Source organism: Flavobacterium sp. LHD-85, assembly GCF_030929595.1.
GTDB lineage: Bacteria > Bacteroidota > Bacteroidia > Flavobacteriales > Flavobacteriaceae > Flavobacterium.
The window spans coordinates 173,014-288,356 of record NZ_JAVFVR010000007.1; the positions used below are offsets into that span (position 1 = coordinate 173,014).

General features: G+C 34.2%; 98 protein-coding genes, 1 tRNA gene and 1 pseudogene (2 of these 100 only partly in view). 48 read left to right on the forward strand and 52 right to left on the reverse strand.

The genetic code is table 11. The annotated features are described in order from the left end of the window. The 4 genes from RB618_RS13695 to RB618_RS13710 all read left to right on the forward strand — a co-directional run. Positions 1-420, forward strand: the final stretch of a protein-coding gene (locus tag RB618_RS13695) for a hypothetical protein (protein WP_308069242.1). The gene continues 2,037 nt to the left of window position 1, outside the view; only the last 420 of its 2,457 coding nucleotides appear in the window; the start codon falls outside the window, past its left edge; it ends in the stop codon at positions 418-420. 73 nt (positions 421-493) lie between these two features. After that, entirely contained in the window at positions 494-5,185 is a 4,692-nt protein-coding gene (locus RB618_RS13700) for a hypothetical protein (protein WP_308069243.1), read from the forward strand. Between the two features lie 153 nt (positions 5,186-5,338). After that, the gene (locus tag RB618_RS13705) at positions 5,339-5,602 is read left to right on the forward strand and encodes a hypothetical protein (RefSeq protein WP_308069244.1); all 264 of its coding nucleotides are present in this window, start codon (positions 5,339-5,341) and stop codon (positions 5,600-5,602) included. Positions 5,603-5,652: 50 nt separating this feature from the next. Then, positions 5,653-6,093: a guanylate kinase gene (locus tag RB618_RS13710; RefSeq protein ID WP_308069245.1), complete on the forward strand. Its 441-nt coding sequence runs from the start codon at positions 5,653-5,655 to the stop codon at positions 6,091-6,093. A 159-nt stretch (positions 6,094-6,252) separates the two neighbouring features. Here the strand turns inward: RB618_RS13710 and RB618_RS13715 are convergent, their stop codons facing one another. Together RB618_RS13715 and RB618_RS13720 are read right to left on the reverse strand one after the other, a co-directional pair. After that, entirely contained in the window at positions 6,253-7,074 is an 822-nt protein-coding gene (locus RB618_RS13715; RefSeq protein WP_308069246.1) for a hypothetical protein, read from the reverse strand. Positions 7,075-7,161: 87 nt separating this feature from the next. Next, positions 7,162-7,962 (reverse strand): helix-turn-helix domain-containing protein, encoded by an 801-nt coding sequence (locus RB618_RS13720; protein ID WP_308069247.1) that lies wholly within the window; start codon positions 7,960-7,962, stop codon positions 7,162-7,164. 196 nt (positions 7,963-8,158) lie between these two features. Here RB618_RS13720 and RB618_RS13725 point away from each other — a divergent pair, with 196 nt between their 5' ends. The 4 genes from RB618_RS13725 (at position 8,159) to RB618_RS13740 (ending at position 12,479) form a co-directional block, all read left to right on the forward strand. Beyond that, positions 8,159-9,490, forward strand: a complete 1,332-nt coding sequence (locus RB618_RS13725) for an amidohydrolase (RefSeq protein WP_308069248.1) — start codon at positions 8,159-8,161, stop codon at positions 9,488-9,490. 16 nt (positions 9,491-9,506) lie between these two features. Further along, positions 9,507-10,172: an ankyrin repeat domain-containing protein gene (locus RB618_RS13730; protein ID WP_308069249.1), complete on the forward strand. Its 666-nt coding sequence runs from the start codon at positions 9,507-9,509 to the stop codon at positions 10,170-10,172. A 272-nt stretch (positions 10,173-10,444) separates the two neighbouring features. Next, positions 10,445-11,419: an ornithine cyclodeaminase family protein gene (locus tag RB618_RS13735; protein ID WP_308069250.1), complete on the forward strand. Its 975-nt coding sequence runs from the start codon at positions 10,445-10,447 to the stop codon at positions 11,417-11,419. Further along, a complete protein-coding gene (locus RB618_RS13740; RefSeq protein ID WP_308069251.1) occupies positions 11,412-12,479 on the forward strand; it encodes a proline racemase family protein in 1,068 nt (355 codons plus the stop codon). The genes RB618_RS13735 and RB618_RS13740 overlap by 8 nt, the downstream gene beginning before the upstream one ends. A gap of 107 nt (positions 12,480-12,586) precedes the next feature. On the opposite strand, the gene RB618_RS13745 is transcribed toward RB618_RS13740, so the two are convergent. From RB618_RS13745 to RB618_RS13765, 5 genes and pseudogenes are all read right to left on the reverse strand, one after another. Next, positions 12,587-12,667: transfer RNA gene (locus tag RB618_RS13745), tRNA-Tyr, on the reverse strand. Positions 12,668-13,105: 438 nt separating this feature from the next. After that, a pseudogene (locus RB618_RS13750) lies at positions 13,106-13,492 on the reverse strand (TlpA family protein disulfide reductase); the annotation flags it as partial. 18 nt (positions 13,493-13,510) lie between these two features. Further along, positions 13,511-14,272: a DUF4369 domain-containing protein gene (locus tag RB618_RS13755; protein ID WP_308069252.1), complete on the reverse strand. Its 762-nt coding sequence runs from the start codon at positions 14,270-14,272 to the stop codon at positions 13,511-13,513. A 260-nt stretch (positions 14,273-14,532) separates the two neighbouring features. Beyond that, a complete protein-coding gene (locus RB618_RS13760) occupies positions 14,533-14,973 on the reverse strand; it encodes a KTSC domain-containing protein (protein ID WP_095931645.1) in 441 nt (146 codons plus the stop codon). Between the two features lie 210 nt (positions 14,974-15,183). Beyond that, the gene (locus RB618_RS13765; RefSeq protein WP_308069253.1) at positions 15,184-15,432 is read right to left on the reverse strand and encodes a hypothetical protein; all 249 of its coding nucleotides are present in this window, start codon (positions 15,430-15,432) and stop codon (positions 15,184-15,186) included. An 86-nt stretch (positions 15,433-15,518) separates the two neighbouring features. Here RB618_RS13765 and RB618_RS13770 point away from each other — a divergent pair, with 86 nt between their 5' ends. The 9 genes from RB618_RS13770 (at position 15,519) to RB618_RS13810 (ending at position 24,181) form a co-directional block, all read left to right on the forward strand. Beyond that, positions 15,519-16,061: a hypothetical protein gene (locus tag RB618_RS13770; RefSeq protein ID WP_308069254.1), complete on the forward strand. Its 543-nt coding sequence runs from the start codon at positions 15,519-15,521 to the stop codon at positions 16,059-16,061. After that, entirely contained in the window at positions 16,061-16,201 is a 141-nt protein-coding gene (locus tag RB618_RS13775; protein WP_167511672.1) for a hypothetical protein, read from the forward strand. The genes RB618_RS13770 and RB618_RS13775 overlap by 1 nt, the downstream gene beginning before the upstream one ends. Positions 16,202-16,317: 116 nt before the next feature. Further along, on the forward strand, positions 16,318-16,551 hold the full coding sequence (locus RB618_RS13780; protein WP_308069255.1) for a hypothetical protein: 234 nt from the start codon (positions 16,318-16,320) through the stop codon (positions 16,549-16,551). Beyond that, a complete protein-coding gene (locus RB618_RS13785) occupies positions 16,523-16,921 on the forward strand; it encodes a YchJ family metal-binding protein (RefSeq protein ID WP_308069256.1) in 399 nt (132 codons plus the stop codon). The genes RB618_RS13780 and RB618_RS13785 overlap by 29 nt, the downstream gene beginning before the upstream one ends. 106 nt (positions 16,922-17,027) lie before the next feature. Further along, positions 17,028-18,146 (forward strand): VWA domain-containing protein, encoded by a 1,119-nt coding sequence (locus RB618_RS13790; protein ID WP_111366997.1) that lies wholly within the window; start codon positions 17,028-17,030, stop codon positions 18,144-18,146. 220 nt (positions 18,147-18,366) lie between these two features. Next, positions 18,367-19,830, forward strand: coding sequence for a magnesium chelatase (locus tag RB618_RS13795; RefSeq protein ID WP_308069257.1), 1,464 nt, complete (start codon positions 18,367-18,369; stop codon positions 19,828-19,830). Between the two features lie 240 nt (positions 19,831-20,070). After that, on the forward strand, positions 20,071-20,925 hold the full coding sequence (locus tag RB618_RS13800) for a DMT family transporter (RefSeq protein ID WP_308069258.1): 855 nt from the start codon (positions 20,071-20,073) through the stop codon (positions 20,923-20,925). 447 nt (positions 20,926-21,372) lie between these two features. Further along, the gene (locus RB618_RS13805) at positions 21,373-22,659 is read left to right on the forward strand and encodes a Glu/Leu/Phe/Val dehydrogenase (RefSeq protein ID WP_308069259.1); all 1,287 of its coding nucleotides are present in this window, start codon (positions 21,373-21,375) and stop codon (positions 22,657-22,659) included. Positions 22,660-22,957: 298 nt separating this feature from the next. Beyond that, positions 22,958-24,181, forward strand: coding sequence for a sterol desaturase family protein (locus tag RB618_RS13810; protein ID WP_308069260.1), 1,224 nt, complete (start codon positions 22,958-22,960; stop codon positions 24,179-24,181). Between the two features lie 217 nt (positions 24,182-24,398). On the opposite strand, the gene RB618_RS13815 is transcribed toward RB618_RS13810, so the two are convergent. After that, a complete protein-coding gene (locus tag RB618_RS13815; RefSeq protein WP_308069261.1) occupies positions 24,399-25,997 on the reverse strand; it encodes a DUF6377 domain-containing protein in 1,599 nt (532 codons plus the stop codon). Between the two features lie 483 nt (positions 25,998-26,480). Between RB618_RS13815 and RB618_RS13820 the strand changes: the two genes are divergently transcribed. The 6 genes from RB618_RS13820 to RB618_RS13845 all read left to right on the forward strand — a co-directional run bounded on the left by RB618_RS13820 (position 26,481) and on the right by RB618_RS13845 (position 36,258). Beyond that, a complete protein-coding gene (locus RB618_RS13820) occupies positions 26,481-27,002 on the forward strand; it encodes a DUF5004 domain-containing protein (protein WP_308069262.1) in 522 nt (173 codons plus the stop codon). 8 nt (positions 27,003-27,010) lie between these two features. Beyond that, the gene (locus RB618_RS13825) at positions 27,011-28,093 is read left to right on the forward strand and encodes a hypothetical protein (protein WP_308069263.1); all 1,083 of its coding nucleotides are present in this window, start codon (positions 27,011-27,013) and stop codon (positions 28,091-28,093) included. A gap of 28 nt (positions 28,094-28,121) precedes the next feature. Next, positions 28,122-31,139 (forward strand): TonB-dependent receptor, encoded by a 3,018-nt coding sequence (locus RB618_RS13830; RefSeq protein ID WP_308069264.1) that lies wholly within the window; start codon positions 28,122-28,124, stop codon positions 31,137-31,139. A gap of 27 nt (positions 31,140-31,166) precedes the next feature. Next, a complete protein-coding gene (locus RB618_RS13835; RefSeq protein ID WP_308069265.1) occupies positions 31,167-32,678 on the forward strand; it encodes a RagB/SusD family nutrient uptake outer membrane protein in 1,512 nt (503 codons plus the stop codon). A gap of 291 nt (positions 32,679-32,969) precedes the next feature. Further along, a complete protein-coding gene (locus RB618_RS13840) occupies positions 32,970-34,214 on the forward strand; it encodes a glycoside hydrolase family 71/99-like protein (RefSeq protein ID WP_308069266.1) in 1,245 nt (414 codons plus the stop codon). 25 nt (positions 34,215-34,239) lie between these two features. Beyond that, a complete protein-coding gene (locus RB618_RS13845) occupies positions 34,240-36,258 on the forward strand; it encodes a glycoside hydrolase family 97 protein (protein ID WP_308069267.1) in 2,019 nt (672 codons plus the stop codon). Between the two features lie 415 nt (positions 36,259-36,673). On the opposite strand, the gene RB618_RS13850 is transcribed toward RB618_RS13845, so the two are convergent. After that, entirely contained in the window at positions 36,674-37,588 is a 915-nt protein-coding gene (locus tag RB618_RS13850) for a hypothetical protein (RefSeq protein WP_308069268.1), read from the reverse strand. A gap of 174 nt (positions 37,589-37,762) precedes the next feature. On the opposite strand from RB618_RS13850, the gene RB618_RS13855 reads away from it, so the two are divergent. The 3 genes from RB618_RS13855 (at position 37,763) to RB618_RS13865 (ending at position 41,506) form a co-directional block, all read left to right on the forward strand. Further along, entirely contained in the window at positions 37,763-38,239 is a 477-nt protein-coding gene (locus tag RB618_RS13855; protein WP_308069269.1) for a MarR family transcriptional regulator, read from the forward strand. A gap of 60 nt (positions 38,240-38,299) precedes the next feature. Beyond that, on the forward strand, positions 38,300-39,721 hold the full coding sequence (locus RB618_RS13860) for an MATE family efflux transporter (protein WP_308069270.1): 1,422 nt from the start codon (positions 38,300-38,302) through the stop codon (positions 39,719-39,721). 618 nt (positions 39,722-40,339) lie between these two features. Next, a complete protein-coding gene (locus tag RB618_RS13865; protein ID WP_308069271.1) occupies positions 40,340-41,506 on the forward strand; it encodes a hypothetical protein in 1,167 nt (388 codons plus the stop codon). A 107-nt stretch (positions 41,507-41,613) separates the two neighbouring features. Here the strand turns inward: RB618_RS13865 and RB618_RS13870 are convergent, their stop codons facing one another. After that, a complete protein-coding gene (locus tag RB618_RS13870; RefSeq protein WP_308069272.1) occupies positions 41,614-42,048 on the reverse strand; it encodes a DUF6526 family protein in 435 nt (144 codons plus the stop codon). Between the two features lie 300 nt (positions 42,049-42,348). Beyond that, positions 42,349-42,834, reverse strand: coding sequence for a DNA-deoxyinosine glycosylase (locus tag RB618_RS13875; RefSeq protein ID WP_308069273.1), 486 nt, complete (start codon positions 42,832-42,834; stop codon positions 42,349-42,351). A 172-nt stretch (positions 42,835-43,006) separates the two neighbouring features. Between RB618_RS13875 and RB618_RS13880 the strand changes: the two genes are divergently transcribed. Then, positions 43,007-44,032, forward strand: coding sequence for an AraC family transcriptional regulator (locus RB618_RS13880; protein WP_308069274.1), 1,026 nt, complete (start codon positions 43,007-43,009; stop codon positions 44,030-44,032). Positions 44,033-44,265: 233 nt separating this feature from the next. Further along, the gene (locus RB618_RS13885; protein ID WP_308069275.1) at positions 44,266-45,216 is read left to right on the forward strand and encodes a bifunctional helix-turn-helix transcriptional regulator/GNAT family N-acetyltransferase; all 951 of its coding nucleotides are present in this window, start codon (positions 44,266-44,268) and stop codon (positions 45,214-45,216) included. Between the two features lie 80 nt (positions 45,217-45,296). Here the strand turns inward: RB618_RS13885 and RB618_RS13890 are convergent, their stop codons facing one another. The 21 genes from RB618_RS13890 to RB618_RS13990 form a co-directional block, all read right to left on the reverse strand. Beyond that, positions 45,297-46,496: an FAD-dependent oxidoreductase gene (locus RB618_RS13890; protein WP_308069276.1), complete on the reverse strand. Its 1,200-nt coding sequence runs from the start codon at positions 46,494-46,496 to the stop codon at positions 45,297-45,299. Between the two features lie 7 nt (positions 46,497-46,503). After that, a complete protein-coding gene (locus RB618_RS13895) occupies positions 46,504-47,007 on the reverse strand; it encodes a low affinity iron permease family protein (protein ID WP_308069277.1) in 504 nt (167 codons plus the stop codon). Beyond that, entirely contained in the window at positions 47,007-47,723 is a 717-nt protein-coding gene (locus tag RB618_RS13900; RefSeq protein WP_308069343.1) for an AsmA-like C-terminal region-containing protein, read from the reverse strand. Before RB618_RS13900 ends, RB618_RS13895 begins: the two co-directional genes overlap by 1 nt. Continuing rightward, positions 47,681-49,828: an AsmA family protein gene (locus RB618_RS13905; protein ID WP_308069278.1), complete on the reverse strand. Its 2,148-nt coding sequence runs from the start codon at positions 49,826-49,828 to the stop codon at positions 47,681-47,683. The genes RB618_RS13900 and RB618_RS13905 overlap by 43 nt, the downstream gene beginning before the upstream one ends. 212 nt (positions 49,829-50,040) lie before the next feature. Continuing rightward, a complete protein-coding gene (locus RB618_RS13910) occupies positions 50,041-50,850 on the reverse strand; it encodes an MlaD family protein (protein ID WP_308069279.1) in 810 nt (269 codons plus the stop codon). 22 nt (positions 50,851-50,872) lie between these two features. Continuing rightward, a complete protein-coding gene (locus RB618_RS13915; RefSeq protein ID WP_374121124.1) occupies positions 50,873-51,649 on the reverse strand; it encodes an ABC transporter ATP-binding protein in 777 nt (258 codons plus the stop codon). A 4-nt stretch (positions 51,650-51,653) separates the two neighbouring features. Then, on the reverse strand, positions 51,654-52,412 hold the full coding sequence (locus tag RB618_RS13920; protein ID WP_111377162.1) for an ABC transporter permease: 759 nt from the start codon (positions 52,410-52,412) through the stop codon (positions 51,654-51,656). A gap of 265 nt (positions 52,413-52,677) precedes the next feature. After that, positions 52,678-54,948 (reverse strand): glycosyltransferase, encoded by a 2,271-nt coding sequence (locus RB618_RS13925; RefSeq protein ID WP_308069281.1) that lies wholly within the window; start codon positions 54,946-54,948, stop codon positions 52,678-52,680. Then, positions 54,945-55,079, reverse strand: a complete 135-nt coding sequence (locus tag RB618_RS13930) for a hypothetical protein (protein ID WP_308069282.1) — start codon at positions 55,077-55,079, stop codon at positions 54,945-54,947. The genes RB618_RS13925 and RB618_RS13930 overlap by 4 nt, the downstream gene beginning before the upstream one ends. 260 nt (positions 55,080-55,339) lie before the next feature. After that, complete coding sequence (locus tag RB618_RS13935) at positions 55,340-55,807, reverse strand: DUF1440 domain-containing protein (RefSeq protein ID WP_111377159.1); 468 nt, start codon at positions 55,805-55,807, stop codon at positions 55,340-55,342. Positions 55,808-55,834: 27 nt separating this feature from the next. Continuing rightward, complete coding sequence (locus RB618_RS13940) at positions 55,835-56,344, reverse strand: DinB family protein (protein WP_308069283.1); 510 nt, start codon at positions 56,342-56,344, stop codon at positions 55,835-55,837. A gap of 178 nt (positions 56,345-56,522) precedes the next feature. Continuing rightward, the gene (locus tag RB618_RS13945) at positions 56,523-56,735 is read right to left on the reverse strand and encodes a hypothetical protein (protein WP_308069284.1); all 213 of its coding nucleotides are present in this window, start codon (positions 56,733-56,735) and stop codon (positions 56,523-56,525) included. 13 nt (positions 56,736-56,748) lie between these two features. Continuing rightward, a complete protein-coding gene (locus RB618_RS13950; RefSeq protein WP_308069285.1) occupies positions 56,749-57,129 on the reverse strand; it encodes a DoxX family protein in 381 nt (126 codons plus the stop codon). Positions 57,130-57,556: 427 nt separating this feature from the next. Then, positions 57,557-58,288: a GNAT family N-acetyltransferase gene (locus RB618_RS13955; protein WP_308069286.1), complete on the reverse strand. Its 732-nt coding sequence runs from the start codon at positions 58,286-58,288 to the stop codon at positions 57,557-57,559. A 70-nt stretch (positions 58,289-58,358) separates the two neighbouring features. Continuing rightward, the gene (locus RB618_RS13960) at positions 58,359-58,964 is read right to left on the reverse strand and encodes a Crp/Fnr family transcriptional regulator (protein ID WP_308069287.1); all 606 of its coding nucleotides are present in this window, start codon (positions 58,962-58,964) and stop codon (positions 58,359-58,361) included. A gap of 247 nt (positions 58,965-59,211) precedes the next feature. After that, on the reverse strand, positions 59,212-60,630 hold the full coding sequence (locus tag RB618_RS13965; protein ID WP_308069288.1) for a TolC family protein: 1,419 nt from the start codon (positions 60,628-60,630) through the stop codon (positions 59,212-59,214). 332 nt (positions 60,631-60,962) lie between these two features. Further along, a complete protein-coding gene (locus RB618_RS13970; RefSeq protein WP_308069289.1) occupies positions 60,963-64,127 on the reverse strand; it encodes an efflux RND transporter permease subunit in 3,165 nt (1,054 codons plus the stop codon). A 12-nt stretch (positions 64,128-64,139) separates the two neighbouring features. Further along, positions 64,140-65,357, reverse strand: coding sequence for an efflux RND transporter periplasmic adaptor subunit (locus RB618_RS13975; protein ID WP_308069290.1), 1,218 nt, complete (start codon positions 65,355-65,357; stop codon positions 64,140-64,142). A 249-nt stretch (positions 65,358-65,606) separates the two neighbouring features. Then, complete coding sequence (locus RB618_RS13980; protein WP_111377152.1) at positions 65,607-66,200, reverse strand: TetR/AcrR family transcriptional regulator; 594 nt, start codon at positions 66,198-66,200, stop codon at positions 65,607-65,609. An 822-nt stretch (positions 66,201-67,022) separates the two neighbouring features. Next, on the reverse strand, positions 67,023-67,178 hold the full coding sequence (locus RB618_RS13985; RefSeq protein WP_308069291.1) for a hypothetical protein: 156 nt from the start codon (positions 67,176-67,178) through the stop codon (positions 67,023-67,025). Then, the gene (locus RB618_RS13990; RefSeq protein WP_308069292.1) at positions 67,168-67,395 is read right to left on the reverse strand and encodes a DUF2683 family protein; all 228 of its coding nucleotides are present in this window, start codon (positions 67,393-67,395) and stop codon (positions 67,168-67,170) included. The genes RB618_RS13985 and RB618_RS13990 overlap by 11 nt, the downstream gene beginning before the upstream one ends. Before the next feature lie 126 nt (positions 67,396-67,521). On the opposite strand from RB618_RS13990, the gene RB618_RS13995 reads away from it, so the two are divergent. Continuing rightward, positions 67,522-67,956 carry a cupin domain-containing protein gene (locus RB618_RS13995; RefSeq protein WP_308069293.1) on the forward strand — a complete coding sequence of 145 codons (435 nt, stop codon included), beginning with the start codon at positions 67,522-67,524 and terminating at the stop codon, positions 67,954-67,956. A 174-nt stretch (positions 67,957-68,130) separates the two neighbouring features. Here the strand turns inward: RB618_RS13995 and RB618_RS14000 are convergent, their stop codons facing one another. The 6 genes from RB618_RS14000 to RB618_RS14025 form a co-directional block, all read right to left on the reverse strand. Then, entirely contained in the window at positions 68,131-68,475 is a 345-nt protein-coding gene (locus RB618_RS14000) for a dimethylsulfonioproprionate lyase family protein (RefSeq protein ID WP_308069294.1), read from the reverse strand. Between the two features lie 191 nt (positions 68,476-68,666). Beyond that, on the reverse strand, positions 68,667-69,089 hold the full coding sequence (locus RB618_RS14005; protein ID WP_308069295.1) for a DoxX family protein: 423 nt from the start codon (positions 69,087-69,089) through the stop codon (positions 68,667-68,669). A 265-nt stretch (positions 69,090-69,354) separates the two neighbouring features. Then, a complete protein-coding gene (locus tag RB618_RS14010; RefSeq protein ID WP_308069296.1) occupies positions 69,355-70,149 on the reverse strand; it encodes an AraC family transcriptional regulator in 795 nt (264 codons plus the stop codon). A gap of 96 nt (positions 70,150-70,245) precedes the next feature. After that, positions 70,246-70,581: a hypothetical protein gene (locus tag RB618_RS14015; protein ID WP_308069297.1), complete on the reverse strand. Its 336-nt coding sequence runs from the start codon at positions 70,579-70,581 to the stop codon at positions 70,246-70,248. A gap of 229 nt (positions 70,582-70,810) precedes the next feature. Further along, positions 70,811-71,428, reverse strand: a complete 618-nt coding sequence (locus RB618_RS14020; protein ID WP_308069298.1) for a hypothetical protein — start codon at positions 71,426-71,428, stop codon at positions 70,811-70,813. A 146-nt stretch (positions 71,429-71,574) separates the two neighbouring features. Then, positions 71,575-71,892 carry a GIY-YIG nuclease family protein gene (locus RB618_RS14025; protein ID WP_308069299.1) on the reverse strand — a complete coding sequence of 106 codons (318 nt, stop codon included), beginning with the start codon at positions 71,890-71,892 and terminating at the stop codon, positions 71,575-71,577. 174 nt (positions 71,893-72,066) lie between these two features. Between RB618_RS14025 and RB618_RS14030 the strand changes: the two genes are divergently transcribed. Further along, positions 72,067-72,300 carry a hypothetical protein gene (locus tag RB618_RS14030; protein ID WP_308069300.1) on the forward strand — a complete coding sequence of 78 codons (234 nt, stop codon included), beginning with the start codon at positions 72,067-72,069 and terminating at the stop codon, positions 72,298-72,300. A 415-nt stretch (positions 72,301-72,715) separates the two neighbouring features. Here RB618_RS14030 and RB618_RS14035 read toward each other — a convergent pair whose 3' ends face one another. From RB618_RS14035 to RB618_RS14060, 6 genes are all read right to left on the reverse strand, one after another. Next, a complete protein-coding gene (locus RB618_RS14035; RefSeq protein WP_308069301.1) occupies positions 72,716-73,795 on the reverse strand; it encodes a hypothetical protein in 1,080 nt (359 codons plus the stop codon). Beyond that, entirely contained in the window at positions 73,792-74,313 is a 522-nt protein-coding gene (locus RB618_RS14040) for a DUF4365 domain-containing protein (protein ID WP_308069302.1), read from the reverse strand. Before RB618_RS14040 ends, RB618_RS14035 begins: the two co-directional genes overlap by 4 nt. Before the next feature lie 113 nt (positions 74,314-74,426). Next, a complete protein-coding gene (locus RB618_RS14045) occupies positions 74,427-75,191 on the reverse strand; it encodes an Abi-alpha family protein (protein WP_308069303.1) in 765 nt (254 codons plus the stop codon). A 422-nt stretch (positions 75,192-75,613) separates the two neighbouring features. Then, positions 75,614-76,699 (reverse strand): efflux RND transporter periplasmic adaptor subunit, encoded by a 1,086-nt coding sequence (locus tag RB618_RS14050; RefSeq protein WP_308069304.1) that lies wholly within the window; start codon positions 76,697-76,699, stop codon positions 75,614-75,616. Between the two features lie 260 nt (positions 76,700-76,959). Continuing rightward, positions 76,960-80,247, reverse strand: coding sequence for an efflux RND transporter permease subunit (locus tag RB618_RS14055; protein WP_308069305.1), 3,288 nt, complete (start codon positions 80,245-80,247; stop codon positions 76,960-76,962). A gap of 12 nt (positions 80,248-80,259) precedes the next feature. Continuing rightward, positions 80,260-81,645 carry a TolC family protein gene (locus RB618_RS14060; protein WP_308069306.1) on the reverse strand — a complete coding sequence of 462 codons (1,386 nt, stop codon included), beginning with the start codon at positions 81,643-81,645 and terminating at the stop codon, positions 80,260-80,262. A gap of 171 nt (positions 81,646-81,816) precedes the next feature. Between RB618_RS14060 and RB618_RS14065 the strand changes: the two genes are divergently transcribed. From RB618_RS14065 to RB618_RS14075, 3 genes are all read left to right on the forward strand, one after another. Then, positions 81,817-82,854, forward strand: a complete 1,038-nt coding sequence (locus tag RB618_RS14065; protein ID WP_308069307.1) for a histidine kinase — start codon at positions 81,817-81,819, stop codon at positions 82,852-82,854. After that, complete coding sequence (locus RB618_RS14070) at positions 82,851-83,555, forward strand: LytTR family DNA-binding domain-containing protein (protein WP_111377136.1); 705 nt, start codon at positions 82,851-82,853, stop codon at positions 83,553-83,555. Before RB618_RS14065 ends, RB618_RS14070 begins: the two co-directional genes overlap by 4 nt. A gap of 123 nt (positions 83,556-83,678) precedes the next feature. After that, positions 83,679-84,152 (forward strand): hypothetical protein, encoded by a 474-nt coding sequence (locus RB618_RS14075; protein ID WP_308069308.1) that lies wholly within the window; start codon positions 83,679-83,681, stop codon positions 84,150-84,152. 203 nt (positions 84,153-84,355) lie between these two features. Here RB618_RS14075 and RB618_RS14080 read toward each other — a convergent pair whose 3' ends face one another. The 6 genes from RB618_RS14080 to RB618_RS14105 all read right to left on the reverse strand — a co-directional run bounded on the left by RB618_RS14080 (position 84,356) and on the right by RB618_RS14105 (position 90,062). Beyond that, a complete protein-coding gene (locus tag RB618_RS14080) occupies positions 84,356-85,120 on the reverse strand; it encodes an SDR family oxidoreductase (protein WP_308069309.1) in 765 nt (254 codons plus the stop codon). A 280-nt stretch (positions 85,121-85,400) separates the two neighbouring features. Then, positions 85,401-86,123, reverse strand: a complete 723-nt coding sequence (locus RB618_RS14085; RefSeq protein ID WP_308069310.1) for an SDR family NAD(P)-dependent oxidoreductase — start codon at positions 86,121-86,123, stop codon at positions 85,401-85,403. 283 nt (positions 86,124-86,406) lie between these two features. Then, complete coding sequence (locus RB618_RS14090) at positions 86,407-87,330, reverse strand: helix-turn-helix transcriptional regulator (protein ID WP_308069311.1); 924 nt, start codon at positions 87,328-87,330, stop codon at positions 86,407-86,409. A gap of 227 nt (positions 87,331-87,557) precedes the next feature. Then, positions 87,558-88,118: a 2'-5' RNA ligase family protein gene (locus RB618_RS14095; protein WP_308069312.1), complete on the reverse strand. Its 561-nt coding sequence runs from the start codon at positions 88,116-88,118 to the stop codon at positions 87,558-87,560. 25 nt (positions 88,119-88,143) lie between these two features. Then, complete coding sequence (locus tag RB618_RS14100; protein WP_308069313.1) at positions 88,144-88,458, reverse strand: hypothetical protein; 315 nt, start codon at positions 88,456-88,458, stop codon at positions 88,144-88,146. A gap of 599 nt (positions 88,459-89,057) precedes the next feature. Next, complete coding sequence (locus RB618_RS14105; protein ID WP_308069314.1) at positions 89,058-90,062, reverse strand: AraC family transcriptional regulator; 1,005 nt, start codon at positions 90,060-90,062, stop codon at positions 89,058-89,060. A 107-nt stretch (positions 90,063-90,169) separates the two neighbouring features. Here RB618_RS14105 and RB618_RS14110 point away from each other — a divergent pair, with 107 nt between their 5' ends. The 3 genes from RB618_RS14110 to RB618_RS14120 all read left to right on the forward strand — a co-directional run bounded on the left by RB618_RS14110 (position 90,170) and on the right by RB618_RS14120 (position 95,299). Next, positions 90,170-92,560 carry a TonB-dependent receptor gene (locus RB618_RS14110; RefSeq protein WP_308069315.1) on the forward strand — a complete coding sequence of 797 codons (2,391 nt, stop codon included), beginning with the start codon at positions 90,170-90,172 and terminating at the stop codon, positions 92,558-92,560. Positions 92,561-92,585: 25 nt separating this feature from the next. Beyond that, positions 92,586-93,818: a DUF4374 domain-containing protein gene (locus RB618_RS14115; RefSeq protein WP_308069316.1), complete on the forward strand. Its 1,233-nt coding sequence runs from the start codon at positions 92,586-92,588 to the stop codon at positions 93,816-93,818. Positions 93,819-93,892: 74 nt separating this feature from the next. Beyond that, a complete protein-coding gene (locus tag RB618_RS14120; protein ID WP_308069317.1) occupies positions 93,893-95,299 on the forward strand; it encodes a PepSY-associated TM helix domain-containing protein in 1,407 nt (468 codons plus the stop codon). A gap of 81 nt (positions 95,300-95,380) precedes the next feature. Here RB618_RS14120 and RB618_RS14125 read toward each other — a convergent pair whose 3' ends face one another. Next, positions 95,381-96,319, reverse strand: a complete 939-nt coding sequence (locus tag RB618_RS14125; RefSeq protein ID WP_308069318.1) for an alpha/beta hydrolase — start codon at positions 96,317-96,319, stop codon at positions 95,381-95,383. A gap of 406 nt (positions 96,320-96,725) precedes the next feature. On the opposite strand from RB618_RS14125, the gene RB618_RS14130 reads away from it, so the two are divergent. The 8 genes from RB618_RS14130 to RB618_RS14165 all read left to right on the forward strand — a co-directional run bounded on the left by RB618_RS14130 (position 96,726) and on the right by RB618_RS14165 (position 106,672). Next, on the forward strand, positions 96,726-98,195 hold the full coding sequence (locus RB618_RS14130) for an MFS transporter (protein ID WP_308069319.1): 1,470 nt from the start codon (positions 96,726-96,728) through the stop codon (positions 98,193-98,195). A gap of 96 nt (positions 98,196-98,291) precedes the next feature. Then, on the forward strand, positions 98,292-99,131 hold the full coding sequence (kduI, locus tag RB618_RS14135; RefSeq protein ID WP_308069320.1) for a 5-dehydro-4-deoxy-D-glucuronate isomerase: 840 nt from the start codon (positions 98,292-98,294) through the stop codon (positions 99,129-99,131). 1 nt (position 99,132) lies between these two features. Continuing rightward, positions 99,133-99,924, forward strand: a complete 792-nt coding sequence (locus RB618_RS14140; protein ID WP_308069321.1) for a gluconate 5-dehydrogenase — start codon at positions 99,133-99,135, stop codon at positions 99,922-99,924. 24 nt (positions 99,925-99,948) lie between these two features. Next, positions 99,949-101,349: a glucuronate isomerase gene (uxaC, locus tag RB618_RS14145; RefSeq protein WP_308069322.1), complete on the forward strand. Its 1,401-nt coding sequence runs from the start codon at positions 99,949-99,951 to the stop codon at positions 101,347-101,349. A 96-nt stretch (positions 101,350-101,445) separates the two neighbouring features. Then, positions 101,446-102,465, forward strand: coding sequence for a sugar kinase (locus RB618_RS14150; RefSeq protein WP_308069323.1), 1,020 nt, complete (start codon positions 101,446-101,448; stop codon positions 102,463-102,465). 12 nt (positions 102,466-102,477) lie between these two features. Further along, on the forward strand, positions 102,478-103,146 hold the full coding sequence (locus RB618_RS14155; RefSeq protein ID WP_111425578.1) for a bifunctional 4-hydroxy-2-oxoglutarate aldolase/2-dehydro-3-deoxy-phosphogluconate aldolase: 669 nt from the start codon (positions 102,478-102,480) through the stop codon (positions 103,144-103,146). 220 nt (positions 103,147-103,366) lie between these two features. Beyond that, positions 103,367-104,812 carry a tagaturonate reductase gene (locus tag RB618_RS14160; protein ID WP_308069324.1) on the forward strand — a complete coding sequence of 482 codons (1,446 nt, stop codon included), beginning with the start codon at positions 103,367-103,369 and terminating at the stop codon, positions 104,810-104,812. A gap of 237 nt (positions 104,813-105,049) precedes the next feature. After that, the gene (locus RB618_RS14165) at positions 105,050-106,672 is read left to right on the forward strand and encodes a UxaA family hydrolase (protein ID WP_202004545.1); all 1,623 of its coding nucleotides are present in this window, start codon (positions 105,050-105,052) and stop codon (positions 106,670-106,672) included. A gap of 352 nt (positions 106,673-107,024) precedes the next feature. On the opposite strand, the gene RB618_RS14170 is transcribed toward RB618_RS14165, so the two are convergent. After that, positions 107,025-108,053, reverse strand: coding sequence for a LacI family DNA-binding transcriptional regulator (locus tag RB618_RS14170; protein WP_202004548.1), 1,029 nt, complete (start codon positions 108,051-108,053; stop codon positions 107,025-107,027). Between the two features lie 289 nt (positions 108,054-108,342). On the opposite strand from RB618_RS14170, the gene RB618_RS14175 reads away from it, so the two are divergent. From RB618_RS14175 to RB618_RS14190, 4 genes are all read left to right on the forward strand, one after another. Then, positions 108,343-109,782, forward strand: coding sequence for a glycoside hydrolase family 28 protein (locus RB618_RS14175; protein WP_308069325.1), 1,440 nt, complete (start codon positions 108,343-108,345; stop codon positions 109,780-109,782). A gap of 31 nt (positions 109,783-109,813) precedes the next feature. After that, on the forward strand, positions 109,814-112,942 hold the full coding sequence (locus RB618_RS14180) for a TonB-dependent receptor (RefSeq protein ID WP_308069326.1): 3,129 nt from the start codon (positions 109,814-109,816) through the stop codon (positions 112,940-112,942). A 13-nt stretch (positions 112,943-112,955) separates the two neighbouring features. Continuing rightward, positions 112,956-114,641: a RagB/SusD family nutrient uptake outer membrane protein gene (locus tag RB618_RS14185; protein ID WP_308069327.1), complete on the forward strand. Its 1,686-nt coding sequence runs from the start codon at positions 112,956-112,958 to the stop codon at positions 114,639-114,641. A gap of 100 nt (positions 114,642-114,741) precedes the next feature. Next, positions 114,742-115,343, forward strand: the 5' portion of a protein-coding gene (locus tag RB618_RS14190; RefSeq protein ID WP_308069328.1) for an alpha/beta hydrolase. It continues 337 nt past the right edge of the window; the window shows 602 of its 939 coding nt (coding positions 1-602); the start codon lies at positions 114,742-114,744; the stop codon falls past the right edge of the window.

The window sequence follows — 115,343 nt, forward strand, 5'->3', positions numbered from 1 at the left end:
ATGATCCGAAAAGATGAAGGATATGAGAATGATTATGTTATGGCTCTAGGAAGAGTAAATAAACATAAAATGCACGGCGTAAGTGAGAAAGATGCAACAGATAAGGTGAGTTACAATTCTTATCTAAAACTAGTAGAGCGAAAAAACAAAAAATTACAGCCTTTATTAGTGCATCGATGGATGTATAATGAGATTGCAGTTCTTTCAGATACACCTGTTGATCAGATTTCTAAAAATGAAAATCTTTCTGTTTTTAATAAAGAAGAACTAGGGCATTTCTTCAAGATGATGAAAGAGAAAAAGACAGAAAAAGAAGTTATTGAAGAATTGAAAATAAAATTAATTCCATTCTATCATGACTTAGCACTTAAAAATGTAAAAGATGATGAGGTTGATTTTAAGTTTTTAAAGAATAATTAAGAGTCAAAAAAGCGAATAAAATATAAAAGAAGTTAGTATGCTTTATTTTTCAAAAAAACAGAATGATTTGCTTATGAAAAAGAATTACAAATTACATTTTGCAGCCTTACTGATCATGCTTTCGGTTGTTTTTTCTTATGGGCAGGATATTGCACCTCCCAAAGAACTAAGCGCCGCTTCGAGTTCAATCCAAAAAATTGAAGCCTCTGAACGTTGGGTAGATAAATTCTCGAATGAGGATTTGGTCGAATTGCCAATCGGAATTCGTAAAACAGTAAGTAATGTGCAATATTCTATCGGAATAACAAAAGCCACTTTTACGCCTGAGTATACTACTTTGACTGTTTTTTGTAGAGTAGATATTCCGCAAAAAGATAAGAATGGACAGCCGATGCAATTGTTTTTTGGTGCCAATAATGTAAAATTATCGCATCAAGGAGGTATTATAGGAGAAGCTAAGTTAGTGTTATTAGGCAATGTTGATATTCCTTTTAGCGAAAATAAATGGCAGGTATCGCTATATGGCGGTTTTGATATGGCAACCGGAAATGTCAATGATGATTTGACTTATGTAACAATTGACTGTGATGGTTTTAAAGAAATGAAAATTTCGGGAGCTGTAGAATTTTCAAGAGACTTGATATTGCCAATTGACCCAATAAGCAAAACTGTCGACGAGAAAAAAACAACAGTTCCAAAAACGTATTACAACGGTAAAACAGCTCAGATTCCTAATAGAGTTAGAGGTGAGTTTAACTTCATGGCAAGCAGTTGGAATGATATTCTGGTCAATGTAAGCATCCAGCCTTTTGTTTTGAAAGACAAACGTAACGGAAAAGATTTTGAAGGGAATTTTCAGTTTTTAGTTAGTAATGCGGTTTTAGATTTAAGTGATTTAAGAAATAATCCTACCGTAGTTTTTCCAGAATATTATTCAAAAAACGCACTTTTAGTGCCCAGTGCGGAAGCATGGAAAGGTGTATTTATACAGACATTTGATGTAGGTCTTCCAAAAGAATTTCAAACTACCGATACCGCTTCAAAGAAAGAAAGAATTCATGTAGGCGCCCAAAATCTTATTATCGATAAATATGGAGTTTCAGGAACTTTCTATGCAGATAATGTTTTCCCTCTGGATAGAGGTATCACGAGTCAAGAAAAATCTTGGGCTTATTCTTTAGATCACATAGATGTAACCATTGCAGCGAACACTTTTGTAAAAGCAAATTTGAGCGGTCAGATTCTTTTGCCAATTAGTAAAGTTGTACAAGAGAAGAAAGAAAAAGCAGCAGCCACAACACCAGCAACCACAACACCAACTACTGGAGCACCAGCTACAGCAGAAACACCTGCAAAAGCTCCACAAACCAATAGAGCAGGATTGGCTTATACTGGTTTTATTTCCATGCAGGAACAGCAGTTGGTTGTAGTTACAAAAGACTCAATTGCTTTTGATATCTGGAAAGCAAGAGCATTACTGTTGCCAAATAGTTCTATTGAATTAAAATTAGTAAATGGAAAATTTTTACCTAAAGCAAATTTAAACGGATCAGTTTCTTTTGGAACCAATAAAGAAGCCACAGATGACAGCAATGTAGAAGGAAAAAAGACAGTTGATTTTAAAGGAATTTCTTTTGAAAACTTACAATTGCAGACAGTTTCACCTATTATTTCTGTTCGAAATATGGGGTATAAAGGCATGGTTACCTTTGGTAATTTTCCTGTTTCGATTGGTAATATAAATGTAGCCATTAATGGAGATGATTCGAGGATCGATTTTGATCTGGGAATTAATTTGATGGATGAAACTAGCGGAGCTGGTGCTACAGCGCGAATAGGCATCTTAGGAAAAATGTATGATGATGGCTATAGGCAGCGAAGCAGATATAACGGGCTAGATGTTTCGGCGATTAGTATAGAATGTAAGTTTAGCGGACTCTACATTAAAGGAAGTCTTATCCTGATGGAAAAAGATCCTGTATATGGAAACGGATTCAATGCAGATCTGGAGGTTGATGTTGCAGAAGTAGTGAATGTAAAAGCAAAAGCTATTTTCGGGCGCACTAGTTTTAGATATTGGTATTTTGATGCATCGGTAAAAATTCATACTACCCCTTCGCCATTTATGATCAATGGTTTTGCCGGCGGTGCTTATTATAAAATGCGTCGAAATGAAGATATAGCCGTTAGCGAATTTTCTCCTTCAGGTCTAAGTTATCGACCAGATGAAAAAATAAATTTGGGTGTTAAAGCCTTAATTTACTTTTTTGTCGGATCGGAGAAAGTTTGTAATGGTGAAGCAGGATTTGAAATAGCTTTTAATTCAAAAGGTGGAGTAAACCGATTAGCGATTTTCGGCAAAGCAAAAGTAATGGCTGAAATTGAAGGATTGGGAGATATGGTTTCTTTAGTACAAAAAGTAAAATCAAATTTAACGGCAAAGAAAAGCCTATTGAACATGAGTACAGGTGAACTGATAGGGTCTTTTGTAAGTAACTTTCTCCCGAAAGCAAAAGAAGCTATACCAGAACCTTTAACAGATGCAGTAGGAATAAAAATGGCATCTGCTATCGAATTTGATTTTCAGAATAAATCGATGCATGGTACAATGGATGTATATATCAATACGCCAGGTAATTTTCTTTCTGGAATCGGAGAAGGAGGAAGAGCAGGTTGGGGAGTTTTCCATAAAGATCCACAAGATTGGTACATGTACATGGGAACGCCAGATGACAGATGTGGGGTAAAAATTGGTGTAGCTGGAATGTTCTTAAAAACCACCAGTTATTTTATGGCAGGAACAAAACTTCCGGGAAGTCCACCGCCACCGCCACAGGTTGCTAGTATTTTAGGTGTCGATTATAAAGAACTTGATTACATGCGTGACGAGAATGCACTGGCAAATGGAGGCGGTTTAGCCTTTGGAACAAGTTTAGATTTTGATACAGGAGATTTAAGTTTCTTACTTTTTTATGCCCGTTTTCAGGCAGGAATGGGATTCGATATTATGCTTAAAGATTATCAAGAAGCAAGATGTTCAAACACTGGAAAGACCGTAGGAATAAATGGCTGGTATGCCAACGGACAATCTTATGCTTATTTGCAGGGAGAACTAGGAATAAGAGTTAAATTATCATTCTTAAAATTAAAAGTTCCAATTATTTCAGGAGGAGCTGCCGTTTTATTGCAGGCAAAATTACCAAACCCAGTTTGGATGCGAGGATATATGGCAGGAAATATGAATATATTGGGAGGATTGATAAAAGGAAAATTCCGCTTTAAATTTGAAATTGGAGAAGAATGCCAATTTGAAAACGGATTGCCTCTAGGAGGCATCAAACTGATAACAGATGTAACTCCAAAACAAAGCTCAACAGATGTAGATGTTTTTGCGATACCGCAAGCGGCATTTTCTATGAAAGTGAATGAAGCTTTTGTTATTCCTGAAGATGCTGGAGATGTTACTTACAAAGTAATTTTAGAAAAATTTAAAGTGTTTGATGGAACAAAAGAAATTCCTGGTACTTTTGAATGGAGTACAATGAAAGACCGAGTTAATTTTGTTTCAAGTGATATTCTTCCTCCGCATAAAGAATTAAAAGTTCAAGTTGAGGTTAGTTTCCAGAAAATGGTAAACGGTTCTTTCCAGCCTATAAAAGTAGACGGAAAAGTGGCTACAGAATTTGAAGAAAGGATATTTACAACTGGAGGGGCTCCAAACCATATCCCACTTACCAATATCAAATATTCATATCCAATTGTAGATCAGAAATATTTCCTTGAAGAAGAATACCCAAAAGGATATATTCAGCTTAAACGAGGCCAGGATTATTTGTTTGAAGACTCAAATTGGGAGACTAGTATTAAGGTAGATCAAGATGGAACTTCAAATTCAAAACCTGTAGCGTTTAATTATGAGACAAGTTCAAACGAAGTGTATTATAATTTGCCGAATATAGATCAAGAAAAGAAATACAATTTTTCTATCGTAAGTAATTTGAAGCAGAATTCATCTAACAGAGGAACGACGGCTGAAAAAAGCAATACAATAAGTGATGACGGCAACGATATACAAATAAGGGAAAATCAAGCCGATGCCTTGTCTAAAGCCGAAGGAAGCATTGACCGTTTGACCTATTCATTCAACACTAGTAAGTACAAGACTTTTGCGTCTAAGATGAACGCAATCAATACTCAAAGCTACAATTTTGGAGTATTATATTCAGATGTGATTTATTTGACTAATACCATTTCAAGTCAGGAAGCTTTTGATATAGTTGAACTTAGTGGAGTAACCTATAGTGACAATAAGCCTGTAGTAACAGCTGAATCTAAATTAAACGATCAATATTACGCAACAGATATTTATCCTTATTTGTACAAAGATTATCCTTTAAATGGAACTTTTTATATTAAGAATAGAGATACTAGTGAGTTAGGGGTTGTTCCTGCCAAAGCAATAACGCTTGATGCTTATTACATGACTAGTATTGAAAATGACGTTAATCATTCATGGACAAAAGGTAATTTTCCATTCAAGTACAATATGCCATTGCTTTACAAGGAGGATTGGGTTGACTTAAACAATCAAATTGTTAACTCGTATGTTAATGGCGATACAAGTCTTGCCCAACGTTTTAAGCAGAATATTTTCCAGTTTATGCGATATGGAAATTACGAAATCGTAATGAAATACAATTTGCCAGGAAACAAGCAAGCAAATGAATTTACTTATAAGTTTAGAAACAACAATAACTTTAGATAATTTCTAGAAAGAACTGATAGATAATCGAAAAAAATCCGTTTGAAAATTCTCAAACGGATTTTTGGATTTAATGCGATTAGCGTTCTCTATATTTAGCTGTTTTTTCATTAATTTTCATAGCTCAGAATGCTGTATTAAAACTTGAAGAAAAAAATGTTTGAAGTTTACGTAAACAAACAAAATAATGGTGGAATTAAAAGATTCATCATACCTAAAAATAAAGGATATAATAATTCTACATGGATTCTCGTAACTGTAAAAGGGAATAAAGAATTTCTAATGGAAAGATTTTTTGAAGAATTGAAGATTATAGAAGAAGAATGGGAATTAAAAACAAATTATGCCTTTCCGTCTGCACTTATGAATGAGTTTTTACGCTTAGATTTTGAGGATGAAAATCTTGAAGCCAACTTGTAATTCAAGTCATTTTTGTTGAATTAATAATAGCAAAATAAAAAAGAGCGATTATGAGAATAAGAAGAGATTTTTTTGCAAAACATATGGGGATTGAGTGTAGGTTTTGGGAGAAAGAAAATAGTTTTTATATTGTACAAACAGACTATCGTGAAGAATTATTAAGTAAAGGTTTTAGAATAGATAATGAACTAAAATCTAGGGTATTTAAAGAAGTTTCTTTTAATGATATTGAAAGCGCTTACCGCGTAAACACTTTTTGCACATACAAGGGTTTTAAGTTTTTTGTAGAAAGTGCTTCTAACGGAAAATACACTTTGCGACCATTAGAGGAAGCAATGAAGCATTTTAACGATTTTCCTAAACATGCTTATGATCCTGTATATGAAGCTGAGGAAAATGAAATAGAAAAGCTTTGGGAAGAAAGAGAGCCAATAGATGGGTTTGTTTTTGATGCTGAACCAATAGTTTATATTGAAAAAAATAAGTATTAAAAGCGTTTTAGAAACTGTTAAACAATTTTTACTTTTCTATATTCCGATTCAGATCTGTTTCATCTTCATCGAAATTTTATTGCCATGTAAAAAAATGTGTTCTCTAAACCTGAAAATTTAAAAAGCCAGAAAATAAGTTCTGGCTTTTTAAATTTGTTTTTATCTAATCCTTATAAATTTCAGATTATCAGTTTTGGTTGTAATGATTAAATTGACTTTGTTCAAGGTGTATTTTCCTTTTAGATAGTCTTTTGTTTTATTCTGTTTATCGTTTGTTTTTAAAGTTAAAGAATCTTTTGTAAACGAATATTCACCATTTACAGTGTTTTTTAATCGGTCGGTTTTGTTTATTTGAAAATTATTCATGATTTCAAAATGTAACCTTTCTTTAGTTTGAAGATTTTCCCAAGTTCCGTAAAAATCGTCTTGTGACATGTATTTGGTTTTCATAATACTGAACATGATAAAGAAACCAATAAATACAGCAGGAATATAAACGAATTTTATTACACTAATCTTATTCAGCCATTTGGGTCTGTCACTGTTTTGAAACAAAGGAGGTTCTTCCAAAAAGTATTTTAGAAAAACTTTATAATCAGAAAATAGTACAAACAAAGCCATTAGAGTTAATGTTATTGCAATTTCTTTTGCATTAATATCATAAGCGAAATCTGTTAGAAGAATATTGATCATAAAGGTTAAGAAAAGAATAATCCCTATTCTTGTCGTTTTTCTAAAAAAGAGCAGGAGTGAGCTTATTATCTGTGTAACGGCAATAACAATTGGGTACCAATTGCAGTAACCATAATAATACCAAGTAAGACGAAAACCATCCAGAGAACCAATGGGCATATCGTAAACACTTGGTTGAGATACAAACTGGGTTTTTAATATTTTACCGTAAGCATATAAGATTATAATTGTAGCTAGAAAATATCGACAAAAGGTGTGTAAGTAAAGATGAATTTTTTGCCAGTTCATTTTTTGGGATTTTTTAGTTTTACATAATTTCGGACTTAGTAAAAGTAGATTAACCCAAAAGAGTAAAATTGTACAAATGGAAACTGTTTAGATAAACAGCCAAATATTTTCTTTTTTTGTATTTATATGCTTAAAAAATATTTGTGGATTCCTGTTTGTTAGTTCTTTAAAGTTTCTAATAAAATGAGATTGATCATAAAAATCATACTGCGATAATTCAGAAAAATTTTTGCTTTCTTTTTGTTTGAGAATTGAGTTTCTAAAGCGGTGTATTTTGCGATACTCTGAAGGCGATTTGCCAATGTGTTTTGTAAATATTTTATTCAAATACTGTCTGCTCATTTGATATTTAAGGGCAATTTCTTCAATTTTTTCGTCAGTTTCAATAGCAGTAAGTATTTTTTCAATTAAAGAAAAATCTTTGACTTGTAATTTGGAAAGTAGGTAATCTTCAAGCTCTAGAACTTGTTTGTCTCTAGATAAGCTAAAAATTTCAATCATTTTTTCATTATAGTCAGGCATAAAAGTAAAATCTAAAAGAGTGCTTTCAGAAAAAATGCTTTTCGAATCAGATAAAAACTGACTTATTCCTAATGGCTTGAAATAAATCGTAACTTCATTTATAAGTTCTTTATAATGAATTTTGATGGGTTTTTTATATCGCGAAACTACGCATGTCATTATGTTTTTTACAGGAGATGACTGTATGATGACTTCGTTATTTTGTATCTCAACATCTATATCTTCATTGGTAGTTAAGATGCAGAAATTGTTTGGGAAAGTTAGATATTGTACAGATCCTGAATTTTTATCTTTTGAAATAAAGTAATATCCTTCAATATATTTTTTTAAAATTTCATTTTTAGGCTGATAGAAATCCAGATTCATTAGGTTCTCTTTGAGATAATTTTTGAAAGTTTTTTTGAAGTGGCATTGATAAAACTAAAATAGCAAATAAATAGTTAGCATCACTTCCTAAATCAAGAAAGATTTTGCATGAATTACTTTAAGCATCATTGTTTTTTTGTTTCTTACTGCAAATTTTATATTATTAACTTTGAAGTTATATTAAATCAAGAAAATTATGGACAAGAATAAAATGTCACGCAAGGATTTCCTTAAAAACTCTGCATGGGGCTTTGCGGGACTGTCTCTTTTACCTGGAGTTTTACACGCTGCTGATAATGAAACCAATAATCAAAATAGGTTGACAAAAGTGACTAGTTATGCTTTAAAAAATGTTCGTTTAGAAACAGGATTTGAATATGAAGGAGAAAACGTAATCAATACCAAAACAGAACTTTTTACCATAGAAATTGCCAACGATAAGATAAAAGCGATTAAACCAAATCAGCCGCAATCTCAAGCAATAGATGCTAAGGGCTTATTAATGTTGCCGTCATTCCGCGATATGCATATTCATTTGGATAAAACGCTTTATGCTGAAAAGTGGCGTGCAGTACGTCGTACAGGCGGAATTAAAGGAATGATCGAGTTGGAGCAGAAAATAATGCCCGAATTGCTTAAAAATTCAACTTACAAAGCTGAAAAACTAATCGAACTATTGCAGTCTAATGGATCTGCATTTGCAAGAAGCCATGTAAATATTGAGCCTACTTCTAAATTGCAATCTCTAAAAAATCTAGAAATCGCTTTAGCAAACAAAAAAGATAGTTTTGGAGCTGAACTGGTTGCATTTCCACAGCATGGTTTATATTATACCGATTCATTGCCGTACATGAAAGAGGCTGCAAAAATGGATATCGATTTTATTGGAGGTCTAGATCCTACTAATGTCGACGGAGCAATCGAAAAAACAATGGATACAACTGTTCAGCTGGCATTAGATAATAAAAAAGGGATTGATATTCACTTGCACGAATCCGGAAAATCGGGTCAAGACACTATCGATTATTTAATTAAAAAAGTAAACGAAAATCCTGCTTTAAAAGGCAAAACTTTTGTAAGTCATGCTTTTGCTTTGGGAACTTTGGATAAAACCAATCAGGAAGCTATTGCAGAAAAATTGGCCGAAGCACAAGTGGGAATTGTTTCTACTATTCCTTTTGGTGGATTAATTATGCCAATTCCGACTCTTTTGAAACATGGGGTAACGGTGATGACAGGTAACGACAGTATTGTTGATTATTGGAATACATTCGGAACGGGAAGTGTTTTGCAAAAGGCAAATTTAGCGGCACAATTATATGGACAAAGTTCTGAGTTTGGTTTATCTCGAATGTTAAAATTAGCGACTGCTGGTCCAATTCCTTTAGATGACAAAGGTATGCAGCAATGGCCTAAAATAGGAGATGATGCTAATATTGTATTAATTGATGCTTCTTGTTCGGCAGAAGCAGTCTCAAGAATTTCGCCTGTAAGATCTCTAATTTATAAAGGAAATATTGTTTATTAATTTTAAATTTTAAAAAATGAAATTGCTTGTTTTAGCCTTGGGTTTGATGCTCAGCTCTTATCAGGCTTCACCCGTAGAAAATCAGAAAATAGAAATGACGAACGAAAGAGATATTTTAAAAGCCGTTAAGGAAAATAATATCGACGCGGTAGCAAAAGCTTTGAAAAACGGCGAGAATGTTAATTTAACAGACAGTCATAAGCGTTCTTTATTGCTTATAGCCACTAATAACAAAAATTTTGAAATGGCAGAGCTTTTGGTAAAACACGGCGCAGATGTTAATCAGCAGGCTGATAATTTGGATAGTCCGTTTTTATATGCGGGAGCAACCGGACAAACCAAATTGCTGAAATTGTTTTTAGCAAATGGAGCGCGTTTTGATGTTTTTAATCGATACAATGGTTCTGCTTTAATTCCCGCATGCGAACGAGGACATATAGAAACAGTGCGACTGCTTGCAAACACAAAAAATTATCCAATAAACCATGTTAATCGTTTAGGATGGACAGGATTAATGGAAGCTATTGTATTAGGAGATGGTACAAAAAAATATCAGGAAATTGTCAAGATATTAAAAGATGCTGGCGCAAAAATGGATATTCCAGATCACGATGGCGTAACGCCTTTGCAGCATGCTGAAAGAGCGGGATATAAAGAAATTGCGAAAATTATTAAATCATAAAAATGCGATACAATTAATGATGTAAGCAATCTTTAAAGTATATTATTTTATGAAGAAGGGACAGCTAATATAGCTATCCCTTTTTATGTTTTTTTAATTAGCCTTAAAATACTTTTCATTTACTTAAGCAATTTGAAATAGATGTTTTTTGATCAGAACGAGTAATTAATTGGTACTATGTTATCTCGAAATTGGTATATATTATCTGATTGTGGGTGAAATAGTATTGCAATAGAATAATCTTCTATTTTTAATGAAATTTCAACAAATACATGGAACCAATACAACTTATTTCAGATCATTTTATTGAAGAAAAATGCAATTTTAAAGAACTTATAGAAAAACTTCGAACTGGATTTTCGACTTCGGCAATCAAAGTTCCTATGCGCCATCATCACGATTATCCTAATCCAAAAGAGAACAAAGATTCAACGCTGCTGCTAATGCCAGCTTTTCAAGCAGGCAAAGATTTAGGAGTAAAAATAGTTACGGTGAGTCCTAATAATGGCAAATATGATTTGCCTTCAATTCAAGGGACTTATATTTATCTCGATGGACACAAAGGAAATATAAAAGCAATTCTAGATGCAAAATCATTGACAGGTAAACGTACCGCAGCAACATCGGCTTTGGCCAGTAGTTATCTTTCACGAAAAGAGGCTTCTTCTATGCTGATGATTGGCACCGGAGCTTTGGCTATTAATTTAATTCAGGCACATGCAAGTGTAAGACCTATAAAAGAAGTTTATGTTTGGGGAAGAACTATAGAAAAAGCGCAATTGGTTTGTGATGCATTCAAAAATTCTTCGCTTATCTGCAAGCCAGTTTCAACTATAGAAGAGGTTATTTCACAAGTCGATATTATTTCAGCAGCAACTCTATCGCCAGTTCCGCTTGTTTTTGGAAAATGGTTGAAAGCTGGACAGCATTTGGATCTTGTTGGGGCGTACAAAAAAGATATGCGTGAGGCAGATGATGAAGCCGTTTTAAAGTCCAGTCTATTTCTGGATACTTACCAAGGCGGACTAAAAGAAAGTGGCGACATTCTGATTCCGCTTACTAATGGAATTATCACAAAAGAAACAATTAAAGCAGATTTGTTTGAATTGTGCAGTAATGTAAAATTAGGACGAACGTCTGAAACTGAAATTACCTATTTTAAATCCGTAGGACATGCTTTGGAAGATCTTGTTGCAGCCGGATATTTTTATGAAAAGTATAACTCAAAAACACAAGAAAATGCCTAATACATACCAAAATATATGTAATAATATTGACTACAAAACAGATGAATCTGTGATGCAGATAAAAACAATTGACATGCATACAGGAGGAGAACCTTTGCGTGTAATTGTTTCTGGTTTTCCAAAACTCAAAGGAAGTACAGTTTTAGAATACCGAAGAGATATAAAAGAAAACTACGATTATTTAAGAACTGCGTTGATGTTTGAGCCTCGTGGTCATGCAGATATGTATGGTTGTATATTACTTCCGCCAAATGATGATGAGGCAGATTTTGGTATTCTTTTCATGCACAATGAAGGATATAGCAGTATGTGCGGTCATGCCATTATTGCCATAAGCACTCTGGCAGTAAAAATGAACTGGATAACGGTAAAAGAAGGGGAAAACGATTTGAAAATTGATGCTCCATGCGGTCGAATTTTTTCATTTGTTACAGTATTAAAAGGTGAAGTAATAGGAGTGAGGTTTCATTGTGTGCCAAGTTTTGCTGTAGGTTTAGATCGTATTGTAAATGTTGACGGCATTGGCGATGTGGTTTATGATCTGGCTTATGGTGGCGCTTTTTACGCTTATGTTGATTTGAGAAAAAATACACATTTGAATTTTGGTTTAACGGCGGAAAATTACCGTGCCATTATTCAGAGTGGCATCGATATAAAACATGCAGTAATGAATCAAGACAAAGAAATTCAGCATCCGTTTGAGGAGGATTTGAGTTTTTTATACGGAACGATTTTTATCGATGAACCAATGAATATTTTGAATCATAGCCGAAATGTTTGTGTTTTTGCCGATGGAGAAGTTGATCGTTCTCCAACAGGTTCTGGTGTTTCTGGAAGGATCGCGATAGAAAAAGCTAGAAATGCTATAAATGTAAATGAACCTATTACGATAGAAAGTATAACAGGAAGTACTTTTAAAGGATCTCTAGTGAGAGAAGAAAAATTTGGAGCTTTTAAGGCTGTAATTCCACAAGTTGAAGGAACGGCTTTTGTAACAGGATTAAATACATTTTTAATAGATCCAAAAGATCCTATGAGGAATGGGTTTATACTTCGATAATTAATTCTACAAAACAAACAAACTGTAAATCATTTAAGATTTGCAGTTTTTTTTTATTTCTAAGTTTAAAGCATAAAAAAAGTCCTAATCAAAGATTAGGACTTTCGTGGGGAGAGCAGGATTCGAACCTGCGAAGTTCACACAGCAGATTTACAGTCTGCCCTCGTTGGCCGCTTGAGTATCTCCCCGATCTCAGCTTGTTGTGCTTTGTTGTTCTAAGCGGTGGCAAAGATAGGAACTCTTTCTACATTTCCAAACAAAAAAAGGACTTAATTTTAAGTTATTTTAAAGTTATTTTTTAATCTGTTGGAATTGAATAAAATAAAAAGAGGCTAATTTAAAGTTGTTTCTAAATATAAGAATATTCTTCTTTGTTTATTTGTGTTTTTTCTCTTCTGTTGAGGCTTAATGGGGCTGTCAAGCATTGCATTTAGTGATGAATTAAATTAATATTTGCAAAAAAGCTATTTGATGTTGTTTTGAAATTAACTTTTTTCTTAAAATATTAAGTGTAGATATTTTAAGTTATCAATACGATAATTTTTTGAGTGGAATTTTTGTTTCCGATAGAATACAAAACAAAAAAATCTCCACTAGGGAGATTTTTTGATTATTTTGAATGAAGATTATTTTGCAAGCAATTCTTGAATTTTAGCTTTCAATTCATCGCCTCTTAAATCTTGTGCTACTACTTTTCCTGATGCGTCAAGGATAAAAGTTGCAGGAATAGATTCAACGTTGTATTGTTTTGCAATTGGCTCGTCCCAAAATTTTAAGTTAGAAACTTGAGTCCAAGTTAAACCGTCTTTTGCTATTGCTTCTTTCCATTTTGCAGCGTCTTTATCTAAAGATACTCCAACAATGTTTAATCCTTTTGAGTGAAACTCTTTGTATAAAGCCACCACATGAGGATTTTCTTGTCGGCATGGTCCGCACCATGAAGCCCAGAAATCTACAATAGTTACTTTTCCTAAACTTTCTTTAAGCGAAACTACTTTTCCTTCTGGATTAGGAGCTGAAAAATCTGCTCTTCATTTAGCACTGCCTACTGCTGGAGCTGTAGCACCAACTGATGGCATTTTTGCTTGACCAAATCTAGTTTTGATTTCTTTACCTGGAGCAGTGTTTTTTAAAGACTCATCCAAACCGTTGTAAAGACCTTCTAATTTTTTCATATCAGCTGTTGGATCATTCAATAAACTTTGGATAATTAAAGCTGTAATGAAAGATTTTGGGTGACCTTCAGCATAAGTTAAATATTTCTTTTTGCTTCCTTCTTGAACTTCTTTTTGAATTTCCATGTATTGTTTCATCAAGCCATTGATAGTTGCTGTATCTTGAGCTTGTTGAGCTTGCTTCATTTTATCGTTATTTTTTTTCTGGAAGTCAATTAAACTTTTTTGAGTTTTATTCATATCTTCCATGAAAGCAAAATACTCGTCGTTGTTGTAAGTTCCAGAGATTTTAGATTTGTGAATACTATCTTTATCAATAGCAACATTGATTTCTCCAGTTTCAAGGATGAATGGAATAGGACCATTAGCACCTTGTAATATTAATGTATGGAAAGCTGGTTCAGTAACTTTTCCTTTAATTTCAAATTTTCCGTTTTCAACTTTTACTGTATCAAGAGAAACTGGCATTCTTGTAGCAGGATCCTGACCTTGTAAGATAATCGTTTTTCCATTTTCAATCCCTGTAGCAGTACCAGTAATAAGGTATTCTCCATCTTTAACTTTACTGCAAGAAATGATAGCTGCAGAAGCTGTAAGTACAAAAAGTATTTTTTTCATTATAAAAAATTAATTAGTTAATTGATTTGTGCAACAAAAGTATCTAAAATTATAAAACATATAGAATTTTGTAACCTAAAATTTTGTTATAGTTTTTTTTGTTCTAATCGTCCTAAAATCAAGGGGTTTGTTGCTTTTATTTGATTTAAAACTCTTATTTGATTTTTGTTTCTAATGTGAAGATAGGATTTTTATAATAATAATGTATAAAAAAAGCACTCTGTAAAAAGAGTGCTTTCTGGAATATTGTAGTTTAAAAACTATTCTTGGTTTGTTTTCTTTCTCCAAGTAAAAGAGTTTAAAATATGTCTTTTAGCAAATCTTGCTGGAGAATCAGCATTTACCATTTTCACATAAGTTGCTTTTGGAACACTAATGTATTCGTAAACACTTCCGTTAGAAAAATCAATAATTAAACGACCTTCAACAAATTTATAATCTGTAATAGAACAAGTTGAAATTGTTTCTGTATATTCAGGTAAATTAAGTTTGATAGTATCAGGGTGAATACTTACTAAAAAGTGGTAAGCTTCGATAATCGTTTTACTTTTTTCTTCTGCTTCTTTTAAACCAGCTTCATTTCCCACAAATTTATCAGGATGAGATTCTTTCATCGCATTACGATAAATTGTCTTTAAATCTTTTAACTCTGCAGTTTTTTCTACGTTTAGTAACTTGCGGTATTCAACTATTTTTTTCATAAATAAAAGGTAACTACTTGTCTATTAGTTTGAAATCGTTTTGTTTTAGTTCAAATCGACAAATTTTTTGCAAAGGTACACTTTTTTTTAACTTTTTAGTTTTGATGTAAAAAATATTCTTTTTGAATTATGAATTATGAATTATGAATTATGAATTATGAATTCATAGATTAAAACTCATAATTCATAATTCATAACTTATAACTAACTTTAGTTTTCTGGCTTATGATTTGCTTTATCGAAGTTTCTTGATTTTTTAGGATATTTATCGTAGCTCATGTCGCTTGGATTTTCGATAACAGATTTTATAGTAATCCAATCACCTTCATTAAACTTAGCCTGAACCATTTTGTAGTCTAAAAGATATTCTCCGCAGAAATAATTATTATTTTCATCTTTTTCGATAATGCCGGTAAAAACTCCTTTTTGCGGCATTTTTTGTTCTGTATCTTTAGACATGATTTTTTTGTTTTGAATTAAAGAGCAAAGGTAAGCAATTTAGGTTTGTTTTAGGGAGTTCGTCGTAATCTGAGTATATTTGCAGCATGCAGAAAAATTTTAAGCCACATCCTAATTCTTTTAAAAATACATTTTGTGCATTTAATGAAGTGCTTCCAGATTCAATTCAAGGATTGAAAAAGCAATTTGAAAGCAAAGCAGGAAGCACGTATTATTATACCGAAGAAGGAATGTACCGAGTTTCGAACCATTGGGGAAGACTAGCAAACAGCAAGTGGCGCTTGGTTGCTCGTGATCCAGAGACAGAATCGAAGACTAAAATAGGTTTTGCAAAATGGACAGAATTTTACCCTGATAATGCAACTGATAAACTGTATTATATAGAAGCCGATTTCGAAAAGAATCTTGCCAATTATCAGCACAAAAATAATCCTGAATATGACGGAAAAGCGGTTTTAAGAACAAGTGTTGAAACCACAAAAAGATTAAAACAGATTAGAAATTTGCAGCAGCTGAGCAATTGGGCAAAACATTTTGATTATGATGATATTGATGACCTTAGAAAACAAATCATCAACGAATTGATTTTTACTGAAAAAACGTTAGAACAAATTAAAAGAGAGGTGTAATGGGACGTAATAACGAAAAGAACATTAAAAAACATAACGATAAATTGCACAAAGCCCAGGCAAAAGCAAAGCAAGCAGAAATTGCAAGAAAAGAAAAACTCAAAGAAATAGTAAAGAAGTACAACGAAAGTAAAGAGTAAATATAAGTTGCCACGAATTTCACGAATTAGCACGAATTTTGTTTTAAATCTGTGTTCAATGCATATTAAAAATTAGTGAAAATTGGTGTAATTCGTGGCAAAAAAAACACAAACAAATGAATTTAAAATTCGAAACACTAAAAGCAAACGTACAGGAAATCATTGATTTAATTGCTGCGAAAAATGATAGAGAAGCAAACAACAAATTGTTGGAAGTAAGCGAAACACTTGACGAAATGATTGATTTTGCTGAAGAAGATGAAGAAGTGAGAGAGATCACTCGTTATCAGGTCTTACTAAATCAGCTTCATGTAAAAATTAATGGAGAAGAGCCAGTTGATGGAGAGTAAAAAATGTTTCTGCGACACAGGATTGCCTTTTGGAAATTGCTGTGAATTGTATTTAAGTGGTAATCAAAAAGCGCCTTCAGCATTAACTTTAATGCGATCCAGATATTCGGCGTATGCAACGCATAATGCTGATTATTTAATGGAAACAACTTATATTTCAGAAAGAAAATATTATTCTAAACCTGAAATATTGAGATGGGCAGTTTCTAATAAATGGCAGAAACTAGAAATATTGAGTTCTACTGAAAATACAGTCGAATTCAAAGCTTATTTTTTAGATTCAGAAAATAAACCCCAAGTGCATTACGAATTCTCAACTTTTAAATTCGAAAATGGCGCTTGGTATTATTTGGACGGAAAGTTTGAATAATTATTATATCTAACACTGTTAGTTGGGGTTTTTAGCTAAATATTTTAACTAAAAATTAATAAACGATTCGTTTTTCATAATTCCAAAAAGATGTAATTTTAGATTTATGAAAAACGAATTTAAAAAAGGCTTTTATTTTAAGACTTACGAAGCTCCTTTTCAGTCTCCGTTTGACAAACTTTTTACGATTTTTAAAGAGTTGATCACCCATACTTCGGGCGATTTTGATGAAGCAATAAATTGGCTTCGGGAACTGGACAAAGAATACAAACTTACCGATGAGAATTATACTATTGACGATTTTATCGAAGACCTTAAGAAAAAAGGGTATATAAAAGACGAAGTAAAAGGCGATGGAAGTTCTGGTTTTGGGATTACTGCAAAAACTGAAAGAGCGATTAGACAGCAAGCTTTAGATCAGATTTTTGGAAACTTGAAAAAGTCTGGAAACGGAAATCATAAAACAAAATATGCGGGAAGTGGCGATGAGCACACAGGAGAATTTCGTGAATATAATTTTGGCGACAGCTTAGAAAGAATTTCTTTGACAGAAAGTCTTCGAAACGCTCAAGTTAATAATGGTGTCGAAAGTTTTATGCTGACTGAAAACGATTTGATTGTAGAAGATGCTCAGTACAAAGCTCAAATGAGCACGGTTCTAATGATCGACATTAGCCATAGTATGATTTTGTATGGAGAAGACCGAATTACTCCTGCGAAAAAAGTGGCTATGGCTTTGGCAGAATTAATCACAACAAGATACCCAAAAGATACGTTGGATATATTGGTTTTTGGTAATGATGCTTGGACAATTCCGATTAAAGATTTGCCGTATTTGCAAGTTGGACCTTATCATACTAATACGGTTGCTGGTTTGCAATTGGCGATGGATATTTTGCGTAGAAAGCGAAATACCAACAAGCAGATTTTTATGATCACTGACGGAAAACCAAGCTGCGTTCGTGAACGAGATGGTTCTTATTATATGAATAGTAACGGTTTGGATGAATATATTGTTGATAAATGCTACACTCAAGCACAACAGGCAAGAAAACTCCATATTCCGATTACGACTTTTATGATTGCCAGAGATCCATATTTACAGCGTTTTGTGAATCAGTTTACAGAAGCCAATCAAGGAAAAGCATTTTATACCGGAATTAAAGGTTTGGGTGAAATGATTTTTGAGGACTATGAAGCGAATAGGAAGAAGAGGATTAAGTAAGTTGCTAAGGTTCTAAGATACTAAGGTTTCTCTGCGCCTGAATATACGTTGCGTATACTGTAGAGACGCACCGCAGTGTGTCTAATTAGATTCAAAGGTTTCGTTAGCAATATAATAAAGGTTCCGTATATCGTAGAGACGCACTGCAGTGCGTCTACACACAGTAATGACACAATACATTGTCATTAAAAATAAATAACAAAATCTATATTTCAACACAATGGAAATAAATACTATAAAGACATTAGGTCAATTAAAAGCCGCTGGATATAAAAGTATAAGCATTAAAGATGAGTTGCGAAATAATCTTCGCGAAAAAATCAAATCTGGAAAACCTGTTTTTGAAGGGGTTCACGGATTTGAAAACACTGTTATTCCTGAATTAGAAAGAGCAATTTTATCTCGTCATAATATCAATTTATTAGGGCTTCGCGGACAGGCAAAAACGCGTTTAGCTCGTAAAATGGTCGAATTATTAGATGAATATATTCCGTTTGTGGAAGGTTCAGAGATTAATGACGATCCGTTAAATCCGATTTCTCGTTTTGCAAAAGATTTAATCGCAGAGAAAGGAGATGAAACACCAATTTCATGGTTGCACAGAAGTGAACGTTTCTTTGAAAAATTGGCAACTCCAGATGTTACGGTTGCTGATTTAATTGGTGATGTTGACCCAATTAAAGCTGCAAATTTAAAATTATCTTATGCAGACGACCGTGTAATTCATTTCGGAATGATTCCAAGAGCGAATCGCTGTATTTTTGTAATTAATGAATTGCCAGATTTACAGGCAAGAATTCAAGTTGCTCTATTCAATATTCTACAAGAAGGCGATATTCAGATTAGAGGATTCAAATTGAGAATGCCTCTAGATATGCAATTTGTTTTCACTGCAAACCCTGAAGATTATACCAATAGAGGAAGTATTGTAACGCCTTTAAAAGATAGAATTGGTTCTCAGATCCTGACGCATTATCCAGAAAGTATCGAGATTGCGAGGACAATCACAGAACAAGAATCCAAATTAGATCAAAATCAGACCGATGTGGTTTATGTTCCAAGTTTGGCTAGAGATATTTTAGAACAGATAAGTTTTGAAGCCCGCGAAAGCGAATATATTGACAATAAAAGTGGTGTAAGTGCGAGAATGAGTATTACGGCTTTCGAGAATTTAATAAGTACAGCCGAGCGTCGCGCTTTGATTTCGGGTGTTGATAAGACGACATTGCGTTTATCAGACTTTGTGGGAATCATTCCAGCCATTACAGGTAAAGTAGAATTGGTTTACGAAGGAGAGCAGGAGGGAGCCAACGTGGTTGCTGAAAGCCTGATTGGAGCTGCGATTCGAACATTATTCCCAGAATATTTCCCTAAAATAGAAAAGCTGGAAAAACCAGACGAAAAAACGCCATACTCTGATGTGGTAGAATGGTTTTTCGCGGAAAGCGGTTTCGAATTATTAGATGATGCTTCAGATGCAGAATACAAAAGCATTTTAGATGAAGTAGCGCCGTTAGATAATTTATTAAAAAAATATCAGCCTCAATTGGCAAAAGAAGATGTGTATTTTATGAAAGAATTCATCCTTTGGGGATTGGTAGAATATAGAAAGTTGAGTAAAGACCGTTTTGCAAAAGGCAATCAGTTTAGAGATATTTACGGAAGTTATATTAGTAAATTCTAAGAAAGATTGTAGAGTTTAAGCTTTGAATTAATCAGTATAACATCTGCTTTAATCTTTTTAAATCTGCGTGAAATAGCTTGTACACATAAATCTTTCACGCAGATTTAAAAAGATTTCAGCAGATTAAATCAGATTTTTTTAACCAACGATTTATAATATGATCTGGTCTAGCTGGTTTTTCAAAACCGGTTAGACCTTTTTGTTTTGAATAGTTTACTTTTACAATCCAAAAATAAATTTATGTTATTCCTTATATTAAGTATTCTTTGCAGTGTAATTGTGGGTGTTATTTTCAAAATTTCTAGAAAATATAATGCTAATCCATCACAGATTATTTCGTTTAATTACATTGCTGCGATTACGCTTTGTTACTTTACTTTTACGCCAGATCTAAATGCATTAGACAATAATGCGCCATTAGAAATCTACACTTCTGTTGGAGTTTTACTTCCAATATTATTTCTGTTTTTGGCACTTTCGATAAAATATATGGGAATTGCAAAGACAGATGCAGCACAAAGATTGTCATTGTTTATTCCGATTTTGGCGGCTTGGCTGTTATTTAATGAAGGATTTAATACTTATAAAGTTATTGGAGTTTTAGTTGGTTTTGCAGCACTTTTATTCATCTTAAAAAAGCCATCAGACAACGCAGAAAACAAATGGATTTATCCAGCAACAGTTTTACTTGGTTTTGGAGTTATCGATATTCTTTTTAAGAAAATAGCTTTATATACTGTCGTTCCTTATACAACATCTTTGTTTTTTGTCTTTCTAATTGCTTTTGCTGTTTCTATTCTAATAGTGATTTACAAGTTCTTTATAGCAAAAGAAAATTTTGTTTTAAAAAGCATTCCTTTCGGAATATTGGTCGGCGTTTTTAACTTCGGAAATATATTGTTCTATTTGAAAGCGCATAAGGCATTTGCAGAAAATCCATCAACTGTTTTTGCGGGAATGAATATGGGAGTAATTATCTTAGGAACTCTTATTGGTGCTTTTTTCTTCAAAGAAAAGCTTTCCAAAATCAATATTTTAGGTTTGTTTTTGGCTCTTATAGCAGTTGTTTTCATATTTTTATCGCAATTGAAGTAATTTTTTTTAGTTCGTAAACCTTTAATTTACAGTTGTTTTTGTAAGTAAATTAAAAATCTTTTAAATTAACTCTACTAATTCTATAGAATTTATAAATATATTTTTGTAGCTTTGCCTCAACAATGAAAAACTATAGTCAAAATATAAGAACGTCTTTTCCATGCTGCTTTGCGATGTGCTGCATGATGAATTACGTTTTGAAATGGCGTTAATAGAGAAAGTACTTGTTAGTTATTTTTTTTTTAGCCTTTCATTGCACCATGAAAGGCTTTTTTTTGAATCGTTAAAAAATCAAGATATGAGAACCAACAGAAATATGAAAATTTTGATGCGCCGCTGCCTGATAAAGATTCCGTGTTGCAACTAATGGACGGCATAAAATTGACATGATCTTCAGAGAGAAGATTGATAAACATAAAAAATAACCCAAACCTAAAACTATATAGTATGAGCTCAGAAATTATAAAACATAATCCGTTTCAATCGATGATTGATCGCTTTAATATCGCTGCAGATATTTTGAATTTAGATGATTCAATTAAACAAAAACTACAGCGCCCAGAAAAACAAATTACAGTAAATTTTTCTATTACTTTAGATAACGGAAACGTTCAAAACTTTGAAGGATATCGCGTAATTCACAACACGGCTTTAGGACCTTCAAAAGGAGGAATTCGCTATGATACAGCTGTAAATTTGGATGAAGTAAAAGCACTTGCCGCCTGGATGACCTGGAAATCTGCTGTAACTGGAATTCCATTTGGTGGAGCAAAAGGCGGCATTATTTGCGATCCGAGAAACCATTCTAAAACTGAATTAGAAAAAATTACGAGAGCTTATACCAAAGCTTTAGCTGATATTTTCGGACCAGAAAAAGATGTCCCAGCACCAGATATGGGGACAGGTCCAGACGAAATGGGATGGCTGATGGATGAGTTTTCAATACTGCACGGAAGACCAATTCACGCGGTTGTAACAGGAAAACATTTGCATTCTGGCGGATCTCTCGGCAGAGTAGAAGCAACAGGAAGAGGCGTGAGCATTATTACGCTTTTGGCACTTGAGAAATTGAAAATAAGACCTGCAAGAGCTACGGCAGCAATTCAAGGTTTTGGAAATGTTGGATTGCATTCTGCCTTATTTCTGCATGAAAAAGGAGTGAAAATTGTAGCGGTAAGCGATGTTTCGGAAGCATTTTACAATCCGAACGGGATTAATATTCCAGAACTTATTTTGTATTACAATTTGAATAATAAAACTATAAAAGGTTATCCGAATTCGGTTGCGATAAAACATGAAGATTTATTGCTTTTAGATGTTGATGTTTTAATTCCGGCTGCAAAGGAAGATGTTATTACGCAAAAAAATGCAGGTGATATTCAAGCCAGAATTATTATTGAAGGTGCCAATGGCCCAGTTGCTTCAGATGCAGATCAGATTTTGCATGATAAAAATATATTAGTTGTTCCTGATATTTTGGCCAATGCAGGCGGTGTTACCGTTTCTTATTTCGAATGGCTTCAGAATTCGCTTTTGGAGTCTTGGAGAATCAGCCAGATTAATAAGCGTCTGGAGGATATTTTAGAGAAAGGTTTTGAAACTGTTTTTAGAGTGGCAGTAAAACACAATGTAACGCCTCGTATTGCAGCTTATATTATTGCTTTGAAAAAAGTAGCCGAAACACAATCGGTTAAAGAAGTGGCATTGGAAGCTCCTTTGTTTAAGCAGAATTAAATCAGGTTTACTTCGTAAAAGATCATTTTCGTTGATTGCGTTTTTTGTCTGCTAAAAACGTAATTGATGGAAATGTCTTTTTCGTTTGATTTATTAAAAGAGATGAAAATTTTAAACACATAGAAACATAGTTTCTGCAACTCTATAAAAGACGTTTCACTAATTTTAATACACATAGCGATGTGTTAAAGCTTGCTTTTTTTGTAATCTCAAGCAGAAGTAATAAAATCTATGTTTCTATGTGTTAGAATAAAATTACTCAATACATAATTTTTAGAATCGAAAAGTATCATATTAAATGAAAAATATCAATTTTCTAGCATTTGCTATGCCAGCCTTTTTTCTTTTTTTGTTTTTGGAATATAAGCTTGCTCAACGCAGAAAAAGGCCTGAAATTTTTAACTATGAAAGTTCTGTTTCCAATATCTCGATCGGAATTGCAGAGCGCTTGATTAACCTATTTGTTGCGGCCAGCTTTTATCAGTTATATTATTTGATTTATGACGATTATAGAATATTTGAAATTCCGAGTAATGCTTTAGTTTGGTTTGCACTGATTCTTGCAACCGATTTTGTCTGGTATTGGTATCATAGATTAGGGCATGAAGTCAATTTTTTCTGGGCAGCGCATATTGTGCATCATCATAGCGAAGAATTTAATTTTACAGCTGCAGCTAGAATTACGACCTTTCAAGCAATTATTAGAACAGGATTTTGGTGTGTATTGCCATTTATTGGTTTTCATCCAAGCATGGTCATTACAATGCTTATTGTTCATGGCGCTTATTCTTTCTTTACGCATACACAGCTTATCGGAAAAATAAAATGGCTCGAATATGTTTTTGTAACGCCTTCAGTTCACGGAGTGCATCATGCTTCTGACGAAAAATATCTGGACAAAAATTACGGTGACATGTTCACTTTTTGGGATCGTCTTTTTGGAACTTTCCAAACCGAAGAAGAAAAACCAAAATACGGATTAACGCATCCGCTGAAAAGCTACAGTTTCTTGTGGCAGCATTTTCATTATTACTTTGAAATCTACGAATTATGGAAACGCTCCAGTGGATTCAAAGCGAGATGGAATGCTATCTTCGGAAGTCCAGCCGACATGGATCAGGATATTCGTCCGATTCTCGAAAAACGTTTCCTGCAAGATAAAACAGCTCCAAACCAACGACTTCGGTTTAAGAATTACCTTTATATTCAATTAGGAATCTGCACACTTATTCTAACTGTTTTTACCTATTATTTTGATTATTTAGAATTGTATGATAAAGTGTTTGTACTTTCTTTGGTAATCATCACTTTAATCAATTGTGGCGCTTTACTAGAACAGAGAAAATGGATTTATTATTTGGAATATGCTCGCTTAGCTATGATTTCGACTTATTTTCTATATGAAGAAGATTTAATTGCATTTTTCTTTGTTCCAATTGCTGCTATGATTTTTGCTGAGCAGTTATTTTCGCTAAGTAAGATTTATCAAAATACAATTTTGCAATTGGAATCAGTGGAATAATTTTTTTAGCCACGAATTCACGAATTATTTTTTATTTTCTATTCGTGTAATTGGTCCGCATAAATTTCATGTATCATTTTAAATAAAAATTCGTGAATTCGTGGCGTTTTTTCCTGCAAGGTTTTCAAAACCTTGTAGGTATTGAATGTTTTTAAGATGGGTTATAATAAATATTATAAGACCTACAAGGTTTTGAAAACCTTGCAGGAGCGCAAAATTAAATCGTCTTAATTTCCATAATCTTCTGTTCAAAAGTATCTTTAAAATCAGATTTGCTTTTAATTCTTGTTTTATAGGTATAAATTGTAGCTACAGAAAGTTCCAGAAATTCTGCCATTTGGCTGCTGTCTTGAATTCCTAATCTGTACAAAGCAAAAATTCGCAATTCAGTATTCAAAAGTTCTCCTTTTTTCACAATGCATTTATGATCGTTAGGGAACAATTTGTTGAAATCTGTTACGAATGTCGGGAACAATTTCAAGAAGATTTCGTCGAATTGGTGAAACAGATTTTCGCGTTCTTCTTTTACATTATAACGCTTTAAGCTCGCAATAACTTCATCGGTTTTTTTGGTAATGATTTTATGCAGCGTACTTTTCTGAATATGGTCTATTTTATTAATGAAAGCCGAAGTTGCTTTGATAAAATAGGTAATGTATTCTTCTTTAATGGCATTGGCTTCGCTCAAACTCACATTCATTTCCTGCAATTGCAAATAAGAATCGGCCATGATTTTTCTCGCTTTATTTTTCTCTTTTAATTGTTTGAAAATGATGCCGAGGAAAACAAAAATGATAACCGTCAAGATCGTCAAAAGAATAATAATCTTCTCCAGTTTATCATTCTTGTCTTTTACATTATTCAGTTGTGCTTTTTCAATAATGGGCAAAATCGACGAAATCTCAATTTTTCGATGCCTTGCATTATAAAAAGTAGCATCATCCATTGCGATATTGATGTATTCGTTTGCTTTGTCCAAATAGCCCATTTTAAAAAGTTCATTGGCTAAATTTCGAAGAGCAACAGTTTCTTTCGTTGCATTTTTCACATCGGCAATGGCAGCAAGAGCCAAGTATTGAATCGCTTTTTTGGTATAACCTCTTTCAGAATAAATATAGCCGAGACTTGATGTTGCAATTCCGTAATAATCTGGAGGCAGATTATAGTTGTTTATCCAATAACTAAATGCAAATTCGGCGCCGCGCCAGTCCTGCTGTTTCAGACGTTTCAAACTTTCGGCAGCCCAATATTCATTGGTATTGGTTCCGATTAATTCTAAAGCTTTCTTTAAGAAATGATTTCCCTGTTGAACATAATGAATATTAAAACGCTGATCACGGTTGTAATCGGCTAAATCATAATAAGCACGGGCTTTGATGTTGTAATATTCAAATTTGTTTTTGAGATCCAGTTTACTGTCATCAATAACATTTAGCGTATCAATTGCTTCTTTAAAAAGTCCGGAAGATAGAAGCACAAAACCTTCTTTTATTCGGCTTTTAGATAAATACTTCGGATCTTTTAAAATTTTTGCTTTGATTTTGGATTGCTCTAAATAATAATAAGCGGAGTCGTATTTAAAAGATTTGTATTCATCAAATAAAGACATATAACAGTTGTACAGTTCTTCATTATTCTGACTAAGGGTAAACTTAGATACATTTTTCTTTAAAGCTTCAATTTTTCGATATTTCTGTTTCAGGTAAATCTCTTTTTTTAAGAGCACCTGATCTAATTCTTCCAAATAAGGATTTGTCTCTTTCGCAGTAAGAGAAAAACCGCCCAAGAAGAAAAGCAGCATCAATATTCTTTGCATGATTTTGTTTTGGTTTAGGGAAAAGGTTGGTTGATAGATATAGTTAGTTAATTCGTTTTAAAATTAAGAATAAGTTTGAGATTAAGCTAAACCTGTTTTTTAAGAATCTTGTAAAATGTTTAATAACATAGCCTTTAAAGGGGATTTTCTGGGTGAAAATAAGCTGTAAATGTTAAAAACAGGTAATTTATTTGCAATTATACAATAAAAACTAGTTATATATATGCATAGTGAAAAAAATATGCTCATTATTTTTCATATTGTCATTTTTACCATATAAAAACTGCCTGTTTTTATCTCAACAGCATCTTGATTTTTTAGTTAGACTTAAAATTTTAAAACATTGATAATTAGCTATTTGTGTTTTTTATTGTTTGAATTTCATCTTGATTTTTCTCAGATTTTTTTTTTAGGATTTATTTAACGGCTAGTTTCGCTGTATCCTTTTGAAGGGGATAACAAACTAACAAAAACCAAAAATTTATGAAATGTAAAAGTCTTTATTGGCTAGCTTTTATGATGTGTTTTTTTGCGATCGGATGCGATAACACAGATGACGGAAGCTACGTAGAACCGATTACCCTTTATGAAAAAGTAAATGGAAATTGGGGATTAACAAATCTGAAAATGGTTGATGAAGTTGCGAAAGCAAATAATATCGAACCGAACGAAGAAAACTTGAGTACTTACTTTAACTACGAAGATTTTAAAATCAAATTTAACGTAGATGAAAAGAACAATCCAACAAGTTATGAAGTAACTGGAGATGTCCCTCCGTTATTTGCTCCTAAAGGATATTGGGCATTAAGTTCAGATTTTCAGCAGACCAACGGTATTGGAACAAAAATCTACTTGTACAGCGATGCGCAAAGAACGCAAAAAACAGATGAATTGAGTTTAGTTTCGGTTCCTGGTAAAACCAAAGAAATGCAGATTCAATTGACGCATGCTTCTGGCGGTGTTGCTTTCGCGTCTTATGTGTTTAAATTAAATGCTATTAATTAAAAAGTAATATGAAAAAGTTTATATATACAATTTTACTTGCCTTGTTGATGGCTCCTAATTTTATTCAGGCACAAGAAGCCGCTGGAGCTGTAGGGCCAATATCATCATTTCCTGTTGTGTACAAATATGATGAAAAAGTTACGTGGTACTTTGATATGTCGGCATCGACATTTGCAGAAACTGAAGATTTATACATCTGGATCTGGTCTCCATCTGAACCAGATGCAGGAAACTGGGAAAACTCATCAGATTTTGCAAAACTGAAATATGAAGGTAACAAAATCTGGAGTTTTACTTTGACTCCAACCACTTATTTCTCTAAAACGCCAGACGAAATAGCGGCAAGTGCAGGATTCTGGTTTCGTTTAAAAAACAAAAACGGATCTAAACAAAGTGATGTTGGTAATGTGCCTTATACTGATTTTTCATCTTTCTATACTTCTGGTGAATTATTCAGATCATATCCAACAAAACCATTAATCGATAAACCAGTAAGTATCATATTTAATGCAAATCTTAATCCTGCATTTGCTGGGACTCCAAGTGTACATATGCATGGTGGTTTGAATGACTGGGCTATTCAGCAAATGTATGAAGCTGCAAAACCAGAAATTGCCGAAAAAACAAAATTGAAAGATCTAGGCAATGGTTTTTATAAAATGGATTTTGTTCCTAAGCAGTACTTCAATGCGCCAGATGATTTTGTAATGGAAAAAATAAATTTTCTAATGGTAGCAGAGAATTGGACAGCAAATTCGGGCGATCAGGTTATTTACGCAGGAGAATTTGTTCCGCCACCACCGCCAAGTTTTGCTTTTTTTCCATCGCAAATCAGCCAAAAAGATTTTCTTGGAATGTCAAGAAAAAATAACGAAGCAGGTGTAAATAAATTAATCTACACGATTACAGCTGGACCAAAAACAATTTCTGGTGAGTTTACTGGAGGAACTGCAGAAATTAAAGGTTTTGTCAATTTAGTTTCGGAGCTAAATGGAGTTTCGGGTTTAAGCGAAATCCATGTTTTGGTAAAAAACAATAAAGACAAAACGATTTCGGATACGACGATTCCGCTTAAAACTTTAGATAAATAATCACTATTAAATTAAAACACCAATTCTAATGAATAGTAAAAATAAAAAAAGCGTCCTGCATCAAATGTGGACTGCTAAAGGAGCGGTATTGATGATTTTTATGCTTTTTCTTTCTGTTAGCACTTTCGCGCAGACGAAAAAGCAAATCTCAGGAACCGTTTATGACAATACGGGTACGGTATTGCCGGGAGCTTCTATCATTGAAGTAGGGACAAAAAACGGAACTACAACAGATTTTGATGGTAAATTTAGTCTTCAGGTAGCCGTAGGAGGTGCAATTGAAGTTTCGTTTATCGGATCGACAACACAAAAAGTTCAAATTACAGGAAGTACTTCTAATGTTGAGGTGCGTCTTCAAAACGATGGATATACATTAGCAGAAGTTCAGGTAGTTTCTGTAGGTTACGGAAAAGTAAAAAAATCAGATTTAACTGGAGCAATTTCTACAGTTGGAGCAGATGATTTGGTAAAAGGAACGATTTCTTCTACAGAGCAGGTTTTGCAAGGAAAAGTAGCGGGATTGAATATTATTCGTCCTTCTGGAGATCCAGCGGCAGGTTCTACAATTCGTCTTCGTGGAGGAACTTCTTTAACAGCAAGCAATAGTCCGTTAATAGTTGTGGATGGAATTGCTGGTGTTGATATCAATGTAGTTCAGCCTTCAGACATTAAATCGGTTGACGTTCTTAAAGATGCTTCGGCGACTGCAATTTATGGTTCTCGTGGAGCAAACGGGGTAATCATGATTACAACAAAATCTGGAACAAAAGGAGTTTCTGTTGTTTACAGCGGATTATCTAGTGTTGGATATGTTAATGATAATTTAGATTTATTATCTGCAAACCAATGGAGAGGTTATGTTCGTCAGAACGGAATTGCTGATGCAGTAGATTACGGTGCAAATACAAACTGGCAAAAAGCAATTGAGCAGACAGCAATTTCTCAGTCACATACTTTAAGCATCAATTCTGGAAAAGCTGATAGCGGTTTTAGAACTTCACTTTCGTACTTAAACAACGAAGGAGTTATTAAAAAATCTGGTTTAGAAAGATTAAGCGGAAATGTTAGTGCTTACCAATTTTTGGGAGATAACAAAGAAGTAAAATTTGATATGGGATTATTTGCAAACATTGATAAATGGCACCCAATTGATTACAGAATTTTTGAAAGAGCTTACAACTTAAACCCAACAATTCCGGTTTACGATGCAAATGGAGATTTTAGTGTTGTAACAGGAAATCTTTACCAAAATCCAGTTGAGATTTTAACCAACAGAACTTTTGACAACGAAAGACACAGACTTTTAGGTTATTTTAAAACAGATGTGAAATTCTTGAATGACTTTACTGCTACAGCAAATATATCGTTAGAGCACAATGCTGTAAAAGGAGGAACTTACAAACCATCTTATGCGGTTATGGAAGGACAGACTGAAGGCGGTTTTGCACAGAGAACGTATGCAGAATACACTAATGCACAAGGAGAGCTTTATGTAAATTATAGCAAAATTATTGATAAACATAATATTAGCGCTTTGGCAGGTTATTCTTACCTTGAAAATATCTACGAAGGTTTTGGAGCGCAAAGAGGCGGATTTGTAACAGATGCTTTCAGCTACAATAATTTAGGAGCTGGTTACAATTATCGTTTAAGCGATGTGTATTCATACAAAGGAAAATCAAATTTAGTTTCTTTTTACGCTCGTGCTAATTACGGTTACGATGGTAAATATTTATTGACTGCAACAGTACGACGTGACGGATCTAGCCGTTTTGGAGAAAACAATAAATGGGGAACTTTTCCATCTGCTTCTGCTGCGTGGAGAGTTTCTAACGAAGAATTTATGGAATCTTCAAAAGGATGGTTAGACAACTTAAAATTAAGAGTAGGTTGGGGGATTACAGGTAACCAAGACGGAATTGGTGAGTACAAATCGCTTTCTATCTTAGGTGTTGGAAATGACAGTTATTACGACCCAGTTACAAAAACTTGGAGTTTGGCTTATTCTCCAAAACAAAACCCAAATCCTGATTTGAAATGGGAGTCTACAGAACAAATTAACATTGGTTTCGACTTTGGACTTTTTAACAGAATAACAGGATCTTTTGAATGGTATTCTAAAACAACAAAAGATTTATTGTATACTTACGAAGTGCCTCAACCGCCATATTTAGTGGGAACAATGCTGGCAAACGTTGGTGAAATGTCAAACAAAGGAGTAGAGTTAACTTTGAATGCTGATATTATCAGAGGAGATAAATTCAACTGGAATGCTAATTTGACTCTTGGACATAACGTTCAGAAAATTGAAAAACTTTCTAACCCAACTTATAAAACAGATGTTATCTACAGCGGATCTCTTCATGGTTTAGCAGGTATGTCTGGACAATATTCTCAAATTATTGCCGAAGGATATCCTGTTGGAACTTTCTGGGGATTCAGAAACGCAGGTTTAGATCCTAACGGAAAAATACAGTATTACAATGCTGCAGGACAAGTAGTAGACGAAAGCGCTTTGGTTGACGCTGATAAAACAGATTTAGGAAACATTCAGCCAGATTTGACATTAGGTATCGGAATGAATTTTACTTACGGAAATTTTGATCTTGGATTTTCAGGTTACGGAATGTTTGGACAAAAAGCCTTGAACGCGACAAACATGATGCTGAACGATCCAACTAGATTGCCAGCTTATAATGTGCCAGATTCTTTCTTAAGCAGCGGCATTACATCTGCGCCTAAGTATTCTGATTACTGGATCGAAGATGCTTCTTTCTTCAGACTTCAAACCCTAACTTTTGGTTATACTTTACCATTGAAATACAAAAAATCGAAAGTTAGAATGTATGTAATGGGTGAAAACTTATTTGTAATTACAGGTTACAAAGGTGTAGATCCAGAGATTGGTTTAAATGCTCAGGACGGAATTGGCCAGACTGGAGTAATGGATCAAACTGGTTTGGCAGCTCCTGGAATTGACAGATACAACAATTATCCTCGACCAACTACTATTTCTGTTGGATTAAATTTTACGCTGAATAACTAAGCGATTGATAACCAAAAAATATTAACAATGAAAATCAAAATAACAGCAGCAATACTTTTAAGCATGCTTTTTACGGTATCATGTACTGATTTGGATGAACAGCTGTATGATCAGGTAGAAGATGGAAATTTCGGAAATACAACCAAAGAAGTTGATGCGCTGGTAGGTGGGGCGTACTCTTCATTGAGAGGATTCAAAGATGATATCTCAAATAATTTTCCAACTTGCGAATATGTTTTCTTTTTGAATGAAGTAGTTTCAGACGAAGCTACAATTCCGACAAGAGGTACAAACTGGTACGATGGAGGACAATACCAAGATGCGCAAAAACATACTTGGAAATCAGATAATAGAATGATTCTTTCGGCTTGGCGTTATAACTATACTGGAATCGCTAAAATCAACGCAATTATTTATCAAATCAATAAATCATCTCTTAGCGATAAATCGAAAGAACCGATTTTTGCCGAATTAAAAGCGCTTAGAGCCTATTACTATTATAATCTTTTAGATTTATTCGGAAATGTGCCAATTGTAACCAATTTTGAAGATACAGATCTTCCGACAAATTCAACAAGAAAACAAGTTTATGATTTTGTTGAAAAGGAATTGACAGACGCCATTCCGTTTTTAAATCCAAATGTGGTGTATTCTAAAATGACTAAAAATGTTGCGTATTCTATTTTGGCTAGATTGTATCTTAATTCAGAAGCGTTTATTGGCCAGCCACGTTGGCAAGATTGTATCAATATGTGCCAAAAGGTTACGGGATACAGTTTGACACCAGACTTCTTCGCCAATTTCGTGACAGAAAATCAGACTTCTCCTGAAATTATTTTTGCAATCCCTTATGATTCAAAAGCAGGAACAATCGGAAACTACATGAACTCAATGTCTTGCCATTACAGTCAAAATCTAGCCATTTCTGCAATTCCAAATAATTATCCATGGAGTGCAAACGGAATGTGCGCACAACCTGGAGTTTATTCTTCTTTTGCAGATACAGACAAAAGAAAGAAATGTATGCTAGAAGGCGATCAGATCAATCTTGCGACAGGAAGTGTAATTATTATGGGTAATGGAGATCCTCTTACTTATACAGAGAACCTAACAAGTCTTGAAGATGCAAAAGAAAATGAAGGAGTTCGTTTGCATAAATACGAAATGAAAGCAGGAGAACAATGGGAGCGTGATCACGATTTTGTGTTAATTCGTTATGCAGAAATCTTAATGATGCAAGCAGAATGTTACGTTCGTTTGGGTTCTCCAGATCTAGCTAGACCATTTGTACAGCAAGTAACGTCTCGTGCAGGTGAAGAATTGCCAACAACAATTGATCTTAAATTTATTGATCAAGAGTTACTGAAAGAATTCACATTTGAAGGAAGAAGAAGAACAGACAACATTCGTTTTGGAACATTCTTCGAGCCATGGTGGTCAAAAGGCACAACGGAAAAATACAGAGCAATTTTCCCAATTCCGAGTACCGTTTTAACAACCAATAAAAATCTAAAACAAAATCCTGGGTATCCAAATTAGGTTACTAGAATGTCAGTCTTCCATGTTGGTTAGTCGTGGAAGGCTGATATGTTTTTAATTTTTTTAGTAACAGGTTCTAAAGATTAGAAACTGAATTAGAGGATTAAAAAAAGATTTTGTTTCACGCAGATTCTGCAGATTAAAGCAGATTTGATTTTAAATGTAAAAAAATAATCTGCGCATATCTGCTTAAATCTTTTTAAATCTGCGTGAAATAAATTAATCACTATAAAATCCTTTTTAATCTTTTAATCTGCGGCAAAATATAAAAATAACAAGCAGTACATCAATATGAAAAGATATATCACATCGTTGGTTTTTGGTTTGATGAGCATTGTGATGGTTGCTGGATGCAGCAGCGATGACAAAGGCTCAGACCAACCAGTAGAACCAGAGAAAACAGACCCTGTTGCGATTGAGAAAACCAACAGCACCAAAATTTATATGCATTACATGCCATGGTTTGAAACCAACGAAAGCAGTGCCGATAAAAAATGGGGATATCACTGGACAATGGCAAACAAAAATCCGAATAACGTAGGAGCAAACGGCCGAAGAGAAATTGCATCGTACTATTATCCACTGATTGGCCCTTATCACTCAGGCGATAAAAATGTGATTGAAAATCATTTATTGTTGATGAAATATTCAGGAATTGATGGAATTCTGATCGATTGGTACGGGACTTACGACGTAAATGATTACGGAATGATCAAAGAAAATACAGATCAGCTAATTGAAATGCTGGATAAAGTAGGTTTAGAATATGCCATTGTATACGAAGATCGATTCTTGACAAATGTTGTGAATGCAGGAAAAGCAATTTCGGTAACCGGTGCAGCAAAAACAGATTTGGCTTATGTAGAAAAGAATTATTTTTCTGATGCTAATTATATCAAAATTAATGGCAAACCGCTGTTAATGAATTTTGGGCCAATTGTTCTACAGACCCCAGCTGAATGGACAAATGTCTTTAATACTTTAACAGCAAAACCAACTTTCTTGACACTTTGGGATCATTCTTCATTGGCAGGAGAAAATGCTTCTGGTGAATATGCTTGGGTTTACAAAGACAACAGCTATCTAACGAATTTTTACACCAACACAAAACCAAAATTGGGTGTAGCAATGGGAAGCGCTTATCCTGGTTTTAAAGATTTTTATGCCGCAGGAGGTGGTGGAGCAGCGATTGGATGGACTATCGAACATAACAACGGAGCGACACTTGATGAAACTTTGACTTTAGCCAAAAATGCAAATGTAAATTACCTGCAGCTGATTACGTGGAATGATTTCGGAGAAGGAACTATGATCGAACCAACAGTAGAATTTGGCTATTCTTTTATTGAAAAAATCAAAACTTTTGCTGGAGTAAAAAGTACAGAAAGCGTATTTCCAGATATCAGTAAATTGTATGATTTACGCGTACAGAAAAAAGGAAATGTCGAAATCCAGAAAAAACTCGACCAAGCGTTTAATTATTTTGTTTCGATGCAACCAGCAAAAGCAAGACAAATAATAAGCGAAATAAAATAGAGCTGTAATTAATACAATTTAAATAATGAAAAACAGAAAATATAGATACTGTCTTGTGGCTTTAGCATCAATGCTGGTTATGGCCTGCAGTACTAAAAAAACGTATAAAATCAGTTCTCCAGAAAAAGTCTCTGAATTAACTTTTGAATTGACTCCTTTAGGACAGCCGCAATACAGTTTTTCTTCTAACGGAAAATCGGTTATTGAGCCGTCTCTTATGGGATTTGAATTTCAAGGTTTGGCTAAAATGACAGATGGTTTTGAAGTCGTTTCTACAGAAGAAAAATCGGCAGATGAAACTTGGGAACAGCCTTGGGGCGAATTCAAAAAAGTAAGAGATCATCATAACGAACTGATTGTTCACTTAAAAGAAGCAAAAGGCGAGGAACGCTTAGTCGATATTATTTTTAGGGTTTTCGACGATGGTGTTGGATTTCGTTATGAATTTCCGAAACAGCCTAATTTAGGTAAAGTGAAAATCTCCAATGAAGTGACGCAATTTACTTTTAAAGATAATAACGACGTTTGGTGGATTCCAGTTCATCGCGAAAACAGCTATTACGAAAGTGAATACCGTAAAACTTTAATGAGCAAAACGGATACAATCAATACGCCAGCGACTTTCGAAACCAAAGACAAATTGTATGTAGCGATTCACGAAGCCAACTTGACAGATTTTGCTTCAATGACGCTTTTAAAAACTACAGACAAACAATACAAAAGTGATTTGGTGCCGTGGGCAGATGGTGTAAAAGTATATGCCGAAACGCCTTTTAAAACACCTTGGAGAACTATTGTTGTGGGGAAAAATCCTGGAGAAGTAGCAACTTCTACTATTATGCTAAATTTAAACGAGCCTTCAAAAATTGAAGATTTATCTTGGATTACTCCATCAAAATATATTGGAATCTGGTGGGGAATGCATTTAGAAAAATACACTTGGGGACAAGGTCCAAAACATGGCGCAACAACCAAAAACACAAAAGAATATATTGATTTTGCTGCGAAAAATGGTTTTGACGGAGTTTTGGTAGAAGGATGGAATGAAGGCTGGGACGGCGACTGGACAGCAGATGGTTCTGCATTTAGTTTTGTAAAAGCTTATCCGGATTTTAATTTGGAAGAAATCACCAAATATGCTGCTGTAAAAAATGTTCGTTTAATAGGACATCATGAAACGGCTGGAGCGACCAAAAACTATGAAAACCAGTTGGAAGACGCATTCAAATTGTATCAGAAAATGGGAGTAAACTCAGTAAAAACAGGTTACGTAAACAAGTATTTGGATAAAAAAGAATGGCATGATAGCCAGTACGGAGCACGTCATTACAGAAAAGTAATTGAAACTGCCGCTAAATATCATATCATGATTGATAACCACGAACCAATGAAAGGAACGGGTTTACAGCGTACCTATCCAAACTTTATGTCTCAAGAAGGCGGACGAGGACAAGAATATAATGCATGGTCGGTAGACGGAGGAAATACGCCAGAGCATTTAACTGCTTTGCCTTTTACAAGAATGCTTTCAGGACCATTTGATTACACACCAGGTAATTTCAATTTTGATTACAAAACGCCATCTGGAGCAAAAGTGCAGACCACTTTGGCAAATCAATTGGCATTGTATGTGATTATTTTCAGTCCGTTACAAATGGCATCTGATTTACCTGAAAATTATGAAGGCAAACCAGAATTTCAATTCGTAAAAGATGTGCCTTGCACTTGGTCTGATACTAAAGTTTTAGATTCTAAAATTGGAGAATATACAACAATTGCCCGCAAAGATTGGGATGAGAAGAATTGGTATTTGGGTTCAATCACCAATAGAAATGCAAGAGACTTAAAAGTAGCTTTGTCATTTTTGGATAAAGACAAAGAATACGAAGCAGAAATTTATGCTGATGGAGCTGGAGCAAATTATAAAACCAATCCATATCCAGTTACAATCTCTAAACAAAAAGTAAACAGCAAAACTGTTCTAGATATCAAATTAGCAGCTGGTGGAGGAACAGCTGTAAAATTCTCTCCAATCGAAAAATAGTTTTTTAAGATTCTAAGAATCTAAGTTTCTAAGCTTCTGAGATTCTAAGTTTATAAAGTTTTATTTTGAGTTAAGTTAAGTAAGTTTAAGTTTGGTAATAAACCCGATAGCTGGAGAGTTATCGGGTTTGTTTTTTTTGTTTCAAGTTTCAAGTTTCAGGTTTCAGGTTTGAGAAGGTTTGAGTATAGTTTTAACGCAAAGAGCGCAAAGATTTACGCAAAGTTCGCTAAGATTTTTTAAGAGTCATTTTAAATAAAAAGTTCGCAAAGCTTTATTAAAAACAAAGCTTTGCGAACTTTTTATTTAAACTCTATTTAGATTCTCAAAAAATACCTTTGTGTACTTTGCGTAAATCTTTGCGCTCTTTGCGGTTAAAAAAAACTCAGTACCTTAGAATCTCAGCACCTTAACACCTTTACTTAGTAACCTTAACATGCTTTCCGAATGTGTAAACGGCCGTAATTGTTGGCCCATTATATCCCCATTTTAAGAAACCGTTTAATCGGTCTTGAACAGTATCTATTCTGAAGTTTAAACCAGTATATCCAGCTGTAAGGCTAAAGTTGTTTACAACATTATATAAAACGGATAAATTGTAGCTTATGATTCGGCCATCAGTTTCATCAATTTTTACGGCAAGATAATTTACGTTGGCATATAAACCCCAGCGTTTTCCAAGAACAAATTCTCCCCAAATTCCAACATCTGGCAGCGGAGCAGTAAAGTCAAAAGTATCATGATACTCTACACTTTGTGTATTGGCATTTAGTTTTAGACCTAAATCTGCAAAAAGGACATGTGCACCAATTAATAAACCAGCTTGATATTTAGGTTTCGATAAAATAGCGTAGCCATAAGCAATTCTGGCAATTTGAACATTAAAGGTACCACGGACACTTCCGTTCACAGGATAAGTATGGTCTCCAAAGTTTATATCTCTTTGCAGTGTTTTTGTTGCGGTTCTATCTAGTACAAAATATTCAAAACCCAATCGTGATCTTTTAGAAATACGCCAATCGAATGTTCCTAAAAATGATACAGTCGATTTAGAAAATCCTAAATCATTTTCAAGATCTATTTCGGTTCCTATATTTCCGTTGTTGCCTTCAACTTTAACTACGGTATTATTTACAGGAAAAAAACCACCGGCAGAAACTTTAAATTTTCTATTGTGCCAGGGCAGATCTTCTATAGTATTATCTTGAAAGTCGTCAGTTTCAGTTTTTAGAGTTGTTGTTAAGTCTTCGTCTTTTGTGGTTTCAGCAACAGTTTGAGCATTTAGCGGAATCCAAAGGAGCATCATTACCAAAAAAATAAATAATTGTTTCATTAGAGTAATTTTTAAGTTTTTATTAGGCAATATTTAACATTTAAAGTTAGTAAAAATAATCGTTCATTTTTGTTTTTATAGCTGAATTATTTTTAGAAATAAGTTGTATATCAATAAAATAAGGATTTTGCAAAACAATAGTTGACATGTCACTCTTTTTTGTAAATTTGCCAAATGGAAATTAAACATACCGATAAAGAGAATTTTTCAAATTTTTGGAAAGAAGAAATATCAGATAGTTTCTTCTTTCAGATTCACCGTATAAAGCGAGCAATTTTCAGGCGTACAAATGCCTTAATGAATGAAGCCGGAATAACATTACAGCTAGAACAGCTGCCATTATTGATGATTCTGCATCATAAAAGTCTTTCGCAGAGAGAATTGTCAGACAAAACAATGCGTGACAAATCGTCTATTTTAAGAAGCATTACAGCGCTCGAAAAAAAGAATCTTGTTGAGGTGGTAAAAGACAAAATGGACAAACGAAAAAACATCGTTAGTCTTACAAATGAAGGAATTACTTTAGCTAAAAGTATTCGTTCTCTTATGAAAAGAGCCGAAGAAGAAGTGATGTCTGTGTTTACTCCAAAAGAAAGAATTGAAGCGCTGCAAGCAGTTAGATCGTACGCAGACAAACTAGAAACGCTTTAATTTTTTTTAAACTTTAAAAGTTGACATGTCAACTTATTTTTTAATAACTATTTTAATTAAATGAAAAAAAACGAATTGTTAGAAGGGCCAATCCTTTCTTCATTATTAAAATTAGCAGTCCCAATTATGATTGCTAATCTTTTACAAGCCGCATATCAGTTGGTAGATGCTTTTTGGGTAGGGCGCTTGGGCGGAGATGCCGTTGCGGCAGTTTCAATAAGCACGCCTGTAATATTTTTAACCATTGCTTTAGGAACCGGATTGGCGATTGCTGGTTCTATTTTAATTGCACAATATTTTGGAGCGGGAAATCAGAAAATGGTCAATCACGTGGCGGCGCAGACTTTGTCGATGGTGATTATTGTTTCTGTTGTCTTGTCGATTATTGGGTATATTTTAAGTCCATATTTTTTATACTTATTAAAGGTAGAGCCAACGGTTTATGTTGATGCGTTAGGATTTATGCGTGTCGCATTTGTCGGTTTGGTTTTTAGTTTCGGATTTATGATTTTCCAGTCCATCATGCGAGGCGTTGGGCGTGTAACCTTGCCTGTTTATATAGTTTTAGGAACCGTTATTTTGAATTTTGCCCTAGATCCGTTGTTTATTTATGGATGGAATTTTATTCCGGCTATGGGCGTAAAAGGTGCAGCTTTGGCTACTTTATTTACACAACTTTTGGCAATTATAATTGGATTTGCGATTCTGTTTAGAGGAAAGCACGGAATTCATCTTCGCATTGCCGATTTTAAACCTGATTATAAACATATCAAAAGAGCTTTTGAAATTGGTTTTCCGTCTTCAATCGAGCAATCTATGCGCGCTTTGGGTATGATGGCGATTACATTTTTGATTGTTCGTTTCGGTACATTGACAGTTGCTTCTTATGGTGCTGGTTCCAATTTGATTCAACTGATTTTGATTCCAGCTTTGGGTTTATCAATGGCGATTGCCACTCTTGTGGGGCAAAATATTGGAGCTGGAAATGTTGATCGTGCGGCTGAAATTTCAAAACTTGGAGCCTATTTAGGTTTCGGATTATTGACAGGTCTTGGAATTATAGCTTTTATCTTCGCCCCATATTTAATTGCTTTTTTCGTTCCAAATGATCAAGCGGTTATCGAGGGTGGAACAGAATTGTTGAGAATTACTTGTCTTTCTTGGGGATTTCTTGGTTTGCAGCTTTGCTTGACAGGTGTTTTTCGTGCCGTTGGAAATACCAAATTACCCATGATTCTAACTTTGGTTTCGCAATGGGTAATACAATTTCCATTGGCTTATATTTTGTCTCATAATACTTCTTTGGGAAAAATTGGAATCTGGTGGGCTTTTCCGATTGCTTCTGTTGTAACAGCTTTAATCACAGTCGCCATATATGCAAAAGGTGATTGGAAAAAAGAAAGATTGACAGGGAAAACGAATAAATTAATTGATAAGGTCGAAAGTGAAATAGTGAAGGAGGGGTTTGATATTTCTAAGTAAAGGTTCAAAGGTACAAAGGTTCAAAGATCTCTTGGGGCTGACTCAAATGCGAGTCAGCTTTTTTTTTATTAAAACGCTCCAGCGAAGCAAAATATTTGTAGAAAATTCAGATGTCTGTATCAGAAAGCTCCAGCGGAGCGATATATAAATCCTTCGATGCTTCTTTTTGCAAAGTATAAATGCCTGTAAACCTTTGCAACTTTGAACCTTTGTGCTAAGGCTTTTTGCTAGCAAAATCAAGTTCTGTGATTCTGTAGAGATGCACTGCAGTGCATCTAACGAAAGATTGGCAGATTAGGGATATCCTGTATTTTAGACGCACTGCAGTGTGTCTCTACGGAAATTCTTTGTCGATTAGTTTTATTGAATGACTAAATTTTCGGAAACTTGTTTTGAAACCGTATTTGCGTGAGGGATGGGAATAAGCTGCCGAAGCAGCATGGACAGCCCGACAGCATTATAAAAAAAGGGCGAATATGCGTTGCTATTATTTGCCCTTTTTTTATAATGGTGGCACGCCCAGATTATTTTACTTTTTAATTTTCTAAATATATTTTTATGATAGCCAAAATAAATTTTAAGTACATTAGTATCTCAGAACCTTAGCACCTTTTAAAAATGACCAAAAATCTAAAACGTTATTTCATAAAATCTTTTATTGTATTAGCCTTAATTCATCTAGCTTACTTTTTATACGGTTATTTTACTTTTGAAGGGATTAAAAATATAGATATTTATACTGAATTTTATCGTTTTAAATTTTATGATGACGTTTCAATTTCACACTTTTTCGTAAGCGGATTGTTTTTACTCTTCTTTTTGATTTTTCTAGTTCGCAATCATTCGAGAGAAAATTATAAAGGAGGAAATCTTTTTAAAATTGCTGTTTGTCTGCTGTTGATTTCGTTTTTGACTTTTTCGTTTTTCATTAGTTATAGTTTCGGAATGAATGCCAAACTGAAAACAGAATTGTCTGAAAATGATTTTAATAAGGACAAAAAACTGCTGAATGTTTTAAATCCGTTTTTGTACGGATACACTTCGTATAGTTCTGAGAAACTGTTCAATTATGAGAATATTTTATATCCAAAGCCTTATCCTGTAATTCAACAAGAAGATACCATTGTTACGGGTGAATATCCTATTACAGAAATTAGTTATTACAGCATTGATACCATAAAAGCGCTGACAAGCACTTTTGATAAAACTGCAAATAAAGCAGATAGTATTTTTGATATTCTTGGTTTTGAGAAAGAAGAACTACATAAAAGGATTATCTCAAAAATAGTTTTAGGAGACAGCACAGAAATTATTTTTAAAGGTGCGCAAGTGCGTCCAGAGCATGAAAGTGATATTTGTATTTTCTTGGAAAACAAGTCTTTATTTAGCCCAGTTCAAGGAGATTCTATTGATAAACAAAGGTATGAGGCCGCAGTGGACCGTTACAAATTACTTTACAATTCTAAGAAAGATTCATTAACGTATACTTTTCAGAAATTAGATACGCTTTTAAAAAAGTATAATATAGAAACAAACATAATTCCGAAGTTGTTGACTCAAGATGTATATCATTATAGAGATAACAAAGATGAACCGCTTAATGGAATTAGAAATACTTTTGATCGAAAAACTTTAACAGAAAAATTTAAAACCTTAAATAAGCTGTTTTACGAACCTAATTATTTGCATCCAAATATTATTGTAATTTATTTTGCTGTAATTGGTTCGGTATGGATTGTACTGTTTTTGTTTTATATCCTTTTCAATAAGAAAAAAGTTCAATAACAATGTCAAATTTCAATGACAAATTCAAAAATCAAAAAATAATTGAAAATTGTTATTAGAATTTGAAATTTGGAATTTGGAATTTGGAATTTGGAATTTGATTTTTACTATACCCTGTGGTAATCTGCTTTCCAGTGTACGATAGCTTTTTTAATTGCGTTGCCGGTTAAATTGTTTTTTAAAACATCTTCTATAAGCGGAATCAATTCGTTGTCTGGTGCAAAGCGTAGCGCAAATATTTGATCGTCTGTAAGTTTGTATTCAAATTCTTCGAATCTTTTGCCTGTTAGGCTAAAATAACGATAACGCATTTCTAAGCGCACGATTCTGTTTTGCAGCGTTAGCGCATAGTGCTGGCGCAACATATACGCCAGTACAAAAAGAAATATAAAAGCCACGCTAATAAATGCCCATATCAAATGATCTTCTGTTGTAATACTCAAATAAATGCTTGCAATTAAGAATAATATTAAAACAGGATAATATATAAAATGGTGTGGGGTATAAAATCGTATATGATTATAATATGTCTGGATTTTCATGTTTTTATCTTTAAATGGTAGCCTATAAAAACAAAACTACTCTATATTTCTATAGAGTAGCTTTTTCCCAAAAATAAACTAACATAACCAATGTTCTCTTTATAGACTAAACTTTTTACAGTTTGCTTTGTAAATTTTAATAAGAAGAAAGCCTTTTCTTTTCGCTAATCAAATCTTCAGTACGGCTTATTTTTCTTTGATGTAAAATTAGATCGAGAGCAGTTGTTTTTTGTTATACTTTAAACGGAAAAAGTTACATGATTCCAATATTTGCATTTTAATTGTATAAAATACTGGACTTTACAATAAGGTTTTAATGATGCTCCATTCGTCTAATTTATCTTGAAAAGTCTTGCCAGCATTGGCAGGACTTGTTGAAGGAAGCGTAAATGTTTTATATTCTTTTTTTAAGTGAACATATTTTTTAAAAAATGACGCTGCTTTTTGTCCGTTAAAAAGAATGCTTTCTATTTGTGTGTGTGTTTTCAAGAAATCTTCAAAATTATTTGCAATTTCATTTTTTATGGCACTATCTAAACTTCCAACGCGTTCGCAAAATTGTAAGACATCCCAGAGTGCGATGCTGTTTTTAATTAATAAGCTTTTTCGTATTTCATAATCGTTGGAAAATTCCTCTCCAAGAATCTGAAACATAAATTTCCAAAAGTTATTCTGGTTATGACCGTAATATTGATTGAGTTCTAAAGATTTTGTTCCAGGCATCGTGCCTAGAATCAGAATTTTAGAGTTGGGAGAACTGATCGGGGCAAACGAAAAACTTTTCATACTTGTTTTCTTAAAAGAATTGTGATATATGTTAAAATAAACATTTATAAGGAATTATAAAACAAAACCAAAAAATTATATAACATTCTTGGTCTGTCTTTAAACGAACTTTGACTTTCAGATTTCTAGAAATAATCTGTTTGGCAAATTATAATTTTAAATCCGGCGAACCATGAAAATTGTTACTATAAATACAGAAAAAACTCAAAATATATTTGATGAACTTCAAACTAGTTTTGGCGGAAAGGTGGCTTTTGATTTAGACGAATATACATTAGAAGTAGAAAATAGCTTTGCAGAAGGTTCTATTATTGGAGCTTCTTTTGCAGATAATATCTCATATGTCCAGTTTGATATGACATTTTCTGCAGATGTCAGATTAGATATTCTAAATGTAAAATCTTCACCAATTTATTTTGCTTATTGTTCTAAAGGAAATCTTTCGCATAGTTTTGGATTAAAAGGGGAGGAACGTAAACTAAAAACGTTTCAGACTGCCATTGTAACATCAAAAAACAACGAGGACAATGTTTTATTTTTTGAAAAAGGAAAAAAAACAAAGCTGACTTTAATTATCGTGGGAACTCAGATTGATGCTGCAACTCAGACGCATTCTTTAAACCAGCAAGTAAAAGATACTTTTTTTGAAAATAATCAGGCATCAGATTTCTTTTATATCGGATCTTATAATTTGCAGATTGCAGAAAAAATCGAACAGCTTAATTCGATTACGCAAACTGGAATTGTTAGAAATCTATTGAAAGAAGGGATTATGAGAATTATTCTCGCGATGGAAATTCAGCAGCATTCAGACGATTTACATGCTTTTGCAAACGAGGGAAACGGACTGACAGTAAGGGAACTGGAAGAAGTAAAAGACCTTTCGGAATTTATAAAATCAAATCCAGAAGAAGCCTTTTCAATTAAATCTTTGAGCAAAAAATCGGGTCTTTCTCCAAACAAACTTCAGGAAGGCTTTAAAATGATTCACAATCGCACAGTCAACGATTATATCACGCACATGAGAGTTCTAAAAGCCGAAATCTTAATTAGAACATCTGATTTAAATATTTCTGAAATCGTCTATTGCATCGGTTTTACAAGCAGAAGCTATTTTTCTAAAATTTTCAAGCAAAAATTCAACTGCAGCCCAAAAGAATACAAGTTTAATTTGAATTCTCTAGCAATTACTGCGTAATTGAGGTGCAAAGGTGCAGAGTTACAAAGGTGCAAAGTTTTTTTTTAGTAAAGTAATGTAGTTAGCTATTAAGCAATATATATTTAAAGACTAAGATTCATAAATCTTAGTCTTTTTTTTTGAAGAAAAACTTTGAACCTCTGCATCTTTGAAACTTTGTACCCAAAAAAAACTTTTGCAAAAAGATTTTTTTTATACATTTGTATAACTAGTTATATAATTAATTATTTGTTATGGATTTTTTTGATAAAGTTGGAAAATCGGCATTGGGAAGCCGCTTACGTTTAATGACTGCCGTTGTTACGGATGATGCTGCGAAAATATACGAATTGTATGGAGTTGAATTTGTACCGAAATGGTTCCCAGTATTTTATACATTGGCAGAAGAACGTGAAATTACGATCACTGAAATAGCCAATGAAATAGGACATTCTCAGCCTTCAGTAAGCAAAATTATTCAAGAAATGATTGGTGCTGGACTGATTGAAGAAAGTGCAAAAACAGAGGATAAAAGAAAGAATAATGTTGTTCTTACCGAAAAAGGAATTGTGATTTCGAAGAAAATCAAACAGCAGTTGGAAGATATTGATGTTGCAATTGAAGGAATAATTGCGGAAAGCAAACATAATTTGTGGGCTGCATTGGAAGAATGGGAATTCTTATTGGAGCAAAAATCTTTGATTAAAAGAGTTAGCGAACAAAAGAAAAAAAGAGAAAGTAAAGACGTAAAAATAGTTGACTATAAGCCAGAGTATCAGGAAGCTTTTAGAGCGCTGAATGTAGAATGGATTTCGACTTATTTCGAAATGGAGGAAGCCGATTACAAGGCGCTGGACAATCCTGAAGAATATATTTTGAAAAAGGGAGGAAAAATTCTTGTGGCTTTGTATGAAAACGAGCCTGTTGGAGTTTGTGCTTTAATTAAAATGAATAATTCTGAATATGATTTTGAAATGGCAAAAATGGCTGTTTCTCCGAAAGCACAAGGAAAAAGTATTGGCTGGCTTTTAGGAAAAGCAATTGCCGAGAAAGCAAAAGAACTTGGTGCCAAGAAAATATATTTAGAAAGTAACACCATCTTAAAACCCGCCATAAATCTATATTATAAACTAGGTTTCGAAAAAGTTTTTGGTCTCGAAACGCCTTATAAAAGATGTAATATTCAGATGGAGTTAGTTCTTTAAATAAGTTGCTAAGGTTCTGAGTTACTAAGATTCTAAGTTTTTTTCTCAGAAACTTAGAATCTTAGCATCTTAGTATCTTTCTAACGTCCAAATCGATAATACTCCAAATCTGTATTTTTTTTGTTGTTGAGCGAATCTAGAATGGAATTCATTCCGATTGCGCTGAAGGTGATTCCATTTCCGCCGAAGCCTAAAATGTAATGCTCGTTTTTTCTCGGATTTGGTTTTCCGAAATAGGGAAGACCATCTTTGGTTTCTCCAAAAGTTCCTGCCCAGGAATAATCAATTTTAAAATCTAAATCGGGAAATCGTTTGCAAAATTGTTTCAAGAGGTATTGCTCTTTTTTAGCCAGCAGTTTATCACGCTTATTAGTGTCTTTAAAATCTTCATCTCCACCGCCCATGATAATGCGGTTATCCTCTGTGGTTCTTATATAGTGGTAAGGCGAAGCTGTATCCCAAAATATTGCGTGTTTGAAATTTTCGGGGAGATCTGGCTGACTCTCAGAAGTAATAACGTAAGTGCTTTTCAAATCGACTACTTTTTCTTTTAGGGTTTCTGTGCTTTCGTAGCCTGTACAGTGTATAATATGATCGGCTGTAATAACATGTCTGGAGCCTGTAGTGGCAATGATTTTGCCTTTTTGATGCTGAATGGAAGCAATATTTGTGCGGTCAAAAATCTGCATTCCCTTTTCGTGGCAATGGAACAAAAGATCGCTTGCAAGTTTAAAAGGATCCATAACTGCTGCAGTTTTAGATTCTACTCCCGCAATGGCATTCAATCCCATTTTTTGTAATTCTGATCTGCCGAGCCAGCTGATTTCGAAACCATGTTGTTTTCGGGCTTTATACTCGTTTTTTAAATAAGGAACATCTTTTTTTAAAGTCGTAAAATAGATGCTTTTTTTGAACTCGAAACCACAGTCGCAGCCAATTTCATCAATAATATTTCGGAGATCAAAAATGGCTTTTTTCCCATTCTGGTAGCTGTCTACGGCACATCTTGCACCGCGCAGTTTGATGAGCTGATGTAATGGAACATCAATTTCATATTGGAGAAGCGCCGTGCTTCCAGAAGTGCTTCCGCCACAGACATCACGACGGTCGACAAGAACAATTTTTTTCCCTTCGTTTAATAATTTATAAGCAATTAAAGCTCCTGTAATACCGCCGCCAATTATTAAAATGTCGGTGTTAATATCAGAATCTATTGAAGGGTAACTTTGTTTTATGGCGTTTTTTAAAGGCCAATAGGTTTCAGTAGAGCTCAATTTCATTTTTTGGTTATTTTTTAGAGGTGTTTTTGGTAGTTTTTTTGGTGTTATCTGGTTTTATATTTTTTTCTTTTTTTCGATTATGAAGTTCATTTGCCTCAGCAATTGAATGTGAAGTTCTTATGGATCGGTCTTTTTTTGCTAATTGACTTAAATGATGATAATATTTTTGAATAATAACCATCTCCTCTTCGGTCATATTTTCTATGTCAACAAGAGTATTGCTTGACAAATCGTTTGATGCTACGAGTTCGTTTAGTTTTAACTGAATGGCAAGGGAATCTTTATTTTGTGCTTTTTGAATTAAAAACACCATCAAAAAAGTAATAATGGTTGTACCTGTATTAATTACCAATTGCCAAGTTTCGGAATAATCGAAAATTGGTCCTGAGGCAGCCCAGACCGCAACAAGAATAAATGCGCCAATAAAAGCTGGCGTACTTCCTGCAGCTTTTGAAACTTTTGAAGCAAACTTTTCGAATGCACTGCTTTTATGTTGAGATTTAGAATTCATTATTTTTTTGTTTTGGGTTTGCTTACTTTTTCTTCTCGAATAACTTTATTGTTTTTTTCATCATAAATAGCAGGATTTATTTCTTGTCCTGTTTTGCTGAATATTTTAATTTTTGGAGCTTCATGCGTTCCCGTAATTACGATCGGAAAACCAATAATTCCGAAAAGCGGAAGTCCTAAACGCATTCTTAGATCCAAAAGTCCGTCAAAGCTTGTAGTTCCTTTAATCGTTGGCCTAAAACTGGCCACACTAAAGGTAAATGGCTCAATACTAATAAGATTCTTATCTATTGTCGATTTAATTTCGATTCCTTTCATATCAGGATTATTTAAACCGCTTTGTCCTGTTTTCGAACTAATTCCATCAAAAAGTTTCAGTCCTTTAATTTTTACATCGCGTAAATTAATGGTTCCGCCACCTTGCATAGATTCATAAATAGGCCCCATATTTCCATTGAGATCTCCTTTCACTTTATAGTCAACAGAGATTATTCCGTGCGCTTTTTCGGCTGCAGAAACCATGTCATGAAACATCGGAATTTCTTTGTAAGCTCTCTGAACATCAAAGTCTTTAGCCGTAAAATGAGCATCAAAATGTGCCGAGGTCGGAGACTCGTCTTTATACAATGCATTTATACCTAAAATGCAGTCAATAATACTAAAGGTAACATTTTCTAAGTAAAATCCTTCTTTTTTATTCCTATTTTTCCGTTTAATTTGTTAAATATCAATTTATTGTACTCTATTTTGTCTGCATTTGCATTTAAAGTGACATTTAAGTTTTCTGGAATAATGACTACACCACTCATTTTTGGATGATCTTCTTTGGCATATTCGACTTCTAGATTTCGATCTTTATTTTCGCCTTCTTCAAGTGCCATAAATTCATCCACATTAATCAGTTTTGATTTTAAGTTGAAATTACCGCTCAAAGTTCCTTTTGATTCTAAGAAATAATTGATGGTATTGAGCAGATAACCGTTGATGTCAAAATCTGATTTTCCGTAGGAAGCATTAAACTTTTCAAACCACATTTTTTCATTCTGAAAACGAAAATTTCCCTGCTTGATAAAGAAAGCTTTCGGAAACAATTCTGAAGTTGCTTTTATATTTTTTAGCAGTAATGTTCCTTTGTTATCCAGTTTATCATACTGACCAGTTGCTGCATAACTTTGTTTTCCTTTTAAAGAAAGATCTGCTTTGGCGTAGCCCGTTAAATCCAAACCTTTTTGCGAGAATACCTGATAAATTCTGCCCACATTCAGTTCGCCTTTAATTTTGGCATTATAAGCCAAATCGCTAAAATCGGATAAAGTGGCATTAACGTAAACTGGATTTCCTTCAAAGACAAAAGAAGCTGGGGCAACGGCAACAATCAAGTCCTGATACGTTCCGGCTTTATTCATCATATTGGCTATAAAAGTAATATTGGTAATTGGATTTGGATAATATTTTGTTTTAAGCCATCCATTTCGCAGTGAAATTCCGCCAATAGTTTTTGGAAACAGTTTTTTTGAAGTGCTAAAAAGCCCCTTCGCCTGAATATTGGTTTTTAAAATTCCTTTTAAATCCATATTTTCCAATCCTAGCGCGGCATCAACAACAGCAAGATCTAAAGCACCTTTCACACTTGCATTAATCGACATTTCGCTTAAACCTTTGCTGTGCAGATAAGCATTAAAATAATCTTTCTCGCCCACTTTAAATTTCAAGGTTCTTAGATTAACCAGCAATTGCTCAGTATCTAGAGACGGAAGCATCGCATTCAAATCCATTTGAAAATCGGTTAAAGGAACTGGCGCATTCTTATAATTTACGGAGCCTTCGTTGATTTTTAAATTGAAAGCTAAGTTTGGTTTTTGCTTTTTAGGGACGTTATAATCTCCTTTGAAAGTAAGAAGCAAATCGCTTCTCCCTGAAATCTCTGTTCTTTCCAGCCAGGTTAAATATTCTGGTGGCATTACAGACAATAAATCTTTTACGGTTGTATTTTCTGAAGCAGCTTTTATATTGATTTTATATCCATCTCTTAAAATGGAAAATAAACCAGTAAATTTTAAAGGCAGTTTATTGATGTGTAGCTCATTTTTTTGAAGAATAAAGGTAAGCGCGTGCGTATTGATTCTTGTAATTAAATCGGCACTGACTTTTTTCTTTCTTAAATAGCCAGTTCGATCGTAAAAGAAATCCAGATTATCAATTTTGGCATCGGTTGCAAGATCAAAAATATCGTCGCTTAGATTTCCTTTTCCGATATAATTAAAACCTTTTGCATCAACCAGAATCTTTGCCGAACGATCATTATATTTTACATGGCAGTTTTGCAAATCGATGCGTTCCAATCGTATTGCTGTTCCTTCTTCTGGAGCATTTGGATCTTCTTTTTTATTTCTGTCTTCTGGAGCAATATAAATATTGTAATTGGCCTGACCTTTTTCGTTGACCATTACGTTTATTAAAGCATCAGAAACATAAAGTTTATTGATTTTAACTTCGTTATCAAAAAGCAGCCTTTTGATGTCGATTCCAAAAGCAACCTGATCAGCTCTTAATAAAGTATCATTGCTGAAAGGTTTAGATCCCGTTAAAGACAAATCGTCTAGCGAGACGGTCAATGAAGGAAAATGAGTAAAGAACGAAAGTTTAGATTTAGTGTATTCCAATTTGGTATCCAGACGCTCGTTGGCAATTTTCTTCACTTCCGAAGCGATTTTTCCAGGAAAAAGCAGCGGAATAATAAACAGCAAAAACAAAATCACCGCAATCGTAATTCCAGTAATTTTTAAAACTTTTAAGGCGGTATGTTTGATTGAACTAGGCATATAATTTTAATTGTGAATTGTGAATTATAAATTGTGAATTGTGAATTGCTGGATTTTAATTTTTTTTTTCATGCTTGTCCTCCTGAGCGAAGTCGAAGGACACGTCCTATAGAATTCACAAAATAGATTAAGCATGCAATCCTTCGACTTCGCTCAGGGAGACATAAAGTGAGAATTGGATTTTGGAATTTAAAATTTGAGATTTAATCTGTTTATTTTTTCTCTGCCTCTGCTTTTTTAGCATCTTCCTGCTTTTGCACTTCTTGCTTCTCTTGTCTTGTTTCTTGCTTTTCTTCCTTATCTTTTTTCGCTTCTTCTTGCTTCTCTTTTCTTTCTTCTTGTTTCTCCTTTTTCTCTTTCTCTTTTTTCTTGAAGTAGCCTCTAAAAAGGAAATTACTTTTCGCGGCTTCCATGTTTTCGCTAAAACCTTTTGTTCCCGTTTCTAGATTAGAAAGCGTGTTTGAAACGCTGTTTGCCATTTTATCATCTTTTACCAATCTTGCTAGAGCGCCGTTTCCGTTGTTCATGCTGTGGCTGAAAATGGCTATTTCGTCTGAAATCACGCCAATGTTGTCTACACTTTTCTTCACGCTTTTCATGATATCGTACATTTCAATTCCATCAACAGAAGCGATTCGTCCGTTGTCTTCAATTATTTTTTTAGATTTTAAACCTGGAGAAATAGTCAGAACTTTATCACCCATTAAACCATCTGAGCCAATACTGGCGGTGGCATCGGTTTTAATAAATTTTCTAACATCTTCTTTCATAACCAAAACCACCACAACAGAAGAATCGTTTATCAATTGAATTTGCTCGACTGTTCCAACATTAATTCCGGAGAAACGAACATTATTACCAACTTCTAAACCGCTAACTGTTTTAAATTGAGAAGTAATATGAAATGTTGAACCAAATAGGTTTTGCTGTTTTCCGATAAAATATACGGCCATTATAAAAAGGAGTAAACCTATCGTTACAAACATCCCCAGTTTCCAAGTATATCCCGATTGCTTTTCCATGATTTCTATTGTTTATTTTGCTTTATTCAAAAAATGAGCGAACCCATTCGTCTTCGTCTTTTTCTAATTCTTCGTATGTTCCTTCGGCGTGAATTACGCCATCTTTTAAAACTACAATTCGATCGGCCGTCATTTTTGCGCAGGCCATATCATGCGTAATAATAATCGAGGAGGTTTTTTGTTTGTGTTTAATGTCCAAAATCAATTCGCTGATTTCTCTAGACGTTATGGTGTCTAAACCCGTTGTGGGTTCGTCATACAGAATAATTTCAGGTTTTAAGATTAGCGTGCGCGCCAGACCAATTCTTTTTTTCATTCCTCCCGAAAGTTCAGAAGGCATTTTGTCAATGGCATCGGCCAGTCCTACATTTTCCAGCGCTTCCATTACTTCATTTTCGACTTCTTGACTGCTTAAATCGCGTTTGTGTTTGGTCAAGGTAAAAGCGAGATTTTCTCTAACGGACATCGAATCGTAAAGTGCCCCGCTTTGGAACAAAAATCCGATTCGGACTCTAATTTCATTCAGCTCGCTTTTTGAAATATTAAGAACGTTTTCATTAAAAACTTTAATTTCTCCTTTGTCTGGTTCAATCAATCCTACGATACATTTTATGGTGACCGATTTTCCAGAGCCTGAACGTCCTAAAACCACTAAATCTTCGCCTTTATTCAAAGTGAGATTTACGCCTTTTAAAACGGCATTATCTTTTCCAAAAGTTTTATGCAGATCTTTAATCTCGATAATCGGAGTCTGATCTTTCTCTTTTGTTTTAGGTTCTTTATGTAATTTTTCCTTCATCATTTTAAAAGAATAAATCGGTTATTTGAACAGCGACCATATCAATTATAAAAATGCTTAGCGATGCCGTAACTACTGCAGAATTTGCGGCTCGTCCTACGCTTTCTGTTCCGTTAGAAGCATTAAAACCTTTATAACAGCCAATAATTCCGATAAAAAATCCAAAGAAGAAAGTTTTAAGAGTGGCTGGAAGCAGATCTAGATATTCTAAGGATTGAACGATCTGGGTTAAAAACCTGTAAAAATTGACATCTCCATGAATATTAATTCCCACGTAACCGCCAATAATTCCGATGGCGTCTGCAAAAAACACCAAAATAGGAACCATTAGAGTACAGGCTAAAACTCTGGTTACAACCAAATAGTTGTACGGATTTATAGCTGATACTTCCATAGCATCAATCTGTTCAGTTACTTTCATTGATCCTAATTCGGCTCCAATTCCAGACGAAATTTTTCCGGCACAAATCAATGCTGTAATTACGGGAGCAATTTCTCTAATCAGCGAAAGCGCGACCATTCCTGGCAACCAAGATTCAGCTCCAAATTTTACCAACGTAGGACGTGATTGAAGCGTAAGCACCAAGCCCATAATAAAACCGGTAATTGCAACCAAAGGGAGAGATTTATATCCAATGACATAACATTGTTTTAGAAATTCTCTCGTCTCATAAGGAGGAATAAAAACCTCCTTAAAAAACCTTTTGGCGAATATGGTGGTTTCTCCAATTTCGGCGAATGTATTTTTTATATCGAGAATCAAAATGTTCTGGTTTTAAGGTGAATGATGTGAATTGAAAATCTATTATTTAACAGTTTTTCCAAATCATTAAATTATATAGGAAAGTTAGCTCTATACTTGTTAAAATGTATTACACAACTTTTTTTCAGCCTTATATAATTTTCATAAACTCACAATAATTTAAACGAATTGACGTTTTGGAGGCAAACAAAAAATCCCTTTCATTAAGAAAGGGATTTTCAGGGTTTAAAAAAATGAAGTATTTGGTTAGCTTCAATTTCTTTTCTTATAAATTTATGGCAATGCCGCTTCGAGATTTCATTAACGGAATAACGCGTGATTGCGATAAAGCTAATTTTTCCATTAATAATCTTGCCGTTAAATAGCAAACAGTAGATTCTGCGCCTTGATTCAAGTTTACATTGTGTTTCTCAAGTCCGTCATAACCACCGCCGCTTACAGGATTGTACATAATTTGGTTCAAATGATTTTTGCCTAAAAACCAGTTAAAAGCCGCTTTCATTTTCTTTTTATATTCTGGAGTTTTAAAGGCATTATAAAACGCATTTAAAGTTTGAATGGTGTACGTAACATCAATTGGCTGTTCGCCATATTCATGCGGTTCAGAACCTTTATGATGCCAGCTTTGGTTTGAAATGGCTTTGAAAGTTCCTTTTGTAAATGTTTTAGAAATAAGAAAATCTAAAGAGTCTAGCGCTACTTTTTTATAAACCGGTTTATTGGTAATAAGATAAGCATAAAGCATTGATTCTGGCAAAATGCTATTTCCGTAAGTCAAATAATTTTCAAACCATTGCCAGTCTTCTGATGCAGTGTCTTCGTAGTTTGCTAGCAGTTTAGCATTTAGCTTATTGATGATGGCCGCAACGTATAAATTCGGAATGGTTGAATGGTATAAATACAAACCTTTTGTCGCAAAACCAATTGAACGTGGCGACTGAATATTTTCGGCCCATTTTAAGGAATTCAGTAAACATTTTGTTGCTTTTTTGGTGATCGCTTCTGGAAGAATATCAGACATAGAAACAACAGTTCCTAGTGCCCAAATCGCTCTAGCATTAGAATCTTCTAAATTTACTTCAGCATTTTGTTCTATATGTTCGCGATTTTCTTGATCGACATAATTGATAAAATCTCCTTTTGGTTTTTGGCAACGCTGAATAAAATCTAAATAGATTAAAATATATGCCAAATCATCTTTGTCCTGAGTCAGTTTATAATGCATACAGAACGCAATTAAAGCTCTGGCATTATCATCTAAAGTATATCCTGAATCTAAATCTGGAATAGAAATTTTGCTGAACTGAATAATTCCTAATTCGGTGGTTAGTTTTTTGATATGTTTTAATTGAATAGGAGGATAGCTGTATTTAATTTCGGATGGATTTTTAATTAGCTTTTGATAGGTATTCATTTGAGTAATTCCAACATTTTCCCACGAAGTAGCTCTCATTTTGGTAAACGAACTAATTCCCATTTCGTGTCTTAGATTTTCGTCTTCGATCAATTTGATTGCAGCCGCTGCAAATTGATCAGAATCTCCAATATCACACAAAATACCAGAATCTGGAGTTAATACTTCTCTAGTATGCGGAATTTTAGATGCCACAATTGGACACGCACAACTCATGGCATAAGCAAAAGTGCCACTAACCGCCTGATTTGGATCTTTTGAAGTAAACATGTAAATGTCTGTAGCTTTCAGATATTCTAAAAGTTCATCGGTATCTAGATATTTATTGACAAAACGAACATTGTTTTGAAGATTCAATTCTTTAACGATGGCTTCTAATCTATCTCGATACGCATCGACACCGTCTCTTATTAAATTTGGGTGTGTTTTACCAATAATCAGATATAAAGCATTTGGTGCTTTTTCGATAATTTTTGGTAAAGCCTGTAAGCCCGTTTCTATATTTTTTCCTTCGCCCAAAAGACCGAAAGTAGATAGCACTAATCTATCTTCAATGTTTAGTTTTTCTTTTGCCTGTTGCGGAGTTTCGTATATCACAATATGAGTTCCATGAGGCACGCAAGTAATTATTTCTTCATTAATATCGTAGTCGTTAGTTAGAATTTCTTTAGATTTATTTGTCATTACAAAAACCGAATTGCTGTAGCTTAAGAGCAGTCTTACAAACGTTCTCAATTCGTCATTCGGATTTGGAATTACGCTATGAAAAGTAAAGGTGACGGGAGTTTTAATAACATTTAGAAAATCCAAAAGATGATCTCCATAATTTCCTGAAAACAAACCAAATTCATGCTGGATGTGAATTAATTTTACAGTTTCATCCTGATTAATTTCCTCGGCAACTTTAGCATATTCTTCTCGAATTTTTGTGTTTAAAGTAAAAGCTTGCGTTGGTTCTTCAATAGGTTCTGTAACCAGCTCGCATATTTCGCATTTTATAGATTTACCATAAACATCTGTAATTCCTTTGATAGTGTCTTGCGTGTAAGTTGCTATGCCACATTGCGTAGGCGGAAAAGTAGATAAAAAAACTATTTTTGATTTATTTGATATTGTTTTCATGAGAATTCTTTTTTTAGCTCGGTTAATAACTCGTTCAAGTTCAAAGATGCCACCGCAATCTTGTCATCGGCAGCGCCATAATAAATATATAGTTGGCCGTCAAAAATGGCAGTTCCTGTTAGGAAAACCATATAATTGACATCGCCATGTCTTTCCTATCATTATGCTAATAAATTTTATTTAAAATTACTTTGAGATAAAAGCGACGATTAATTCAATCCACTAAAAAATTAACTCAAAAGCATAAACATGGTAATCCTGTAAGGCTGTTAAGTAATAATGAAAGGGGCGTGTAGTCTAGTTTTTTTTGAAGGTTCATAGGTTCAGATTTGCAAAGGTTCAAAGTCTTTAACCTTTGCACCTTTGAGACTTTGTTCCTTTGCACCTTATCTCAATACCATTTTGCGTAATATTTCCGTGTTATAAAAGCTATCGGAATTCCGACACAGCAGATTACAATCAATATGGAAAGCAAAAGCGGAAAATCTAGTTTTTTTTCGGGTAGGACAGGAAATACAATCGGAAGAACAACAAGATTCATTATAATCCAAATAAAGAAACCATAGGATACTCCCGAGAGTAAAGTGTTTATTTTAAAAAATGGGATATAGGGAAAAATTTTAAAATAAAACCAAGCAAAAATAAAGGCAATTAAGAAATGAAGTCCCAAACCCGCAAAAGTCATTTCTGCTCCGCCCGTATATGCTTCTTTTTTAAAAATTCCGCTAGCAATAGACTGCAGAATTTTTTCGGCTGTTGTTTTATGAAGTATTCCTGCATAAATCAAAATAGCGGCAGTAATGTCTAATGTTCCTGCAACTAAACCAGATGAAACAATGGTTCTAACTTTTGATCTCATAAAAATAGTTTTGAGTTGAATACTGATTTATTGTTTTTTGATGTGTTCGTAAATCGTTTTTAACTGGTGCGTATGCCTCTGTGTATGTACAATGGCAAAATAAAGCCATTCGTAAATCGTGAAATTTTCAAATCCAGGTATTTTAGCATCCAGACAAGTAAGCGTTAAATCGTAAGTTTCTGCCGCTTCAAATAAATCATTTTGTATTTTTTTTACAGAAGCCAGCAGAGTGCCTTTTTCATACTCAATAGCAGGAGGGTTTATGTTTTCGGGTGATTGATATTTGGTAGTGTAATCTAAAAAGATGGAGTCGAGTCCTTTTATATTTTCGTCAGGCTCTCTGGTTGTTTTTTCGGTTTTCCCCGCAAACAGCGCGGTAAGACCTGAGCACGCTAGAATAATATGCTGTGCGGTTTGTCCAGCAGTCCAGCTTCCTTCAAACGGGACAATATTGATTTCTTCTTTTGAAAAAGAGGAAATTAAGTCGCCTAATTTACTGTAGGTTTCCAGTATGGTATTTTGAATAGCGCTCTTCATTTTTTTAATTTTAAAAATTGAAAACTCGACAGTAAATCTTTACCGATTGGTTAAAGAAAACCTCAGTATAATATCTGGCGAAATTAAATTTATAGAATTAGGGGAAATGATACTCCTTCAAATATACAATAAAAAATATTAAAAAGCTATAAGTCAGGTATTTGAGGAGTGTTAATTTTTAAGGAAGTGCTTCGCAGAAGTAACCGTGCGAATTTAAAATGGCAATAATTTTTGTATTCGAAATGGCAGGTGCATGAATACGGAGGATTTTGTCGCAATCTTCTAAATCGAAGTTGATCGAACCATTTGGATAATGCTCAAGAAGCTTCTCAATGATAACTTGACATTGAGATTCTTCCTGAACATTTGTTTTAAAAACTTCAATAATCATAAAGTTTTGATTTTTAGAGTGCTATGTTTTTATAACGCTGTATTTTATGATATGTTACATACGAAATAATTAATATCGCTAAAATGATTAATGGAAAGAAGCCTTGAAAACCAATTCCGTCAACTGCAAAGTGGCTTATGGATGCAAAAATGAAATCGAATGCAAATCCAGCATAAGCCCATTCTTTGATTCTTCCCGGCACTTTGGGAATAATCAAGGCTAAAACGCCAAGGATTTTAAATACGACTAATGCATTTCCGAAATATTCTGGATAACCAAGGTGTCTGATTCCTTCTTTGGCTAATTCGGTCTGTGAAGTTAAAGCTGGCATAACGCCTTCAAATAAAAAAATAAGAATAGTAGTAGTCCAAAAAATAATTTTTGTTGTCTTCATTGGGTATTTGTTTTTAAATAGTTATTAGTTAATGTATTACAAATGTACTATTCTTATTTTTCTGCAAAATACCTATTTATGACTATTTTGGGGGCATTTGGGACATTGTTAGTTATGAGTTATGAGTTATGAGTTATGAATTGTGAATTGTGAATTGTGAATTGTGAATTGAGATGCTGCTACACAGTTTGTCATGTCGAGGAACTAGGGATCTCCACAAAGTTTTGTCTTCCTGAGCGAAGTCGAAGGATCTCCTGCTGAATCTATGCAGCGGGCTTAACTGTGCGAGTGCTTCGATTTCGCTCAGCATGACATTAAATACGTAAAAAAACTTTGTAGAAGTTTCAATAAAAATAGTTCTCGCAATCCCGATAACTATCGGGATTGCGAGAGAATTAATTGGAATTTGGACTTTAAAATTTGGACTTTAACCCAGTTGGTAATTCGTAATCGTAAACAAATCCTCAAAACCCAATTTCGTATAAATGCCTTTTCCTAAAGCGGAAGCTTGCAGTTGCGCATATTGGCAATCGGCATCAATGGCTTCGTTGATGGCAAATTTCATGATTTCTTCTGCGAAACCTCTTTTTCGCATTTCAGGAATAACGCCGACGCCGTGAATTCCCATTATGTTTTCTGTTTGAAAAAGTGCCAATGTTCCTATAGGTTTTTCTTCAAAATGAACCAGAAAGTACTTTACATTCTCATAATTCTGTACTAAGGTTTCTTTGCTGATTATATAATTGAAAGATAACGGATAAATATCAGACCATGTTTTAGCATCTTCTTCATTTAAAACTCGTTTGAAAGTTAAAATGTTTAGAGTCGTAAATTTTCGATCGAGTTTCAAAGCCATAGCAGCAAGCTGGTTGCGAATTGAAAATCCGTTTTTCTCGAAGATTTCATTTGAATTGCTTCCGAAAATATCCCAATACGGAACAACCAAACCTGGATTTTTTTCAATAGTTTCCTTAATCTGCTGAAGATCTGTTTCTGTAATATCTTCTCTGAACCATAATCTATTTGGCCAGCCTGCATTTTTTATTTGAGAAAATTCTAAAAAATCATTTTGATGATAGGAAAGGAGAGGCATTGCTGCGGTTTTCCAAAGAGTTGTCAGATTGTCAATATTGTCTTTGATAAGATTTATATGGTTCATTTTATGACGAGTTTTAATTATAAAGCAAATATAAATCTGGTCTTTTAGAAAAACCTTTACATATGTTGATTTACAAATTTTTTTCCAGACTTTTCCTGATTCGGCTTAACTGTGTTGGCGTAATTCCCAAATGTGAAGCAATATGCAATAACGGAACACGATCGGCGATTGTCGGATGCGTGTCAAGAAGATTAAGATATCTTTCGGTTGCATTTTGCATTACTAGCGCCACTTCCCTCTGTTCTTTTTCGATAATCCAGTTTTTTTCCAAGTATGCAATGTAGAAGTTTTTAAGATCATCATTTTCGGTAATCAACTGGATATATTTTTTGTAATCAAGATTGATTAAGATACAATCTTCTAACGCTTCGATCGTAAAGTCGGAAGGAGTTTGCAGCATTGATGAAACTTTAGAGCATGCAAGCCTGTTTTCGAAAAAAAGGTTTTTGTTATAGAAATTTCCTTGTTCATCTGTAATAAAAGTACGTAGAATTCCTTTAGCAATAAAATACATATTTTTGCAGATTTCCCCATTTTCTAGTAGTATTTCTCCTTTTTTGATTGTCTGGAAATCTGTCAAGTTTTCAATCAATTTCCATGATTGTTCAGAGATGGGAGCGTAGCTTTCGAAATATAATTTTAGATTGTTGAGATATGTTTCTTTATTAAAAGTCATAATTTTTTGTTTTGCCACGAAGACGCGAAGGCGCAAAGTTTACTGCCACGAATTTCACGAATTTTCGCGAATTATTTTTATAATCAGAGAGAAAAGAAATTCGTGAAAATTCGTGAAATTTGTGGCAAACAAAAAAACTTCGCGTCCTAGCGTCTTCGTGGCAAAAAATAAAAAACGCCATGAAACCTAAGTTCCACAGCGTTTTCATCTCAAAAAATAAATAATTAACGGGTAAATGTAACGGGTATTATTTCCAGCCTCCGCCTAGAGCGCGGTACAAATCTGTATTGGCTGTAAGCTGTTGTCTTTTTATATCGGCAAGTTCTAGTTCGCTTTGCAAAAGATTTGCTTGCGCTGTTAAAACTTCAAGATATTCTGCTAAACCATTTTTGAATAAGAGGTTTGCATTTTTAATAGCCTGCTGTAATGTTTTTACTTTTTCTTTCAAGAAAGTTTCTTGTTGCTGTAGTTTCTCCACTTTTACCAAAGCATCCGAAACTTCGCTTACGGCAACCAAAACCGATTGTCTAAAAGATAAAACTGCTTTTTCTCTTTCCGCGACAGCGATATTATATTGCGTTTTAAGTCTTTTGTTATTCAAAAGCGGTTGTGTTAAGCCTCCTGCAACAGTTCCAAACAATGAAGCCGGAATGTTGAACCAATTACTGGTTTCAAAAGAGTTTACGCCGCCTTGAGCCGTAATTCTGAGAGCTGGGTATAAATCCGCTTTCGTGATACCGACATTTGCGTTGGCAGCTTTAAGCGCCAATTCGGCACTTTTTACATCAGGTCTTCTGCTTACTAAAGAAGACGGAATTCCAATTGCTGTATTGTGTTTTACTTCAATTGCACTTAATTGAATTGATCTTTCTTTAGAATTTGGAAAAGAACCTGTTAAAACACTCAAAGCATTTTCCTGAATCGCAATATTTTGTTCCAATAATGGAATCAATTGCGCTGAGTTTAATTTCTGTGCTTCAGATTGTTGAATTGCTAAGGTTGTTACCTGGCCCGCATCGTATTTTAATTTGATAATATTGGTTGTACTATCATTTAAACGAAGATTTTGTCTGGCAATATCCAATTGCGCATCCAGCATTAAAAGATTATAATATCCTCTAGAAACATTGGCAACTATATTGGTCTGTAATGCTTTTTTTACTTCTTCAGATTGAAGATATCCTGCGTAAGCCCCTTTCTTTTGGTTTTTGATCTTTCCCCAAATATCAGCTTCCCAAGAAAGAGAAGCTCCAGCAGAATAGTCGTCAATATGTTTAGCACCAATTGCCTGATTTAAGTTCAATCCCGTAAAACTATTGTCAGACGGATTGCTTGTGCTTGCGTTTACAAATAAGTTAACCTGAGGCACATTTCCCCATTTAGACTGTGTAAAACGGTATTGTGCAATTTCGATGTTCTTTTCGGCAATCTGAAGGTCGTTGTTTCTCGCAACGGCGCTGTCAATTAATTTTATAATATCTTTTTCTGTAAAGAAATTTTTCCACTCCACATCGGCAATACTTGTTGTATCACTCGAAACCGATGCATTCCTGAAATTCTCAGGAAATGCATCTTTTGGAGTTTCAATATCCTTTGAGACTTTACAGGATATTAAAGTCGTGATCAGAATGGCGAAGGTCACGATTTTGGTTATATGATTTTTCATTTAGTCTTTTATTAAATTTTATTTATCCGTTGGGTGTGATTTTTTTTAACACATAGAAACATAGTTTTTTGAGGCTTTTTAAAGAGGCGTTTCACTAGTTTAAATGCACATAGGTTTGCTATGTGTGGAAACTAGTTTCTTCTAATCTCTCTTTTAGACATACAATTTTATGTCTCTATGTGTTAAAATATTTTTTTTTAAATCTCACTAGCAGATTAAATTTCTGTACAAGTATCTTTTCTAGTTTCAAGATCTTTTGAGATTCTGTACGATATATATCCGATGCCAAATATGATGGCAACAAGGATTGTCGTTATATAGTTTTCCATTTATTATTTTTCTTCGTTATGAATTACAGCGATTGGTTTCCCGCTCACTTTTTCTTGTAAATGCTGGAAGATGATGAATAAAACAGGAATGATAAACAAACCTAGAATTACTCCTGAAAGCATCCCTCCAGCTGCCCCAATACTGATCGAGTGGTTACCTTGTGCAGATGGACCTTTGGCACTCATCATTGGTATTAAACCAACCACAAAAGCAAGAGACGTCATGATAATTGGTCGCAAACGTAATTTTGCTGCCATAATTGAAGCTGCTACTAAACCTTGTCCAGATCTTCTTCGCTGCGCCGCAAACTCCACAATCAAGATGGCATTTTTGGCGAGAAGTCCGATCAGCATGACAAGAGCAACTTGTACGTAAATATTGTTTTCAATTCCAGTTAAACCAATAGCAACGAATACTCCAAAAATACCTGCAGGGATTGATAAAATAACCGCTAGAGGAAGGATATAACTCTCATACTGTGCAGCAAGTAGGAAATAAATGAATATCAAACACAGTAAGAAAATTGTAGCCGACTGACCTCCGGAAGAAATCTCCTCACGAGTTTGGCCCGAGAATTCAAACCCGTAACCTGCAGGCAATTGTTGTTTTGCTACTTCTTCAATCGCTTTAATGGCATCTCCAGAACTAAATCCAGGTTTCGGAATGGCATTAATAGAAATTGAGTTAAACAAATTGTATCTGGAAGCGGTTTCAGAACCATAAATACGAGTCAGTTTAACTAATGTATTTATTGGCACCATTTCGCCTGTTTTGTTTTTTACAAAAACTCTGTCAATTGCTGTTGGATCTGCTCTGTCTTCGATATCAGCCTGAACAACCACACGGTAATATTTACCAAATCGGTTAAAGTCAGATGCTTGTGCACTACCAAAGTACGCTTGCATGGTTTGTAAAATGTCTTTTACATTAACACCCAATTGATTTGCTTTTTCGTCATTAACTTCCAATTGCAATTGTGGATAATCTGCTTTGAAAGAAGTAAAAGCAACTGCAATTTCCGGACGTTTCATTAACTCTCCGATAAAGTTTTGAGAAATACCACTGAACTTATCCAGTTTTCCTCCCGTTTTATCTTGCAGCACTAAATCTAAAGCCTCAACGTTACTAAATCCGGGAACGGTTGGGAAACTGAATACGAAGAAACTTCCGCCAGAAATTCCGCCCAGTTTGCCTCGCACCTGATTCATGAATTCGTCAATGTTTTTAACTTCTCCGCGTTCTTCGTTTGGTTTAAGCAACACGAAAATTACAGCAGAAGATGGACTTGTAGAATTCGTCAATAAGTTGAAACCTGAAATCGCGGTTACAAATCGAGAAGCTTCTAATGATTTTAAAGTATTCTCAGCTTCGGTCATTACTTTTTGAGTTCCGTCCAATGATGTTCCAGATGGCGTATTTACTGCAATAGCAATAAATCCTTGATCTTCTGTTGGAATAAACCCTGCAGGAGTTGTTTTTACCATCACTACTGTTGCCAAAGTAATTAAAGCTAATCCGCCTAAACTCAACCATTTTCTTCGGATTAAGAATTTAAGTCCGCCTACGTAACGATTTGTAAGCGATTCAAAACTGCTGTTGAAAGCACTAAAGAATTTTTCTTTAAATCCTTTTTTCTCGTGAGGGGCATCGTGATCGTGTGCTCCGTGATTATCTTTTAAGAATAATGCCGCAAGCGCCGGACTTAATGTTAAGGCATTTACTGCCGAAATTACAATTGCAATTGCCATCGTAAAGGCAAACTGACGATAGAAAACTCCTGTTGAGCCTTCCATAAAACCAACCGGCAGGAATACAGCAGCCATTACCAGCGTAATCGAGATAATAGCACCCGTTATTTCGTGCATTGCTTCATGGGTTGCGATTTTTGGAGACAAACGTTTATGCTCCATTTTCGCATGCACCGCTTCGACTACCACAATGGCATCATCGACCACAATACCAATCGCCAGAATTAATGCGAAAAGCGTTAAAAGGTTGATCGAAAATCCGAATAACTGCATGAAGAAGAACGTTCCTAAAATTGCTACAGGTACAGCAATGGCCGGGATTAATGTTGATCTAAAATCTTGCAAGAAGATGAATACCACAATAAATACCAGTATAAAAGCTTCTACTAAGGTATGCTCAACCTGTTCGATAGATTGGTCAAGAGATACTTTTGTACTATAGAAAATATTGTGTTTGATGCCTTTTGGAAAATCTTTTGAAGCCTTTTCCATCATTTTGTTAATGGCAATCTGAATATCATTTGAGTTAGATCCAGCCAACTGAATAACCCCAATTACAATTCCTTTTTTACCATTTAAACGAGTTAAACTGTTGTAAGAATATGCTCCAAGTTCAACTCTCGCAACATCTTTTAAGCGAAGTACTGAGCCATCTGCATTAGAACGTATAGCAATATTTTCATAATCTTCTGGTTTAGTTAATTTCCCTTTGTATTTAATAACGTATTCAAAAACTTCTTTGCTTCGCTCTCCAAATTTACCTGGAGCCGCTTCCAAACTTTTGTCTTGAATAGCTCCCATAACTTCGTTTGGAGTTACTTTGTAAGCAGACATTTGCGTTGGATTCAACCAAACACGCATAGAGTAATCTTTTACACCACCAAAAATACTTGCAGAACCTACACCCGGAATACGTTTTAATTCTGGAATAATATTAATCTGTGCATAATTGGCAACAAACGTCTGATCGTATTTTGCTTCATCATCCGTGTACATACCAATTGCCATGATGAAACTGTTTTGCTGTTTCGCGGTAACAATACCTTGCTGTACAACTTCGGCTGGTAATTGGCTAGTTGCTTGCGCTACACGGTTTTGAACGTTAACCGCTGCTTGGTCGGCATCAGTTCCCAGTTTAAAGAAAACTGTAATAGCCAAAGTACCGTCGTTACTAGCTGTAGAACTCATATATGTCATGTTTTCTACACCATTTATAGATTCTTCGATAGAAGGTGCCACAGAACGTAAAACCGTTTCTGCGTTGGCTCCCGGATATACCGCCGTTACCAAAACCGATGGAGGCGCAATATCAGGAAACTGTTGTAAAGGCAGTTTAGTTAAACCCAATACCCCCAGAATTACCAATAAAATGGAAATTACGGTTGCCAGTACAGGTCTTTGTATAAATATTTTGAACATTGTGTTTTAGAATTATTTTTGATTAGTTACTTCGGCAACTTTAGTTGATTTTTCAGGCTGAATCGCTTGCCCGTCCTGAAGTTTGTCAATACCGCTTAACACGATTTGGTCACCCGTTTTTACACCTTCTTTAATTAAATAGTTGGTACCGCTTTTACCTACAACGGTAATAGGCATTTTAGTCACTTTGTTGTCTTTGCCTACAGTGAAAACAAATACTTTGTCTTGCATTTCAACAGTTGCTGCTTGAGGAACTAAAATGGCATCGTCGTGGTTTAATCCTAAACGGATTCTTCCTGTGTTTCCAGAACGTAAAACCCCGCCTTTATTTGGGAAAGTCGCTCTAATAGTGATCGCGCCTGTAGTTTTATCAAACTGACCGTCAACCATATCAATTTTTCCAGTTTGAGGATACGCATTGTTATCAGCCAAGATCAAAGTAACTGGAGGCAGTTTTTTGATTTTGTCACCAAGTGAATTTCCAGCATATTGCTCTTTAAAGTTGATGAAATCAGTTTCACCCAAAGAGAAATAAGCAAATACTTCGTGTACATCTGATAAAGTAGTTAAAGGTTCAACATCTGTAGCAGAAACTAAACTTCCTTGTTTTTTAGGCAGTCTTCCAATGTATCCGCTTACTGGAGCTGTAACATTAGTATATCCTAAATTAATTTTTGCAGAACCAACCATTGCTTTTGCTTGTTCGATATTGGCAGTAGCAATTTTTTGTGAAGCTTTAGCTGTTTTTAATTGATAATCAGAAACTACTTTGTTTTGAACTAGTGGAGTCAATTTATCAACTTCTAAATTTGCGTTGATCAAAGCCGCTTCTGCAGCGTGCAGACTTGCTAATGCATTGTTTAACTGCTCGCGGTACGGACGCTCATTGATTTTGAATAAAGTTTGTCCTTTGCTTACATAAGCACCTTCGTCTACATAAATTCTGTCTAGGTTTCCGCTTACTTGTGGGCGAATTTCAACATCGACAGTTCCTTGTATAGAAGCAGGATATTCAGAGTCAGTTGTGGTGTTGGCACTTGTAATAGCCAATACTGGCAAAACTGGTGGAGGAGGAGCAGTAGACGCCTGATTTTTGTCGGCACAGCTGCTTAAAACTAAGGCCAGAATAAAACTGGTTATAATTACATTTTTCATTTTCATAGTGGTTTTAATTGGTTGAACATTTTCTCGGATTAATTCTTTGGGCATTCTGGCATTCTCGGGATTCATATTTAATTGAATTAAATTATCTAACGTTGTTAAGTAAAAGAGCGCAAATTTCTATACAGTTAAGCCTTTCCAATTTTATTCAAAATCAGTATTAAATTATCTAACGTTGTTAAGTAAAAGTCTAAAAAAAGAGCTTTTATTACCTTGATTAAATTTTCTAACAGTGTTAAGCGAAAGTTATAAAAAAAAGGATTTTATGTTATCCCGTTTAAATCATTTTACACTGTTAAGTAAAATTGAAAAATTTTTTTATTGTATAGATTTGATGATACCAGTAATAGCATCCTTCAAAATCTGAGCATTTATTGTTTCTAAAATATCACTTTTGTTAATGATGTTGATGGCGATTAAACCATGAATAACAGAAAAGAAAGTAAAATATTTTTGTTTGATGATATCTTCACTAGGATTGCTGTCCTTCATAATTTCAGCAATAACCCCAGTAAACAATTTGTAAGGTGCTTCCTGAGCCGAACATCGCTGTGCACAGCACGTCATTTGAACACCAAACATAAGTTGATACATTTCAGTATTAGTAAAAGCGAAATCCCAATAAGTCATCCACATGGCTTCTAACTGATCTTCGGGTTTTTCAAACTTGTCTTTTGCAGTCTGCAACTCTTTAGCCAGTTTTAAAAAACCTTTGCCTGTCAGTTCTTCTAGTATTGCTTCTTTATTCGAGAAATATTCATAAATAATAGGAGCAGTATATTCGATTCTGTCGGCAATTTTACGCATACTCAAACCATTCCAGCCTTCATCTTTTACGATATCATAAGCAGCGCCAAGAATATTATTTCTTGTCTCTTCTTTTTGTCTTAAAATTCGATCTTTGCTAGCCATTGTATTCAAGTATTAAATCGTTTAACACTGTTAGGCAAATGTATGGCGGATTTTCGAATTTCAAAATATTTTTATCATAATATTTTCTTATCGTGCAATAAGTGTTTTTAAAATTCTATGCGAAGTCCTTATTTTATTAGACTTTTTGTTGAGATAATTTTTTTAAGGAGCAGATCTATTTTGGTTTTCAGAACCATTTGTCCCGCTCTTCATTCTATTTTTTGTGGTGAACCCCACCACAAAAAGATGCCATTTCGATCGGGGCTAGGAGAGAACCTATATTTTTTCATTAGAACTTCGACAAAATTTCAAACTTTGAGAAAGTTTAAGAGGAACAATTTTCTCTAAAAATTCCAGAGGAATGAAATATTTATAGATTGTTCATATGAGGTTTACAAAAGCTCCAGCGGAGCGACATATTAATTATTATAGATGCAAAAAATATTTCACCCCTCTGGGGCTCTTACAAAACGGGATTAATATTTCTATAAATATTTCGTCCCGCTGGGACTTTTGTAGGATACAATTTTAGCGTTCAGTTTGTCATTTTATGGAACGAAGAGCCACAGGTGCGAATCGATAAAGATTGGATTTGGCAACTAAAAAATACGTAAAAAGAAATTGCAAAATCTTTGTCAGGCTGAGCGAAGTCGAAGCCTCAATTATAATCGATAATTCCTATCTTACAGGATATTTTTCTGGATTTTGTGAAGTACGAAAAATAGCATTTAAAAATACCGTTTTTGACAATTCATCAACTATGAAAAATGCCACGTATGGAAATTTTTTAAATGGAAGATAACGATAATTAGTATCGTGAAATTAATAAAAAGGATTTATCTGTAAGGCTTTGTAAACCTTTTTATAATCATTAAGAAAATCTAGGGCAACTTTTTTACTAACTTTTAAAATATAATATTCAACGGCTTCCTCAATATTTTTTAATGCAATTGGAGAAACTATAATCTTATAATTCATACTTCTTTTTTAAATCGGTATATACAGAGTCAGCATCAGTATAAAGGTTTTTATCTGAAACAACTTGATCATTTAATATATTCTGTTGTTCTTCAGATAGCTCATAAGGTTTTACATTTGCTATCTCAAATTTGATCTTTAATGCTTTCATAAAAGCTTTTACAGCTTCAATTTGAGAGGCGTCTTCTGTGTATGCTGTGATATTAATTGCTTGCATGATATTAATTTACGAAAGTTGATAAACAAAGTTAAGACAAAAGTCTAATTTCTATGTTAATCTCTATAATTTATTTCTTTCTTCATTACCACGAATTGCAATTTTTCGTAACATTACAATAAAAAAATGAAAACCCTAACTATCCTAAAAACCACAATTGCAGTCTTATTTTTCCAACAAACCTTTTCTCAGGAAACCAAAAAAGAAATCGCAACACCGCAATACACAATCGAAAACTGTGTTAATCATTTTGAAATAGACAAGGCAACGAAAACCAAAGTAGGTTACCAATATTGGTTTGCCAATAAAGATTTCACTCAAGAAAACACTTTAAAAATGAGTATTGTCGAACCTGGAAAATCGACGCACGCGCCACATCACCACCCTGAAGAAGAGTTTTTCTATATCTTAGAAGGAACCGCCGAATTCTTCCTTGATGGGAAAACCGTTACTGCTGGCCCAAATACCAGTTTCTATTGTCCGCCAAATGCAGAGCATGGAATTAGCAACGCAGGGAAAACCGATTTGAAATATTTGGTTATTAAAAAGGATTTGAGGTAAAGATCATAATAGAAGTTCAAAAAATGTAATTATTTAAATTGCCTCCTGCTTTAGCTGGAGGTTAATAATTTAGTAATAGAAAAAGGCTTTAGCCAAAAATACATTTGCCCAAAGCCTAAACAAAGAATTACGAATAAGTCTCCAGCTAAAGAGGTTGGCTGCTAAATATTATGTTTACTTCAAAATGACAACCTCTTCAGGAATTATAAACAAAAGCGTACAGCCCGTTCTAGAAAATACAGAATGCGTACTTCCGGGTGGCATATACAAATAATCGCCTGCTTTTAATTCGTCTTTTCCAGAGCGAACTTCGCCTTCTAGAACATAGATTTCTTCGCCTGCGGGATGCACGTGATTTGGATAAGAAGCACCGGGTTCAAACTTTAAAAGAAAAGTAGGAGGGCGGTTAGTAGTGGCATCAAAGCGTAATACTTTAGCATAAATTCCGTCTGTTTTTACACCTTCTTCTTGAAGTGGTTTCCATTCTAATTCGCCGCTTTTTGTGATTTTAGTTTCCATATGTATTCAAATTTAATTAGTTAAGTTATTGGATAATTATTTTAAACACATAGAGACATAGAGTTTGTAAACTTATAAAGACGTTTCACATAGCTATGTGTGAAAATCTAGATTTTTTTAAATTATCTTTTTCAAATATTTTATAATCTATGTTTCTATGTGTTAGATTTTTTTGTAAACCAAAGGAGTTATTAGATTCTTAAAAGATATTCATCCAAACTCCATCGGTATTTTTCAACGGTTGCTAAGAGAAAAGCGCCCATAGAAAAGACAAATACAGAATAATCAAGAGGATCTTTTATTCCGAAGGAATAAGTCATTGCCAGCGCAAATAGAAAAGTTAAGATAGAAGCGCCGAGAGCAGTTTTTCTGGTCTGATATCCAATCAGCAATAAAACAGCAAATAAAGACTCTAGAAAAGTGCTTATAATTGCGATTGACGGAATGAAACTTTTTGGCAAAAAAGAATTTACACTTTCGGCGTAAGCCAGAAAATTTTTCCAACCCGAAGATTGTTTCCCAAGCAAACCCAACCGACTTGAAACAGCAGATAAAAATCCAATTGCCATTGCAATTCGTAAAAGCAAAATGGCATAATCTTGATATCTTTTCATAAACTATTTTATTAGTAATTAATCAGATACAAAGATCGGGTGGCGGTGCTTTTTAAAGAATAGAGAATCCTAGGAAAAGCATGTAATTATGTTTTTGAGTACAATGCGATTGCAAATAGAAACAAAGTCAAAATATTTTTATTTAATCTCGCAAAGTCGCAGAGTCACAAAGTTTTAGTAATAAAGCTTAAAGAAAATGCTTTGCGACTCTGCTCCCGATAGCTATCGGGATTGCGAGCAATTTTCAATACTAAAGAAAAAAACGTTACAGCTGAACAACTTTCTCTTTATAAGATTTTGGAGAAATATTAGTGTGTTTTTTAAAGAAGTTCGAAAAATAGAAAGGATCATTAAAGCCCAAAGCATAAGCGGTTTCTTTTACCGATAATTTCTCGTACGTAAACAAACGTTTTGCTTCAGAAATGATCAATCCAAAGATGATATTTTGTGCGGTTTTGTTGCAATGCAGTTTGGAGAGTTCATTTAATTTGGCTTCGGTTGTGCCAATTAAATCGGCAATTTCATTTACCGAAAGATTTTTGTCAAAATTCCCTCGAATAGCCTCCAGAAAATGAAGAAACAAAGCGTCTGGTTTGTAGATTTCTTCTCCCAGTTTTATTTTAGAACGATTGATTTCGATTAAAATCAATTGAATTCTAGAATGGATAGAGATGAGGTATTGATACGGTTTTTGGGCAATTTCCTGCTGAATAAGCTGTAAAGCATCAATAACCAATTTTTCGTCATCTACTTTTATCACTTCATTCATTGCAAAATGGCAGAACAAGCTGTTGTGAAAAATGAGTTCGATATCATTATCATTTTTGCAGAAGAAATCATAAGTAAATTCTAGAACAAATCCGGTTGCATTGCTGCTGTTTTTTATAAAATGAATTTGACCAGACGTTATCGTTAAGACCGAATTTTTGGTGATTAGATATTCGTTTTCGTCTACCGAAAGCGTTATTTCGCCCGATGTGCAAAACAGCAGCACATATTTTAATACGCGTCTAGGATGCTTTAAATCTTCTGCCTGATCAAACGTCTTAATATCAATCATTTGTTTTTGATTTTTATGCACAATTCCGATCGCAATCGGGAGCTAAGATTTTGTAAAGTTATGCATTTAAAGAAATTGTTTTCTCACGACAGAATATTAATCTGCATGCTTTTCAAAATAATGGGAAGCCATTTCTACAATTGCCTCTTTTGTTGTAAAACTGTATTGAACGCCATGATTGAGCGTATAAGAATCTCCAAGTTCGGGATGATACTGTTTTCCATCTATATGAAAGGGATCTAGAACCGAAAGCCAGAGATTGCGGTGCTGATCTTTGAAATAGAATTGGTCGCGATCTGCAACAACTAAGATTGTTCCGTTGTTATCGTCAAGAATTGAAGTATTGTTGCTATTCTCATAATCGCCCAAAATACTAATATTGGTGTTGTAATTTTTGGACGTTAATTCTACAATTTTTTTTGTTATTGGCATAAGAAGTGGTATTTAATTTGTCTCGAGGGCTGTAAATTTAAAACCGCAAATTTTATTAACATTACCCCTAGAAGTTTTTTTTATACTAAAATAGGGTTTTTAACTTAATAATTTGCGTAAGGTTTTCAATTCTTATTTCGACTTGAGGCAAAGATTTCAATAAAATATAAAAACCTTGATTTTATGGATCAAGGTTTTGTTTTAATGTTTTTGGGTTTTTATTCATTCGCTATAATTCTAAAGTAATCAAATTAAGAATGAATGCAAGTACTATTGATCCAATTCCAACTAGCAATATAGGATCGACTTTATCAAAAAGTTTAGGTTTTTTAGGAAGAGCATATACAATGGCTGTCAAAATTGAGATCGAAAACAAAATCAGAAAAACCCTTTTTCCTCCTCCAGTGTCTTCTTCATTTCTGCATCTAAGATCGAGGTATTCTTTATCATTTTTTATGAGCGAATGAATTCCACAAGTACTTTGCGTGTTGAAATCATCCAAATCATATTTTAAAATAGCAACTGAGATGGTATCTCCAGTTTTTATTTCATTTAGAAGTTCTTCTTTATTAACACAACTATAGTCATCACCAGTAATTTCAAAAGTACTTTGATTATCAATGCAGTTAAATTCTATCCATTTTTTGCTTCTTTTTCCTTTTCTTTCTTTGAATTTAGGAGCGTGCGAAATGATCAGGTTCTCATAAACTTCAAGATCTGACTGTTCTATGTTATAACTTCCACTGATGACTTTGATAAAAAAATAAGCTCCAAAAATGAGACACAATACAGATACAACTAAATAGCCTTTTTGCTTTTCTTCCCAATCACTAATGCTGTTAATCATGTTAAAGTTTACGATATTTTATATTCAAAAATAGGAATATTTTTTAGAGATTCTGGGTTTAGAATTGTCGGTGTTTTTTACGTATAGTTTGTCATTTCGAGGAACGAGAAATCACACTCGTTGATCGGCAAAGATTTGAAATAAAATCATTCAAAATGAAAATTAAGAAATTCAAAAGTTTCATTAAAACTTCTTATCAATTCAATTTTTTTATCTCTTCGCCATTTTTTTAGTTCTTTTTCTCTGGCGATCGCTTCCTGTATCCAAGTGAATTTTTCGTAATAAACTAAAAACTGAATATTATATTTTGCTGCAAAACTATTAATATTTAAGTCTATATTTTCTTTATGTTTTGAAAGTCTTTTTTTCAGGTTATTGGTAACGCCAATGTAAAAAGATGTTCGATGTTCATTTGTTATAATGTAGACGTAATAACTATGAAAGCCAAGTTGTGGATTAAACATTGTTTTTTTTGTACGAATATACATGTTTTTTTATTTCATTTTTTTATTTCGTTCGATTTGTCATTTCGACTGAAAGGAGAAATCGCACGCGCATATCGACAAAGATTGTCGACTTACTTTGCGGAATTTCTAGTGTGATTTCTCCTTTCAGTCGAAATGACAAAACTGCGATAAATGTTTGTTGAAATCCTTTCCAAAGAAGCCGAAACAAGGCTGATTGATTTTTTTAACCATATTATAGATCCCGAAGATAGGACTAAAATCTTAAGACAAGTAAATTGCATTTTAGCTCTCGGCGTAATGCGACAACACGAAACCCTCCAAATTGGACTAACCAATTTTGAAGACAATTATTATTGGCTCAATGAATTGGCAGAGATTTTGAATCCTTATTTGAGTGAGGATTAATGTTTTTTAGATAGTAAAAAAAAAAGCCGCTTATTAAAGCGGCTTTAAAAATTAAAGTCTACTACAATGACTACAAAGAGGTTTCCCACCAGTTCCTGGTCGAAGATTAACTTTTTCAATGTTGTTTCCTTCTGTACAACTGGTGTTGTTGTGATACACAGATTGTTTTACACTGTGAAATGCAGCTGTTTTTGCCATAATAAATTGTTTTATAATTAATATGGAGAAAGTTAGTGCAGTTGAATTTTAGTATTTTATGGAAATCCATAATGGATTATTTTTTAAAAATAAACTTTGACTCACGAGCGAGACGCTCGCGCTAGCGGGGGATTTTGAATCCTTATTTGAGTTAGGAGTAGAGTTAAAATAAAAAACCTCGATTTTTTTAAGATCAAGGTTTTTTTATAACATTGATTTATTCTTCAACTTTTAGGCCCAAAATCTCTATAAATCTAGCTTTTGATTTTGTCTTTTTTGCAATACCTGTAATTGTAATTGTTTGTTTTAACTTATGAGCTTCAATAGCTAACTTATATAATTCACTATCTAAATTTGCCGTAACCGTTATAGCCATCTGCTGATGTAGAGCAGTGTATGTTACACTATTTTTAAGTCCATCAGGATCTTTTGAATGTAAACCAACAATTTTGCCACTAAAAGTAAATTCTCCGACTTCAAATGAGTATGCTTCAATTTGTTCGACAAATTGAGTTAGCTTATGCAATTTTTGTTTTGTTATATTTTCATTTGTTAAAATATTACTATACTGAATATTATGAAATGTAAAATCAATATTTTTTAAATTAGCTTTATCGATAAAAGATTCGATATCCTTAAATAATTTAATATTTATTCGACTTTCATTTTCAATAAGATATTCTTCAGAGGCATATACTTCTCCTTCTAAAATGTTACTATTTATGAAGTTTAGTATTTCCATTAACTTTTTATTGATTTGTTCAGAATAAACTTCATTACGATCAAACAATTCACTTTCTTTGATTAATTCTTTACTAGGTAACTGAATTTTTGCAACAAAACTTCCTTTCTCAGTTTGCAAAAAATTACAAAGATTTAAATAACGAGAAACTTCTTCAGGAACTCTAGTTGATGTAACATTTTGGTCAATTACAAAACTTGCGGTATCCCTAAGTATAGCTCTTATACTATCGACTACTTCTTCAAATCTATTTAATGAGATTTTTCCATCTTTTGTTTTTTCATCATGAATTCTGACTTTTAAAACTGTTGATTCAGTTTGTAAAACAGCATTTAAATCATCACGTGTTAGTGAATAAAATTCACCAATTATTTCGAAAATATTATTAATGAAATTCTTTGAATCACTTTTATCCATACTTCTAGGTACATAGATTTTAAAATTGTCTGGCAATTTAAAGTAAGCTGGCGGATTTAATTCAATAAATGCATTATTCACTTTGGAAACTTCCCATTCGCGATTGACCAAAAATGATATTATGTTATCGTTTATCATGGATAAAAAAGTGAGTGTAAATCATTACAAAAGTTGATTCCAAGTAGATTTGTATTTGGTATTTCTATTCTTATCCTAGAAGTATTTGATGTCCAACCTGAACCTGTTGGAGGAATATACCAATATGCATTTTTTCGTAAACGAATTTCATTATTATTAATGTCAACCCATAGATTTGAATTTACTGGTAATACAAATAAAATCAGTACTAATGGGGCTGTGCCATTTGTTTGTCTTTCAATCAAATCATTATAAGATTTTACCTCTAAATCATATTTTATTGAATTTGCTTCATAGATGATTGAATTTTCTGTTGTTGCTTTAAGTTGGATATCGATATATCTACTATCAAAATTCCAACGAAGCGTTCCATCAGGTTTTGTGTATTGGTAACTTTTTTTTAAAGTATAATCTATTCCAAGATCAATTTCAGGTTTGTCAACAGCAAATCCTTTATTAGCTGCTAATATCCCTATAAATCTATTAGACAATTGTTCTTTAATTTGTTCTTCGGTCATGCTTATGTAAGATTAGACAATTTACAAAGTTGGCATATGTTTTAGGTTTGGCAAAATATGAATAAAAATATAATCCAGTTAGCTTAATAAAAAACGAATATATTCATATGGATTTATTGTGTACAAAATTCTACAAATACGTATCCTAATTTTGTCATTCTAATACTTGTATAATCTGATACATCCAAATCTATATCTAAAGACGTGTCGGAAGGATCATCACTACTTTTTTCTGCACAAGTCACTTCTACTTCTGTATCATATTTTAGAGTTCCAAGAGCAACCAAATTAGAAATATCAGTTTCTAGATTATCCAAAGAAATGTTTAGTTCTTTGCCTATTTCACTAATATCAAAAGTAAACCAATCTAACCTAAGATCCTCTGGTTTTACATTTTTGTTATTATCATAAAATAACCTTTCTGTATCATTTTCTCTATTGCATCGTTTTTGTCGTTCAAGTCTGAGTTTTTGGTGAACGTGATTTAAAATTTTAGCTTCAACGTTTGATATTTTATTTAAAATCTCAATTGAATTTTGTTGTAATAAAATAGAAGTTGGTTTTGATAAAATGTTTGTTATAAGTTTTGCCCATAACTCTTGCAAATTTTTATCTTCTTCATAAGATGAAAACTCTAGCATTGGTGCTAAGACTTTTAGATTAACTTTTAAAACATCAATATTTTTATCTTTTAAATATTTTTCTGCTTTTTCGAATATAGAAACTTGATTTTTAAAACGTCTTAACTTTACTTGATCTGCAATCATTTCCCCAGTTTCATTAAAAGCTTTTCCAAATAAGCTTTTTATTAAACTTTCCGATTTCTCTGCAACGGCTTTTATTGCCTCATCAGTTGCTATTTTTTCAAGTCCTGTCATAATTAATATATTAATTTCTAAATTTAAATTTTATTTTCAATACTTAATATAATATTCGGTATTAAGTAATTTTTAGAATTTGGCTATATTACAAATTATTATAATAGATTATTGTTCTTTCAAAAATATAAATTTAACTATGATTAATAATCACGTAATTTTACCTGATTTTATTTGGACTATTGTATATCCGCAAAAAAAAGGACAGTCCCTCCAATTAAAGAAGAACTGCCCTTTTAGGCAAATTTTTAAATTTGCATTCCTAAGAATGCGTACAGTTTATGGTAATCACTAAATTGAAGACTAAACGCAGGTTATACGAATTATGCTTTTTATTTTGTACCAGCACATTCAAGTATAATACCGATATAGTATGAAAACAGTCTAATTTTTATTAGACTGTATTGAATACATAATCGGTATTATTCGTTTATGACATCGCCTTCCTTAGTTTCTTCGCTGGCAATTTTTACCAGTTTATCGTTTGGAGTTAAGTCGCCGAAAATTTCAATTTTATCTTCGATTTCTCTTCCTTTTTTAATGTCAACTCTTGTTGCTTTGTGGTTTACTACTTTTACCACATAAATTCCTTCTGCAGAACTTACTACGGCAGATTTTGGTACTACAAATGTGCTGTCTTTCGCGTTAAGCGGTAATAAAACTTCGGCAACCATTCCTGGCAATAAATTTCCTTTGGTGTTGTGAACGTCCATTTCAACTCTTTCAGAACGCAGTTTCAAATCTAATGCGCCAGACATTCTTGTAATTTTAGCTGTAAAAGTATCTGGCAGAGATTTTACATTAAAACTCATTTCGTCGCCTGGGTGTAAATATCCTGTGTATAATTCTGGTACAGAAACCGCCAAACGTAATTTACTTTGCTCTTGAATCGTTAATAAAGGCAAATCTGAACCTTTTCCTGCTGGGCCAACAAATGTTCCTAAATTGACATTTCTAGCTGCTACAACGCCGTCAAAAGGAGCACGAATTTCTAAGTAGCCTCTCATAATCGCAATTTCTTTATGTGCTGCAATTGCTGCTTGAAGTTGAGCGTAATCGGAGTTCTTTTTTCCGCTTGCCATTTCTAAATCGTTTTTAGAAATTGTTCCTTCCACCTTGCTGGTTTCGTACAAACGGTTGTAAGTGCTTTTGCTGGTAGCGTAAATCGCTTCCATAGATTTCAGTCTAGATTCGGCTGCAGCCAATTGTGAACTGATTTCTGGCGCTTCCAAAACAATCAAAAGCTGTCCTTTTTTTACTTTCGTACCAATATCAACTTTCAATAATTTTACGAAACTGCTCACTTTTGCATACAAATCAACTTGTTGAAAACCGGTTAATTCGGCTGGCAAACGCAATTCTGTTGTTAGTTTTTCTTTCGCTAAAGCAAAAGTTTCTACTTTAGGTTCGATTTCTGCTTTAACAGGTTCTTCTTTTTTCTTTTCACAGCTTAGTACAGCCAAAGCTGTAAATAGTATCGCTGTAGATTTTATAATGTTATTTTTCATTTTTTGGTTTTATATAATGAATATGTTTTAAGCTTCTGAGTGAAAGTGTTTAAAATTTAATTTAACACATAGAATCATAGCTCTTCTTTACGGATAAAGGCGTTTCACTTGTTTCAATGCACATAGCTATGTGTGAAAACTAGTTTTTTCTTTTACCTTTTTTTATTTAAAACTAAAATCTATGTTTCTATGTGTTAAAAAATAATTACTCACAACAGGTTATAACTTTTGACTTTATGACTTTCGGCTTTATGACTTTATTACTTTCCAACTTTTGACTTACTTATTGATGAGATATAATGGATACTTTCTTCGTCTTCAGGATCTAAAGAAACAGATTGTGTCGATGTTTTTTCTTGTGCCCACGCAAATATCTGCGGAAGGATCAATAATACGGCAAAAGTAGAAAATAATAATCCACCGATAACCGCTCTTCCTAACGGAGAAACCTGATCGCCTCCTTCGCCGTGACCAATTGCCATTGGCAGCATTCCCGCAATCATCGCAACAGAAGTCATGATAATCGGACGAAGACGCAACGCTGCTGCTTCACGCGCAGATTCTAAGGCGTTTCCGTTTATTTTTCGAAGCTGTTCGGCATTCGTAACCAAAAGAACGGCGTTGGCAATAGAAACCCCAACCGACATGATGATTCCCATATACGATTGCAAATTAAGCGTAGAACCTGTAATAGTCAGCATTAATAAAGCTCCTAAAACTACGGCAGGAACTGTTGTTAAAATAACCAGCGAAACTTTGAACGATTGGAAATTAGCGGCCAGCATTAAGAAGATTACAAACACAGCGACCAATAATCCTGTTTGCAAGCTGCTTAATGTCTCTGTCAGTACAGTACTTAGTCCGATTGGCGTGATAAACAAACCACGTGGTAATTCACCCAAGGCACTAATTGTTTTGCTCACATCTTTTGAAGCCGTCCCCAAATCGGTTTGATAGATGTTTGCTGTCACGGTAATGTACGGCATGGCCCCTAAATTGTCATTTTCACCGCTCACAAATCCTGGCGTAATTTTGGCAACGTCGCTTAAAACCGGACGAAGCGAGTTTTTCAATACCGGAATTTCTCCAATATCGGTTTTGCTTTTCATTTTATTTAAAGGCACTTGAACCTGAACAGAATACGATAATCCTGCTTTTTCGTCAACCCAGTTATTTTTTTCGGTATAACGTGAAGATGAAGTCGAAGCTACAAGCGAACGCGAAATGTCATTCATGTCAACTCCCAATTCGGCAGCACGGGTTCTGTCAATATCAATATTCATTGCTGGATAATGTATTGGCTGACCAATTTGAACGTCTCTGAAATACGAAATCGCTTTTAGTTTATTTACAATTTCAGTCGCGTACAATTCGTTTCTTTTTTTGTCTTTTCCAGCCACTCGAATCTCAATTGGAGTAGGAGAACCTTGGCTTAAAACTTTATCCGTCAATTCGATTGGCTCAAAAGAAAGTTTAGTGTCTGGAAGTTGTTTCTTAAGTCTTGCTCTAAACTCGTCTTTAAAATCATCCATGTCTTCGTGATAGTCTTTTAAACTCACTTGGAAAACCGCTTCATGAGAACCTGCCATGAACAGATAAATCGGGTTGATTGAGAATAGAGAAGGGTGCTGACCCACATATACAGATGTAATTCCGATATGATCTTTTCCGACCATTTTCTCCAATTCTTTTAAAACAATTCTAGCTTGTTCTTCAGTTCTTTCTAAACGAGTTCCGTCTGTTGCTCTCATTCTCAATTGAAACTGACTTGAGTTGGTTCTCGGGAAAACGTCTTTTCCGATAAAATTAATGAACACAATGGCTAAAAGTGTTGCTCCAACCAAATAGGTCACAGTCGTTATTTTTTTATGAACAAACAAACGGTCTAAAGTTCGCATAAAACGATTTCTGAATCGCTCGAAACCGCTTACTTTTCCATCATTGTTGAAATCTTCTCTTTCGACCATTTCTTTTTTCTGACCAATTAAATTTTGCTCAGATTCTGGTGTTAAACCGCAGTCGTTAAACTCAGCTTCATCATCTGTAATTTCTGGTCCGTGTGCGTGTTTTTCATGTCCTTTCATCATCCAGTTGGCCATTACAGGCACAAAAGTTTGAGATAGTAAGAACGAAATCACCATAGAAAAACCAATTGCTAATGCCAAAGGCAAGAACAACGCTCCCGGAATACCAACCATGGTAAATGCTGGTGCAAATACCGCTAGAATACAAAGTAAGATCAATAATTTAGGTAAAGCAATTTCCTGACAGGCATCCCAAATGGCGAGCGCTTTTGGTTTTCCCATGTCGAGATGCTGGTGAATATTTTCGATGGTTACCGTACTTTCATCCACCAAAATACCAATCGCTAAAGCCAATCCTGATAATGACATTAAGTTGATCGTCTGCCCGAATAATTTCAGGAATAAAACTCCAGAAATAATCGAAATCGGAATCGTCATAATTACAATTAAAGCTGCACGACGGTCACCCAAGAATAATAAAACCATTAATCCCGTTAAAACCGCACCGATAATTCCTTCAGTAATCAAACTTTTTACGGAGTTGATTACATAAACCGATTGGTCAAATTCGTACGTAATGTTTACATCTTCAGGAAGTGTGCTTTGAATTTTAGGAAGTTCTTTTTTCAATTTCTGAACCACGTCCCAAGTCGAAGCATCTCCCGCTTTTGCAATACTAATGTAAACCGAACGTTTTCCGTTTACTAAAGCGTAACCAGCTGTAATATCGGCACCGTCTTTTACTGAGGCAACATCGCCCAGTTTTAAGTTCTGAACACCACCTTTGAATAACGGAATCTGTTCAAAATCTTTAACTTCTTTAATCGTATTGTTGGTTGGTGTAATATAGTTTTTGTCGCCCATACGCACGTTTCCAGAAGGCGCCGTTTGGTTGTTTAGACGAATCGCATCAACAATCTGGTCAGGCGTCATATTATGAGAACGCAATAAATCTGGATCTACGTTTACCTCAATTGTTCTTGGGCTTCCGCCAAAAGGAGCTGGAGATAATAAACCTGGAATTGCAGTAAATGAAGCACGAACATAAACGTTGGCTAAATCCTGCAGTTCGTTGTTTGAACGTATTTTACTGCTCAAAACCAATTGCCCGATTGGAAGTGAAGAGGCATCAAAACGAATGATAAACGGAGGCTGTGTTCCTGGAGGAAAAGCCGCTTGGATTCTGTTCGAAAGAGCACTTAACTCGGCAGCTGCCTGAGCCATGTTGGTTCCTTCATAATAGGTTAATTTCATAATCATTAACCCCTGAATATTTTTGGTTTCTACAGATTTGATACCGTTCGAGAAAGGTAAAACGTTTACGTAGTTTTTGGCAAAATAAGCCTCCATCTGATCTGGCGTGTAACCTCCAAACGGATGCGCAATATAGATAACCGGCAAATTCATTTTTGGCAGAATGTCTACCTTAATGTCTTTGATGGCACCAATTCCGAAGAAAAATAGACCCGCAACCAATACTAAAATGGAAATGGGTTTGCGGAGTGCAAAACGTATTAAATTCATTAGGATTTATAATTAAAATTCATTTATAAATAAGTCAAAATTTCCTGTTGCAGCGACTTTCAATAAGTACGACTGCCACACATTATTATTGACAATATCTCGATCGATTTCAGCGCGATTTAGCGTAAACATGGTTTGAGTTAAATCAGTCAAATCAGTTAAACCATTTTTGTATAAGGTCGATTTCTGAATGTAAGCTCTTTGCGCGGCATCAACCTGAATTGGCGCTTCTGCATAATTTTCCAAAGTAATTTTGATTTTATCTTCGGCAAATGTCAGCTGCGATTTCAATTCTCTATCAGCCTGATTGTATTCTTCCTGCAAAGCTTGAGAAACAAATTTCTGAGCGCTTACTTGTTTGCTTGATCTGAAAGGCGTGGTTAAATTCCACGTAATTCCAACTCCGACTAAATAATTGGTACGATCTGGATTTACGCCATCCCAATAATTTCTCGTAAAAGCATTTTGATTGGTCGCGTACGAATTATCAAATCCTGAAGCTCTGGTTTGTAAAACCCCAAAAGCACTCATAGTTGGATAATAGAAACGTTTGTACAATTTAACCTGCTGATTGCTGTAATCGATTTTGGTTTTATAGAATTGTAATAAAGGGTGAAGACTGTCTGTAGCAGTTTCTTTGGTTACCAATTCTTTTGGTATCTGAGTTACAAAAAGTGTATCGGTAACAAAATCCTGCGGCGCAACGCCCATTAAATCGACTAATTTGTTGTTTTGTTCTTTAACAAAGTTTCGGGCTAAGTTTAAAGCGATTTTTGCTTTAGAAACTTCGGCAGTTGCCAATGTAGAATCGACTCCGGCCAATAATCCGTTTTTAACTCTCGCAACAGCTGTCTTTTTGAAGACTTCTGCGCGGTCTAAGTTTTTTTGCTGCGAAATCAGCAATCTTTGGCTTGCCAATAAATTCAAATAAGCAGCCGAAATTTTGATTTCCTGCTGGAATTTTTCCTGCTGCAAATCTTTTTCTTTAGCCTGAACATCAATTTTAGATAAATTGATTTTTTCCTGTGTTTTTCCGAAGGTGAAAAAATCCCAGTTCATGTTGACTAAATAAAGCGCACCAAATGCCGAGTTCCAGTTTTGTTCTGGTAACGGAAGTCCTGATGAAGCAACTCCTAAACCTCCAAAACCATACAACGGTCCGTTTTGTCCGTTTACGGTTCCGTAATCCTGCTGTGCCGATAAATTCAAGTTGGGCAGATAATCACGGCGAGATTGTTTTAGAGTCTCTTTTGATGCATTGGTGTAATTGTTTTTTGCTCGGATAGAACCGTAGTTTTCAAGACCTATCTTTATTGCTTCTTTTAAAGACAGGGTTTGAGCATAACCGATTGAGGCAAAAATCAATAAAAATAAAATGGTAATTTTTTTGAAATACATAAACTCAAGGTGGATAAAATGTTTTTGATGAAACAAATTTATTTCTCTTATACTGATAAAAGTCAGGTTAAGTGATGTACTGCACTAGTAAATGACGAATTGAATTGGTCATTTTTTGAAAAAAATAATTAAATATTTGTTCGTACTTTGTAAACTATTTCACAATTAAGAATGAACAAAAGAATTGATAACATACTGGATAACAAATGGTGGCAGGAGGTTGCCGTTGTCCTTTTCTCCTTTACAATATATACCCTAAAAAACGACTGGATGCTCTTTAGTTCCTTCGTTTCTATTGCAATGGGTGTATTTTTTTATTGCATTTTATACTTGCATGCCCAATTTAATCGTTTTTTTATCCTTCCGATTTTATTCAAAGCAAACAAACCTTTTACTTATATTATTCTGACGCTTTTTGGAGTTTTTGTATTTTCTGTCATTTTGTATGAAATCACAAGGATGGATATGTTTGCCAAATGCCATTTGTACCAAAACTCGCATCAGAGAAGTTATGCGTATCAATTGGCGAGCGTTTTAGGTACTTTGGTCTGCATTCTGAGTCCGATTATTGTCTTTAAGTTTTATCGTATTCACAGAAAACAGACTGATGCGGCTTTATTGTTTAATCAAATGCAATTGAATTCATTGAAAGGACAATTAAATCCGCATTTTTTGTTTAATACTTTTAATACGCTTTACGGAATAAGCCTTCAGTTTCCAGACAGAACGCCCGATTTAATTATGAAGGTTTCGCAGTTAATGCGTTATCAGTTGGAAAGCAACAGTAAACAATGTGTATCTTTAGAAGACGAACTGGAGTTTATAAACAGTTATGTGCAGCTTGAAAAAGAGCGTGTTGGCTATCGATGTGATATTACTTTTGAAAGCAATGTTGATAACGAAAATGCGTATAAAATTTCGCCTATGCTTTTAATTGCATTTATCGAAAACGCCTTTAAACACGGAACTTGCGCTATTGAAAGATGCTTTGTTAAAATCACAATTTCTGTCGAAAAAGGATTATTGCATCTTCATGTTGCCAATTCAATTCCGAAGAAAAATGATGTGATTTCGACCAAAATTGGCTTAAAAAATACGATTGAACGTTTGAATTTGATTTATGGAAAAGACTATAAATTGGATGTTCAAGACGACAAACAAGTTTATATTGTTGATTTAGAAATACAGCTAAAAAAGTTTGTAGGATGAGAGAAACAAAAAGATGCATTATTGTGGATGATGAACCTGCTGCACATTATGTTTTGGCCAATTATATCAAACAGAATCCGCAGTTAGAATTGGTTTTTCAGGGATATAATGGCATTGAAGCGATGAATTATCTTAGAGAAAACCCTGTCGATTTAATGTTTCTGGATATCAATATGCCTGAAATTTCGGGAATGGAATTGCTTAAAATTCTTCCAACGCATCCTAAAACTATTTTGACTACAGCCTATTCTGAATTTGCTCTTGAAAGCTACGATTATGGCGTAATTGATTATTTGCTGAAACCCATTTATTTTCCAAGATTTCTAAAAGCAATTGATCGTTTTTTTGCAACCGAAAGCGTAAAACAAAAAGCAGAAGAAACCGTAAATTCAGTAAGTGTAAAAGTAGATGGCTATTTGATGGATATCGAATTGGATCAGCTTTTATACGCACAGAGTTTTGGTAATTATGTAAAACTTCATACTACAAAAAGAACCTATCTAGCTTCGATAACTACGACAGAGTTTGAAAAATGCCTGCCAGAAAAGAGTTTTATGCGTATTCATAAATCATATATCGTGGCGCTGGATAAAATTGATGCTACGGAAAAAGATTTTGTGGTCATTAAAAATGAAAGAATTCCAATCGGAATTACGTATAAAAGAGAGCTTACCGACCGATTAAAAAAACTCGAATTATAATTTAATACTTGATTTTAAAAGAGTTTTTTCTGCGGATAAAAAATGTAATTCCTTCATGTTATCGTAAGAGAAAAATTATTAATTTTAATACGTTACTAAAGTTTAATTTTAAAAAATGAAACTATGAAAAACGTGTTTTTGTCTTTTACTTTTTTATGCAGTAGTTTTTTAATTGCACAGGAAGGAACGAATATGAAAAAAGTCATCACGCCTCCCGAAAAGGTTCGATTTGCTTTTGAGAGAGAATATCCAGGAAAAGTGCCAGTTTGGTCTGAAGAGTATGTGGGAGATGATGCAGACGAGATTCGTTTTGAAGCGCGATACAATGTAGATGATAGAACCAAAGCAGTAGCGATTTATGATAATCTGGGAAACATGAAAGCTTATGAGTTGCAGATTCCGTTTAAACAGCTTCCGATAAAAGCACAGTCTTATCTGAAAAAGAATTACAAGGCAAAAGTTATTCAAGAAATTGCAATGGTGGTAGACGATAAGAAAAAAACAACGTACGAAGTTGGTATAGAAAAAGATTCTAAATTTTACGATATTGTTTTTGATGCAGAGGGAGGTTTTAATGTCTCTGTTGAAAAAAATTAAAACGTTTACTAATTCAAATATTATTTGAAATGACAAACCCGATAAGTTTTTGGTTACTTATTGGGTTTTGTTTTTTATAGTTTTTTTGTTTCAGGTTTCAGGTTTCAAGTTTCAGGTTCTACATTCAAACCTGACAGGTTTTTAAAACCTGTCAGGTTTAACAATTGCTTTTTTGGGAATTTGGAATTTCAATTTTGAAATTTTTATAACATCATTCCTCCAGAAACTTCGATTCGTTGTGCATTTACCCAGCGCGCATCTTCGGTACATAAAAAGGCTACAACACCGCCAATATCATCTGGTAGACCAACTCTTCCTAAAGCAGTCACAGAAGCAATTTGCTGATTCATTTGTTCATTATCGCGAACTACTCCGCCACCGAAATCAGTTTCGATTGCACCTGGAGCAACAATATTCGCTCTAATTTTTCTAGCACCCAATTCTTTTGCTTGATATTTAGTTAGGGTTTCCATTGCACCTTTCATAGAAGCATAAGCCGCATAACCTGGGAAAGAGAATCTTGCTAAACCTGTTGAAATATTTACAATTCCGCCACCGTCATTCATTACGTTAAGTCCTTTTTGAGTTAAGAAAAACGGACCTTTGAATTGAATATTAGTCAATTGGTCAAATTCTGCTTCAGTTGTTCCAATGAATGAATTGTGAATTCCGATTCCGGCGTTGTTTACTAAAAAATCAAATTTGTCTGTTTTAAAAGTGTCTTTAAGAACTGTTTTTACGTTTTCAAAGAAAGAATCGAAAGTTGACGAATCAGCTACGTTTAATTGTAATGAAGCTGCTCTTTGACCCAAACTTTCAATTTCTGAAACTACAGCATCAGCTTCTTCTTTTTTGCTGTTGTACGTAATGATTACGTCCAATCCTTTTTTTGCAATTGCAATTGCCATATTTTTTCCTAAACCTCTGCTACCGCCTGTAACTAGAGCTATTTTTGTATTTACTGCCATTTTTTTAATTGTGAATTATGAATGGTTAATTGTGAATTATTTGATGTTTTTTGTTGTCAGTCTGAGCGGAGTCGAAGACCTTCGTAGTGAGAGTGTCCTTCGACTACGCTCAGGAAGACAAATGTTGAATTTATCTTTTAAACACATAGAAACATAGATTTTAGTTTTCTTTTAAAAGACTACAAAAAGAAACTAGTTTCTAACACATAGCGATGTGTTTTATTAAAAGTGAAACGCCTTTAATTCACTCCAAAAATCTATGTTTCTGTATGTTTAAAATTTAAGAATGCATCAGATTAAAATGATTTCTCAGCTCTTCTGCACTTGCGTTTAATCTCGTTTCGCTCGTGCCGAAAGTCAGTTCTTGTCGGCCTTCTTTCAATTGTTCGAAAATCGATTCGATAAAACTGCTTACGCTTGGGTGTGCATCGTGAAGACCAATTCCGCCTAAATCGGTGTTTAATGCCGGCGGAATAATTTCTACCACTTCAATATTTTTTTCTTTTAATAAATGACGAAGCGAAAGTGTAAACGATCTAAAAAACGCTTTTGTAGCCGAGTAAACGGGAACTTTTGCAAATGGAGAAAATGCTAATCCAGAAGTTACATTCATTACTGTTTTAAGAGAAGGCAACTGAATAAATAATGAAGTTAAATGCAAAGGCGCTTCAATATTGGTATTGATTTCAGCTTTCATGCTTTCGTAAAAATCAGCATCTGTTATTGATTTCCAGTTTTGAATTCCTGCATTATTGACTAAAACATTTAAGTTAGGATGATTTGCTGCAATCCATTCATAAAGTGCAATGCGTTCTTCTTCTACAGATAAATCGCATACTTTAGTAATAATATTTGGAAACTTAATTTTTACTTCCTCTAAAAGAGAAGCTCTTCTACCGCAAATAATCACGGTATTGTTTTCTTGAATAAATCGTTCCGCGAGTCCAAGTCCGATACCGCTTGCACCGCCAGTTATTAAAATTTTGTTGTTTGATAAATCCATCTTTTCGTTCTTTTAGTTTGATGAGACAAAGGTAGGAGCGAAGTAGAGTTGGGGAGTTGTAAATATCAAATCAATGTTTGCGAAATTCAAATCAGTTGTAAAATTCAAATAATAAAATCCCAAAGTCCAATTCTCATTTTATGTCCTCCTGAGCGGAGTCGAAGGACACGCACAGTAGGACGTACTGTATGGATTTAGCATGAGATCCTTCGACTCCGCTCAGGAGGACAAACGTATTTTCAAGTTTAAAAAACTTGAAACTTGAAACTTGAAACAAAACAATCTAACTCCTAAAAGCAATCGGCGTGTAAGAAGTGTGTTTTTTAAAGAAATTAGAAAAATGCGCTAATTCTTCAAAACCAAGCGAATAGGCTATTTCAGAAATATTCCAATCGGTTTGTTTTAAAAGTATTTTGGCTTCGTTTGTTAGTCGGTTACTGATTAATTCTGTTGTCGTTTTTCCCGTGTTTTCCTTTAAAACTTTATTTAAATGATTTACATGAACAGATAATCTTTCTGCAAAATCTTTTGCCGTTCTCAGCTCTAATCTTTGATTTGGTGATTCTATTGGGAATTGTCTTTCTAATAATTCTGCAAATAAAGACGAAACTCTTGCTGCCGAATTGTGTTTCGAATACAATGCTGTAATAGGCTGCAATTTTTGTCCGAAGTGAATTAATTCAGCGACATAATTTCGAATTAAATCATACTTATAAATATAATCAGAATTAATTTCTTTTTGTATTTTGTTGAAAATCAAAGAAACTTCTTCTACTTCTTCGTCAGAAAGCTGAAAAATGGGATAACCATCTGAAGCGAAAATGGGAAGTTCATCCAAGTCGATTCCGCTTTTACTTTTAGATAAAAACTCGCTGGTAAATACACAAAATTGCCCGCCTTGGTTAGTGTCTTGCGGTAAATAATTGTACGGAATTTTTGGAGTTGCAAATAACAATCCCTGTTTTTCGATTTCGATTACTTTATCGGCGTATTCTGCTTTGTTGTGACCTCGAATCAAACTTATTTTGTAATAAGCTCTTCTGTCGTAAGGCATTCCAGGTTTTCCTTTCATGCGTTCTAGAAGTTCTTTTATATCAAAAACATTAAAATGGCCGATTTCTTTCTGAATGTCGTTTGGCAATAAGGAAGTGGGATCAACAGTTGAACCTTCGGTAATGTCGTGGTAAAATGAATCTAAGGATTTCATATCTGTGAATTGCGAAATTCAAATATACGAAAAAATGTTTTTTGCCACGAAGACGCTAAGGCGCAAAGTTTTTTTTAAGATCCCTCAAATTATAACGCAATGCAAATCAAATTCACAGTTCCCGTGGTTGAAACCACGGGCTATAACCAAAAAGATTACCTATTGTCAAACAATTTCGCAAAAACAAAAAAACTTTGTGCCTTAGCGTCTTTGTGGCTAAAAAAAAATTAAAACAAACTTCCTTGTACAAACTCTGGCTCTGGATTACTTCCAAAAGGGAAAGCATCCATTACAAAAAACTGTTTTACTTTGGGATCAAATTCCCTTAAAACAATTTCATTGCATTCAAATTCAAGATTGATTGTGGTAAAAAGCTCGGAAGCTATTTTAAGATTTTCTGGTGTTAATCTTCGCCCAATCGACAAGTGTGGATTATCGCTTTTTTTCAGTTTTAAGGACTTTAAAGTTTCATTAATCTTTTTCATAATTGGAACAAGATTATTTTTAGAATCTTGATTTACTCCGATGAAAAAAGCGCCAGCATTCGGAAAAGAATCAAAGTGATTTAAAGACACTTCGAAAGGCGTGAAAGTATCAGCTATTTTAGAAAGCTTTTTTTTAATTGAATCCAGCTCCGATTCCTCAATTGTAAATTCACAAATCGTAATATGTGCTTCGGAATTGCAGCTGTTGTACCAATTGATTTTGCTTTTTAAAAAGTCTTTCAATTTTTTAACGGGCTCAACAAGCGCTTTAGAATAAAATACAATTGAATAGGTTTTTTCCATTTTTGAGGCTATAAATTATGCAAATTTAAAGCTTTCCTTTCAAATGTAATCGATGCAGAATTTCAGATTTAAGTAAACCGCTTCCTCCTCCAAAATGTTCAATAACTTCAACGTCTGGGTGAGTTTTTAAACAGAAAGAAGTAAATTCTTTTTCAACATGATCTTCAATTGCAGAACTTAAAAGCACAATGTCTATTTTATTGTTTTGAAAATATTCTTGGGCTTCTTTTTCGTTATTAAAAGCAACTCCATGCCAGTTTTCATCTACATTAACAAGACGAAGTAAAATAGCTAAAATAGCTTCATTTTTTCCGAGTAATAAAAATTGCAACTGTTTCATTTTTTAAGCTTCTAAGGTTATGAGGTTCTAAGATTCTAAGAAACTAAGTTTATTGGTTCCTCATTTAATTATCTAATTGTCTAGATTATCTCATTCTCTAATTAAAATCATTCACAAATGTAGGGAGGGTTTTAAGAAAAACGGCTTAATCTAGGACAAGAAATGAGTTTTTTCGAGTCTTTTTTGAATATATCTGAAGAAGAATCTAGTATTTCCTTTCACAAATTTACGTTAAAGGGGATTTTGGCAATATTTTGCGGTACAATTACTTAAGGTTTTAAGTTAAAGTTAAGAATGTTAATTTTTTCACACAATGAGGAAAACCGTAAGGTTATCTATATTGTGAATTCTAATTTTGGCCTATAGAAATTTGAAAAGATGATAGCCTTTACCTTTTTGGGTATCATTAAAATTTCTGCAGAAAACTGTTTTTGGAGAAACGTTTTTACATTGAATTTTGACATATTCATTTGATCGTGGGTACTTGTATATAAGTTTGCAATATACATTAATGTCTAATTTTTTTAGGGTTTTAAGATTAAGTCGACGGACGTAATTTTAAAACCCTTTTTTTACCACAATAATGAAATGCCAATCAGTCAAAACTGAATGATATCGGTATTGATTTTAAATTTTTGAGGAGAGAATCCGTAATAGCTTTTGAATGCTGCTGAGAAATGCGAAACGTCTTTGTAACCGCATTTATAAGCCACTTCGCTTACTATAGCTGTTTTGCTTTGAAATAACTCTTTGGCGTGTTCCATTCTCAGTTTTATGATATAACTTTTGACCGTAGTTCCAAAACAAGCTTTAAAGCCTTTTTTTAGTTTGAATTCGTTTAACGAAATAAGTCGTGAAAGTTCAGGTAGAGTAGGTGTGTTTCTATAATCGTTTTCTAAAATTTTTTTGGCTTCTAAAAGTTTGCTGTAATCTTCTTCGTTTATATTTTCTGCTTCTAAAGGTTTGATAATTAATGTTTCGAGCTGATGAATAAGGAGTTCTTTGATTTTACTTTCTATATAAATTCTTTTTAAAACGCCTTCTCGCGTACAATTTTTTATTTCTGATGTTACCCACTGAATTGCAGGTGTAAAAGGAAGATATTTTGATGTTAAATAACTGGATTGTTTTTCAAGAATTTTTTTTGAAAATTTTTCGTGCAACTGCCAGTCTTCGTTGATGATGTTATAATAAAACTCTTTAGAAAGAATAATCGACAAATAGTTGATTTCTGTGAAAGGCGGAATGTTGAAGGTCGCTTTAAAATTGTTCGTATAAAAAATATTATGTGTGTTTTTTCTCGAATATTTCTCACTTTCCAATTGGTCAATATGCGTTTCTACATTGCTGCTGTAAATAAAATTCATCACAACCGATTCTTCATCGATTTCAAAACTAACTGTTCTTGGAGAGGAATAATACATCTGAGTATCAAGAAGAACTAATCCTTCGGTGATGAGATGACGGCTTGCAATTTTTTCGGAATCGCCATTTTGAATGTTGACATTTTCTTCGGTTAAAATACTTTTTGGATAATATTTATCTCCAATTTCAATTTTAATTATAGGCGTTTCTGACGTTAAAAGGGTGGCGTTGATTTTCAAAATATAATCCGTTTTTACAAAATAATAATCCGTTTTTCCCTATCTTTTTTGAAGACGTTGATGGTACTTTTGCAGCAAAGTTATTTATAATTAGTCTAATTAAAGATATGTCAACTCAAAAATTTTTATTTGCCAGTTTATTTTTTCTAACTACGTTCTTATCATTTTCCCAGCAAAATCAAGGTTTCACAGTGTCTGGAAAAGTTGTTGAAAATTCTGGAGAAACAATTCCGTTTGCGACTGTCGTTGTTGAAAAAACAGGTTTAAGTGTTATTTCAGACGAAAACGGAAATTATATTTTGAAAAATGTTCCATCCGGAAAACATACATTAAAAATCTCTGCATTGGGATTTGCAGTTCAGAAAAAACAAATTGAAGTTTCGGGCAATTTAGAAGTTTCAGTTAAAATGGAAAGCGAGTTGCAGGAATTAGAAAGTGTAACTGTACTCGGAAGATCGCAAACCGATAAAGTAAACAAACAAGCTTACAGCGTTACTGCAATTGATGCCAAGAAACTGCATAATTCAACTCTAGATTTATCTCATGCACTCGACCGCGTTTCTGGTGTGCGTAACCGTGAAGCGGGTGGAGTAGGTTCAAGATCAGAACTTTCGATCAACGGATTTTCAGGAAATCAAATTAAGGTTTTTATTGACGGAGTGCCAATGGATAATTTTGGTTCTTCTTTTCAAATGAATAATATTCCGATCAATCTTGCCGATCGTGTAGAAGTTTACAAAGGTGTTGTGCCAATTTGGCTTGGTGGAGATGCTCTTGGCGGAGCAATAAATATTGTGACCAATAGTAAACCTAGAACGTATGTAGATGCTTCTTATTCGTTCGGATCTTTTAACACACATCGTTCAAGTATCAATGCGGGTTATACGGCAAAGAGTGGTTTTACAACCGAAATTAATGCTTTTCAAAACTATTCGGATAACAATTATTGGGTAAATGTAGATGTAGCCGATTTAAATACAGGGGCTTATTTTCCAAATCAGAGAGTTAGACGTTTTCATGATAAATACCGTAATGAAACGGTGATTTTGAATGTGGGTATAACCGGAAAAAAATATGCAGATAAATTAATGATCGGTTTTACTGGCGGAGAAAATAAAGCCGATATACAAACCGGAGCCAGAATGGTTAGCGTGTTCGGACAGATTTATAGAAAAGGAAGCATTGTAATGCCAACTTTAAAATATCAGGTTAAAGATTTATTCACCAAAGGGCTGAATGTGAATGTTACGGGTAATTACAATTTTGGTTACGAACAGAATATTGATACCGTTTTTAGAAGATACAATTGGTTTGGCGATTACAAACAATATGAAGGAGCAGGAGGAGAAAGAAGCCGTACGCTTCGTAAGTTCTATAACAATAATGGTATAGCAACAGCCAATGCGACTTATACACTTAATGATAGACACTCTTTTATGGTCAACAATACGTTTAATACGTTCGATCGTAAAGAGAGTGACGAATTGGTTCCTGAATCGCTGGTGTATAAACAGCCTAAAAAAACGCAAAAGAATGTTTTAGGATTAGGGTATAAATTAGATTATAATGATAAATGGAGCACATCTGTATTCTTAAAAGATTATTCATTAAAAACTACTTATTCAAGAAGCTATAATCCGTCGGGAGCTACTGGAGATATTGCTTACCAAAAATATGTAGATCATACTTCATCAACAGGATATGGTGCCGCTACAAGTTATTATCTGAAGCATAATTTACAGATTAAAGCTTCTTATGAAAAGACATACAGGCTTCCAACTCCAGAGGAAATTTTTGGTAATGTCAATGACAATTTAGAAGGAAATCTTTCTTTAAAACCAGAATCTAGTAACAACTACAATTTAGGAGCGAGCTATCAAACTAGCTTCCGCGAAAAAAATGCTTTGTCATTTGATGTAAATCTTTTGCATAGAAATGCAGTCGATTTTATTCGTCCAACATTAAATAATAATCAAACCATGACTACCAATGTCAATCAAGGAAAAGTGACGAATTATGGTATTGATGGTGAGATTAGATATTCGTACAGCAATCGTTTTACGGCTGGTTTCAACGCAACGTACCAGAACATTAGAAACAAAACAATGTACGAGCCAAATCAAAATTATGTATCTCCTTTTTATAATGACAGAATTCCAAACATGCCATATCTTTTTGGAAACGCAGATGCTACAATGTTTTTTAATAATGTTTGGAAAAAAGGAAACAATCTGTCTGTAGGCTATAACCTGCTGTATGTTCATACCTATTATTTGTCATGGCCAAGTATGGGAAGCAAGGACAGCAAATTAGAGATTCCACAGCAGTTTAGCCATGATTTAAATGCTGTTTATACAATGGCAAATGGAAAATACAATATCGCATTTGAATGTAAAAACTTTTTAGACAATAAGCTTTACGACAATTTTTCATTGCAAAAACCAAGCAGAGCTTTCTATATCAAGTTTAGATATTATTTCAGCAAATCAAATAATTAAATTTTAATACAAACACCATAATACAATGAAAAAAAGTACAACATTAGCGTTATTATCAGCTGTTATAGCTTTTACAGCTTTTTCTTGCAGCAGTGATTCAGATAAATCAGGAGGAGAAACTGGCGGAGGAACTGATACAGGAAAAACGAAATATATTATTACTGCAACAACTGGTGCAGCGGGAATTGCAGATTATTTATTAACTGCAGACGATGTTTCTACGGGAGTTATTACGACTACAGGAAACGGATTGGAGCAAGATGGAACATACCGTTACTATATTACAGCACAAAACAACTTCTTTAGTTTGCTTTACGGACAAGGAAATCCTGGAGCTGTAACAACTTATAATTTAAACGCCGAAGGAAAATTGGTTAAGAAATCAGATTTCCAAGCTGAAACAGTACACGTATTTGCTGCGGTAAACAAAGATATCTTGACGGTTAAAGTTCCTAGAAGTGGCGCTTCTATTGCTTCTATGTATAAAATTGACGCAGAAAAATCGCTTATTGTTGGTGAAGCTCAGCAAGATACTAAGAAGTTAGCAGGAAACGGAGAAAGAGCTTTCTATACTTGGGCGACGCAGGTTGGAGATAAAGTTTATATGCCTTACATGAGTATTAAAGGAGATGGAGTAGATAATTTTGGTACTGCAAATCCAGATAGTACTTGGGTTGCGGTTTATAATTATCCAGAATTGAAATTAGAAAAGGTAATCAAAGATAACCGTACAAGTTATTTGGGAGCTTATTTCACAAACGGATTATTCCAAGACGAAAATGGAGATGCTTATGGTTTCTCTGGTGCTATTGCTACTAGCAATGCCGTAATGACTTCTACAAAACCTTCTGCGATTGTAAAAATTAAAAAAGGAACTACAGAGTTTGACAAATCTTATTTCTTTAATGTTCAAGAAAAATCAGGAGGATATAAAATTTCTTCTACAACTTATATTTCAAAAGGTAAATTCTTATTGTTAATGTACGGAAATGTGGGTAAAAACAACGGTGCAGTAAAAATGGCTATTGCCGATGTTTACAACCAAACATTTACTTGGGTAACAAATGCTCCTGCAACATTAACTTCTGTAACTAGCCGTTACAATATTACTTCAGAAGACGGAAGTTCTGCAATTGTAGGGATCAATACTCCTGAAGGAAACTGGATTTACTCTATCAACGGTACAACTGCCGCTGCAACAAAAGGTATGAAAGTGGAAGGCGGACAAATTACTGCAATCCAAAAATTAAAATACTAATATTTTTTTTGCCGTAAGTCCTTTTTTGTGAGGACTTACGGTTTTTTTATTTATCCTATTTATCTATCCAAATTATGTTTTCTTCTTCAAAACCAAATAATAAGAAAAAAAATAAAAAGTCGCTTTTTAAGCGTATCATGGCCTGGCTCCATTTGTGGCTTGGTTTGGCATCTGGAATCATTGTGGTCATTGTCAGTCTTACGGGCTGTATTTATGTTTTTGAGAATGAAATAAAAGATTTTATTGAAGACTGGCGTTTTGTAAAACCTCAGGAAAAAGCTTTTTTACTGCCGTCTCAATTGGTTTCGATTGCAGATAAAAGAATGAAAGACAAAAAAGCAACCAGTGTGACTTTTGGCGCAAAAGATGAAGCGGCAATTGTCGGTTATTTTGTGGAGAAGAAAGAAGAAGGAGGAAGAGGAGAAAGAAAAAAAGATCTAGCCCAAAATAATGAAAAGGCAAAATCTGAACTGAAACCTCAAGGAAAACCAAGTGAAAAAGGTAAAGGAAAGGAAAAGAAGGGTAAAGGCGGAAGAAGACAAGGAACTTTTATAAGCGTTTATATGAATCCGTATACTGGTGAAGTATTAAATGTAAAAACGTTCTCAAGAGGAGAATCGCCAGATTTTTTCAGATGGATTTTAAACGGACACCGTGCCTTGTGGCTTCCTTATGATATTGGAAGGCCAATTGTGGGAGTTGCCGTTTTAATTTTCGTGGTTTTACTTATTTCAGGCATCGTTTTATGGTGGCCAACAAAATGGATTAAATCTATTATTGATAAAAGTTTTAAAATAAAATGGGACGCTAGTTTTAAACGTGTCAATTATGACATGCATAATGTATTTGGTTTTTACAGCTGTATTTTCCTGTTTTTTATTGCCGTAACGGGCTTAGTATGGAGTTTTGGATGGTGGAGCAAATCTTTGTATTGGGTAACTTCTGGAGGAAAACCGCTGACTGAAAACCGCGAATCTCCAAAATCTGATACAACTCATGTTAGAGAATTTAATATTACAACAGCCGATAAAGTTTTATTGAATTTAAGAAAAGAAAATCCTCAGGCAGCCGGAATCATGATTAGTATTCCAGGAAAACCTGCGGATCCGATTGGTGCTTTTGTTTACAAGCAAAAACATACTTTTTATAATATGGACCGATATAGTTTTGATCAGCAGAGTTTGAAGGAAATCTCGATTAAAACACCTTTTTCAGGTAAATATGTAGAAGCTAATATTCCAGACAAAATCAGACGTATGAATTACGATATTCACGTAGGAAGTGTTCTTGGACTTACAGGGAAAATCATAGCTTTTTTGGCCAGTTTAATTTCGGCTAGTTTGCCCATTACAGGATTCATTATCTGGTGGGGGAAACAGAAATTTGGCAAAAAGAAACCCGCTGCAAAACCAAAAGTGACAACTAAAGCAATTCCCGTTCCTAAATTGAAAAACCCAGCAGAACAAGAAGTTACTGCTTAAACATATAAAATTGGTTTTTATAATTCCTTTTTTTTTTTTTTGATAAAAGGCAAAACTTGCAAAAGTTTTGCCTTTCTTTTTTTAATTATAACCGTTTGATTTTAGCCATTCAGCACAATCTCGAGTCCAAAATTTGCTGGTGTCAGCAACGCCTAATCCAAATCCGTGACCACCTTTTTCATATATATGCATTTCTGCCGAAACTCCTTTTTTCTTTAATGCCAAATAGTAATTAATGCTGTTTTCTGGAATAACCACAGTATCATCTGTTGCATGAATTAAAAATGTAGGAGGTGTTTTTGAAGTCACTTTCTTCTCGTTTGAAAAAGAATCAATTAACTCCTTTGAAGGATTGTTTCCAAGCAAATTGGTTTGCGAACCTTTATGCGTAATTTCGTTTTCCATTGAAATTACTGGATAAATTAGCAACGAAAAATCTGGACGGGCACTCACTTTATATGCCGATTCGTAGACTTTGTCGTCATAATGTGTTGAAGCAGTAGAAGCTAAATGACCACCAGCAGAAAAGCCTAAAATTCCAACTTTACTAGGATCAATATTCCACTTCGAAGCATTTTGTCTCACGTAACGAATGGCTTCTTGAGCATCTTGCAAGGGTCCTACACTTTTATTTTTCATGGTCAAATCCGTTGGCATTCTGTATTTTAAAACAAATGCTGTAATCCCTAAACTATTAAACCATTCAGCGACTTTTGTTCCTTCTTTATCAAAAGCTAAATGGGTGTAACCGCCGCCCGGACAAATTACAACAGCTGTTTGATTTGGTTTTGCTTCTTTGGGAATAAAAATGCTCAAAGTGGGTACAGAAACCTGACTTGTACTTTGCATCTTTCCATCTTTTAACTCTGGTTTTTCTTTATAATCGGCTGCTTTTACTTCATCTGGAATTTTATGCCATAACGGAATAACTTGATTTTGTGCATTCATAGAAAATAGGCCTGAAAAAAGAAGCAAACTCAATGTGATTCCTCTTGAAAATGGTGTTCTTGTAGTTTTCAATTTAATTTATAATTATTTGGTTTGTAATAGTATACGTTTTTTACTTAAAAAATGCAACCGATGGCCTAAATTAGTCAAAATTGACAAAAAATACTTTTTTAGTTGTAAATTTCAGGACTATTTTACCCCAAAAAAGGATGAATTTCACACATTGGCTTTTAACAAATATATTGTTTAATGTGTAATTTTGAATTCTTTTTTTTAAGTAATATGTTTATTTAACAGGCTAAAATATTTTTTTACACAATATTATTTGGATTGTACGGATTAAAAACTATATTTGTGCAATCGATTACATTATTTTTCTTTTAAGGTGTTAATTTATTGATTATACTATTTTTAGAAAGCAGTAAACATAGTCTTTTAAGATTACCAAAAATTACAAAAACTATAATACCCACTTACTATGAATCAAACCGAAACCGTTGCAGTAAATCAGAGTGTCAAAACCACAGGAAAATACCGTTGGAGTATTTGCGCATTGCTGTTTTTTGCAACTACAATCAATTACCTGGATAGACAAGTGCTTTCCTTAACTTGGAGTGATTTTATCGCGCCAGAATTTCACTGGACAAATAATGATTATGGAAACATAACGGCTTTATTTTCTATATTTTACGCAGTTTCGCTATTATTTGCAGGCAGATTTGTAGATTGGTTGGATACCAAAAAAGGATTCCTTTGGGCAATCGGAATATGGTCTGTAGGAGCTTGTCTTCATGCATTCTGCGGTATTGCAACTTCAGGAATTATTGCAGGAGAATGGTTTGTGGGCTTTCATGGTTCAAAAGAAATAATCAGTACAATAAGCGATACAGCATTGGTGATCAATGTAAGTGTTGCTTTATTTATTTTTGCACGTTTCGTTTTAGCAGTTGGAGAAGCAGGAAACTTCCCTGCGGCAATTAAAACAACTGCAGAATATTTTCCTAAAAAAGACAGAGCTTTTGCAACGAGTATTTTCAATGCAGGTGCTACAGTAGGAGCGTTGGCGGCTCCGGTTACAATTCCTTTCATAGCAAAATTCTTCGGTTGGGAAATGTCATTTATTATTATTGGAGCCTTGGGATTTGTTTGGATGGGATTCTGGATGTTTATGTATGATAAACCGGAAAGACATTCAAAAGTTACACCAGAAGAATTGGCTTATATTCAGCAAGACGATATTGCAGATAGCAAATTAGTTGGTTTTGTTCCAGAAACAAGCACAAAAGTGTCTTTAGCAGATTGCTTTAAGTACAAACAGACTTGGGCTTTTGCATTTGGTAAATTCATGACAGATGGTGTTTGGTGGTTCTTTTTATTCTGGACGCCAGCATATTTAAGTTCAGTTTACGGAATGGATTCTACAGAAGCGGCATTGCCATTGTTTGTGCTGTATATGATTACATTATTGTCAATTATTGGAGGATGGCTGCCAACTTATTTCGTAGAGAAAAAAGGAATGAATCCGTACGAAGGAAGAATGAGAGCGATGCTAATTTTTGCATTTTTCCCATTATTAGCTTTGATCGCACAGCCATTAGGATACATCAGTTACTGGGTTCCTGTAATTATCATCGGAATTGCAGGTGCAGCGCACCAATCTTGGTCGGCAAATATCTTTACAACAGTTGGAGATATGTTTCCTAAAAAAGCAATTGCAACCATTACAGGAATTGGAGGTTTAGCTGGTGGAGTTGGTTCAACTCTTATCAATAAAGGATCTGGAGTATTGTTTGATTATGCAAAAGATACCAATATGGTTTTTATGGGATTCAAAGGAATTGAGGCTGGTTATTTTATCATTTTCTCGATTTGTGCTGTTTGCTACTTAACTGGTTGGATTGTAATGAAATCATTGGTTCCTAAATATAGTCCAATAACTGATTTATAAAGAAAAATACACATAATTGAAATATTTTTTTCATTTCAATTATGGTTATTCCATTTAAAAAATTAATTTTGTGCAATCGATTACATTATTTAAATTATGACAAAATATAGTTCAAGATACGCGTCAAGCCCAGAAGCTGTAAAAAAGTATGACACGCAGCAATTGAGAGAAGAATTCTTAATTGATGATTTAATGCAGGAAGATGAAGTTGTATTGGTTTATTCTCATTACGACAGATACATTGCAGGTTCTGCAGTTCCTGTAAAAGGAGATTTACCTTTAGAAACAATTGATCCTTTAAAAGCGCCTTATTTCTTAGAGCGTAGAGAGTTAGGAATCATCAATGTTGGAGGAAGCGGTTCTGTAGTTGTTGAAGGAACTGCTTATGAGTTAGGTTTTAAAGATGCTTTGTATATCGGAGCTGGAAATAAAGAAGTGGTTTTTAAAAGTGATGACAAAAACAATCCTGCTAAGTTCTATTTAAACTCTGCTCCAGCGCATACGACTTACCCAACTAAAAAAGTAAGTTTAGCTGAAGCTAATAAATTACAATTGGGAACGATGGAAACGGCAAATCACCGTACCGTAAACCAAATGATTATTGGAAGCGTGGTAACAACTTGCCAATTGCAAATGGGAATGACGGAATTGAAACCGGGAAGTGTTTGGAATACGATGCCAGCTCACGTTCACGATCGTAGAATGGAAGTGTATTTCTATTTGGATATTCCACAAGATCAGGCAGTTTGTCACTTCATGGGACAACCGCAAGAAACAAGACATATTTGGATGAACAATCATCAGGCAGTAATTTCTCCGCCTTGGTCTATCCATTCAGGTTCTGGAACTAGCAACTATACTTTTATTTGGGGAATGGCAGGAGAGAACTTAGATTACGGAGATATGGATGTTTGTAAAATCACTGATTTAAGATAAGATGACAAATTTATTTGATATAGAAGGAAAAGTTGCGCTTATCACAGGAAGCACGCACGGACTTGGAATGGCAATGGCAAAAGGACTTGGTCAGGCGGGTGCTACAATTGTGGTGAACGGAAATTCTTCTCAGGAAAAAATTGATAATGCTGTAGCCGAATTAAAAAGTGAAGGCATCAATGCAGTTGGTTATAAATTTAATGTAACCGAAGAGCAAGAGGTGAAAGCTGCTGTTGCAAAAATTGAAAGTGAAGTTGGACCAATCGATATCTTGATTAATAACGCTGGAATTATCAAAAGAATTCCGTTGCTTGATATGGAAGTGTCAGATTTCAGAGAAGTAATTGATATCGATCTTGTAAGTCCGTTTATCGTTTCTAAGCATGTTGCAAAAGGAATGATTGAAAGAAGACAAGGAAAAATCATCAACATTTGCTCTATGATGAGCGAGTTAGGAAGAAATACAGTTTCTGCTTACGCTGCTGCAAAAGGAGGTTTAAAAATGCTGACGAAAAACATGGCAACAGAATGGGCAAAATACAATGTTCAGATTAACGGAATCGGTCCTGGATATTTTGCTACAGAACAGACAAAACCAATTAGAGTAGACGGACATCCGTTTAACGATTTTATCATCAGCAGAACACCAGCTGCAAAATGGGGAGATCCTAGCGATTTGGCTGGAGCAGCAATATTTTTATCATCAAAAGCGAGTGATTTTGTAAACGGTCACATTTTATATGTTGATGGAGGAATCTTAGCAACAATCGGAAAACCTTCAAACGAAGAATAATTTTCAAATTATAATTAAAAAGACATGAGCCAGAAATTCATACATGATAATTTTTTATTAGAAAATAAATACGCTGAAGAGTTGTATCACAATTACTCTAAAAATCAGCCCATTATTGATTATCACAATCACTTAAATCCACAGTTTATTGCAGAAGATAAAATCTTTGATAATATTACACAAGTCTGGATTAATGGTGATCATTATAAATGGCGTGCAATGCGTACATTAGGGATTAACGAACAGTTTGTAACAGGAAATGGTTCAGATAAAGATAAATTTTTAAACTGGGGAAAAACTGTTCCGTACACTATGCGTAATCCTTTGTATCACTGGACACATTTAGAATTGGCTCGTTATTTTGATATTTATGATTTGTTGAATGAAAAATCGGCTGAGAAAATTTATATCGAAACTTCTGAGAAAATAAATTCTCAGGCTTACAGCACACAAAATCTTCTTAAAAAAGTAAACGCTGAATTGGTTTGTACTACAGAAGATCCAATCGATTCTTTAGAATTTCACCAAAAATTCGCAAATAATTCGACTGGAATCAAAATGAGTACGGCTTTCAGACCTGATAAAGCCATCTTAATTGCTAATGATGGATATAATGCATATCTGGACACATTAGGGGATGTGTCCGGTATTGCAATTAACACGTATGCTGATTTACAGTCTGCTTTAAGAAAAAGAATCGAATTCTTTAATGCAAACGGATGTAAATTAAGTGATCATGGATTGAATCAAATTGATTTTGAAAACTTTACAGAAAGTGAAGTAAATGCAATTTTCAAGAAGAAAAGAGAAAATGGCGAATTGTCTCCAGAAGAGGTTTTAAAATTCCATAGTGCCATTTTAGTTTTCTTATCAGAAACGTATCATGAGTTTGGATGGGTACAGCAGTTTCACTTAGGTGCATTGCGTAACAACAATGCTCGTATGCACAGAATCTTAGGTCCAGATACAGGATGGGATTCTATTGGAGATTATCCGCAAGCGCAAAAATTATCTGCTTTCTTAAATGCATTAGACAGCAAAGATAAATTGACTAAAACGATTATCTACAACCTAAATCCTGCTGATAACGAAGTTATGGCGACAATGATTGGAAACTTCAATGACGGAAGCGTTCGCGGAAAAGTACAATTTGGTTCTGGATGGTGGTTCTTAGATCAGAAAGATGGAATGACAAAACAATTGAATGCGCTTTCAAATATGGGCTTAATCAGCTGTTTTGTTGGAATGCTGACAGATTCTAGAAGCTTCTTATCGTTCCCAAGACACGAATATTTCAGACGTATTCTATGTAATCTTTTGGGAGATGAAATTAAACGTGGTGAACTTCCAAACGATATGGAATGGATTGGAAAATTAGTTGCTGATATTTCATACAACAACGCTAAAGAATATTTCAAATTTTAAATAAAGTCTAACCGCAAGGTTCGCAAAGATTTACGCAAGGCTCGCTAAATGAAATCCTTTTTAATCATTGTAATCTGTGGCAAAAAAATATAAATAATGAGTAGAGTAGTTGCATTTGGAGAAATCATGCTTCGTCTTTCGACGGAGAGACATTTGCGTTTTTCGCAATCTACAGCATTTGGTGCTACGTATGGTGGTGGCGAATTTAACGTATGCGTTTCTTTGGCTAATTATGGTGTAAATGCTGAATTTGTTACCAGACTGCCTGAAAATGAAATTGGCTTTTCTGCATTAAAAGAAATCAGAAAGATGAATGTCGAATCTAAAAACATTGTTTACGGAGGAGAGCGTTTAGGGATCTATTTCTTAGAAACTGGAGCGGGAACGCGCGGAAGCAATGTGGTTTACGATCGTGCTCACAGCGCCATGTCAACTATTCAAAAAGGACAGGTAGATTGGGAGAAAGTTTTGGAAGGCGCAGAATGGTTTCATTGGAGCGGTATTACGCCAGCAATTTCAGAAAGTGCAGCTGAAGCTTGTTTAGAAGCAATTAAAGTTGCTCATAAAAAAGGAATTAAAATTTCATGCGACTTAAACTATAGATCAAAACTTTGGCAGTACGGAAAAGCTCCAAGCGAGGTTATGCCAGAAATGCTGAAATACAGCAATGTAATTTTAGGAGATATTGATACAGCGTATTTCATGTTGGGAATCCCGAAAGTAAATCCGAACTACCAGGATGAAAAATCGCTTCCAGCAGTATATGATAAATTGTTTGAATTGATTCCGAGCTTGAAAATCGCAGCAACGACGCTTCGTTATTCTGTTAGTGCTTCACATCAAAGAATTGGTGGGATTTTATACGACGGAAAAGCGATTTATAGTGCAGCCGTAAAAGAAGTTACGCCAGTTGTAGACCGTGTTGGAAGTGGAGATGCCTTTATGGGCGGATTAATCTACGGTTTATTGGAGTATAATAATAACCAGAGAGCTTTAGATTTTGCAGTTGCAGCTTGTTGTCTAAAACATACAATTGCAGGAGATTATAACTTGGTTACTTTAAAAGAAGTTGAGAATATGATTGATGGTGATGGTTCTGCATTAGTGTCAAGATAATTTTAAATAAAAATGGCAAAATATTCAAGAATAGAAGTAGCTCAGACGATGAAAGAGAACGGTATGGTTCCGTTGTTTTTTCATTCGGATATTGAGCTGAGTAAAAAAGTTTTAAAAGCATGTTATGATGGTGGATCCCGATTAATGGAATTTACTAGCCGTGGTGATTTTGCTCACGAAGTTTTCGGTGCTTTAAACAAATATGCTTTGGCGGAACTGCCAGGAATGATTCTAGGAGTTGGCTCTATTACAGATGCAGCTTCGGCTTCTTTGTACATGAGTTTAGGAGCAAATTTTATTGTAACTCCAGTTTTTAGAGAAGATATAGCTATAGCTTGTAATCGTAGAAAAGTGCTTTGGTCACCAGGCTGCGGTACTTTGACAGAAATTGCTAGAGCAGAAGAATTAGGTTGTGAAATCGTAAAACTATTTCCAGCTGATACTTACGGACCGGAATTTATTAAAGCGATAAAAGGCCCATGTCCGTGGACAAACATTATGCCTACAGGTGGTGTTTATCCAACAAAAGAAAGTTTGAGTTCATGGTTAAATGCAGGAGCAACCTGCGTTGGTTTGGGCTCACAATTAATTTCAAAAGACATATTGGACAATAAAGACTTCGACGGACTTACCGCAAAAGTGAAACAGGTTCTTGACATTATAAAAGATATTAGAAAATAGATTAAGGGGTAATCATGCCTAACTCCTTATTTTATAAGTTTTTTTTAGATTTTTAGAGATTGTAATTGAACATTACGCTTGAAAAATTTAGCTAGCCATTCCTCACAGCCGGCTTTATTTTACTCAATCGGGTGTAATGTTTCATTTGCAATTTTAAAGGCAGAAATAAAGAAATAAGGTTTATAAATGGTTATTTATAACGTATTAAAGAAAGTTTAAAATGAAAAAATTAAATAGAATAAATACAGGATTAGAAAAGTTACAGCCAATTAAGGTAGTTCAGTTTGGAGAAGGTAACTTTTTAAGAGCCTTTGTTGATTATGCTTTTGATAAACTAAATAAAGAAGTTGATTTTAATGCCGGTATTGCAGTAGTTCAGCCTTTGAAAGACGGTATGGTAAATATGATTAATGATCAGGACGGTCTTTATACCTTGTTTATGAACGGAATCAAAAAAGGTGAAAAGATACAAGATATTGTCTTAATTAATAATATTGTAAAAACTATAAACCCATATACTGAATTTGCAAATTATTTGGCTTTAGCCAAAGAAGAAGAACTTCAGTTTATTGTTTCTAATACTACAGAAGCTGGAATTGAATTTATTGAAAGTGATACTCCAGACATGAAGCCGCCAGTGTCATTTCCTGCAAAATTGACGGTTTTATTGTATGAAAGATTTAAACATTTTAATGGAGATGCTTCAAAAGGAGTTACAATAATTCCTTGTGAATTAATTGATTATAACTCTGAGACGCTTAAAAAATATATTTTACAATATGTTGATTTATGGAAATTAGAGGATGCATTTAAGACTTGGGTATCAGATGCTTGTACCTATCATAGCACTTTGGTTGACAGAATTGTTCCTGGCTATCCAAGAGCTGAAATCGAAGAATACAATAGTAAATTAGATTATGAGGACAATTTAATTGTTGCGGCTGAACCTTTTTTCCTTTGGGCTATTGAAGGTGGAGATGATCTAAAAGCAAAATTGCCTTTCCACAAAACAAATTTGAATGTAAAAATCGTTGATGATATACGTCCTTTTAAAATGATTAAAGTTCGTATTTTAAACGGTGCACATACGGCAATGGTTCCTTTTTCACTTTTGCATGGTAATAAATTAGTAATGGAAACTGTTAACGGAGATTTTACTGGAAAATTTGTAAATAGCGTTATTAGTGAAATTAGTGAAACTCTTGATATGGACAAAAATGAAATTACAGCCTATTCTGAGGAAGTAATGGACCGATTTAAAAATCCATTTATCAAACATGCACTTGCTGATATTGCATTAAATTCTGTATCGAAATTCAAAGTAAGAGTTTTGCCTAGTTTATTAGGGTATTATAATGCTAACAAAGAATTGCCTGTTAATTTGACTTTTTCATTAGCGAGTTTAATTCGTTTCTATAAAGGAACTTGGAATGGTCAAAGTTTACCGGTTAAAGATGGTGAAGATATTACAACATTCTTTAACGGACTTTGGAAGTCTGATGATTATGAGAAAATTGCTCGTTTAACATTGCAAAACAAAGGTTTCTGGGATCAGGATTTAACTGAAATTCCAGGATTGACAAAAGCAATTACAATCGCTTTAGAAGAAATAGATTCAAACGGAATTGAAGCTGGTTTTGCTAAGTTTCAAGAAAGAATAAAATAAATCCATTTTTGGGATTGGACTAAGAAATAGTTTGATTCAATAAATGAAAATCTAATTTGATCTGCTAAAATCTTTTAAAATCTGCGTGAAATTTTCACACATTGATTTTCACGCAGATTTACACAGATCAAAGCAGATTTGCACAGATTTAAATCTAAGCTCATGGGTAAAATTTAATTTTGCTCAACGGGTTGAAAATAAGAGAAAAACAAAAAGAACAAAGAACAAAGGTTAATTATGGCAACGCAGAAAAAATTAATAAAAGTACACCCAACCGATAATGTTGCGGTTGCTTTGGTGGATCTTACTGCAGGCGAAGTGATTGATTTTGAAGGACAATCAATTACCGTAGAGTCTGATGTAAAAATGAAACATAAGATTGCAATGGTTCCTTTTAATGTAGGGGACAGAATCATTATGTATGGTGTTTTGGTTGGAAAAGCAAGCGCTAGAATAGAAAAAGGCGGTTTGCTTTCTACAGCAAACGTAAAACACGAAAGTGATAAAGTTACTGGTAAAACAGAAACTATTGGCTGGAACGCTCCAAATGTTGATAAATGGAAAGACAGAACGTGGCAGGGCTATCATAGAGAAGACGGACAGGTTGGAACAGAAAATGTATGGTTATTTTTTCCATTGGTTTTTTGTGAAAACAGAAACATCGAAATCTTAAAAGATATTTTTGAAAAAGAATTGATGAAACCAAAAGAGAACGATTATCAGTTATTGTTGCGTTCTTTGGTGAAATCAGAAACAGGTGGAGCAGGAAATCAAGAAGCTTCAAACGACGCTAATTTATTCAATAACATCGAAGTAAAATTCATCACGCACCAAGGTGGATGTGGCGGAATTCGTCAGGATTCTCACAGTTTAGCGAAGCTTTTGGCTGGATATGTAAACAATCCAAACGTGGCTGGAGCAACAGTATTGAGTTTAGGATGTCAGAATCTTCAGATTTCAATTTTCAAAGAAGCTTTAGATGCGATTAATCCAAACAGTAAAAAACCTGTTTTAATCTACGATCAGCAGTCTATCGGAACAATTGAAACGATGTTGAGCAGTGTGGTAAAAGATACTTTTGAAGCAATTAAAAAAGCAAACGAAATTAAGAGAGAGCCAGCTCCATTGTCTAAACTAAGAATTGGTTTAGAGTGCGGTGGATCTGACGGATTCTCTGGAATTTCTGCAAACCCAACATTGGGAGTTTTATCCGATCATTTAGTTGCTTTGGGTGGAACTACAATTCTTTCTGAATTCCCTGAATTATGTGGAGTAGAACAGGAATTAGTAAATCGTTGTATAGATGATAAGGATGGAAAACGTTTCTTAGACTTAATGAAATGGTACGAAAAAACAGTTGTTGATGCAGGTTCAGGATTTGATATGAATCCTTCTCCAGGTAACATTAAAGACGGTTTGATTACAGATGCTATGAAATCGGCTGGAGCTGCTAAAAAAGGTGGAACATCACCAATTACTGGTGTTTACGATTACGGAGAATATATTAACGAACCAGGCTTTACGTTGTTATGTACGCCAGGAAATGACGTAGAATGTACAACCGCAATGGTTGGTTCTGGAGCTAATATGGTATTGTTTACAACAGGATTAGGAACTCCAACAGGAAATCCAATTGCACCAGTTGTAAAGATTTCATCAAACACGCAGTTAGCAAACAAAATGTCTGATATTATCGATATTGATACTGGAGGAATTATTACAGGCGAAAAATCAATTGACGAAATGGCTGACGAAATGCTTGAGTTTATTATTGATGTTGCCAGCGGTAACATTAAAACAAAAGCAGCTATTTTAAATCAGAACGATTTTATTCCTTGGAAAAGAGGGGTTTCATTGTAGTTTTTTAGGCGCTAAGGTTCTAAGGAGCAAAGTGACAAAGGTTTATATAGAAGACGCACAATATAGTGCGTCTTTTTTTGTGTTAGGTTTATTTGTAGATACGCACAGTAGTGCGCCTCTTATTTTTAGAGAAAGCTTCGGAGAAGCGAAATATTTATAGGATAAGATTAACTGATTACAACATAAAGCTCCAGAGGAGCGACATATTTTTGTAATCTAAATATATGTCGCTCCTCTGGAGCTTTATTCTCGATGAATAATTTTTATCTATAAATATTTCGCTTCTCCGAAGCTTGCAAAAAAAAAGCCCATCCTAAAATGAGCTTATATAACTTATATGGTAGAAAAAGAATTAAAAATTTGTTCTCGTAGAAGATTTACGAATATGTAATTCTGGCGCAAGAACAACTTTCTTTTCAATTTTAATAGTATCTGTTTTGTCTACCTGTTCTAAGAAAACGCGTGCTGACATTCTTCCCATTTCAAGCGGCGACTGGTCTACAGAGGTAATTGATAATTCCATGAATTTTGTAAATGGTTCGTTACTGAAACCAGCAACACAAAACTCGCTTGGAATACTGATATTTCGCTCTTTTAGTTCTTGAATTGCTCCCAATGCGGCAAAATCACTCGAAGAAAAAATAGCATCAGGTGGAGTCTGTAATTGCAAAAGTTTATCGACAGCATCTTTACCAGCATCTACACTACTTTTGGTAAAAATAACATATTCTTCATTAAAAGGAAGTCCGTTGTCTAATAAGGCTTGTTTGTATCCTAAAAACCTGTTTTTGAAAATATCTAACGATTGGTCTCCAGAGAAATGAGCAATGTTTCTGCAACCTTCGTCAATTAAATGCTTTGTGGCTAAATAACCGCCTTTAAAGTCATTAATGGTTACAGAACTTACTCCGTCGATATGTTTGCTTCTATCAAAAAATATCAGCGGTACATTTTTCTCCAATACATTTCTGAAAGCGCTGTCATTTTCGTCTGAAATACCGGTAACCGACATCATGATTCCGTCAACTTGCGCATCTACAAGCGTGTGAAGATTTTCATTTTCTCTCTTGATGCTTTCGTGAGTCTGACAGATAATAACCTGATAACCGTGAGGATAAAGCTCTTCTTCGATTCCTCGAATAACCGAGGCGAAAAAATTGCTGTCAATACGCGGCACAATAACTCCGATATTATTACTTCGGCCACTCTTTAAAGCAAGCGCCAGTTTATTTTGCTTGTAGTTCATCGCAGCAGCAGTTTTGATAACCAACTCACGCGTAGCTTCCTTAATTTTAGGATTATTGTTTAACGCTCTGGAAACGGTTGCAGCTGTGATGTTTAATTTTTCAGCAATATCGTAAATAGTTACTTTTTCACTCATTCAAAAAAAAGTTTATCGAATTATTTTTTAACAAAAGTACATTTTTTTTCATTACGCAATAAATATTGTTATCGATTACCATAATTTAAAACTCAAACGTTTTAGGTTTTACAATGATAATAAATTATCTAAATTTTTGCATTAAATGTAATTAAAATTTGTAATAAAAATTAAATATATAATTTTTTTCTAAATTAATTTGGTGTCTCAGAACTATTTTTCTACTTTCGTGTAATCGATTACATAAAACCTGATGTTTTTGATAGTAAAACAAGAAAAATCTGTGCAAATGATTACAAGTAAGATAGTCACAATAAAAAAGATTCTTTTTTTAGCCGCTTTGGGGCTATTAATCCTGTCATGCGCACGACATTCTTCTTCAATTTCTTCAGAGAATCCATGGCAAAGAATGGATTTGGTTATAAAAAGCATGCCTCAAGTGCACTTTTTAGACAAAGTGTATAATATAAACGATTTTGGCGCTGTTGCAGACGGAAAAACGTTAAACACTTTAGCATTCCAAAAAGCAATAAAAGAGTGTGCTGCAAATGGTGGTGGGAAAGTTTTAGTTCCAAACGGAAAATATTTGACAGGAGCCATTCATTTAGAAAGCAATGTCAATCTGCATTTGGACGATAATGCTGAGATTCTTTTTAGTTTAAATCCAATAGATTATCCGATTGTTCATACTTCTTGGGAAGGAACCGAAGTGATGAATTATTCTCCACTTATTTATGCAAAAAACAAAACTAATATTGCGGTTACAGGAAAAGGTACTTTAAATGGTCAAGCCGACAGCACAAACTGGTGGATTTGGTCTGGAGGAAAAAATTACGGCTGGAAGAAAGGCATTCCGTCTCAGAATGACCCGACAAATCGTGAAGTTTTAGTTGATATGGCCGAAAAAGGAATTCCAGTTTCTGAAAGAGTTTTTGGAGAAGGACGTTACTTAAGACCAAATTTTATTGAGTTTTTTGAATGTAATACTGCTTTAGTAAAAGACATTAAAATTATCAATTCGCCATTTTGGATTTTACATCCGATAAAAACAAATAACATGATTATTGACGGTGTAACGGTAAACAGTCATGGTCCGAACAATGATGGCTGCGATCCTGAATATTCACAAAATATCGTAATTAGAAACTGTACTTTCAATACGGGAGATGATTGTATTGCAATTAAAGCAGGTCGTGATGGAGACGGAAGAAGAGTAGCTATACCAAGTAAAAACATTATTGTGCAGAACTGCAAAATGATTGACGGCCACGGAGGAGTTGTAATTGGAAGCGAAATTTCGGCTGGAGTAAATAATTTATTTGTTGAAAATTGTGTAATGGATAGTCCAAATTTGGATCGCGCCATTCGCATCAAAACCAATTCGAAAAGAGGCGGAATCATTGAAAACATCTATGTAAGAAACCTTGAAGTAGGTACAGTAAAAGAATGTGTTCTGAAATTAAACATGTTTTACAATGTCTACGGATCTCAGACCGGAAATTTTATTCCAACCATCAGAAATGTAAGTTTAGAGAATGTAACTGTCAAAAACGGTGGAAAATACAGCGTTTGGGCAGAAGGCTATGCAGAATCTCCTGTTGAGAACATTACGTTGAAAAATGTAAAAATCCAAAAGGTTGATTCTATCTATTTATTAAAAAACGTAAAAAACATAAATTTTATAAATACCTATATCAATGAGAAAAAAGTAGAATCTATTAACAATTAAAACACTATCAATTAACCAAACATTAAACCACATGAGTATTAAACAATTATCTAAGAAAAAAGATAAGTACTTTGTATTTTTCTTTTTCCTGAATTTTTTACTGTGCAATTCCATAAATGCGCAGTCAACCACAATTGAAGGGAAGATTACCGATGCTACAGGAATGTCACTGCCAGGGGTAAACATTAATGAAAAGGGAACTAAAAATGGAACTTCAACAGATTTTGAAGGAAGTTTTAAAATTAATGTATCAAATAGTAAAGCGACTTTAATAATTAGTTATTTAGGATTTCAGACGCAAGAAGTAAGTGTTGCTGGAAAAACTAAAATAAACGTAAGTTTAGCTGAACAATCAAATGCATTAACAGAAGTTGTTGTTGTAGGATACGGTTCTGTAAAAAAGACTGATCTTACTGGATCTGTTAGTACAATCAGCGCAGCAACTATCACAGAAAGAAATACAATCAATCCTTTAGAAGCTATTCAAGGTAGTACCCCAGGGGTTCAGATTTCATCTTCATCAGGACGTGCAGGAGACGGATTTAAAGTGGTAATTAGAGGAAACAACTCGCTAATTGCAGATTCAAGTAATCCAAGTATGGTAGGATCGTCTCCATTATACGTTGTAGACGGTGTGCCGATGGACGGAATTGATTTCTTAAATCCGCAGGATATTGCCAGAATGGACGTTTTAAAAGATGCTTCTTCGGCTGCTATTTATGGTTCTAGAGGATCAAATGGGGTTATCATTGTAACAACAAAAAGCGGAACTAGTGCAAAAGCCGGAATCAGCGTAACTTTTGACACTTCTTACGGAAATAAAATTGCGACTAGATTGCCAAAAATGATGACTGGAGAAGAGTGGTGGAAATTTCATCAAGTTGCCTATATGAGTGCAACACCTCTAACGCAAACTCCAGCGCAATTGGCTGCTTTAGCAGGAAACCAAAGTCCATTATTGGTTTCTCGTGCCAATAGCGGTTACAATTTTGATTGGTATGATGCTGTACTTCAATCAGGAATGACAGAGAATAATTATTTAAATATTTCAGGGCGCTCAGATTCTGGTTTAAGCTATAACTTAGGATTCGGAATCCAGAGTGATCGCGGACTTATAGAAAATGATGCAACAGATAAATATTCTTTTAAATTAGGATTGAATCATAAAATAAACGACAAATTTTCTACTGGGGTAAACGTTACAATTGCAAGATTAGATAACCAGCTAGGAAGTGATTTGGCAATGCAGGATGCATTTAGATTAAGTCCGCTTATGTCTCCATGGGCAGTTGATGCGCAAGGAAATGAGAAAGTAGGAACTTTATTTTTCTTACCAGGAAAACTGACTTATCCTGATGGTTCTTGGGCAATTAACAAAACGTCTACAGTCAATCCGTTAATGGAGATTGCGAATTCTTCTCAAACAGAAAAAACATGGCAAACAGTTGGTAACGCTTATTTCCAATATCAACCTTTAAAATGGCTTTCGTTTAAAACAACATTTGCTGCAGGAATTATGGATACTCAAAATTCAAAAGCTTATACAGCTCAAACAAATGCAGGGGTAACATTAAACGGAAAAAATTCTGCTACTTTAGAAAATATAAACAACTTCAACTATACTTGGGATAATCAAATAGATTTGAAACATACCTTTAATGAAGTGCATGACGTTAGCGTATTATTATTGCAGAGTTTGTATTCTAATGTTGACGAAAGCTCTTATATGTATTCTAATAATCAGCCATTTGATGTTGGAACAGACAATATGGGTTCTGGGGCTCAAACGAGTTATGTAATAAAATCTGCTTATGCCAAAAATACTTTAAACTCTTATGCCGTACGTTTAAACTATGCATTTAAAGACAAATATTTAGTTACAGCTTCTACTAGATGGGATGGTTCGTCTGTTTTGTCTGAAGGCAATAAATGGGAAAGTTTCCCATCATTAGCTCTAGGATGGAAACTTAGCAAAGAATCATTTTTAGCAAATAGCGCTGTGGTTTCAGATTTAAAATTGCGTGCTAGTATTGGTTATACAGGAAATGATAACGTAGCGCCTTATACTTCTCAAGCACTTTTAAATCAGCAGACATTTTATGCGGCTGGATCAAATGTTTTGCCAGGATGGCAATCAGAGAATTTGGCTAATCCGAATTTGACTTGGGAGAAAACAAGAGAATATAATATAGGTGTTGATTTTGGATTCTTAAAAAACAGAATTACAGGTACTGTAGATGTGTATGATAGATTATCAGACAATTTGATTTACAAACAGCAATTACCAGCGGAGTCAGGTTGGAAAAATACATTTGCAAATGTTGGATCTGTTAGCAATAAAGGTATAGAAGCGTTATTGACTACAAAAAACATCAAGACTCAAAAAGTAACTTGGGAAACGACTTTTACATTTACTAAAAACGTAAATGAATTAGAATCAATTTACAATCAAGATAAAGTAAGTGATATTGGAAACAAATTAATTCTTGGAGCTCCATTAAACCCGAACTACAATTATGTTTACGACGGAGTTTGGCAAGAAAGTGAAGCAGCGCAGGCAGCTTCTTACGGAATGGCTCCAGGGCAGGCAAGACCAAAAGATTTAAATGGAGACGGTAAATTTAATCAGGACGACAGAACAGTAATTGGAAATCCAAACCCAGAGTGGCAAGGAAGTTTATATTCAAAGCTCGTTGTGGGACAGTTTGATTTTAATTTCTCAGTTCTAACAAGCCAAGGTCAAACGGTTTTAAGTACTTTTCACCAAAACTTTGCTGATGTAAGTGACCGTGGACGTCAGAAATTAGCAATGGATTACTTTATTCCAACCAACGGTACAGGAATTGAAGCTAATGCAAATAACACAAACCCAAGACCAGGACCTGTAGCAACAGGTGCAGGAGCATATTGGACTTCTCTATTTGGGTATTACAGAGACGTTTCTTACGTGAAAATCAAAAATATATCTTTAGGTTACACTTTAGATTCTGAACTATTGAAAAAACTAAAAATTTCTAATTTCAGAATTTACGTGAACGTTCTAGATCCATTTGTGTTTACAGATTTTGATGGTTACGATCCAGAATGGGCAGCTTCTTCTTTTGGAGTAAACCGTCCAGCGGCAGTAACTACACAATTGGGATTAAGTGTTAAATTTTAATAAAGATATTCAAATGAAAAAAATATTAGTAATGATAGGGATAATTGCTGCAGCTGTAAGTTCTTGCAGTGATTATATTGAAGAAGATAGCCGTTCTTTTGTACCGGCAGACGCAACATATAAAACAGCAACAGGATTTCAATTATTGGTGAATACAAACTATGCTTGGCTAAAAGGAATTTATGGTGGAAATCCGTGGCTTTTTGAAGCTGGAACAGATATGTATGCCGAAGGAAGAACTCCAGAGCCAGCAGGATTAAGCCAGTACGCGCTTTTAATTCCGTCCTCAGACAACGTTGCTGATTTGTACAATTCTTGTTACCAGCAGATTCAGGCAGTAAACAAAACCGTTTATTATTCTACAATTACAGAACAGACACCAAATTTAAATACACTTGTTGGAGAAGCACGCTACTTAAGAGCAAATGCTTATTTCTTATTAGTTCAGACTTATGGAGGTGTTCCAATTGTTTTAGATAATATAACAACTCCAGTTTTATCTTTTACAAGAAACACTGCAGAAGAAGTATATACACAAATTATAGCAGATTTAGATTTTGCTTTGGCAAATGTTGGAACTGCAGCATATAGTACAGCTGGAAAAGTAAACAAAAGAGCCGTAAACGACTTATTGGCAAAAGTGTACTTAACAAGAGGATACGAAACTTTTGGTAAAGCGGATGATTTTTCAAAAGCTGCCGCTTACGCAGATGCTGCAATTGCCGGACAAGCTCTAAATATTCCGTTTAATCAATTGTTTGTTACAACAGCGACAGGAGATAACGATTTGAATGCTGAAACTATTTTTTCAGTACAGTATGATAAAGCTTCAACAAGTACAGATCCAACAAAATTGGGTAACAACCAGTTTTACTATTTCAGTTCTTATTTAGGAGGAGCAGAAACAGGAGCGCCATTAAGAAGCTACAATTTATGTCCTACAGATTATGCTTTAGGTTTATACGAAAAAGGCGATGCAAGATGGAATGCTACTTTTATGACTGAAATTGTAGAGGGACCTGAAACAACAAACGGGGTTACAAAAACTATTTTATACTATCCGTACTACAGAAGTTCAAACCCTGCTTCATTAAAAGTGAGACATTTTTATGAGCCAAAATGGTTTACTGCGGCTGACAGAACTGCTTGGAACACAGCTAATGCTTCTAGAAAATCTGCAACATTTGTGTACCATCCTTGGGGAGAATATTCTGCAGCACATACCTTAATCAAGAATTTAGATTGTTATACTATTCCAGTTAAGAAATTTGATGATGCAAATCCGACCACACCATCAAGCACAGGACCTGTGAGCACAAGAGATATTATTGTTTCTAGACTTGGAGAAACTTACTTGGTTGCTGCCGAAGCATATTTAAAAGCAGGAAATCCTGGAACTGGTCTAGCTCGTTTAAATGAAGTAAGAAGAAGAGCAGGCGTAGCAAATGCAACTTTAGATCAATTTAATATCGATTATATCCTTGACGAAAGAGGAAGAGAGCTATTAGGAGAATACAAACGCTGGTTCGATTTAAAACGTACTGGAACTTTGGTAGCGAGAGCTTCAGCTCATAATTATAAAATTAAAGCAGCAAATTTTGTTGGTGTTGACGGTCAGCTTAAAATTTTAAGACCAATACCGCAAACGGTTTTAGATTTAAACCAAAATAAAGATTTTCCTCAAAATCCTGGTTATTAGTAATTTGTTAGTTTTTTGAGAACTATGTTTTTTGAAGTAGTTAAAAAGGAGTTTGACTATTGGTCGAACTCCTTTCTTAACTAAAAAGTCAAGATTAGAAATGCGAAAATTTAAATTAATAATAGTGTTGTTTTTTAATGTAATTGTAATGCAAAGCCAGCAGTACAAGGTAGACACATCGTATACCATTAAAAGCACTTACGCTAAATTAATTAAGAAATATCCATTTATTGCCATTCCAGAAATAAAGGCAAATCCAGATGTTAAAGAAACATTTGATTTAGTTTATAATAAAGAACAAGATCGTATTTTGCATTTTGATGCTTTCATCAATACCAAAAAGAAAAAAAATCCTGCCGTAATTATGATTCATGGCGGAGGATGGAGATCGGGGAATAAAAATCAGATGCAGTTTATAGGAAAAGAAATAGCTGTAAAAGGCTATTCTTGTTTTGCTATCGAATACAGATTGTCATTGGAAGCAAAATACCCAACAGGAGTTATTGATGTAAAGAATGCGATAAAATTTATCAAAGATAATGCGGCAAAATTTAATGTAGATCCAAACAAAATTGCGGTTTTAGGCTGTTCCTCAGGAGGGCAAATGGCAGCTTTGATTGGTACAACAAATAATGATCCGTTTTTTGAAGATAAAAATTTTAAAAGCCGTTCTTCTTCAAAAGTTCATGCCATAATAGATGT

Bases quoted from the DNA above. Each gene is read 5' to 3' on its own strand.
- RB618_RS13700 (WP_308069243.1), top strand. From the start codon at position 494: ATGAAAAAGAATTACAAATTACATTTTGCAGCCTTACTGATCATGCTT.
- RB618_RS13705 (WP_308069244.1), top strand. From the start codon at position 5,339: ATGTTTGAAGTTTACGTAAACAAACAAAATAATGGTGGAATTAAAAGA.
- RB618_RS13710 (WP_308069245.1), top strand. From the start codon at position 5,653: ATGAGAATAAGAAGAGATTTTTTTGCAAAACATATGGGGATTGAGTGT.
- RB618_RS13715 (WP_308069246.1), bottom strand. From the start codon at position 7,074: ATGAACTGGCAAAAAATTCATCTTTACTTACACACCTTTTGTCGATAT.
- RB618_RS13720 (WP_308069247.1), bottom strand. From the start codon at position 7,962: ATGAATCTGGATTTCTATCAGCCTAAAAATGAAATTTTAAAAAAATAT.
- RB618_RS13725 (WP_308069248.1), top strand. From the start codon at position 8,159: ATGGACAAGAATAAAATGTCACGCAAGGATTTCCTTAAAAACTCTGCA.
- RB618_RS13730 (WP_308069249.1), top strand. From the start codon at position 9,507: ATGAAATTGCTTGTTTTAGCCTTGGGTTTGATGCTCAGCTCTTATCAG.
- RB618_RS13735 (WP_308069250.1), top strand. From the start codon at position 10,445: ATGGAACCAATACAACTTATTTCAGATCATTTTATTGAAGAAAAATGC.
- RB618_RS13740 (WP_308069251.1), top strand. From the start codon at position 11,412: ATGCCTAATACATACCAAAATATATGTAATAATATTGACTACAAAACA.
- RB618_RS13755 (WP_308069252.1), bottom strand. From the start codon at position 14,272: ATGAAAAAAATACTTTTTGTACTTACAGCTTCTGCAGCTATCATTTCT.
- RB618_RS13760 (WP_095931645.1), bottom strand. From the start codon at position 14,973: ATGAAAAAAATAGTTGAATACCGCAAGTTACTAAACGTAGAAAAAACT.
- RB618_RS13765 (WP_308069253.1), bottom strand. From the start codon at position 15,432: ATGTCTAAAGATACAGAACAAAAAATGCCGCAAAAAGGAGTTTTTACC.
- RB618_RS13770 (WP_308069254.1), top strand. From the start codon at position 15,519: ATGCAGAAAAATTTTAAGCCACATCCTAATTCTTTTAAAAATACATTT.
- RB618_RS13775 (WP_167511672.1), top strand. From the start codon at position 16,061: ATGGGACGTAATAACGAAAAGAACATTAAAAAACATAACGATAAATTG.
- RB618_RS13780 (WP_308069255.1), top strand. From the start codon at position 16,318: ATGAATTTAAAATTCGAAACACTAAAAGCAAACGTACAGGAAATCATT.
- RB618_RS13785 (WP_308069256.1), top strand. From the start codon at position 16,523: ATGGAGAAGAGCCAGTTGATGGAGAGTAAAAAATGTTTCTGCGACACA.
- RB618_RS13790 (WP_111366997.1), top strand. From the start codon at position 17,028: ATGAAAAACGAATTTAAAAAAGGCTTTTATTTTAAGACTTACGAAGCT.
- RB618_RS13795 (WP_308069257.1), top strand. From the start codon at position 18,367: ATGGAAATAAATACTATAAAGACATTAGGTCAATTAAAAGCCGCTGGA.
- RB618_RS13800 (WP_308069258.1), top strand. From the start codon at position 20,071: ATGTTATTCCTTATATTAAGTATTCTTTGCAGTGTAATTGTGGGTGTT.
- RB618_RS13805 (WP_308069259.1), top strand. From the start codon at position 21,373: ATGAGCTCAGAAATTATAAAACATAATCCGTTTCAATCGATGATTGAT.
- RB618_RS13810 (WP_308069260.1), top strand. From the start codon at position 22,958: ATGAAAAATATCAATTTTCTAGCATTTGCTATGCCAGCCTTTTTTCTT.
- RB618_RS13815 (WP_308069261.1), bottom strand. From the start codon at position 25,997: ATGCAAAGAATATTGATGCTGCTTTTCTTCTTGGGCGGTTTTTCTCTT.
- RB618_RS13820 (WP_308069262.1), top strand. From the start codon at position 26,481: ATGAAATGTAAAAGTCTTTATTGGCTAGCTTTTATGATGTGTTTTTTT.
- RB618_RS13825 (WP_308069263.1), top strand. From the start codon at position 27,011: ATGAAAAAGTTTATATATACAATTTTACTTGCCTTGTTGATGGCTCCT.
- RB618_RS13830 (WP_308069264.1), top strand. From the start codon at position 28,122: ATGAATAGTAAAAATAAAAAAAGCGTCCTGCATCAAATGTGGACTGCT.
- RB618_RS13835 (WP_308069265.1), top strand. From the start codon at position 31,167: ATGAAAATCAAAATAACAGCAGCAATACTTTTAAGCATGCTTTTTACG.
- RB618_RS13840 (WP_308069266.1), top strand. From the start codon at position 32,970: ATGAAAAGATATATCACATCGTTGGTTTTTGGTTTGATGAGCATTGTG.
- RB618_RS13845 (WP_308069267.1), top strand. From the start codon at position 34,240: ATGAAAAACAGAAAATATAGATACTGTCTTGTGGCTTTAGCATCAATG.
- RB618_RS13850 (WP_308069268.1), bottom strand. From the start codon at position 37,588: ATGAAACAATTATTTATTTTTTTGGTAATGATGCTCCTTTGGATTCCG.
- RB618_RS13855 (WP_308069269.1), top strand. From the start codon at position 37,763: ATGGAAATTAAACATACCGATAAAGAGAATTTTTCAAATTTTTGGAAA.
- RB618_RS13860 (WP_308069270.1), top strand. From the start codon at position 38,300: ATGAAAAAAAACGAATTGTTAGAAGGGCCAATCCTTTCTTCATTATTA.
- RB618_RS13865 (WP_308069271.1), top strand. From the start codon at position 40,340: ATGACCAAAAATCTAAAACGTTATTTCATAAAATCTTTTATTGTATTA.
- RB618_RS13870 (WP_308069272.1), bottom strand. From the start codon at position 42,048: ATGAAAATCCAGACATATTATAATCATATACGATTTTATACCCCACAC.
- RB618_RS13875 (WP_308069273.1), bottom strand. From the start codon at position 42,834: ATGAAAAGTTTTTCGTTTGCCCCGATCAGTTCTCCCAACTCTAAAATT.
- RB618_RS13880 (WP_308069274.1), top strand. From the start codon at position 43,007: ATGAAAATTGTTACTATAAATACAGAAAAAACTCAAAATATATTTGAT.
- RB618_RS13885 (WP_308069275.1), top strand. From the start codon at position 44,266: ATGGATTTTTTTGATAAAGTTGGAAAATCGGCATTGGGAAGCCGCTTA.
- RB618_RS13890 (WP_308069276.1), bottom strand. From the start codon at position 46,496: ATGAAATTGAGCTCTACTGAAACCTATTGGCCTTTAAAAAACGCCATA.
- RB618_RS13895 (WP_308069277.1), bottom strand. From the start codon at position 47,007: ATGAATTCTAAATCTCAACATAAAAGCAGTGCATTCGAAAAGTTTGCT.
- RB618_RS13905 (WP_308069278.1), bottom strand. From the start codon at position 49,828: ATGCCTAGTTCAATCAAACATACCGCCTTAAAAGTTTTAAAAATTACT.
- RB618_RS13910 (WP_308069279.1), bottom strand. From the start codon at position 50,850: ATGGAAAAGCAATCGGGATATACTTGGAAACTGGGGATGTTTGTAACG.
- RB618_RS13915 (WP_374121124.1), bottom strand. From the start codon at position 51,649: ATGAAGGAAAAATTACATAAAGAACCTAAAACAAAAGAGAAAGATCAG.
- RB618_RS13925 (WP_308069281.1), bottom strand. From the start codon at position 54,948: ATGAAAACAATATCAAATAAATCAAAAATAGTTTTTTTATCTACTTTT.
- RB618_RS13930 (WP_308069282.1), bottom strand. From the start codon at position 55,079: ATGGTTTTCCTAACAGGAACTGCCATTTTTGACGGCCAACTATATATT.
- RB618_RS13935 (WP_111377159.1), bottom strand. From the start codon at position 55,807: ATGAGATCAAAAGTTAGAACCATTGTTTCATCTGGTTTAGTTGCAGGA.
- RB618_RS13940 (WP_308069283.1), bottom strand. From the start codon at position 56,344: ATGAAGAGCGCTATTCAAAATACCATACTGGAAACCTACAGTAAATTA.
- RB618_RS13945 (WP_308069284.1), bottom strand. From the start codon at position 56,735: ATGATTATTGAAGTTTTTAAAACAAATGTTCAGGAAGAATCTCAATGT.
- RB618_RS13950 (WP_308069285.1), bottom strand. From the start codon at position 57,129: ATGAAGACAACAAAAATTATTTTTTGGACTACTACTATTCTTATTTTT.
- RB618_RS13955 (WP_308069286.1), bottom strand. From the start codon at position 58,288: ATGAACCATATAAATCTTATCAAAGACAATATTGACAATCTGACAACT.
- RB618_RS13960 (WP_308069287.1), bottom strand. From the start codon at position 58,964: ATGACTTTTAATAAAGAAACATATCTCAACAATCTAAAATTATATTTC.
- RB618_RS13965 (WP_308069288.1), bottom strand. From the start codon at position 60,630: ATGAAAAATCATATAACCAAAATCGTGACCTTCGCCATTCTGATCACG.
- RB618_RS13970 (WP_308069289.1), bottom strand. From the start codon at position 64,127: ATGTTCAAAATATTTATACAAAGACCTGTACTGGCAACCGTAATTTCC.
- RB618_RS13975 (WP_308069290.1), bottom strand. From the start codon at position 65,357: ATGAATCCCGAGAATGCCAGAATGCCCAAAGAATTAATCCGAGAAAAT.
- RB618_RS13980 (WP_111377152.1), bottom strand. From the start codon at position 66,200: ATGGCTAGCAAAGATCGAATTTTAAGACAAAAAGAAGAGACAAGAAAT.
- RB618_RS13985 (WP_308069291.1), bottom strand. From the start codon at position 67,178: ATGAATTATAAGATTATAGTTTCTCCAATTGCATTAAAAAATATTGAG.
- RB618_RS13990 (WP_308069292.1), bottom strand. From the start codon at position 67,395: ATGCAAGCAATTAATATCACAGCATACACAGAAGACGCCTCTCAAATT.
- RB618_RS13995 (WP_308069293.1), top strand. From the start codon at position 67,522: ATGAAAACCCTAACTATCCTAAAAACCACAATTGCAGTCTTATTTTTC.
- RB618_RS14000 (WP_308069294.1), bottom strand. From the start codon at position 68,475: ATGGAAACTAAAATCACAAAAAGCGGCGAATTAGAATGGAAACCACTT.
- RB618_RS14005 (WP_308069295.1), bottom strand. From the start codon at position 69,089: ATGAAAAGATATCAAGATTATGCCATTTTGCTTTTACGAATTGCAATG.
- RB618_RS14010 (WP_308069296.1), bottom strand. From the start codon at position 70,149: ATGATTGATATTAAGACGTTTGATCAGGCAGAAGATTTAAAGCATCCT.
- RB618_RS14015 (WP_308069297.1), bottom strand. From the start codon at position 70,581: ATGCCAATAACAAAAAAAATTGTAGAATTAACGTCCAAAAATTACAAC.
- RB618_RS14020 (WP_308069298.1), bottom strand. From the start codon at position 71,428: ATGATTAACAGCATTAGTGATTGGGAAGAAAAGCAAAAAGGCTATTTA.
- RB618_RS14025 (WP_308069299.1), bottom strand. From the start codon at position 71,892: ATGTTTAATCCACAACTTGGCTTTCATAGTTATTACGTCTACATTATA.
- RB618_RS14030 (WP_308069300.1), top strand. From the start codon at position 72,067: ATGTTTGTTGAAATCCTTTCCAAAGAAGCCGAAACAAGGCTGATTGAT.
- RB618_RS14035 (WP_308069301.1), bottom strand. From the start codon at position 73,795: ATGATAAACGATAACATAATATCATTTTTGGTCAATCGCGAATGGGAA.
- RB618_RS14040 (WP_308069302.1), bottom strand. From the start codon at position 74,313: ATGACCGAAGAACAAATTAAAGAACAATTGTCTAATAGATTTATAGGG.
- RB618_RS14045 (WP_308069303.1), bottom strand. From the start codon at position 75,191: ATGACAGGACTTGAAAAAATAGCAACTGATGAGGCAATAAAAGCCGTT.
- RB618_RS14050 (WP_308069304.1), bottom strand. From the start codon at position 76,699: ATGAAAAATAACATTATAAAATCTACAGCGATACTATTTACAGCTTTG.
- RB618_RS14055 (WP_308069305.1), bottom strand. From the start codon at position 80,247: ATGAATTTAATACGTTTTGCACTCCGCAAACCCATTTCCATTTTAGTA.
- RB618_RS14060 (WP_308069306.1), bottom strand. From the start codon at position 81,645: ATGTATTTCAAAAAAATTACCATTTTATTTTTATTGATTTTTGCCTCA.
- RB618_RS14065 (WP_308069307.1), top strand. From the start codon at position 81,817: ATGAACAAAAGAATTGATAACATACTGGATAACAAATGGTGGCAGGAG.
- RB618_RS14070 (WP_111377136.1), top strand. From the start codon at position 82,851: ATGAGAGAAACAAAAAGATGCATTATTGTGGATGATGAACCTGCTGCA.
- RB618_RS14075 (WP_308069308.1), top strand. From the start codon at position 83,679: ATGAAAAACGTGTTTTTGTCTTTTACTTTTTTATGCAGTAGTTTTTTA.
- RB618_RS14080 (WP_308069309.1), bottom strand. From the start codon at position 85,120: ATGGCAGTAAATACAAAAATAGCTCTAGTTACAGGCGGTAGCAGAGGT.
- RB618_RS14085 (WP_308069310.1), bottom strand. From the start codon at position 86,123: ATGGATTTATCAAACAACAAAATTTTAATAACTGGCGGTGCAAGCGGT.
- RB618_RS14090 (WP_308069311.1), bottom strand. From the start codon at position 87,330: ATGAAATCCTTAGATTCATTTTACCACGACATTACCGAAGGTTCAACT.
- RB618_RS14095 (WP_308069312.1), bottom strand. From the start codon at position 88,118: ATGGAAAAAACCTATTCAATTGTATTTTATTCTAAAGCGCTTGTTGAG.
- RB618_RS14100 (WP_308069313.1), bottom strand. From the start codon at position 88,458: ATGAAACAGTTGCAATTTTTATTACTCGGAAAAAATGAAGCTATTTTA.
- RB618_RS14110 (WP_308069315.1), top strand. From the start codon at position 90,170: ATGTCAACTCAAAAATTTTTATTTGCCAGTTTATTTTTTCTAACTACG.
- RB618_RS14115 (WP_308069316.1), top strand. From the start codon at position 92,586: ATGAAAAAAAGTACAACATTAGCGTTATTATCAGCTGTTATAGCTTTT.
- RB618_RS14120 (WP_308069317.1), top strand. From the start codon at position 93,893: ATGTTTTCTTCTTCAAAACCAAATAATAAGAAAAAAAATAAAAAGTCG.
- RB618_RS14130 (WP_308069319.1), top strand. From the start codon at position 96,726: ATGAATCAAACCGAAACCGTTGCAGTAAATCAGAGTGTCAAAACCACA.
- kduI (WP_308069320.1), top strand. From the start codon at position 98,292: ATGACAAAATATAGTTCAAGATACGCGTCAAGCCCAGAAGCTGTAAAA.
- RB618_RS14140 (WP_308069321.1), top strand. From the start codon at position 99,133: ATGACAAATTTATTTGATATAGAAGGAAAAGTTGCGCTTATCACAGGA.
- uxaC (WP_308069322.1), top strand. From the start codon at position 99,949: ATGAGCCAGAAATTCATACATGATAATTTTTTATTAGAAAATAAATAC.
- RB618_RS14150 (WP_308069323.1), top strand. From the start codon at position 101,446: ATGAGTAGAGTAGTTGCATTTGGAGAAATCATGCTTCGTCTTTCGACG.
- RB618_RS14155 (WP_111425578.1), top strand. From the start codon at position 102,478: ATGGCAAAATATTCAAGAATAGAAGTAGCTCAGACGATGAAAGAGAAC.
- RB618_RS14160 (WP_308069324.1), top strand. From the start codon at position 103,367: ATGAAAAAATTAAATAGAATAAATACAGGATTAGAAAAGTTACAGCCA.
- RB618_RS14165 (WP_202004545.1), top strand. From the start codon at position 105,050: ATGGCAACGCAGAAAAAATTAATAAAAGTACACCCAACCGATAATGTT.
- RB618_RS14170 (WP_202004548.1), bottom strand. From the start codon at position 108,053: ATGAGTGAAAAAGTAACTATTTACGATATTGCTGAAAAATTAAACATC.
- RB618_RS14175 (WP_308069325.1), top strand. From the start codon at position 108,343: ATGATTACAAGTAAGATAGTCACAATAAAAAAGATTCTTTTTTTAGCC.
- RB618_RS14180 (WP_308069326.1), top strand. From the start codon at position 109,814: ATGAGTATTAAACAATTATCTAAGAAAAAAGATAAGTACTTTGTATTT.
- RB618_RS14185 (WP_308069327.1), top strand. From the start codon at position 112,956: ATGAAAAAAATATTAGTAATGATAGGGATAATTGCTGCAGCTGTAAGT.